Annotated in this window: 107 protein-coding genes and 1 pseudogene (2 of these 108 cut by a window edge); 51 read left to right on the top strand and 57 right to left on the bottom strand. The window is 63.0% G+C overall.

All coding sequences use genetic code 11. The annotated features are described in order from the left end of the window. The 8 genes from NKH70_RS07385 to NKH70_RS07350 all read left to right on the top strand — a co-directional run. Positions 1 to 218, top strand: partial view of a metallophosphoesterase family protein gene (locus NKH70_RS07385; protein ID WP_353025026.1) — the final stretch only. It extends 928 nt beyond the left edge of the window; 218 of the gene's 1,146 nt are visible here — the last part of the coding sequence; the start codon falls outside the window, past its left edge; the stop codon is at positions 216 to 218. Between the two features lie 11 nt (positions 219 to 229). Further along, positions 230 to 691: a c-type cytochrome gene (locus NKH70_RS07380; RefSeq protein ID WP_352910958.1), complete on the top strand. Its 462-nt coding sequence runs from the start codon at positions 230 to 232 to the stop codon at positions 689 to 691. A gap of 147 nt (positions 692 to 838) precedes the next feature. Beyond that, entirely contained in the window at positions 839 to 2,281 is a 1,443-nt protein-coding gene (locus tag NKH70_RS07375) for a cbb3-type cytochrome c oxidase subunit I (protein ID WP_023718669.1), read from the top strand. Next, on the top strand, positions 2,278 to 3,942 hold the full coding sequence (locus NKH70_RS07370) for a cbb3-type cytochrome c oxidase subunit II (protein ID WP_352910963.1): 1,665 nt from the start codon (positions 2,278 to 2,280) through the stop codon (positions 3,940 to 3,942). The genes NKH70_RS07375 and NKH70_RS07370 overlap by 4 nt, the downstream gene beginning before the upstream one ends. Before the next feature lie 151 nt (positions 3,943 to 4,093). Next, positions 4,094 to 4,318 (top strand): hypothetical protein, encoded by a 225-nt coding sequence (locus NKH70_RS07365; RefSeq protein ID WP_023718671.1) that lies wholly within the window; start codon positions 4,094 to 4,096, stop codon positions 4,316 to 4,318. Positions 4,319 to 4,471: 153 nt separating this feature from the next. Then, positions 4,472 to 4,594: a hypothetical protein gene (locus NKH70_RS07360; RefSeq protein ID WP_352450399.1), complete on the top strand. Its 123-nt coding sequence runs from the start codon at positions 4,472 to 4,474 to the stop codon at positions 4,592 to 4,594. A 30-nt stretch (positions 4,595 to 4,624) separates the two neighbouring features. Next, positions 4,625 to 5,353: a sulfite exporter TauE/SafE family protein gene (locus NKH70_RS07355; RefSeq protein WP_352910967.1), complete on the top strand. Its 729-nt coding sequence runs from the start codon at positions 4,625 to 4,627 to the stop codon at positions 5,351 to 5,353. Positions 5,354 to 5,409: 56 nt separating this feature from the next. Beyond that, positions 5,410 to 7,536: a heavy metal translocating P-type ATPase gene (locus tag NKH70_RS07350; protein ID WP_352910970.1), complete on the top strand. Its 2,127-nt coding sequence runs from the start codon at positions 5,410 to 5,412 to the stop codon at positions 7,534 to 7,536. 8 nt (positions 7,537 to 7,544) lie between these two features. Here NKH70_RS07350 and NKH70_RS07345 read toward each other — a convergent pair whose 3' ends face one another. The 4 genes from NKH70_RS07345 to NKH70_RS07330 are packed head-to-tail and all read right to left on the bottom strand — an operon-like array spanning position 7,545 to position 10,012. Continuing rightward, on the bottom strand, positions 7,545 to 8,813 hold the full coding sequence (locus NKH70_RS07345; protein WP_352910972.1) for an NAD(P)/FAD-dependent oxidoreductase: 1,269 nt from the start codon (positions 8,811 to 8,813) through the stop codon (positions 7,545 to 7,547). 6 nt (positions 8,814 to 8,819) lie between these two features. Further along, positions 8,820 to 9,161: a c-type cytochrome gene (locus tag NKH70_RS07340; protein WP_352910974.1), complete on the bottom strand. Its 342-nt coding sequence runs from the start codon at positions 9,159 to 9,161 to the stop codon at positions 8,820 to 8,822. 53 nt (positions 9,162 to 9,214) lie between these two features. After that, the gene (gene soxZ, locus NKH70_RS07335; RefSeq protein ID WP_352903451.1) at positions 9,215 to 9,541 is read right to left on the bottom strand and encodes a thiosulfate oxidation carrier complex protein SoxZ; all 327 of its coding nucleotides are present in this window, start codon (positions 9,539 to 9,541) and stop codon (positions 9,215 to 9,217) included. Between the two features lie 21 nt (positions 9,542 to 9,562). After that, positions 9,563 to 10,012: a thiosulfate oxidation carrier protein SoxY gene (locus NKH70_RS07330; RefSeq protein ID WP_352910976.1), complete on the bottom strand. Its 450-nt coding sequence runs from the start codon at positions 10,010 to 10,012 to the stop codon at positions 9,563 to 9,565. An 815-nt stretch (positions 10,013 to 10,827) separates the two neighbouring features. Here NKH70_RS07330 and NKH70_RS07325 point away from each other — a divergent pair. Next, positions 10,828 to 11,394 carry an NnrU family protein gene (locus NKH70_RS07325; protein WP_352910979.1) on the top strand — a complete coding sequence of 189 codons (567 nt, stop codon included), beginning with the start codon at positions 10,828 to 10,830 and terminating at the stop codon, positions 11,392 to 11,394. A 266-nt stretch (positions 11,395 to 11,660) separates the two neighbouring features. Beyond that, positions 11,661 to 11,930 (top strand): hypothetical protein, encoded by a 270-nt coding sequence (locus NKH70_RS07320; RefSeq protein ID WP_352910982.1) that lies wholly within the window; start codon positions 11,661 to 11,663, stop codon positions 11,928 to 11,930. Between the two features lie 493 nt (positions 11,931 to 12,423). Here the strand turns inward: NKH70_RS07320 and NKH70_RS07315 are convergent, their stop codons facing one another. The 5 genes from NKH70_RS07315 to NKH70_RS07295 all read right to left on the bottom strand — a co-directional run bounded on the left by NKH70_RS07315 (position 12,424) and on the right by NKH70_RS07295 (position 14,203). Continuing rightward, positions 12,424 to 12,642 (bottom strand): hypothetical protein, encoded by a 219-nt coding sequence (locus tag NKH70_RS07315; protein WP_353025023.1) that lies wholly within the window; start codon positions 12,640 to 12,642, stop codon positions 12,424 to 12,426. Beyond that, positions 12,639 to 12,947 carry a hypothetical protein gene (locus NKH70_RS07310; RefSeq protein WP_353025022.1) on the bottom strand — a complete coding sequence of 103 codons (309 nt, stop codon included), beginning with the start codon at positions 12,945 to 12,947 and terminating at the stop codon, positions 12,639 to 12,641. Before NKH70_RS07310 ends, NKH70_RS07315 begins: the two co-directional genes overlap by 4 nt. 110 nt (positions 12,948 to 13,057) lie before the next feature. Then, entirely contained in the window at positions 13,058 to 13,345 is a 288-nt protein-coding gene (locus tag NKH70_RS07305) for a DUF6074 family protein (protein WP_352910988.1), read from the bottom strand. 85 nt (positions 13,346 to 13,430) lie between these two features. Next, positions 13,431 to 14,000 carry a hypothetical protein gene (locus NKH70_RS07300; RefSeq protein ID WP_236391415.1) on the bottom strand — a complete coding sequence of 190 codons (570 nt, stop codon included), beginning with the start codon at positions 13,998 to 14,000 and terminating at the stop codon, positions 13,431 to 13,433. Next, a complete protein-coding gene (locus NKH70_RS07295; protein ID WP_287322029.1) occupies positions 13,997 to 14,203 on the bottom strand; it encodes a helix-turn-helix domain-containing protein in 207 nt (68 codons plus the stop codon). The genes NKH70_RS07300 and NKH70_RS07295 overlap by 4 nt, the downstream gene beginning before the upstream one ends. A gap of 104 nt (positions 14,204 to 14,307) precedes the next feature. On the opposite strand from NKH70_RS07295, the gene NKH70_RS07290 reads away from it, so the two are divergent. The 3 genes from NKH70_RS07290 (at position 14,308) to NKH70_RS07280 (ending at position 17,927) form a co-directional block, all read left to right on the top strand. After that, positions 14,308 to 15,096, top strand: a complete 789-nt coding sequence (locus NKH70_RS07290; RefSeq protein ID WP_352910991.1) for a hypothetical protein — start codon at positions 14,308 to 14,310, stop codon at positions 15,094 to 15,096. Positions 15,097 to 15,098: 2 nt separating this feature from the next. Continuing rightward, on the top strand, positions 15,099 to 16,244 hold the full coding sequence (locus NKH70_RS07285; RefSeq protein WP_353025021.1) for a tyrosine-type recombinase/integrase: 1,146 nt from the start codon (positions 15,099 to 15,101) through the stop codon (positions 16,242 to 16,244). A 636-nt stretch (positions 16,245 to 16,880) separates the two neighbouring features. Further along, the gene (locus NKH70_RS07280; protein ID WP_352977380.1) at positions 16,881 to 17,927 is read left to right on the top strand and encodes a hypothetical protein; all 1,047 of its coding nucleotides are present in this window, start codon (positions 16,881 to 16,883) and stop codon (positions 17,925 to 17,927) included. A gap of 295 nt (positions 17,928 to 18,222) precedes the next feature. Here the strand turns inward: NKH70_RS07280 and NKH70_RS07275 are convergent, their stop codons facing one another. Together NKH70_RS07275 and NKH70_RS07270 are read right to left on the bottom strand one after the other, a co-directional pair. Continuing rightward, complete coding sequence (locus NKH70_RS07275) at positions 18,223 to 18,882, bottom strand: acyl-homoserine-lactone synthase (protein ID WP_352910998.1); 660 nt, start codon at positions 18,880 to 18,882, stop codon at positions 18,223 to 18,225. Between the two features lie 84 nt (positions 18,883 to 18,966). Continuing rightward, positions 18,967 to 19,689: a LuxR family transcriptional regulator gene (locus NKH70_RS07270; RefSeq protein WP_352789657.1), complete on the bottom strand. Its 723-nt coding sequence runs from the start codon at positions 19,687 to 19,689 to the stop codon at positions 18,967 to 18,969. A 152-nt stretch (positions 19,690 to 19,841) separates the two neighbouring features. On the opposite strand from NKH70_RS07270, the gene NKH70_RS07265 reads away from it, so the two are divergent. The 3 genes from NKH70_RS07265 to NKH70_RS07255 are packed head-to-tail and all read left to right on the top strand — an operon-like array spanning position 19,842 to position 22,578. Then, a complete protein-coding gene (locus NKH70_RS07265; RefSeq protein ID WP_352911001.1) occupies positions 19,842 to 20,489 on the top strand; it encodes a cysteine hydrolase family protein in 648 nt (215 codons plus the stop codon). Continuing rightward, a complete protein-coding gene (locus tag NKH70_RS07260; protein WP_353025018.1) occupies positions 20,486 to 21,799 on the top strand; it encodes a type I glutamate--ammonia ligase in 1,314 nt (437 codons plus the stop codon). The genes NKH70_RS07265 and NKH70_RS07260 overlap by 4 nt, the downstream gene beginning before the upstream one ends. Next, positions 21,799 to 22,578, top strand: coding sequence for an N-formylglutamate amidohydrolase (locus NKH70_RS07255; RefSeq protein ID WP_352911006.1), 780 nt, complete (start codon positions 21,799 to 21,801; stop codon positions 22,576 to 22,578). Before NKH70_RS07260 ends, NKH70_RS07255 begins: the two co-directional genes overlap by 1 nt. Positions 22,579 to 22,624: 46 nt before the next feature. Here NKH70_RS07255 and NKH70_RS07250 read toward each other — a convergent pair whose 3' ends face one another. Beyond that, a complete protein-coding gene (locus tag NKH70_RS07250; RefSeq protein ID WP_352911009.1) occupies positions 22,625 to 23,404 on the bottom strand; it encodes a hypothetical protein in 780 nt (259 codons plus the stop codon). Positions 23,405 to 23,549: 145 nt separating this feature from the next. Here NKH70_RS07250 and NKH70_RS07245 point away from each other — a divergent pair, with 145 nt between their 5' ends. From NKH70_RS07245 to NKH70_RS07220, 6 genes are read left to right on the top strand one after another with little or no spacing between them, the layout of a single operon-like run. Then, positions 23,550 to 24,182: a DUF4129 domain-containing protein gene (locus tag NKH70_RS07245; RefSeq protein ID WP_352911012.1), complete on the top strand. Its 633-nt coding sequence runs from the start codon at positions 23,550 to 23,552 to the stop codon at positions 24,180 to 24,182. Then, positions 24,179 to 25,378, top strand: a complete 1,200-nt coding sequence (locus tag NKH70_RS07240; protein WP_352911014.1) for a DUF4350 domain-containing protein — start codon at positions 24,179 to 24,181, stop codon at positions 25,376 to 25,378. Before NKH70_RS07245 ends, NKH70_RS07240 begins: the two co-directional genes overlap by 4 nt. Then, the gene (locus NKH70_RS07235; RefSeq protein ID WP_352911017.1) at positions 25,365 to 26,321 is read left to right on the top strand and encodes an AAA family ATPase; all 957 of its coding nucleotides are present in this window, start codon (positions 25,365 to 25,367) and stop codon (positions 26,319 to 26,321) included. Before NKH70_RS07240 ends, NKH70_RS07235 begins: the two co-directional genes overlap by 14 nt. After that, a complete protein-coding gene (locus NKH70_RS07230; RefSeq protein ID WP_352911019.1) occupies positions 26,318 to 27,625 on the top strand; it encodes a DUF58 domain-containing protein in 1,308 nt (435 codons plus the stop codon). Before NKH70_RS07235 ends, NKH70_RS07230 begins: the two co-directional genes overlap by 4 nt. Further along, positions 27,622 to 28,653, top strand: a complete 1,032-nt coding sequence (locus NKH70_RS07225) for a stage II sporulation protein M (RefSeq protein WP_352911021.1) — start codon at positions 27,622 to 27,624, stop codon at positions 28,651 to 28,653. The genes NKH70_RS07230 and NKH70_RS07225 overlap by 4 nt, the downstream gene beginning before the upstream one ends. Then, complete coding sequence (locus tag NKH70_RS07220) at positions 28,640 to 29,506, top strand: RDD family protein (RefSeq protein ID WP_353025016.1); 867 nt, start codon at positions 28,640 to 28,642, stop codon at positions 29,504 to 29,506. The genes NKH70_RS07225 and NKH70_RS07220 overlap by 14 nt, the downstream gene beginning before the upstream one ends. A gap of 750 nt (positions 29,507 to 30,256) precedes the next feature. Here the strand turns inward: NKH70_RS07220 and NKH70_RS07215 are convergent. Next, positions 30,257 to 30,943 carry a D-lyxose/D-mannose family sugar isomerase gene (locus tag NKH70_RS07215; RefSeq protein WP_352714925.1) on the bottom strand — a complete coding sequence of 229 codons (687 nt, stop codon included), beginning with the start codon at positions 30,941 to 30,943 and terminating at the stop codon, positions 30,257 to 30,259. Between the two features lie 141 nt (positions 30,944 to 31,084). On the opposite strand from NKH70_RS07215, the gene NKH70_RS07210 reads away from it, so the two are divergent. Continuing rightward, a complete protein-coding gene (locus NKH70_RS07210) occupies positions 31,085 to 32,143 on the top strand; it encodes a D-TA family PLP-dependent enzyme (protein WP_353025014.1) in 1,059 nt (352 codons plus the stop codon). Positions 32,144 to 32,156: 13 nt separating this feature from the next. Here the strand turns inward: NKH70_RS07210 and NKH70_RS07205 are convergent, their stop codons facing one another. From NKH70_RS07205 to hutI, 8 genes are all read right to left on the bottom strand, one after another. Next, the gene (locus NKH70_RS07205) at positions 32,157 to 32,912 is read right to left on the bottom strand and encodes a heme ABC transporter permease (protein WP_352911025.1); all 756 of its coding nucleotides are present in this window, start codon (positions 32,910 to 32,912) and stop codon (positions 32,157 to 32,159) included. Between the two features lie 344 nt (positions 32,913 to 33,256). Next, complete coding sequence (locus NKH70_RS07200) at positions 33,257 to 35,026, bottom strand: glucan ABC transporter ATP-binding protein/ permease (RefSeq protein ID WP_352911028.1); 1,770 nt, start codon at positions 35,024 to 35,026, stop codon at positions 33,257 to 33,259. A 364-nt stretch (positions 35,027 to 35,390) separates the two neighbouring features. Then, positions 35,391 to 43,961 carry a glycoside hydrolase family 94 protein gene (locus NKH70_RS07195; RefSeq protein ID WP_352911030.1) on the bottom strand — a complete coding sequence of 2,857 codons (8,571 nt, stop codon included), beginning with the start codon at positions 43,959 to 43,961 and terminating at the stop codon, positions 35,391 to 35,393. A 267-nt stretch (positions 43,962 to 44,228) separates the two neighbouring features. After that, positions 44,229 to 44,816: a HutD/Ves family protein gene (locus NKH70_RS07190; protein ID WP_352911032.1), complete on the bottom strand. Its 588-nt coding sequence runs from the start codon at positions 44,814 to 44,816 to the stop codon at positions 44,229 to 44,231. An 8-nt stretch (positions 44,817 to 44,824) separates the two neighbouring features. Next, positions 44,825 to 46,495 (bottom strand): urocanate hydratase, encoded by a 1,671-nt coding sequence (gene hutU / locus NKH70_RS07185; protein WP_352911035.1) that lies wholly within the window; start codon positions 46,493 to 46,495, stop codon positions 44,825 to 44,827. A gap of 32 nt (positions 46,496 to 46,527) precedes the next feature. Further along, positions 46,528 to 47,346 carry an N-formylglutamate deformylase gene (gene hutG, locus NKH70_RS07180; protein WP_352977379.1) on the bottom strand — a complete coding sequence of 273 codons (819 nt, stop codon included), beginning with the start codon at positions 47,344 to 47,346 and terminating at the stop codon, positions 46,528 to 46,530. A gap of 421 nt (positions 47,347 to 47,767) precedes the next feature. Further along, positions 47,768 to 49,303, bottom strand: a complete 1,536-nt coding sequence (hutH, locus tag NKH70_RS07175; protein ID WP_352911039.1) for a histidine ammonia-lyase — start codon at positions 49,301 to 49,303, stop codon at positions 47,768 to 47,770. Beyond that, positions 49,300 to 50,535, bottom strand: a complete 1,236-nt coding sequence (hutI, locus tag NKH70_RS07170; RefSeq protein WP_352911041.1) for an imidazolonepropionase — start codon at positions 50,533 to 50,535, stop codon at positions 49,300 to 49,302. The genes hutH and hutI overlap by 4 nt, the downstream gene beginning before the upstream one ends. A 98-nt stretch (positions 50,536 to 50,633) precedes the next feature. On the opposite strand from hutI, the gene NKH70_RS07165 reads away from it, so the two are divergent. Together NKH70_RS07165 and hutC are read left to right on the top strand one after the other, a co-directional pair. Next, positions 50,634 to 51,986 (top strand): formimidoylglutamate deiminase, encoded by a 1,353-nt coding sequence (locus NKH70_RS07165; RefSeq protein ID WP_352911043.1) that lies wholly within the window; start codon positions 50,634 to 50,636, stop codon positions 51,984 to 51,986. Continuing rightward, on the top strand, positions 51,983 to 52,744 hold the full coding sequence (gene hutC / locus NKH70_RS07160) for a histidine utilization transcriptional repressor HutC (RefSeq protein ID WP_352911045.1): 762 nt from the start codon (positions 51,983 to 51,985) through the stop codon (positions 52,742 to 52,744). Before NKH70_RS07165 ends, hutC begins: the two co-directional genes overlap by 4 nt. Positions 52,745 to 52,868: 124 nt before the next feature. On the opposite strand, the gene NKH70_RS07155 is transcribed toward hutC, so the two are convergent. Then, on the bottom strand, positions 52,869 to 53,213 hold the full coding sequence (locus NKH70_RS07155) for a RidA family protein (protein ID WP_352714942.1): 345 nt from the start codon (positions 53,211 to 53,213) through the stop codon (positions 52,869 to 52,871). Between the two features lie 212 nt (positions 53,214 to 53,425). On the opposite strand from NKH70_RS07155, the gene aztA reads away from it, so the two are divergent. The 4 genes from aztA (at position 53,426) to NKH70_RS07135 (ending at position 56,595) form a co-directional block, all read left to right on the top strand. Further along, positions 53,426 to 54,232, top strand: coding sequence for a zinc ABC transporter ATP-binding protein AztA (gene aztA / locus NKH70_RS07150; protein WP_352911047.1), 807 nt, complete (start codon positions 53,426 to 53,428; stop codon positions 54,230 to 54,232). Further along, positions 54,232 to 55,107, top strand: a complete 876-nt coding sequence (aztB, locus tag NKH70_RS07145; protein ID WP_254817491.1) for a zinc ABC transporter permease AztB — start codon at positions 54,232 to 54,234, stop codon at positions 55,105 to 55,107. Before aztA ends, aztB begins: the two co-directional genes overlap by 1 nt. Positions 55,108 to 55,129: 22 nt before the next feature. After that, the gene (gene aztC / locus NKH70_RS07140) at positions 55,130 to 56,071 is read left to right on the top strand and encodes a zinc ABC transporter substrate-binding protein AztC (protein ID WP_352911050.1); all 942 of its coding nucleotides are present in this window, start codon (positions 55,130 to 55,132) and stop codon (positions 56,069 to 56,071) included. A 185-nt stretch (positions 56,072 to 56,256) separates the two neighbouring features. Further along, complete coding sequence (locus tag NKH70_RS07135; RefSeq protein WP_023674411.1) at positions 56,257 to 56,595, top strand: protein tyrosine phosphatase family protein; 339 nt, start codon at positions 56,257 to 56,259, stop codon at positions 56,593 to 56,595. A gap of 13 nt (positions 56,596 to 56,608) precedes the next feature. On the opposite strand, the gene NKH70_RS07130 is transcribed toward NKH70_RS07135, so the two are convergent. Further along, positions 56,609 to 57,076, bottom strand: coding sequence for an Lrp/AsnC family transcriptional regulator (locus tag NKH70_RS07130; protein WP_023674409.1), 468 nt, complete (start codon positions 57,074 to 57,076; stop codon positions 56,609 to 56,611). 141 nt (positions 57,077 to 57,217) lie between these two features. On the opposite strand from NKH70_RS07130, the gene hppD reads away from it, so the two are divergent. The 3 genes from hppD (at position 57,218) to NKH70_RS07115 (ending at position 59,001) form a co-directional block, all read left to right on the top strand. Further along, a complete protein-coding gene (gene hppD, locus NKH70_RS07125; protein WP_352911054.1) occupies positions 57,218 to 58,333 on the top strand; it encodes a 4-hydroxyphenylpyruvate dioxygenase in 1,116 nt (371 codons plus the stop codon). 69 nt (positions 58,334 to 58,402) lie between these two features. Beyond that, the gene (locus tag NKH70_RS07120; protein ID WP_352662998.1) at positions 58,403 to 58,630 is read left to right on the top strand and encodes a type II toxin-antitoxin system Phd/YefM family antitoxin; all 228 of its coding nucleotides are present in this window, start codon (positions 58,403 to 58,405) and stop codon (positions 58,628 to 58,630) included. Further along, complete coding sequence (locus NKH70_RS07115; protein WP_352911057.1) at positions 58,627 to 59,001, top strand: type II toxin-antitoxin system VapC family toxin; 375 nt, start codon at positions 58,627 to 58,629, stop codon at positions 58,999 to 59,001. The genes NKH70_RS07120 and NKH70_RS07115 overlap by 4 nt, the downstream gene beginning before the upstream one ends. Here the strand turns inward: NKH70_RS07115 and NKH70_RS07110 are convergent. From NKH70_RS07110 to hmgA, 6 genes are read right to left on the bottom strand one after another with little or no spacing between them, the layout of a single operon-like run. Beyond that, positions 58,980 to 59,540 carry a DinB family protein gene (locus NKH70_RS07110; protein ID WP_352911059.1) on the bottom strand — a complete coding sequence of 187 codons (561 nt, stop codon included), beginning with the start codon at positions 59,538 to 59,540 and terminating at the stop codon, positions 58,980 to 58,982. The two genes, NKH70_RS07115 and NKH70_RS07110, sit on opposite strands and share 22 nt — an antisense overlap. Position 59,541: 1 nt before the next feature. Beyond that, positions 59,542 to 59,829, bottom strand: a complete 288-nt coding sequence (locus NKH70_RS07105; RefSeq protein ID WP_352911062.1) for a hypothetical protein — start codon at positions 59,827 to 59,829, stop codon at positions 59,542 to 59,544. A 30-nt stretch (positions 59,830 to 59,859) separates the two neighbouring features. Further along, complete coding sequence (locus NKH70_RS07100; protein WP_352911065.1) at positions 59,860 to 60,105, bottom strand: hypothetical protein; 246 nt, start codon at positions 60,103 to 60,105, stop codon at positions 59,860 to 59,862. A gap of 44 nt (positions 60,106 to 60,149) precedes the next feature. Further along, positions 60,150 to 61,172, bottom strand: coding sequence for a fumarylacetoacetate hydrolase family protein (locus tag NKH70_RS07095; RefSeq protein ID WP_352911068.1), 1,023 nt, complete (start codon positions 61,170 to 61,172; stop codon positions 60,150 to 60,152). Beyond that, complete coding sequence (locus NKH70_RS07090) at positions 61,169 to 62,056, bottom strand: MBL fold metallo-hydrolase (RefSeq protein WP_352911070.1); 888 nt, start codon at positions 62,054 to 62,056, stop codon at positions 61,169 to 61,171. The genes NKH70_RS07095 and NKH70_RS07090 overlap by 4 nt, the downstream gene beginning before the upstream one ends. Positions 62,057 to 62,066: 10 nt before the next feature. Next, positions 62,067 to 63,380 carry a homogentisate 1,2-dioxygenase gene (gene hmgA, locus NKH70_RS07085; RefSeq protein ID WP_352911072.1) on the bottom strand — a complete coding sequence of 438 codons (1,314 nt, stop codon included), beginning with the start codon at positions 63,378 to 63,380 and terminating at the stop codon, positions 62,067 to 62,069. 153 nt (positions 63,381 to 63,533) lie between these two features. Here hmgA and NKH70_RS07080 point away from each other — a divergent pair, with 153 nt between their 5' ends. Then, complete coding sequence (locus tag NKH70_RS07080) at positions 63,534 to 63,977, top strand: MarR family winged helix-turn-helix transcriptional regulator (protein WP_353025010.1); 444 nt, start codon at positions 63,534 to 63,536, stop codon at positions 63,975 to 63,977. A 206-nt stretch (positions 63,978 to 64,183) separates the two neighbouring features. On the opposite strand, the gene tdh is transcribed toward NKH70_RS07080, so the two are convergent. Then, the gene (gene tdh, locus NKH70_RS07075) at positions 64,184 to 65,218 is read right to left on the bottom strand and encodes an L-threonine 3-dehydrogenase (RefSeq protein ID WP_352911078.1); all 1,035 of its coding nucleotides are present in this window, start codon (positions 65,216 to 65,218) and stop codon (positions 64,184 to 64,186) included. A gap of 67 nt (positions 65,219 to 65,285) precedes the next feature. Continuing rightward, positions 65,286 to 66,473: a glycine C-acetyltransferase gene (locus NKH70_RS07070; protein ID WP_352911079.1), complete on the bottom strand. Its 1,188-nt coding sequence runs from the start codon at positions 66,471 to 66,473 to the stop codon at positions 65,286 to 65,288. Positions 66,474 to 66,737: 264 nt separating this feature from the next. Here NKH70_RS07070 and NKH70_RS07065 point away from each other — a divergent pair, with 264 nt between their 5' ends. Continuing rightward, positions 66,738 to 68,810: a putative bifunctional diguanylate cyclase/phosphodiesterase gene (locus tag NKH70_RS07065; RefSeq protein ID WP_352911081.1), complete on the top strand. Its 2,073-nt coding sequence runs from the start codon at positions 66,738 to 66,740 to the stop codon at positions 68,808 to 68,810. Between the two features lie 5 nt (positions 68,811 to 68,815). Here NKH70_RS07065 and NKH70_RS07060 read toward each other — a convergent pair. Further along, a pseudogene (locus NKH70_RS07060) lies at positions 68,816 to 69,048 on the bottom strand (type II toxin-antitoxin system Phd/YefM family antitoxin). A 28-nt stretch (positions 69,049 to 69,076) separates the two neighbouring features. Further along, positions 69,077 to 69,505 (bottom strand): MarR family winged helix-turn-helix transcriptional regulator, encoded by a 429-nt coding sequence (locus tag NKH70_RS07055; RefSeq protein WP_352714969.1) that lies wholly within the window; start codon positions 69,503 to 69,505, stop codon positions 69,077 to 69,079. Between the two features lie 117 nt (positions 69,506 to 69,622). Between NKH70_RS07055 and NKH70_RS07050 the strand changes: the two genes are divergently transcribed. Then, positions 69,623 to 70,030: a hypothetical protein gene (locus NKH70_RS07050; RefSeq protein ID WP_352650330.1), complete on the top strand. Its 408-nt coding sequence runs from the start codon at positions 69,623 to 69,625 to the stop codon at positions 70,028 to 70,030. Positions 70,031 to 70,170: 140 nt separating this feature from the next. On the opposite strand, the gene NKH70_RS07045 is transcribed toward NKH70_RS07050, so the two are convergent. Further along, positions 70,171 to 72,216, bottom strand: coding sequence for an oxidoreductase (locus NKH70_RS07045; RefSeq protein WP_352911083.1), 2,046 nt, complete (start codon positions 72,214 to 72,216; stop codon positions 70,171 to 70,173). Positions 72,217 to 72,330: 114 nt separating this feature from the next. Here NKH70_RS07045 and queF point away from each other — a divergent pair, with 114 nt between their 5' ends. Next, positions 72,331 to 72,792, top strand: coding sequence for a preQ(1) synthase (queF, locus tag NKH70_RS07040; protein WP_023674394.1), 462 nt, complete (start codon positions 72,331 to 72,333; stop codon positions 72,790 to 72,792). A gap of 29 nt (positions 72,793 to 72,821) precedes the next feature. On the opposite strand, the gene NKH70_RS07035 is transcribed toward queF, so the two are convergent. The 5 genes from NKH70_RS07035 to NKH70_RS07015 all read right to left on the bottom strand — a co-directional run bounded on the left by NKH70_RS07035 (position 72,822) and on the right by NKH70_RS07015 (position 78,391). Next, a complete protein-coding gene (locus NKH70_RS07035) occupies positions 72,822 to 74,006 on the bottom strand; it encodes a mandelate racemase/muconate lactonizing enzyme family protein (protein WP_352977378.1) in 1,185 nt (394 codons plus the stop codon). An 11-nt stretch (positions 74,007 to 74,017) separates the two neighbouring features. Then, complete coding sequence (locus NKH70_RS07030; RefSeq protein WP_352911086.1) at positions 74,018 to 74,560, bottom strand: hypothetical protein; 543 nt, start codon at positions 74,558 to 74,560, stop codon at positions 74,018 to 74,020. A gap of 4 nt (positions 74,561 to 74,564) precedes the next feature. Next, entirely contained in the window at positions 74,565 to 75,044 is a 480-nt protein-coding gene (locus NKH70_RS07025; RefSeq protein WP_352977377.1) for a DUF3828 domain-containing protein, read from the bottom strand. Between the two features lie 105 nt (positions 75,045 to 75,149). Then, a complete protein-coding gene (locus NKH70_RS07020) occupies positions 75,150 to 76,799 on the bottom strand; it encodes an ABC transporter substrate-binding protein (protein ID WP_352911089.1) in 1,650 nt (549 codons plus the stop codon). A gap of 41 nt (positions 76,800 to 76,840) precedes the next feature. Next, complete coding sequence (locus NKH70_RS07015) at positions 76,841 to 78,391, bottom strand: trimethylamine methyltransferase family protein (RefSeq protein ID WP_352911092.1); 1,551 nt, start codon at positions 78,389 to 78,391, stop codon at positions 76,841 to 76,843. A 92-nt stretch (positions 78,392 to 78,483) separates the two neighbouring features. Here NKH70_RS07015 and NKH70_RS07010 point away from each other — a divergent pair, with 92 nt between their 5' ends. Beyond that, positions 78,484 to 79,386, top strand: coding sequence for a LysR substrate-binding domain-containing protein (locus NKH70_RS07010; RefSeq protein WP_352911095.1), 903 nt, complete (start codon positions 78,484 to 78,486; stop codon positions 79,384 to 79,386). 17 nt (positions 79,387 to 79,403) lie between these two features. Here the strand turns inward: NKH70_RS07010 and NKH70_RS07005 are convergent, their stop codons facing one another. Continuing rightward, positions 79,404 to 80,393, bottom strand: a complete 990-nt coding sequence (locus NKH70_RS07005) for a zinc-dependent alcohol dehydrogenase family protein (protein ID WP_352911097.1) — start codon at positions 80,391 to 80,393, stop codon at positions 79,404 to 79,406. Positions 80,394 to 80,496: 103 nt separating this feature from the next. Between NKH70_RS07005 and NKH70_RS07000 the strand changes: the two genes are divergently transcribed. Continuing rightward, a complete protein-coding gene (locus NKH70_RS07000; RefSeq protein ID WP_352911100.1) occupies positions 80,497 to 81,399 on the top strand; it encodes a LysR family transcriptional regulator in 903 nt (300 codons plus the stop codon). 80 nt (positions 81,400 to 81,479) lie between these two features. Next, positions 81,480 to 83,339, top strand: a complete 1,860-nt coding sequence (gene mutL / locus NKH70_RS06995) for a DNA mismatch repair endonuclease MutL (RefSeq protein ID WP_352911102.1) — start codon at positions 81,480 to 81,482, stop codon at positions 83,337 to 83,339. Positions 83,340 to 83,580: 241 nt separating this feature from the next. On the opposite strand, the gene NKH70_RS06990 is transcribed toward mutL, so the two are convergent. Next, positions 83,581 to 84,474 carry a DMT family transporter gene (locus NKH70_RS06990; RefSeq protein ID WP_352911105.1) on the bottom strand — a complete coding sequence of 298 codons (894 nt, stop codon included), beginning with the start codon at positions 84,472 to 84,474 and terminating at the stop codon, positions 83,581 to 83,583. Between the two features lie 90 nt (positions 84,475 to 84,564). On the opposite strand from NKH70_RS06990, the gene NKH70_RS06985 reads away from it, so the two are divergent. Beyond that, entirely contained in the window at positions 84,565 to 85,491 is a 927-nt protein-coding gene (locus tag NKH70_RS06985) for a LysR family transcriptional regulator (RefSeq protein ID WP_352911107.1), read from the top strand. 235 nt (positions 85,492 to 85,726) lie between these two features. Then, positions 85,727 to 85,960, top strand: coding sequence for a DUF2093 domain-containing protein (locus NKH70_RS06980; protein ID WP_031211156.1), 234 nt, complete (start codon positions 85,727 to 85,729; stop codon positions 85,958 to 85,960). A 251-nt stretch (positions 85,961 to 86,211) separates the two neighbouring features. Here NKH70_RS06980 and lpxK read toward each other — a convergent pair whose 3' ends face one another. The 8 genes from lpxK to NKH70_RS06940 all read right to left on the bottom strand — a co-directional run bounded on the left by lpxK (position 86,212) and on the right by NKH70_RS06940 (position 94,697). Continuing rightward, complete coding sequence (gene lpxK / locus NKH70_RS06975; RefSeq protein WP_352911110.1) at positions 86,212 to 87,240, bottom strand: tetraacyldisaccharide 4'-kinase; 1,029 nt, start codon at positions 87,238 to 87,240, stop codon at positions 86,212 to 86,214. Between the two features lies 1 nt (position 87,241). Then, positions 87,242 to 88,558: a lipid IV(A) 3-deoxy-D-manno-octulosonic acid transferase gene (gene waaA / locus NKH70_RS06970; protein WP_352714994.1), complete on the bottom strand. Its 1,317-nt coding sequence runs from the start codon at positions 88,556 to 88,558 to the stop codon at positions 87,242 to 87,244. Next, on the bottom strand, positions 88,555 to 89,334 hold the full coding sequence (locus NKH70_RS06965; RefSeq protein ID WP_352911113.1) for a lysophospholipid acyltransferase family protein: 780 nt from the start codon (positions 89,332 to 89,334) through the stop codon (positions 88,555 to 88,557). Before NKH70_RS06965 ends, waaA begins: the two co-directional genes overlap by 4 nt. Positions 89,335 to 89,339: 5 nt before the next feature. Then, on the bottom strand, positions 89,340 to 89,585 hold the full coding sequence (locus tag NKH70_RS06960) for a DUF4170 domain-containing protein (protein ID WP_352911116.1): 246 nt from the start codon (positions 89,583 to 89,585) through the stop codon (positions 89,340 to 89,342). A 74-nt stretch (positions 89,586 to 89,659) separates the two neighbouring features. Then, complete coding sequence (locus NKH70_RS06955; protein WP_352911118.1) at positions 89,660 to 90,466, bottom strand: 3'(2'),5'-bisphosphate nucleotidase CysQ; 807 nt, start codon at positions 90,464 to 90,466, stop codon at positions 89,660 to 89,662. After that, complete coding sequence (locus NKH70_RS06950; RefSeq protein WP_352911121.1) at positions 90,453 to 91,796, bottom strand: TldD/PmbA family protein; 1,344 nt, start codon at positions 91,794 to 91,796, stop codon at positions 90,453 to 90,455. The genes NKH70_RS06955 and NKH70_RS06950 overlap by 14 nt, the downstream gene beginning before the upstream one ends. A 252-nt stretch (positions 91,797 to 92,048) precedes the next feature. Continuing rightward, complete coding sequence (locus NKH70_RS06945; protein WP_352911124.1) at positions 92,049 to 93,299, bottom strand: NAD(P)/FAD-dependent oxidoreductase; 1,251 nt, start codon at positions 93,297 to 93,299, stop codon at positions 92,049 to 92,051. Positions 93,300 to 93,308: 9 nt separating this feature from the next. Further along, complete coding sequence (locus NKH70_RS06940) at positions 93,309 to 94,697, bottom strand: aminotransferase-like domain-containing protein (RefSeq protein WP_352911126.1); 1,389 nt, start codon at positions 94,695 to 94,697, stop codon at positions 93,309 to 93,311. 310 nt (positions 94,698 to 95,007) lie between these two features. On the opposite strand from NKH70_RS06940, the gene NKH70_RS06935 reads away from it, so the two are divergent. The 4 genes from NKH70_RS06935 to NKH70_RS06920 are packed head-to-tail and all read left to right on the top strand — an operon-like array spanning position 95,008 to position 99,345. Beyond that, positions 95,008 to 96,177 carry an ABC transporter ATP-binding protein gene (locus NKH70_RS06935; RefSeq protein WP_352911128.1) on the top strand — a complete coding sequence of 390 codons (1,170 nt, stop codon included), beginning with the start codon at positions 95,008 to 95,010 and terminating at the stop codon, positions 96,175 to 96,177. Between the two features lie 5 nt (positions 96,178 to 96,182). Further along, positions 96,183 to 97,232: an ABC transporter substrate-binding protein gene (locus tag NKH70_RS06930; protein ID WP_352911130.1), complete on the top strand. Its 1,050-nt coding sequence runs from the start codon at positions 96,183 to 96,185 to the stop codon at positions 97,230 to 97,232. Positions 97,233 to 97,237: 5 nt separating this feature from the next. Continuing rightward, positions 97,238 to 98,518 (top strand): ABC transporter permease, encoded by a 1,281-nt coding sequence (locus NKH70_RS06925; protein ID WP_352911132.1) that lies wholly within the window; start codon positions 97,238 to 97,240, stop codon positions 98,516 to 98,518. A gap of 2 nt (positions 98,519 to 98,520) precedes the next feature. Beyond that, entirely contained in the window at positions 98,521 to 99,345 is an 825-nt protein-coding gene (locus tag NKH70_RS06920) for an ABC transporter permease (RefSeq protein ID WP_352911135.1), read from the top strand. A gap of 82 nt (positions 99,346 to 99,427) precedes the next feature. On the opposite strand, the gene NKH70_RS06915 is transcribed toward NKH70_RS06920, so the two are convergent. Beyond that, positions 99,428 to 100,102 carry a DUF8692 domain-containing protein gene (locus NKH70_RS06915; RefSeq protein WP_352977375.1) on the bottom strand — a complete coding sequence of 225 codons (675 nt, stop codon included), beginning with the start codon at positions 100,100 to 100,102 and terminating at the stop codon, positions 99,428 to 99,430. 314 nt (positions 100,103 to 100,416) lie between these two features. Further along, complete coding sequence (gene epmA, locus NKH70_RS06910) at positions 100,417 to 101,478, bottom strand: EF-P lysine aminoacylase EpmA (RefSeq protein ID WP_352911141.1); 1,062 nt, start codon at positions 101,476 to 101,478, stop codon at positions 100,417 to 100,419. 114 nt (positions 101,479 to 101,592) lie between these two features. Here epmA and efp point away from each other — a divergent pair, with 114 nt between their 5' ends. Beyond that, complete coding sequence (gene efp, locus NKH70_RS06905) at positions 101,593 to 102,159, top strand: elongation factor P (protein ID WP_292661679.1); 567 nt, start codon at positions 101,593 to 101,595, stop codon at positions 102,157 to 102,159. Positions 102,160 to 102,302: 143 nt separating this feature from the next. Here efp and NKH70_RS06900 read toward each other — a convergent pair whose 3' ends face one another. Then, positions 102,303 to 103,310, bottom strand: a complete 1,008-nt coding sequence (locus tag NKH70_RS06900) for an AraC family transcriptional regulator (protein ID WP_352911144.1) — start codon at positions 103,308 to 103,310, stop codon at positions 102,303 to 102,305. Between the two features lie 226 nt (positions 103,311 to 103,536). Between NKH70_RS06900 and NKH70_RS06895 the strand changes: the two genes are divergently transcribed. From NKH70_RS06895 to NKH70_RS06880, 4 genes are all read left to right on the top strand, one after another. Then, on the top strand, positions 103,537 to 104,919 hold the full coding sequence (locus NKH70_RS06895) for an FAD-binding oxidoreductase (RefSeq protein WP_352911146.1): 1,383 nt from the start codon (positions 103,537 to 103,539) through the stop codon (positions 104,917 to 104,919). A 477-nt stretch (positions 104,920 to 105,396) separates the two neighbouring features. Then, complete coding sequence (locus tag NKH70_RS06890; protein ID WP_352911149.1) at positions 105,397 to 106,437, top strand: glycosyltransferase family 2 protein; 1,041 nt, start codon at positions 105,397 to 105,399, stop codon at positions 106,435 to 106,437. Then, a complete protein-coding gene (locus NKH70_RS06885) occupies positions 106,412 to 107,104 on the top strand; it encodes a class I SAM-dependent methyltransferase (RefSeq protein ID WP_353025006.1) in 693 nt (230 codons plus the stop codon). The genes NKH70_RS06890 and NKH70_RS06885 overlap by 26 nt, the downstream gene beginning before the upstream one ends. After that, the gene (locus NKH70_RS06880; RefSeq protein ID WP_353025004.1) at positions 107,082 to 107,537 is read left to right on the top strand and encodes a GtrA family protein; all 456 of its coding nucleotides are present in this window, start codon (positions 107,082 to 107,084) and stop codon (positions 107,535 to 107,537) included. Before NKH70_RS06885 ends, NKH70_RS06880 begins: the two co-directional genes overlap by 23 nt. Here the strand turns inward: NKH70_RS06880 and NKH70_RS06875 are convergent. Genes NKH70_RS06875 through NKH70_RS06865 form a run of 3 tightly spaced genes read right to left on the bottom strand, consistent with a single transcriptional unit; the run spans position 107,534 to position 109,684 of the window. Next, complete coding sequence (locus NKH70_RS06875) at positions 107,534 to 108,166, bottom strand: hypothetical protein (RefSeq protein ID WP_352911155.1); 633 nt, start codon at positions 108,164 to 108,166, stop codon at positions 107,534 to 107,536. The genes NKH70_RS06880 and NKH70_RS06875 overlap by 4 nt on opposite strands. Then, the gene (locus tag NKH70_RS06870; protein WP_352911158.1) at positions 108,153 to 109,316 is read right to left on the bottom strand and encodes a putative hexosyltransferase; all 1,164 of its coding nucleotides are present in this window, start codon (positions 109,314 to 109,316) and stop codon (positions 108,153 to 108,155) included. The genes NKH70_RS06875 and NKH70_RS06870 overlap by 14 nt, the downstream gene beginning before the upstream one ends. Positions 109,317 to 109,333: 17 nt before the next feature. Continuing rightward, positions 109,334 to 109,684 (bottom strand): hypothetical protein, encoded by a 351-nt coding sequence (locus tag NKH70_RS06865; protein ID WP_353025002.1) that lies wholly within the window; start codon positions 109,682 to 109,684, stop codon positions 109,334 to 109,336. Positions 109,685 to 109,776: 92 nt separating this feature from the next. Here NKH70_RS06865 and NKH70_RS06860 point away from each other — a divergent pair, with 92 nt between their 5' ends. Beyond that, positions 109,777 to 110,523 (top strand): gamma-glutamylcyclotransferase, encoded by a 747-nt coding sequence (locus tag NKH70_RS06860; protein WP_352911162.1) that lies wholly within the window; start codon positions 109,777 to 109,779, stop codon positions 110,521 to 110,523. On the opposite strand, the gene NKH70_RS06855 is transcribed toward NKH70_RS06860, so the two are convergent. Then, positions 110,510 to 112,492, bottom strand: a complete 1,983-nt coding sequence (locus NKH70_RS06855) for a glycoside hydrolase family 127 protein (protein WP_352911164.1) — start codon at positions 112,490 to 112,492, stop codon at positions 110,510 to 110,512. The two genes, NKH70_RS06860 and NKH70_RS06855, sit on opposite strands and share 14 nt — an antisense overlap. A gap of 28 nt (positions 112,493 to 112,520) precedes the next feature. Further along, positions 112,521 to 112,760, bottom strand: the 3' portion of a protein-coding gene (locus tag NKH70_RS06850; RefSeq protein WP_352911166.1) for a carbohydrate ABC transporter permease. The gene runs 618 nt beyond the window's last position; the window shows 240 of its 858 coding nt (coding positions 619–858); the start codon falls outside the window, past its right edge; the stop codon is at positions 112,521 to 112,523.

Here is a 112,760-nt window from a genome sequence, read left to right as displayed (position 1 = left end):
TTACCAAGCCGATGATCCGTGTCGATCCGGGCGATCCCTTCGACGGGGTCGGTTGGGAAACCGTGAACGTCAACGCCGCCGATAAGGTCGATGTCGAGTACATCATGTGGGGCCGCAAGGAGGTGTTCGTCCAGTCGCCGGAGGACCACGACAAGAGCATTGCGGAAGTCATACGGTCACGCATCGCCGACAAACAGTACCCATGGGCAAATCCGTAAGGGTGGTGGCTATGATAAACACATCGACATTCCTCTGCATTCTGAGGCGTTCCACCGTCGCCGGAGCAGTCGTCGCAGCTGCTGTCGTCGGGCCGGCCAGTGGCAACAAGGATCCGGTGACGCCAAAGCAGCTGAAACTCTATCAAGAAGCGTTCATGGAGGAGGTCAGGAAAGGAGACCTCCTGTTCCATGGTGATGCGGCGATGAAGGAGCAGTTGGGCGTCAAGCTGTCGAACACCGGCTGGGCCTGCGCCATGTGCCATCCGATGGCATCCGATACCCATCCGCAGGCGTTCCCGAAGTTCCAGGCGTCGATGGCCAAGTTCGCGACACTGCGCGACATGATCAACTGGTGCATCGAGAAACCAAGCCAGGGCGAGAAGATCGATCCCGAATCGGAGGCGATGAAGGCGCTCGAGGCGTACATCACTTGGTCGAACAGCGGCTCGGTGTTGGTGCCAGGCAAATACTAGTCTCGACGATAGCCGGGGGCACCGGCTTCAGGGAGCGCGAAGCGAGTCCGCCATCGGAGTGACACCTCGATGGGGAACGGTAGGCTTAAAGCAGTCGTGCGGCCCGGGAACCGCGCGGGGAAGGGCCATGCGTTGGCAGAGACTGGGATGGAGCTGCGCGGCAAGTTCGCGAATGTGGACCTGGATGCGCTGGTCGACAAACGGGTCGTGCGGACCTGGCTTTATTTCGGCATGTTCTGGCTGATGGTTACGCCATCCGTCGGCGTCATGATCTCGGGCACCTTCAACTACCCCGACTATCTCGGATCGGGGAACCTCGAGCTCACCTTCGGCCGGCTGCGCCCGGTCCACGTCAATGGTGTCATCTTCGGCGCCTTCTCGACGCTTTTCATCGGCCTTTGCTACTATCTCGTGCCGCGTCTGTCGGGGGTGCGGGTGATATGGTCGGAGTGGTCGGTTCTTCTCGCATGGGTCTGGAACGTCGCAACGCTTGCCGGTTTGGTCGGCTTGCTGCTCGGCGACAGTGACGGTTTGGAAGCCGGAGAGCTTCCGCTCTACGCGAAGGTCGCATTCTTCATCGTGGTGGCTGTTGCTACCGCGCAGTTCCTGATCACGATCAGTCGAAGGCTCGAGCCGGCGATCTATGTCGCGCTATGGTACCTGATCGCCACTTTCGTGTGGACGACGATGAACTTCGTGCTTGGAAGCTTCATCCTGCCATACACGATCTCGGGCATCAACAGCGCCGCCTTCCATGGCCTCTATCTCCACTACATCGTTGGGCTGTGGATAACGCCCGCGGGCTACGTGATCATCTACTATTTCCTGCCGGTCAGCGCGCGAAATCCGCTCTATGCCCATAAGCTCTCGCTGGTAGGCTTCTGGTCCCTGGCACTGTTCTACCCGTTCGTCGGCATTCACCATTACCTCTACAGCCCGATCGCGGACTGGGCCGAGACCTTGGCCGTCGTCACGTCGATGCTGCTGATCATTCCGGTGTGGACGGTGCTGGTGAACTTCTTCGGCACTATGATGGGCAGGTGGCATGAGTTCGGCAGGAACTTGCCGGCGAAGTTCCTGATCATGGGCTCGCTCATGTATCTCGTCGGCTGCTTCCAGGGCTCGACCGAGGCGCTGCGGCAGCTGCAGCAGCCGACCCATTTCACCGATTTCGTCATCTCGCATTCGCATCTCACCGTGTTCGGCACCTTCGTCGTCTGGGCGATGGGGGGCCTCCTCTATACTTGGCCGCGGCTGTTCGGGCGCGAACTCTGGTCCTTCAAGCTCGGCAACTGGTCGTTCTGGCTGATCACCGTCGGCATCACGACCATGGGCCTGGTCCTCACAGCGGGCGGGCTGCAGCAGGGTTATCAATGGATGAATGGGGTCGAATGGCTCGACTCGCTCGTCTGGGTGAAGCCCTACTGGCTGGCGCGGACCCTGGCAGGCATCAGCATGGATATCGGTATGTCGCTGCTGGTGGTGAATCTGATGCTGACCGCACTGACCAGCCCGGCGGCTGAGGCGCGACGCGCCCGCGGGCCGGTGGAGGCGCCTATCCCGGCGCCGGCGGGAGGGCCCGCGCAGTGAACGTTCGCTTCTTCGCGCTGTTCGCCGGCGTCTTCTGCATCACCCTTGCGGTGATCACGCAGGGCGTGCTGCCCTTCGTGGAGCCGTCCTCGCGAACTACGCGCGTGACCTCGGTGGTGCGCACGGATTTCGGCCAGCTGAAATGGACGGTTTCAGAGGCGACGGACTACACCGAGCAGCAGCGTCGCGGCCGCAACATTTACCTGCGCGAAGGCTGCTGGTACTGCCATTCGCAATTCGTGCGGCCGGTGACCGGCGAGATCCGCCGCTGGGGACCGGTCAGCGAGGCGGGCGAATACGCCTATGACGTGCCGCACCTGTTAGGCACACGCCGGATCGGACCGGACCTGACGCGCGTGGGCCTGAAATACAGCGACGAATGGCACCTGGCGCACTTCTACAATCCGCGGATGCTGGTGCCGGACTCGATAATGGCGCCGTATCGCGGCCTCTTCCACGAGCCCGATGCAGCCGTCCGTATCGTTGACGACGGCGCTGGCAATCGGACCCTGGAAAGGACAGAGGTCACCAAAGGCCTGTTCGACTTCGACAGCAAGCAAGCGATCCAGCTGACGCCCAATGCATACGGGTTGCTGTTCGTGCCGCTGAAGGCGCGCGAAAGAAGGCCGATCATCCTGACGCCGAACGACGAATACACAGGCGAAACCGTCAGCATCGCGGCGGAGACGGAATCGCTGGCAGCGCTTGTTTCCTACGTCCAGAAGCTCGGCACGAACCGGGGTAAATGGCGCGATCTGTTCGAGCCGCAAAGCCTGGAGGTCATGGATGCGACGATGCCGCGCTCCGAGGAATGGATTGCTTATGGCAAGGAAGTCTATGAGCGCCGCTGCATCGGTTGCCACGGTGCCAGAGGCGACGGCAACGGGCCGGCCGCCACCTTTATGTTTAACCAGCGGCCCAGGAACTTCACGTCTGCAGTCTTCAAGTTCAGATTGACAAAGGAGCCCCTGCCCACGGACGGCGACATGCTGCGCACCATTACTCGCGGCATCCGCGGCACGGCAATGCCCCCTTGGTACGAACTGCCGCTCAACGATCGGCTGGCGGTGATTCAGTACATCAAGTATGAGCTAGCGGTTGACCGTTCCGATCCCGCCAGCCCTTACGCTTTCTTCGTCGAGGAACCGCCTGGCCCACCGTTGTATATCGGGCGCCCGCCGACCCCGTCCCAGACGATGCTGGACCGTGGTAAGGAGGTTTGGCAGGTGGCGAAGTGCTGGGAGTGCCATGGCCAAGGTGGCAAGGGCGACGGCGAGAAGGCGGCCGGCCTCAAGGATGATATCGGGTTCGCCATCGTGCCGGCCGACCTCACCAGCGGCCAGTTCAAGTCTGGCCCGGCCGTCGAAGACATCTTCCGGACGATAACTACGGGCCTCAGCGGCACGCCGATGCCGTCCTATCGGGATGCCTTTCCGGACGAGGACCGGTGGGCGCTTTCCTATTTCGTGGTGGCGCTTTCCGCCTATAAAGACCCGCTCTCGCTGCAGCCGCTCTCGATCAAGAAGGAGGCCCGCGCGGCGCTGAACGATCTGGAACTGGTCGCTGACAAGCCGGAGCGAGCCTATGTGCCCGATCCGTCGGTGCCGGCGTCCGGCCCGCCAGCTCCGCCTGGCGAGGAACAGGCACCCGCCGGAGGTTAGCGCATGCTCGGTTTTGAAGTCACCGGACCCTATGCGGGCGCCATGCTGATGAGCCTGGCGGCCCTGTTCTTGTTCATCTGGGGCGTCCTGTCCGGCGCGTTGAGCGGCACCGACAAAGCCGCCAATGGGTTTTTTGAAAGGGAAATGGAGAATGAGCGATCTGCAGAGCAGCGATCCGGAGAGCCCGACGCATCCGGAACTGGATGTGCGTCAAAGCTCGCACCCTGAACTGGAGGACTATGCCGGCGGCCTGATACAGGCGCGTGTGGGATTCATTCCGCTATGGCTTCTCGTCGTCTACGTGCTGCTGTTCGCCTGGGGGCTGTACTACATGTATGTTTATTGGGGCGGGCTCGGGCCCGGCCGTCTGTTCTAAGTAGACGGTCGCAAGGGCTGGTAAGACAGGAGTGATGGAGACGATGATAGCCAAAATTCTCCTTGGGGTCGCCGCATTGAACCTCCTTTTCCTGTGCTTCGAGCTGGCGATAAACGTGCTTCGTCTTTATTTCGGCTGAGATAGGAGCAGCGGATGCTACAGGACACCGTCTTCAAGCTTGCTGACGCCGGCTTGCCGCAGATGCTTGGCTTCCTCATCTATGGCGGCTGCACCGTCGGCTTTATCCTCTTTCTTTTGTATCTTGTGCGGCAATAGCGCCGCGTCCGCGCCACTGCGCAAACGCCAATGATCTACTACCTCGTGATCTTCGCCGCTGGATTTGCAGGCAGCTTTCATTGCATCGGCATGTGCGGCGGCTTTGCCTGCGCGCTGGGCCGCGATCAGCGAGGGGGAGGCGCAACCGTCCTTCGCCACCTGCTCTATAATACCGGACGATTGACAACCTATTGCTTTTTGGGCGGGCTCGCGGGCGCGATCGGTCAGGTCATCTGCACCACGCAAGGGCTAACGGCGGCGCCGCTCTTGAACGGCTCCCTCGACATCGCCCAACGAATTCTCGCGATCGTCGCTGGCCTGCTCATGATTGCCATGGCGTTGCAGTTCTTCGGCTTGCTGCAGGTCTTTCATCGCCTTGCGATCGGATTTGGCGGCAGCACATTTGCATTGTCCCTGCGCGGTCTGTTGACGGCCCGGAGCAGCGCCGCACCGCTCGCCTTTGGCGTTTTCAACGGCTTCCTGCCGTGTCCCCTGGTCTATGCCTTCGCCGCCCAGGCGGCGAGCACCGCCGGAGCGCTTCCCGGGTTTCTCGTCATGGCATCGTTCGGACTGGGAACCTTCCCCGCGATGTTGATGATGGGCGGCGTTGGCCGGATACTCGGGCCAGCCTGGCGGCGGCGCGGCGTGCGGCTGGCTGGTGGTTTTATTCTTTTGCTCGGTCTCATCACGCTCGGCCGTGGTCTCCTGCCTTCCGACACGCATATCGGCCTTGCCTGGCCAGGTGGGCATCCCGCATGACTGCGCATGGCGATATCCTCTGTAGCCATTGTTCGCTGCCCGTCGGTCTGCGCCCGATGGAGCGCAGGCTCAACGGTGAGGCTTGCGCGTTCTGCTGCTACGGCTGTTGTATCGCCTTTCAGGTGAAGAGCGGCAGACACGAAGAGTGGGAAGCCGCCTGGCTTCTGATCCAGCTCGGCGTGGGAGGCTTTCTCTCCATGAATATCATGATGTTCAGCCTCCTCCTCTATTCGGACGCGTTCACGGGCGTCGATGCGGGCGTGCTGCCGTGGATTCACTTTTTGCTCTGGATCTTCGCCACGCCGGCGGTGGTGATTCTCGGCGGACCCTATCTGCGCGACATGTGGCTCAATGGCATTCAGGGACGAGTGACGTCGTCGGCACTCATCGTGCTTGGCGTCGCTGCCGCTTACCTCTATTCGGCATTTGCCGTGTTCGAGGGCAGCACGCATGTCTATTTCGACACCGCCGTGATGGTGCTGATGCTATTCACAGTTGGCCGCTATCTCGAGGCTGTTGGCCGCGCCAGGGCGGCGCGCGACCTCGAACCTCTTCTGGCCGCAGAAAGCGAGAGCGCGACCGCGGTCGATGGCGCGGCAGAGATCCGCCGTCCGGTGCGGGAGGTGACGGCCGGCATGCTGGTGCGGGTCCGGCCAGGCGAGCGCATTCCGGTCGACGGCGTGGTTGTCGAGGGGGAATCGAACACCGATGAAGCCGTAATTACCGGAGAAAGCCGGCAAGTGACAAAGCGCGCCGGCTCCAAGGTGATTGCCGGCAGTATCAATATCGACGGCCCGCTCCTGATCCAAAGCAGCGGTGACGGAACCGCAACCCGCTGGGCACGGATTTGCCGGTCGGTGCGCGAAGCGCTGGGTCGTCGCAGTCCAACCCAGCGCCTTGCCGATCGCGTCGTTGGCGTGTCCGTGCCGCTCGTCCTCGCCCTCGGCGGGCTGACGACCGTTTACTGGGCCCAGTCATTGCCGTTCGATCGGGCGTTGCTGATTGGCCTCTCGGTGCTGGTGGTTGCCTGTCCTTGTGCCGTCGGCCTCGCTGCTCCGATGGCGACATCGCTCGGCATCGGCCGGCTGGCGCGGCACGGCTGCCTCGTCCGCGACCCCGGCGTGCTCGAGACACTCGCGCGTGTACGGTTGCTCGCCTTTGACAAGACCGGCACTCTGACGGCGGGCAAAGCGCGTCTCGTCGGCGTCGAACGCGAGGAGGTCGGCATCGACGAAGTACTGGCGCGCGCCGCCGGTCTGGAGCGCCATTCCGAGCATGGTCTGGCGCGGGCCATCGCGGCAGCCGCCGCTCAGCGGGGCATCACGCCGCTCGTCACCCGCGAGGTCCGGATGGTTCCCGGCCGTGGCATCCGCGGCAACGCCGAAGGCCGGCCCGTGGCGGCAGGGAACGGCAGATTGATGAATGATCTGGGCTGGCCGCTTCCCCCGTCGCTAGCCGAGCGTGCACGGTCGCTGGAGGCGAGCGGTCATTCGGTGGTCTATGTCGGTTGGGGCGAGCGGGTTCACGCTGTGCTGTCGCTCGATGATTCGCCGCTTCCCGAGGCGCAGGCCGCGATCGCGGCCCTGCGTGAGCGCGGGCTCGACGCCACGCTGTTGACCGGCGACTTGGCGCAAGCGGCGGAGCGGATCGCGGCCCTGGTCGGGATCAAGGAGGTCCAAGCGGGCCTTTCGCCGGAGGCCAAACGGCTGGCCTTGGATCGGCTCCGCCATGACCACGATTCGGTGGCGATGGTCGGCGATGGACTGAATGACGGGCCGGTTCTGGCCGCCGCAGATGTCGGTATTGCCGTCGGCTCCGCCACCGATCTCGCCCGCGAGACTGCGGCGCTCGTGCTGCCTGCGGAGGGATTGTGGATGCTGCCCTGGATCGTCGACGTGGCCCGCGCGGTCCGCAGGACCATCTTGACCAACCTTATGTGGGCGTTCGGCTACAACCTCGTCGCCCTGACGTTCGCAGCATTCGGACTTCTGCAGCCAATCCTTGCGGCGGCGGTCATGGCCGGCTCGAGCATCCTCGTGGTGGTGAATTCGCTGCGGCTGGAGCGGCTGCCCGATCCTGTTCCAACGCTGATCCCGGAGCAACGATCCGGCGCCGAGGCGGAGCGCGCCCAGAATGGTGACGGCATTTCCGCAATGGCCGGCCCGGCCGTCGAGCGGAGTTGAGTTTCGTTTCAGCCAAACACGTCGTGCGTGAAGGCGTCGTACCAGCCTTCCGCGGCGCGCGCAGCCTGCCGGCGGACCTCGGTGCTTTCCTCGACCTTGCTGACGAAGCTGATGACGCTCTTGAGCTTTCCGTCGACGGGCTTGAAGCTGATGGCGTTGCTGAACGCATCGTCGGGGGCGAGATAGGTGTAGCAGGTGTTGAACAAATGCGCCGGGAAACGCGCTGATCCGGTGAGATCGGCCGCGATGGCAAAGGCGCAGGCTTTGGCCTGGCTGTTGGCGCAGAAGGCGGATTTCGGCATATCCCCGCCGATGATCGCGTCGCCGACCAGATGGACGCCGGGCTGCAGCGCCGATTCGAAGGTGACCGGATCGACGGGACACCAGCCCGACTGATTGGCGAGCCCTGCCTGCTGCGCCAAGCGCCCGGCCATTTGCGCCGGGATGACATTGGCCACCGCGGCCTTGAATGTTGCTCCCTCGGTGATCACCGACCGGGTCTTCGCGTCGATCGCCGTGACCCCGCCAGTGAACTGGGCCGGTAGCCATTCGATCATTCCCGGATAGTGGCGGTTCCAAGCGTCCTGGAACAGGTCCTGCGCGTTGAAGCTGTCTTTCGAATCGAGGATCAGAATTTTGGCCCTGGGTTTGCTGCGCTGGAAATAGGAGGCGATGAGCGAAGCGCGCTCATAGGGGGCGGGCGGACAGCGAAACGGATTCGGCGGGACGACGATGACGAACAGGCCGCCGTCCTCCATGCTTTCCAGTTGCTGGCGCAACAGCCTGGTTTGCGGCCCTGCATTCCAGCCGTGCGGCATGATCTCCATCGCAGCTTCGTCATAGCCCTTAAGCGCCCGATCCCTGAATGCGATGCCTGGCGCAACAACGAGACGGTCGTAGCTGAGCTTCGAACCGTTGTTCAGCGCAACGGTTTTCGCCGCCGGGTCAATCGCTTCAGCGGATTTATGAATGACGGTGATGCCGTATTGCCTTGCCAGCGCTTCATAACCATGGCTGAGCGATTTGAACGGGCGGAGCCCGGCGAGATAGAGATTGCTGAAGAAGCAGGTCGTGTAGCTCTGCCGCGGTTCGACCAGGGTCACCTCGATAGCCGTGGCGCTGACGGCGAGATATCTGGCGACCGTTGCGCCGCCGATGCCGCCGCCGATCACGACGACACGCGCCTTGGCCTGGCCCCGCGCCTTCGGCTGGTTGAGCGCCGTTAGCAATGCTGCTCCAGTCAGGCGGCCGAACTCGCGACGCGTCAAGAATTTCATGGCGCGCTACTTTCCCTGCGCTGCGACGTAGCGCGCGACGCTCGCGATCTCCTCGTCGCTGAGCGACAGCGCGATAGCGTGCATGATGTGATTTGGACTCTCGCTCGCCCGGTAGGCAAGCAGGGCGTTGGTGAGCCTCTCCTCACCAAGCCGGATGATGCTGGGAATGCCTGTGCCGCCGCCATCGAGACGATGGCAGGACGCACAGGTCGCGGCGAGTTGAGCGCCTTGATCCGCCCCCGCCGCCGCGCCGGATTGACTGACGAGAAGCACGAGGCTCGCTGCAATCGCAGATCTCGCGACGGGGCGCATGCTGAATACCCGTCTGTTTTGGAGTTTTCCGGTCACGCTCCCACTCAACTTGTCACGCCATAATTCGCGCAGTCGATTGCGTCGCCACCTCAACCGACCGTGAGCTGGTGCGACAACGTATAGACGGCACCGCCGTCTTCCTCCCAGACGAAATCGAGCCGGCCGCTCTCTGTCGCGCGCAGGGAAAATTCGAAGAACGGGTTAGCCGAAATCGCCTCGTGTAGATCGACGCTGAACACCACGGCGTCGTTACAGCGGCAGACAAACTGGTTAATGATCTTGCGCGGGATCACATTGCCTTGATCATCGTGGCGCAGCCCTGTTTCCATCTCATGGCTGATGATGGTCTTGACCTGGAAGACGTCGCCCTTCGCCGCAGCGCTTGGTACGATCACGCGTGGTGTGGGGGTGATCACTGTCCGGCTCCCTCTCAGATGTCAGGCGCAGCCATTTGTGGCGACGTCAACCCAAGCCGTGGTCATCAGCAGATTGCCGTCATTCATTTCGGCGACTGCGATGACATGCTGCGGTTTGGCAAGGCGGATGCGGGTCGACACGCGGGGCAGGCTGCGTTGCGGGACGAAATGGAAACTGGCCACTTCGATGATCGGGTTCTGCGGCGCGAACACGCGGATTTGCCTCACGTGGTCGGCCTCCGTCATGGGGCTGTCGATGTCGAGGCTCATAGGCACGGTGTAACCGGTCGGGAAGACCGCCGGCATTATCAGGTGAAGGCGGTCCGACTCCGTGGCCGTCCGCCCGATGAGCTGTTTGACGAGTTCCAGCGCTTCATCGTTCGCACGCGCGCTCAGCGGCGAGGAGAGCGCGACTCCGGCAAACCCTGCACTCCCGGCGATCAACACATCGCGGCGCGTCAAGCTCATCATCCCGGTCTCCGCCTTTTTTGCGTCACTCCGAAGACACACATCAACAGCGGCAGGAGGCGGCGCAATCGGACACATCAGTGCGGCAGCTTTGAAGTTTAGCACCGCCAACCGCTGCGAGCAAATCTCTTAGAAGTGTCCAAGGTCTCTTAGCCGCCCTCAAAACGGTCAAGGCATTGCAGGAAAGGACGCTCCTGCGTTTGTCGGATTTCTAATCACGCTCTTGGCCGGCTATCGGACGCTCGAACTAACTGGAGCGCTCTGAACAGCGCCAGCGCAATGTCGGATTTACAAGCATGTGCGACATTCATGATAGGCTGAAGAAGGACCGGTTAGGGTCAGGTTTTACCGTTCGAGCTGGCCACCGGAATGGGCAACTAGCGCCAGAAACGGATCTATAGGCTGGTCAAACTCAAGGTCGTGTTCGACCATTTCCGGACCTTCGTGTACCATGTGCGGAGGGCCGGCAATTAGGTCGAAGCAGCATACCGCTCAGCCTTGGATGCCGTGACGACGAGAACGGGCATATCGAACGCTACTGCGCCGCCCGCCCGTTGCCCTCATGCAATTTATGTGAACGGAACGTCGCCACAGGCATTCACCGGGGCGGTTCCGTGCTGAACGCGAAGAACCTGCGCGCAGGCGATGCCGCTGTGCCGTGCCAATCGGCAGCTTTGCCCATTCCAAGATTGCGGGTCCCTGATATATTACTCTGACCATCTCGTTCGCAGGATCCGTTTTGCGCATGCAGCCGGCAACTCGAGCGAGGGCGTAAGCAAGCCTTCCTTCCCGCCGACGCGCCGAACCTCGGAGGTGTTATGCTAGTACTGGTTTTCGGCCTCGTGATCTTCTTCGGAATCCATTCTGTTCGGATCGCCGCCGGCAGCTTTCGTGATGAGCAAATCGCCACAAACGAGCGGCGCTGGAAGGGACTTTATTCGCTCCTATCGATCATCGGCTTCGTGCTGATCGTCTGGGGCTGGAGTCTTTATCGGCCCAATGCGCCTGAGATCTACGAGCCGCCCTCTTGGGGCCGCCATGTCGCGTCGGTGTTGGTGCTCGCCGCATTCGTCTTTCTGGCAGCCGCTTACTTGCCCACGGGTTCAATCAAGCATCGGCTGAAGCACCCGATGCTGGTGGGCATCATCCTTTGGGCCATCGGCCACCTCCTGGCCAATGGCGACCTTGCCTCGCTCCTAGTCTTCGGAGCGTTTCTGGTTTACGCGATTGTCGATCTCATTGCCGTCATTCCACGCGGCGATCCGGCACCCGCGGTCGTGCGACCGCGTAGCGACCTGATTGCTGTGGGCATCGGCTTGGTGGCTTTCGCATTGTTCGGGCTCTGGCTGCACGGCTGGCTGTTCGGAGTCTCGCCCTTCGCTTGAACGTCGGCAGCGACGGCGCGCCTTCGAGGATGTCCTGGCGAATCCCACCAGTTGCCGCGGATCGAGCGCCTCGCAGACGCCACAGGGAACCAATGCTTGGCATAAGGTCGGCACATCAGAATTTTGATCCATAGACGGCTCCAGCCGGCAACGTTGCAGTAATTCGGCTCGGATCGCGCCTTGCTTTGCCAACCGCGCGCGACGCTGTAAACACGAGCGGTACGGGATACAATTATCGGAGCGAATGCGTCCCCGGGATGGCTCAGATGTCCTCCGTCGATTCTCGGGAGTTCCCGCTAACTGGCCCTGCCTCGTCTGGCCGCCTTGGCCCGCCGGATGGTTTCGAGGATCCTATCTGGATCGCGGAAAGCTATCTTAGTGGCTCGGGCGGCATGATGGAGCACGAGGCCGAACTGTTTGTGGAGGGAGCGCGAAAGGCCGGACTCAGAGCCTGGGCTGCCGGACTCAAGGACAATCCCAATCTGATCCGTGCGAAATCATGCGACGAGGAACGCGCCAAATCCTCGGAGGGCTGACCAAAGGGTCCGCGTTCACTCATGCTTCGCCGTGGAGGTACAGCATAACCTTGCGGCGCGACAAGGCTGCATCAACGTCGCGCCTGCGCTCGCTGGGCGTCGCGCCCCAACAGCACAAGGCAGTCGTTTCGGCGAAGGTCCGAGAAGTGTCGATATTTTCACCTTCCTAGGGACGCAGGCACAACGCCAGAATGAAGGCCGCGACAAGCAGCATGGCGACTAGTTCCCAGTTAATCCGGTAGATCATCGATCGACTGCCGACATATTCGCGCCATTGCCTGGACAACCGCCAAGGCTGCCATTGTGCGTTTGGTCCTGCCTCCGTTGCGATAGTTGCCGTTCCGCTTGCCTTCAGGTGCGCCACCGCCCGCACCGTGCATGCGACAGACTGCGCTGCCCCTCACCGCTGGCGATCGACACTGGCAACCCGTCCGCTTCGACCGAGCATGACACCGAGGCGCTAGGTTCATGAGGTTGACGTTATTTTTTTCCGTCACCCTGCCCCCCCATGCGAGACGTTGCCGACAATAGCTTGGCCGCCTTCGTTCACCGTGACGTGCTTCACCGTGACGTGCTGCTGGCCGCCCGTGCGGTATTTCTTTAGGGCTTCGACCTGGGCCACGAATGTCCTGGTGAGCTTGTTGAAAGCACGTTCGGCGCTGTCTTGCTGCGGGATAGTTTCGCAGTGAGCAAGGCGGCGGGCGAACGTCATTGTCGCCATGTGCACCGCAGCCATCTGGGATGCCAGCATAGCTTCGATTTGATCCTGCGGTTCAATGCCTTCACGATCGAGGCGACAAAGGCCGTTCCCTTATCGTCTGGCGTTTTGCCGTGGCTGCCGACATTCACCAGCTGGCGCAGGAGGCCATTGATGAAATCTTCGTCCGATGATCCGAACGCTTTCTGGGCTGCCGTATGGTCGATAGTGACGGTGCTTCCGTCGATCTTTAAGAGGCGCGACGGGTTCGATTGGTGCGCGTGATCGGGCGCGGGGAGGACTTTTGTTTTTGCCGTCATGGATTAGGCCGCCAATATTTCATGAATGCAATTCGCGGCATCTCGCCCTTGCAGGACAGGAACTCTTGCCACCGCCCGATCATGCAGCGTTACCGGAAGGCCAATCGATTTCATGCTGCACCATTGGTTTCGGGTTGACGGTAATTCCGGATTCTGCCGAAAACCTCGTCGGCAAACGCCCGAAGTTCCTGGTCAATGACCTCGTCGGCCAGGCCAGCGGACACCATTTGCGTCCGCATGCCCGCGATGACTTGTTTCCAATAATGGTTTCCGCCCTTTGCGGTCCGATCAGACAGCACTTCGACGGTCCTACGGATCTTCCCGACGCGTCGAACGGTCGGAAACGGCAGTACGGTGCACACCGCATCGTCGATAGCATGAGGGCCCAGCCCGCGCATCGGTATCCCCTCCAAAATATGTATAGGACTTCGGACTTCCGAAATGTGCCTGATATTGAAATCTTTGACCTTTTCGGTACGAAAATCATCGCGACACCTTGCGCATTTCGGAACTCCGAAGCGGGGACATTTCGGAAGTCCGAAGCGGCGTTTTTTTCTTGCGCCCGAGCTTGCCGCGCTGTTCGGCCTGTTGTTTCCTGACGGTCGTTGACCACGCCTTTGCCATCGCCATTGTGCAGCGCCGCCATTCGTTGGTCGCTGGCGCGCCCTCATAATCACCGGTGAAGGTCAGGCGGTATGTGTTCGGATGCGATGTCCCGTCGCCAGCTTTGCCGCGCTGGACCCGGATGATGCCCTTGAACTCTAACTCGCCGGTCGCGTCGGCGACGTATTCGCCGGTTACGCCGTATTCGATGAACTGCGTGTGGGTCACGATCAGCCGCCCATTGCAAAGCGCCGCATGGGAGACATGTTCTATAAGGATCCGAAAGAGCGCTCTGTGGGCGTTGCCGCTGAGCGTCCGAAACGCATCGGATTCCATGAAGTCGCGCGTCAACCACTGCCAACCGTTCTCTTCGGCCGACGGCTTGGTGTGCTTTCTCACAAGGTTGTAGGTCTTACCCTTGCACGTCCGGTCTTTCTGGACAGCGCTCAAGCCGCCCTCCCCAGGTTCGCCCGGATGCCGAGCTTCTCGGCAAGAGGTGCTACAGGCACCATGATTTTCCGGCCGATTTTGATTGTGGGGATATCGCCGCGCTTTGCAGCCTCATACGAGCCATTTCGGCTCAGTCCATAAAACACGGCGCCGGCGTCCGGGACCGATAGTGTTGGGCGGTTCAAGGCATCTTCGAGGGTCATGTGTGCTCCTTTCGATGCCTCAATTTACTTATTCGTCCTTGCTAGTGCCAGCACAATGCCATACGTTGCGTTACAAATGTTAAGACAAATAAGGTGATTGAGCGATGGCAGGAAAGCGGGCCGCCGGCGGCGGACGGAAACCCAAGGGAGAGTTTGCCGGGAAGTCCTCGGCATTTTCCACGCGGATAACACCAGAGTTGCGCGCTGCTCTGGACAGCGAAAGTGAGAAAACCGGAAAGTCTGTTTCGCAGATTGTCGAGCGGCGCCTGCGCGAGAGCTTCGAGGAGCAGAAGCGGATGCAGCGCAACCTTGGAAAGGATCACGTTAAGGCGCTGGCCTATCTCGTGGCCCACATGACAACTAGGATTGAAAGTTACACGAAGGCGCGCTGGCACCAAGACATGTTTACCAATCGCGCAGTCGCCTCGGCGATTGCTACTACCGTGGGCCGGTGCCGTCCGGAAGGAGACACAGACGATATAAGCGCTGCTCTCCCGGCGGTGGACGAGCACATCGCGCAAGCGGCGGAAATGTTCAAGCAAACCACTCCGGACATGGCAGAGCGGATGTCATATTTGCGCAATCCGGAAGCGTTGGGCATGTCCGTGGCAGTGCCCTTCCTCGACTACCCTGATGAACCGCCGCCGCTGGGTGACAAGCGCGATTGGCACGATGAGATGTATCTGATGCCTTTCGTGTGGAAGGCGCTCCGAGAAGAGGACGCTCCCAAAATTGGAGAATGGCTAGGGGAAGATAAGGATGGACGTCTCGTATTCGGGAATTTTCCTCCAGAAGATCTATCAGACGAAGAAAAGCGGAAGTGGCTGGCAATGCAGCGACGAGGCTTGAAGCGTGCTGTACACAAAAGCACCTCGAAAACAGGGGAGTCCTGATAATGGCTAAGGTCCGCAAACGCACCCTCCCCTCCGGCGAAGTCCGCTGGCTCGCCGACTATTTCGACGCTGGCGGCAACCGCCGCTCAAAGCAGTTCGACAAGCGCAAGGATGCCGACGCCTATTTGGTCAAGGTGCGGCGCGACCTACAGCTCGGCGTCCATGTAGCAGACAGCGCCTCGATCACGATCAAAGAGGCAGCTAAGCTGTGGCTGGAAAGGTGTGATGCCAAAGGACTGGAGCGCTCCACGCGCACAGCCTACGCCGAGCACGTGAACATCCACATCGTGCCGCTGATCGGCGCCAGGAAGCTTTCGCAGTTCAATACGCCGCACGTCCATGCCTTCGCCGATGAACTGGCAAAGGATCGATCGCCGGCCATGGTCAAGCGCATCGTGCGTTCGCTCGGCGCGGTCTTCGTTGAAGCAAGGCGGCGTGGCTTGGCGGCGACGAATCCGGTGTCAGATGCCAAGGTGAAGACGAACGACCGCCGCAAGTCGAAGCGGCCAGAGATCCCCACCAAGGCGGAATTGCGCACGATCCTCGACGCCACCCCCACCCAAGGCAAGCACCGCGCACTGATCGTCACTGCCCTGTTCAGCGGCTTGCGTGCCTCCGAGTTGCGCGGCCTAAGATGGAACGCTTTCGACCTCAAGCGCGGCGTTCTGACTGTGAAAGGCCGGGTCGATGCATGGGGCGATTTCGGGCTGCCGAAGACATCGGCCGGCGAGCGCGACGTGCCGTTGGCGCCGATGGCAATCAACGCGCTGAAGCAGCAGCGCCTCTCCGTCGCGAACGGTCCCGATGGCTTGGTGTTTCCTTCCGACGAAGGAACGCCGCTTGACCACCACAACATTCTTTCCCGCGTCTGGACGCCCCTGCTCGTCGGTGCCGGGCTATTCCGCCTTCACCCGACCAGGCTCGACGCCGACGGCGCCCCGCTCAAAATCGCCAAGTACAACTTTCATGCCCTGCGTCATGCGGCGGCGAGCCTGTTCATCGAACAAAAGCTTTCACCGAAGCGCGTCCAGACGATCATGGGGCATAGCTCGATCACGGTGACGTTCGACACATACGGCCATCTTTTCGAAGACGACGCCGCCGATCAGACGGCAGTTGCCGAGATCGAGGCCCGGCTACTTTCGTAGCGAAGACTGCAACACGGCTGCAACACAAGGCGAAATTTCCTAGCGAAAACAACGGATCAATCTGTCTCTGATTCCGTTAGTCCTGGTTCGAATCCAGGTTCCCCAGCCAACGACTTCCCGGATGAAATCAAAGCGCAACTGCCCGAAAGCCTAAACCCCGCGTGCGAGCTGTCGTTCTTTGATACGGTGACCGTGCACTTTTTACCATGTCGCCCCCGCCGCATGGTGCACCTTGCCCGCGTTCCCGGTCTGCCGCATCCCCAAGCACCGTACGTAAGGGCGAACCGAAGTGTTTTCACGTCCGAAGACTATGTGTTCCACAAGAACTGCTCGTCGAGTATTGCCGCATCGCCGATGTCGCGGTTTTCGATGCACCCGTGGGCCGAGCATCGCCGGGCAAACCGGCAAAGCCGTGAAACCTGGAAAAACGAGGCAGGTGGCGAAAGGAAATGGTGCACTGTCACCGTAATCGCCAAATCACGATATGCGATCCCCTTGCCCTACTGAGGGGCGGAAATCCTGCTATGCAGGGAGAGTTGACGAGAGGGTTGTTTGCGGGCGTTATGGCCCGAGATTGCAGCGGGGTTTTCATGAGTCAAGCGGAACTGGGCAAACTTTGAAGATCGAGTGCGCGAAATGGCAAGCCTCATATGGTCTCGCCCCTGCACTCCTCAACGCGTCGGCGGAGTTAATATTGACGGCGTCACGATACTTGAGGCCGAATTGCAATGTTTCGTTGAAATAACAGAGGAGAAATCTCTGTCAAAAGTTCGCGAAGACGTCATAAAGCTCCATACCGCGAAGAACACCATGTTCTCAAAGGGGGTTATGGCAAGATGTTTCTGCATAGTAAATGGCAACATCACGCCCGCAATGCGAGATGCAGGGAGAGAGCAGCATATTCATGTTCTTTCATTTGACGAATTCAGTAAGCAATTTTTTGATTTCGACTCTTACTCGTCGATTAGGATGTCAGCACCTTTCGGTAGCTCCATCAATCCTTTAACTGGCGAGACTGATGATACAAAGTATGTTCCGGTACGATATTCTGTGGATGGCAAAAAGGGTGACATCTCGACAAAGGACGTAACTGAATACTTATTGGGCGGAAAGAACGTCGTTTTACTTGGCGAATACGGGAGTGGAAAGAGTCGGTGCATTCGAGAGGTGTTCACTTTGCTCAGCGAAACAGCAACGGTGAACTTCTGCCATCCTATTGCAATCGATCTGCGTAAATCATGGGGACTGCGTCAGAGCGGGGAACTGATTAGGCGTCACTTCAATGAGCTCGGGCTTGATTCTCTAGAAAGCAGCGCAATTAAAGCGTTTAACGCCAAGTCTATCATCTTTTTTCTTGATGGTTTTGATGAAATAGGCTCTCAGTCCTGGAGTAACGATAGCAATCGCCTAAAATTTATTAGAGCAAAGTCGCTAGAAGGCGTAAAGGACGTTGTTCAAAAGAATGCCGGAGGCAGCCTTGTGGCCGGGCGCGAGCATTATTTTCCGAGCACGGATGAGATGTTCGCGGCGTTGGGGATAAACCCACAAAACACAGTCGTAATCCGCTCTAAGAGCGAATTTAGCGAAAGCGAACTCCTCGAGTACTTTCAGAATAGAGATATTGATGTTGACGTGCCAAACTGGTTACCTCGCCGACCGCTTATCTGTCAGACTATAGGTTAGCTCGCTGCAGACGAATTTGAAAAAATGTTCGGAGAGGACGGGGACGAGATCTCCTTCTGGAACCATTTTATGGACGTTCTGTGCCAGCGCGACGCAAACATACATGTTTCCTTCGACGCACCTACAATATTGCGAATATTTGTACATCTTGCCCGTTTGACGCGCACCAAGGCATCAAACGTCGGACCTATATCGCTTGCGGAACTACAAAGCGCATTCGAGGCGGCCACTGGAACGGCTCCTGTTGAGGAGGCTTCTGTAATGCTGCAACGTCTGCCGAGTCTAGGTCTAACCATTACAATACAGCTGCATATCGCTTGTTATTGCTCTCCCAGAACGGCAGCTGCCTCCCCCGCCGAACCAACAGCGAATGCCCAATCCCCAGGATCTTCCGCACACTCGCCAGCGCCGCCTCGTTCACCTCGATATATGCGACGATGTACCATTCGCCGTTTTCTTCCCTGGCCATGCCCATCGGCTCGGCCCGCCATTTGAGGGCGCCGTGGTGGGGCATGAAGTAGGTTTCCTGGACGCCGCCGACGGCGCTGAGGCCCTCGTCGAGAGCGTATTCCATCACCGCGCAGCACAGCTGTGTCAGCGTGCCCCTCAGCCCGGCAGTTCGCTTGTCGGGAACGACAAATGTGCGGGTCCATTCGGCCCAATCGGGACGTCTTGGGACGCCCGATTTTTCGCACATGTGAGAAAAAACCTCCGAGACCATGTGCGGCTCGCTCGTTGGGATCAATCGAGCCGAAGTCACTACGCGATCGTCTTCAATGCCCAGCAGGTATGTCGCCGCGTCTGTATCGAATTGATCCAGTTCGCGACCATCCGGGCTCGGAGGGCGCCAGCGCTTTTGATGCACGAAGAAATCGTGCCGCCGGCGCAGAAATTCGTCGAATTCGTTTTCGTAGAGATGCTTGTTATGCGCGTTGACTACGTGGGCCGTTATCATGGTGCGATCCCCCGATCGTTGTCGCGGGGGATATTTGCAGCCTCGCTAATGTACGTCACCTGTCCGATAGGACAATTGACGCGTTTAGGGGTGGATCAGGCGCCGGCGCACTGCCTCGACGACCGCCTGCGTGGTCGTTGCGACGCCAAAAGCCTCGCGGGCCCGCGTTGAGTGCCATTTGACCGTGCGTTCGGTCAGGCCGAGGATCTGGGATGTTTCCGACGAGGTCTTGCCGGCCGCGGCCCACAACAGCACCTCTTTTTCGCGGTCGGTCAGCACGCCTTCATCGTCATCATTGTCGTCCGCCAACGCCTGGATCGACATGCCGGCATAGACCGCCATGGTCACCAGTTGCACTTGATGGCGTGGCGAGAGATTGCAGGACTTCGCGGAAGAGGCGAACGACAGCACGGATTGCCAATGGTGAATGCTGAGCATCGGCACAGCGAAGCCGCTACAGATGCCGAACTCCGTCGCCTCGCCGGCGACGCGTCGTGAACCTTCCGTATCCGACCACTTTGCCGGAACTTCGGACCAAAGGAACGGCTTCAGGGTTTTTGCCGAGTAGATGCAAACACCATCGACGGCGGCGTGCTCGGCCTCGACATAGCGTTCGAACCAGCCGGCCGGCCAGCCATTCAGTTCAACCATCGGCGCAAGTTTCTGGCCACTGAGCGGAACCCCGCTCAGGATAAGGTGCTCGAAGCCGAGATTCCTCACGGTATCAAGAAGGTCGCTCAGCAGCGGCCCGGTGGCTGTATGTTTCCTGCAGCGTTCGACAAAGTCGAACACGTCTGAATCGATCATGACAGAGACCCCCGTCTCCACGCCCGAAAACAAAGTTTAACTCAAATTAGCGACTTCGAATACTCCCAATAAGTGTGTCCGCCACGCAGGACGCGTGGACCAAAATCAGCTAAATCAGCCGGATTATGATCAGCAACACAGGACCAGAAAGCATGACTCCAGCATTGCCGAAACGAAACGAGCCGTTCCGGGCCGGCGAAACCGCGCTGCTCTTGGTCGACATGCAACGGGTCTGGCTGGAGCCCGGCGCAGATCCGGCGCATCCGGAGCGTGGTCCCGATCACTATTTCTACCGGCAGACGGCGTCGCAAACGATCCCCAACCAGGAGCGCCTGCTGGCGGCGGCGCGGGCCAACGGCGTCGAGGTGATCCATACGATCATCCAGAGCTTGACCGAAGACGGCCGCGATCGCTCGCTCGACCATAAGCTGACGCCGATCCACATCGCGCCGAGCCGGCCGGAGGGCCTGCCGGTGCCGTCGCTGGCGCCGGTTGGCGACGAGATCATGCTGCCGAAGACATCGTCGGGCGTCTTCAACTCGACCAACATCGACTATGTCTTGAAAAACCTCGGCGTGCGTTACCTGATCGTCGCCGGCATCATGACCGACCAGTGCGTCGACATGGCGGTGCGCGATGCCGCCGATCGCGGCTACCTCGTCACCTGCGTATCCGATGCTTGCGCCGCCGCCTCGCAGGAGCGCCATGACGGCGCGCTCAAGGCGTTTGGCGGCTATTGCTGGGTCGCCGATACCGCCACCGTTACGGCCCGTTTCGAAGCCTTGGGAAAAGCCGCATGACCGTCGAACCGCTGGTTGCCGTCGTCACCACCGACCTTTCGGCGATCACGCGCGGCCGCTCCGTCGTCGAAAGCAGGCTGCAGAAGATCGCTGCGACCGGCGTCGGCTGGCTGCAGGCCAACCTGTCGCTGACACCGTTCAACTCAATCGTCGATCCCAATCCGTGGGGGTCGTCCGGCGACGTGCGGCTCATTCCCGATCTCAACGCGCGATTTCGCACCGCGCTGACCGGATCGGCGACGCCCTTCGATATGGTCGCCGGCAACATCGTCGAACTCGACGGCAGCCCGTGGGTCGGCTGTACACGGACCATGCTCAAGGATGCGCTGGCGGAATTGAGGGCGGCGACCGGGCTTTCCGTCATCGCCGCCTTCGAGCATGAATTCCATATCGAGGGCGACTTTGGGCCGGCTCATTCGATGTCGCTCGCCGCACTGCGCCGCACCGATCCGTTCGCCGCCAATCTGATGGCGGCGCTGGCGGAATCCGGCGTCGCGCCCGAAGTGGTGATCGCCGAATTCGGCACCGACCAATTCGAGGTGACATGCGAGCCAGCCGATGCGCTTGCCGCGGCCGATCGCGCCGTTGCCATCCGCGAGGTCACGCGCGAAGTGGCGCGATGTGCAGGCTGGCGTGCGAGCTTCGCGCCCAAAACTGCTCCCGATGCCGTCGGCAACGGCGTCCACATCCATTTCAGTTTCGTCGACGAGGCTGGCAAGCCGGCGACCTACGATCCGGCACAGCCGGGCAGTCTTTCCAGCCAGGCCGCTTCGTTCTGTGCCGGCGTGCTGCGCCACTTGCCCGCGATTACCGCCATGACGGCGTCGAGCGTATCGTCCTACTACCGGCTGAAGCCGCACAGCTGGAGCTCGTCCTACACCTGGCTTGCCGATCGCGACCGCGAGGCGAGCCTGCGCATCTGCCCGACGGTGACGCTCGGCGGGCGCGATCCGGCGCGGCAGTACAACGTCGAATACCGGGCGGCCGACGCCACCGGCAATCCCTATCTGTCGCTGGCGGCCATCGTGCGCGCCGGGCTGGAAGGGCTGAAGGCCAAGCTGCCGGCGCCGCCGCTGGTCACCGGCGACCCGACGCTGATGAGCGCCGCCGAGCGCAACAAGCTTGGCCTCGTAAGACTGCCGGAAACGCTGCCGGCGGCACTCGACGCGCTCGTCGCCGACAAGACCGTGACCGGATGGTTCGCGCCGGTGTTTGTCGAGACCTTTGTCGGCCTCAAGCGGCATGAGACCGAGCGCCTCGCCGGTCTCGACCAAGTGGCTGTCTGCGATCTCTGCCGGACGCTGTATTGATGGCTGAGCCGCTCGCTAACGCCATCCTACCTGAAGGTTGGCCTCCCGCGGTCGATGCAATCAACGAAACGGGGCGTTCCGATATCGTTTTGATATGCGAGCACGCTTCCAATCATATTCCGGCAGAGTATGCGCGGCTCGGTCTCGACAGCAGCCATTTGCAGCGCCATGTCGCCTGGGATATCGGCGCCGCCGCAGTGACCCGCACTCTGTCGAAGCTGCTCGATGCTCCGGCTTTCCTCAGCTCCTATTCGCGGCTTTTGATCGATCTCAACCGGCCGCTTGGTTCCAGCGGCAGCATTCCGGTGCTATCGGAGGACACTGACATCCCCGGCAATGTCGGCCTCGATCCGGAGGAACGAAGCCGGCGTGCCGGAATCATGTTCGCGCCGTTCCATGACCGCGTGGCCGCCCACCTCGACGAGCGGGCGAAGCAGGGCAGAGCGACGCGGATCGCGACGATCCACTCCTTTACGCCGGTCTTCCTCGGTGTTCGCAGGCCCTGGCACGCCGGCGTGCTTTACGATCGGGCAATCGATTTCGGCCAGGCAGTGCTTGCCGGCCTGAGCACCGACAGTGGGCTCAACGTCGCGGCAAACGAGCCTTATGTGATCAGCCGCGACGGTGACTACGCCATACCGGTCCATGGCGACGATCGCGGCATTCCCGCCGTCCTCATCGAGATCAGACAGGATTTGCTGGCGAGCCGCTCCGGCATCGAGGAATGGGCGAAGCGTCTGGCCGCAGCGTTGCCGGCGCAGCAGAAGGAGGCTTCCTGAACAAGTTCGGCTTCCCGATGCGATGAAGGCGGCAGATCCCTTGCCGCTACGAGAATATTTCCGACAGTTCTTCGACGCTGGTGCCTTCCTTGACCTGACGCAACTCGACATAGCTAACCGCAGTAGCAATCGACATCACCATCGACGTTACGCTCGTCACCAATGCGTCCACCACAGCACCCACCATCCCTCCTCCAAACAGGGCGGTTGCGGCGCCAAGCGCCAACTGAATGGTCACCACGGCGATGATCAGGATAAGGAACAGGCCGAACAGCGCCCAGCGGCTTCCCTTGGTCAGGTCGCGGCTGCGCGCCATGCTACCGAATACGCCGAGTCGCTCTTGCACCAGCGCTGGCACTGCGACCGACCAGCGGAGCGCCAAAATGATGCCAGGCACGATAAGCAGCATAAAACCGATGCCCGCGCCCAAACCGACCAGCAGAGCAATCGCGAGTGTCGGCAAGAGAAAGGAGACTGCTTTCGCGATGCAATCACCGAACGAAGGCTGCTTGCCATTCAAGTCCTCGATGGTTGCACGCACCAGCGATGCCTGGAGCAACAACGAAAGGATGTAGGAAACCAGCCCGAAGCCTATCGCGATGTTGGAATAGCTCCACACGAAAATTGGCTCAATCGAGGCAGGCACCGGGGTAACGGTTGCGAGCCGACTCAAAGCCCAAAGCTGAAAACCAAGTGTCGGCAAGCCCGAAAATACTGCGGCAAGCCCCAGGCAGAGCCCTGCATTACGGCCAATGACCGCAAAGCTATTGTTGAACACCCTGCCAATCTGGAATTTCTCAGGCCGTTCGAGTGTCATTGACGTCATGATGCTTCCCCCTGCCCCACCGCCGCATATCGCTGGCCGCGCCGGCAGCAAATCTGCCAAGATTGACGGTCGCCGTCCAGCCCACTTGCAATTGTTCCGCTGCATTGTCAGTGTCGGCCGGGAACCACAGGTTGCAGGGGAGCGGGTGGCGTTGGCACAGCCAGGCACAGCGGAAGCCGAACGGCTGACCAATCTGCACAAGCAGCTGATCGCCGATGAGTCGATCCAATTCGACCTGCCGGCCTATGTGCCGCCAAAGCCGCCCGAGTGGCTGAAGCCGCTGCAGGATTTTTTGTCGTGGCTCGGTCCATACATGATCTATCTGTTCTGGGGGGCGGTGATATCGGGCGTCGCAATCATCCTGCTTCTGGTCTTCCTCGAGGTGAAAGGCATCGCCTGGCGCCTGCCTTGGCAGCGCGCCCGGCCGGAGGCCGAAGCCGAAGAGACCTGGCGCCCAGACGCCGGCGCCGCGCAGGTCCTGCTGTCGGAAGCGGACGCGCTGGCTGCGCGCGGCGACTATGACGAGGCGGTTCACCTTTTGCTTCGGCGCAGCGTCGCCGATATTGCCGGACGGCTGCCGGATTTCCTGCGCCCGTCGCTGACCGCGCGCGACATCGCCGCCGCCCCTTCCCTGCCGGCAAGGGCACGCCATGCGTTTACCGAGATCGCCCGCATTGTCGAAGCGGCGCTGTTCGCGCGCCGGCCGGTCGGCGCGGAAGGCTGGCGGCAAGCACGCGGCGCCTATGAACGTTTCGCCTTCCGGGATGCCTGGACGTGAGCGCACCTGCGGTCGAGGCACAGGAGCCGTTCAATCGAAAGACACTGTTTTGGGGAATTTTCGCCAGCCTGCTTGCGGCAGCCGGTTTCTTCCTGCTGTCCACCTATGCCCCCGACTTCCGGCAGCCCGGCAATGGCGGCGCCACGCCGCTATCGAAAAGCGGCGTCGGCTACGCCGGTCTGGCGGAATGGCTGCGGCTTACCGGCGAGGCGCCCTTGATGGCACGGACCGAAGACGATCTTGCCAGAGATATACTGCTGATCGTCACCATCTCGCCCGACAGCGACCAAGAGGCGCTTGACCGCATTCTTGAGCTTCGCGATGACCGCGAGACTCTCTTCGTGCTGCCCAAATGGCAGACCTTGCCCCTCCAGCAGCACGAGGGATGGAAGATGAAAATCGAGCGTTTGCCCGACACCGTAGTCAACGGTTGGCTCGGCCGGATCGTCAAGGCCAAGCTCGGTGTCGGCAGGAGCACCGTCGAGCAACTCGAGATCCGGGGCCATCTCGTCGCCGCGCCGCAAGACATGCAATGGGTTGCCGACGATCACCCGATCATTGCGGCAGGCAGCGGCAAGGCCGTCCTCGTCGAATTCCAAGACAAACCCTTTTTCATCCTGACCGATCCCGACCTAATCAATAATTCCGCGCTTGGGGATGCCGAAAAGGCGGTCGCGGCGCGCGACCTGATCCAATGGCTGCGGCCTGGCAAGGGTCTGGTCATGTTCGATCTGACGCTGCACGGCGCGGGGCGAAAGTATGATCTGGCCAAGCTCCTGGTCGAGCCGCCGTTCCTGGCGTTGACACTGACGATCCTGGTCGCCGCGGCGCTGGCGTTCCTGCATGGCCTTGGCCGGTTCGGCCCGCCGCGCGCTGACCAGCGTGCGATTGCCTTCGGCAAGCGTGCGCTGGTCGATACGACGGCGATGCTCATGCGGCGTGCCGGCCGGCTGGACGAGTTGGGAGGCCGCTATGCGGCCTTGATGCGGGTGCGCGCCGGCGCGCTGCTCGGGGCACCGCAAGGGTTGCAAGGCAAAGCGCTCGACCGCTGGCTCGACTCTCGCGATAAGGAGGAAGTCGACGGATTCACGATGCGCTCGCAAGCCGCTGGCGAGGCAAAGAATTTGAACCAGATGCAACAGGCGGCAGAGCGGCTGCACGACTGGACGGCAAGGAGGCTCGGTGAACGTCGATGATGTGAAGGCCCTGGCGACACGGATCAGGGAAGAAGTGGCCAAGGCGATCACCGGGCAGCACGATACGGTCGACCTGATGCTGACCGCCTTGTTTGCTGGCGGGCATATCCTGCTCGAAGGTCCTCCCGGCACGGCCAAGACCATGACCGCACGCTGCTTCGCCCAGGCGCTTGGGATCGCCTACGGGCGCATCCAGTTCACGCCGGACCTGATGCCCGGCGATATCGTCGGGTCGAACATCTACAACTTCCAGACCGGGCAGTTCACGCTGACGCGCGGTCCGATCTTCTGCGATCTTCTGCTTGCCGACGAAATCAACCGCACGCCGCCCAAGACGCAAGCCGCATTGCTCGAGGCGATGCAGGAACATGCGGTCACCTTCGACGGCACCACGCATTCGCTCGGCCGCAATTTCATGGTCGTCGCGACCCAGAATCCGATCGAGCACCAAGGTGTCTATCCGCTGCCGGAGGCGCAGCTCGACCGCTTCCTGTTCAAGCACCGCGTCAGCTATCCCGGCCCCGAGGAAGAACGAGCCATTATCGTCCATCACGGCGGCGGCTCCGCCTCGCACGACATCGCGCAATATGGCATCAAGGCGCAGACGGACCGCGAGACGCTGCAGGAGGCACTCGCAACCGTCGGCTCCGTCACCCTCGTCGACGATGTCGTCGGCTATATAGCGGCGCTGGTTCGGGCTACGCGCGAAAATGCCGATCTGGAAGTCGGAGCCAGCCCGCGCGCGGGCGCCATGCTGGCGCGGGCGGCGCGTGCCCGGGCGGCGCTGGACGGACGCGCCTATGTGATCCCCGACGACGTCAAGGCGCTGGCAGTGCCGGCGCTGCGCCATCGCGTCATCCTTTCGCCTGCCGCCCAGATCGATGGCCGCCTGGTCGAGCAGATCGTCTCTGACCTGGTCGACCAGACGGAAGCACCACGTTGATCTATCCCAGCGGCCGAGCGGTATGGGCAGCAGCGGCCGGCGCGGTGCCGGCCTTCCTGGTCGCGCTGGCACTGCCGTCGTTCTGGTATCTGGGATTGCTGTGGAGTTGCCTGCTGCTTGCCTTCCTGGCGGTGGATGCCGCGGCCGGACACGGACGGGCATCGCTGAATGCCAGCATCGATGCGCCGCAGCAGGTCGGTGTCGGCGGGGAATTCGGCGTGCAAATCGCCGCCCGTCACTCGGGGTCGCGCGCCGCGGAGGCTCGCGTCGGACATGATGCGCGCCTGGCGCCGGTGAGCGGCAGCGGTGGGACTTTGCGGCCGACGGCCGGAGGCGGGTCGCTCGACCTTCGCTTCCAGGCGCTGCGGCGCGGCGTCGCCAGCTTCGACCGTCTATGGGTGCGCTGGCGCGGGCCGTTCGGGCTGGTCTGGAACCAGGTCGTGCTGCCAGTGGAAAGCAAGGTCGCGGTGCTGCCCGACGTCAGCAGCGCCCGCGGCGAGGCGATCACGCTGCTGCAACATGCGGCGCTTGCCGAAGGCCATGCGCAGCGCCGCGCCGGTCAAGGCCGCGAGTTCGACGCGCTCAAGGATTACCAGCCGGGCATGGGCCGGCGGATGATCGACTGGAAGCGCAGCGCCCGCCACGGCAAGCTCTTGGCGCGCGAGTTCCGCATCGAGGAGAACAACAACATCGTGCTGGCCATCGATAGCGGACGCCTGATGTGCGAGCCGGTCGACGGAGTGCCGAAGGTGGACCGGGCGGTGACGGCCGCCTTGCTGTCGGCATTCATCGCGCTGAAGGGCGGCGACATGGTCAGCCTGTTCGGCTTCGATGCAAGGCCGCGCGTTTCAAGCGGCGCGGTACGCGGCCCCGCCAGCTTTGCGATGATCCAGAAACGGGCCGCCGAGATCGACTATTCCAGCGAGGAGACCAATTTCACGCTGGCATTGACGACGCTGGCGGCGCGGCTCGACCGCCGCTCGCTGGTCATCATCTTCACCGATTTCGTCGATCCGATCAGTGCCGAATTGATGCTGCGCACCGTGGGCCGGCTCACCGAGCGGCATCTCGTGCTGTTCATGATGATGAAGGACACCGAACTGGAGGGCCTGGCCGACATGCCGCCACGCTCCGGCGAGGACGTTGCCCGCGCGGTCGTTGCCGGAGGGCTCTTGCGCGAAAGGCAGGTCGTCATCGGCCGGCTGCGGCTGCTCGGGGCGCATGTGATCGAAGCCGACCATACCCGGCTTGGTCCGGCGCTGGTCGAGCGTTATCTGCAGTTCAAGCAGGAGGATTTGCTGTGACGGCGCCAGTGCCCGGCAATGCTGTAGGCGGCGATGCGGTACGCCAGTCGCTGGCCAGCTTCCGCCGCGAGCGCGAGGCCGACTGGAAAGCATTCGAGGCGCTGCTCGCGCGTGTCGAGAAGCGTGCGCCGCGGACGCTTTCCGAAGAGGAGCTGCTGTCGCTGCCCCTGCTCTATCGATCGGCGCTGTCTTCTCTTTCGGTGGCGCGGGCGACATCGCTCGACAACGCGCTGGTCGCCTATCTCGAAGCGCTGTCGTTGCGCGGTTATTTCTATCTCTACGGCGCGCGGCGTGGGCTGCGGCAGCGCCTCGCCGATTTCTTCCTGCACGACTGGCCCGAAGCCATTCGCGACCTGTGGCGCGAGACATTGGTTTCGGTTGCGCTTATGGTGATCGGCATTGGTGCAGGCGCCTGGCTGGTGGCATCCGACAAGAGCTGGTTCGACGCGATCATCCCGCCCGGCCTGGCAGGAGGCCGCGGCCCCGACACCTCGGCCGAACTGCTGCGCAGCATGCTTTATGATGGCGACAATGGCTTTCTCTCAGGCTTTGCCGCCTATCTGTTCACGCACAACGTCCAGGTCGCAATCCTGGCCTTCGCCCTTGGCTTTGCCTTCGCCGTGCCGACGGTACTGCTGATGCTGTTCAACGGCTGCATGATCGGGGCGTTGTTCCAAGTCTATTGGTCCAAGGGGCTTGGCATGGAGCTTGGCGGCTGGCTGGCCATCCACGGCACCACCGAATTGCTCGCAATCTCTTTGGCCGGCGCGGCCGGTATGCGCATCGGCACCAGCATCGCCTTTCCCGGCGAATTGACGCGAATGGCGGCAGCGGCTCGCGCCGGACGCATCGCCGCGAACGCCATGGTCGGGGTCTCGGTCATGCTGCTGTTTGCCGGGCTGCTCGAGGGCATTGGCAGGCAGACCATCACCAGCGACGTCACGCGCTACGCCATTGGCGGTGGCATGCTGGTGCTGTGGATCGGTTATTTCTATATGTTCCGGGCGGTGCGGCATGGCGATCGTTAAACGCGCTGCCTTCGCGGCTATACGACCGCTGATCACGCCCGAAGGCGTCGATCTCCGGATAAAGTTGGCCGACGCCTGCACGCGGGCTGCCGCCTTCCTTCTCGACGTCGTGTTCATCGCCGTAGCTGCAATCGTGATCACGATCGTCGCGCTGTTCGGGGTGGGAGGCCTGGGCAGCGAGGGATTTCAGCCGCTCTTCGTCGTCTGGATCATCCTGATCTTCTTTCTTCGCAACGCCTACTTCACCGTCTTCGAAGCGGGCCGGCGTGCGTCTACGCCCGGCAAGCGGATCGTCGGCATCCGGGTCGCGTCGCGCAGCGGAGACGGCCTGTCGATCGACCAGGTGATAGCCCGCAACCTGATGCGCGAGATCGAGGTGTTCCTGCCGCTGTCGATCATCGCCGGACGCAGCGGGACCGACCTCGCCGACACGCTGACGACCCTGTTCGGACTGGTGTGGACGCTGCTGTTTGCCTTGTTCCCGCTGTTCAATCGAGACCGCATGCGGATCGGCGACCTGTTGGCGGGGACCTGGGTGGTCGAAGCGCCGAAGCGCGCCTTGCTTGAAGACCTGTCGGCACGGCAGGATCCGGCGGCCGGCGCGTTCCGGTTCAGCCACGCCCAGCTCGATGCCTACGGAATTGCCGAACTCCACAAGCTCGAGGAAGTGCTGCGCCGCGACGACTATTTCGCATTGCGGACGGTTGCCGAAACGATCGGACGCAAGATCGGCGCGGCACCACAAGCCCATGACGCACGCGCGTTCCTGACGGCGTATTATGGGGAGTTGCGGGCGCATCTCGAACGCAAGCTGCTGCTGGGCAACCGCAGGGCCGACAAACATGCGCGTTAGACCAGGAGTGGAAATGCACGAAAAGCGTGCGCAGCAGCCCATTGCCACCGAAGATTGACGCTTGACCGGTGCCATCTTCTCCCGCAAATTCAGTCTCGCGGGGTTGAAATGCCTTTCCCTCCGAGGGTGCTCGTGTTCCCTATCCTCTGGCAGTCGCAAGCGGATGTTGCGAGAAAACTCCTCGAGAGTTCCAGGTTCTACGGAAATCAAGCTGCAAGGAGACTTCCTTGGCCACTTTCGTCACTCAATCCACTTTCCAACGAGCTGGCAGCCAAATGGTGTGGTTTTGGAAGCTCGGAACAGGCGATGCCTACTGGGGGTACTCGGTACGTGCGGCAGTCGTCCTTCGCACGGCCACTTTGCGCTGGGAAAGCCTGTATACCTACATCGACGAGACAGGCCAGACCGAGGTAATACAGACGAACGTATCAGACGATATGCAAATAAGATTCGCGGCGATAAGTTCTCCCTGAGGAGCCAAGACATGCCAATAGCGCTTCACGCGGTATACGATTCCCGAGGCGTCATCATTGCTGCCTCACGAGTCGATTCCGACGATGACAAGTCGGCCCCGGCGCCAATCCCACAGCCCGGCGAGGGCAATTACTACGCGCTAATCCCGCTTGACGAAGCCCACGTCAAAATGCCGCTGGATCAGCTGTGCACAACGACTCGGGTCGACTTGCGACAGAAGCGGCTGATTGCCGAGGACCTTCACTCTCAAGCGTAAGTGTTCCTCGCCACCCTGCCCTACCCCACCCACTTCTCATAATCGGACACCAACAGGTGCAGCGGTGCTGTGTCCTCGTCGATGTCCGCGAAGCGGCCGATCGGCTCGCGGAAGACGTTGTCGGTGAGATCGTCGTTGACGGTCGAGACCTCGCCGATCAGCACGTCCTTGCCCTCGGCCCAGAAGGCGTGCCAGACACCCGGCAGCAAAGTGACGCTCTGGCCTGGGTCGAGCTTCAGGAGCCCACCCGCAGGTAGTCTGTGGATGGTTCCGTCGACAGGCACCGATACTTCGGCCTTCGGATCGATGCCGCCATCGCGATCATGCATGAACAGCTCCAGCACCAGTTTGCCGCCGCCACGGTTGATGATGTCCTCGGCCTTGATGTTGTGGCGGTGCATCGGCGAAAGCTGATCCTTGCGCGAGATCATGATCTTCTCGGCATAGAGCATGCCCATGCCCTTCTTCATGTCCTCGTAGCGGCCGTTGCGAACGGTGAACAGGAACAGGCCGAGGTCGTCGAACTTGCCCTGGCCGTAGTCGGTGATGTCCCAGCCAAGCCGAGAAGAGAAGATCGCCGCCGAATCCTGCCGGCGCGCCTTCATCTCTTCCGGGGTCCAGTAGGCGAAGGGCGGCATGATGTAGCCGAACGAGCGGATGAAAGCGTCGGCGTCGCGGATGATGTCGTTGATGGCGGAGCGTTTCATGATCGTGGTTCCTTCTTCAGGCGGCGCCTACAGCGCATAACCGAACACCGATCCGGTGTCGACGTAAACCGCATTCTGGCCTCATGACATCGGCGACGATCAGGGCCATAAGTCCCGACAAATTCCCAAAGGTGACATTCCATGCGCAGCATAGACGACCTCGATACGCCAGCGATCCTGATCGATGCCGACCGCGCCGAAGCCAATATCGCGCGGGCGCAGGCCCATGCCGACAGCCATGGGCTGAAGCTCCGGCCGCACATCAAGACCCACAAGCTGCCCTATTGGGCGAAGAAGCAGGTCGCGGCGGGCGCCATCGGCATCACCTGCCAGAAGATCGGCGAGGCCGAGGTCATGGCCGATGCCGGACTGACCGACATCTTTCTGCCCTACAATATCCTCGGGCGGGCCAAGCTGGGGCGCCTCAAGGCGCTGCACGGCCGCGTAACCCTGTCGGTGACGACCGACAGCATGGACACCCTGATGGGACTTGCCGCCACCTTTACCGATCCCGGCCACCGCCTGCCGGTGCTGGTCGAATGCGACACCGGCATGGGCCGCTGCGGTGTGCAGTCGGCCGGCGAAGCAGTCGCGCTGGCGAGCGAGATCGACAAGGTCCGGGGGCTCGTCTTCGGCGGCTTGATGACCTACCCGGGGGCGGGCCGCGCCGTTGAGACCGAGGCGTGGCTCGCCGATGCGCAGCAAGCGCTTGCCGCATCCGGCCTTGCCTGCGATCGTATCTCCAGCGGCGGCACGCCCGACATGTGGCGTTCCGGCGAGCATTCCGTCGTTACCGAATACCGCCCCGGCACCTACATCTATCTCGACCGCTACCAGGTCGCCAAAGGCGTCGGCAGCCTCGACGATTGCGCGCTGACGGTGCTGTCGACGGTGGTCAGCCGTCCAACGCCGACGCGCGCCATACTCGACGCCGGCAGCAAGGCCCTGTCTAGCGACACGATGGGGCTCGCCGATTTCGGCGAGCTGCTGGGCATTTCAGGCGCAAGAGTGACCAGCCTCAGCGAAGAGCACGGCAATGTCACGCTGTCAGGCGACGCCGAGCTTCGCATCGGCGAGCGCGTGCGGGTCGTGCCCGACCATTGCTGCGTCGTCACCAACCTGTTCGACGAGGTGCATCTGATCGAAGGCGAGACGGTGATCGAGACGCTGCCGCTCAAGGCGCGAGGACGTATGGCTTGATCCTGTCGGTTGGCTAACGCTCGGCTTGCCTCGCGGCAACCCGGCGCATCGAAATGACGCGGCGGCGCCGGATCTCGGTGCGCATTGCCGTCAGATGCAGCGCGAAGAACAGCACTGTGAAGCCGAGTGCCATCACCAGCAAGGGCCACAACAGGCTTGGATCGATGGTCGGCCCGCCGAGCCGGAACACCGACGCCGGCTGGTGCAGGGTGTTCCACCAGTCGACCGAAAATTTGATGATCGGGATGTTGATGAACCCGACCAGGGTGATGATGGCGGCGGCCCAGGCGGCGCGCCCGGCATCGTCGAGCGCGCGGGTCAGGGCGATGATGCCGAGATACATCAGGAACAGGATGAAGACCGAGGTCAGCCGAGCGTCCCACACCCACCAGGTGCCCCACATCGGCTTGCCCCAGATCGAACCGGTGATCAGCGCAAGGGCGGTGAAGACGGCACCGATGGGCGCCGCCGATTTCAGCGCCACGTCGGCCAGCGGATGGCGCCAGACCAGCGTGCCCAGCGCCGAGACCGCCATCAGCGTGTAGCACATCATGGCAAGCCAGGCGAAAGGCACGTGGATATACATGATGCGCACGGTGATGCCCTGCTGGAAGTCCTCAGGCGCCGTGAAGCTCATATAGAGACCCACAGCGAGGACGATGGCGGCGACGCTCGCCAGCCAAGGCACGACCTTGTCGGCCAGCCCGACGAACCGCGTCGGGTTGGCAAGGTCCATCCAGCCGGAGAGGCGTGAAGTCGTGTCGCTCATGCGGCTTTACATAGACCCCCGGCGGAGTTGCGGCAACCACAGGCGGCGTACGGGGTCTCCCGTTCTCCCCGTGAACGGCGGGGCAATCGCATTTGGATTCTTGCGAAGATGGACCCCCACCCTAACCCTCCCCACAAGGGGGAGGGAACGCTGCCGCCCGCCTTTACTTCCGCTTTGGCGCCGAAAGGCAGGCAATTTGCAAAGGTCAGCGCCAACGGAAGTCTCCCTCCCCCTTGTGGGGAGGGGTTAGGGGTGGGGGTCCATCGTAGAGCGAAAGCCGCGGCTTTCCACCTGCGATAGCCCGCCTTCCCACTGTGTTCCCACAAGGGGAGAAGGGAGAGCACTCAGGCGGCTTCGTTCACCGGACGGCTAAGGCGGCGGACCTCCTCGTCGTTGAGCAGGCCGCCGGCGCGCAGCAGGCTGGCGAAGCGGCCGTTGCGCAGCGACAGTTCGGTGAACCCACCCATCTCGACCACCCGGCCCTTGTCCATGAACACGACCAGATCGGCATCGCGAACGGTGGTCAGGCGGTGGGCGATGATGAAGGTGGTGCGGCCGCGCCGCAACTCGTCGATGGCGTCCTTGACGCGGTCTTCCGTCTCGACGTCGAGCGCGCTGGTCGCCTCGTCGAGAACCAGGATGGGCGCGTCCTTCAGCACGGCGCGGGCGATCGCGATGCGCTGGCGCTCGCCACCGGACAGCTGTCCGCCGCGTTCGCCGACGACCGTGTCGTAGCCCTCGCACTTCGACAGGATGAAATCCTGCGCGGCGGCGGCGTTGGCCGCCGCATGGACCTCGTCATAGGTCGCCTCCGCACGCCCGACGCGGATGTTGTCCTCGATCGAGCGGTTGAGCAGGCCGGCATCCTGGAACACGGTGGCGATCGAATGGCGCAGCGATTTGCGGGTCACCGTGCGGGTGTCGATGCCGTCGATCAGGATACGGCCGCTGGACGGGGTGAAGACGCGCTGCAAAAGGTTGATGAGCGTGGTCTTGCCGGCGCCCGTCGGGCCGACGATGGCGACGGTCTGGCCGGCCTGGACCTCGAACGACGCGTCGTCGACGCCCTGCCCGGAGTTGCCGAACTCGAAGCAGACATTCTCGAAACGCACGTGACCGGTGACGTTGACGAGCTCGCGCAGCCCGTCGGGCTCGGCGGCATCGGAAGCGGAGTCCTCGAGATAGTAGAATTCCTCGAGCTTGGCGCGTGCCTCGGAAATCTGGTTGGCGAAAGCCGACATCTGGTCGAGCCGGGCAATCAGCAGCGTGGCAAAGCCGGTAAAGGCGATGACGTCGCCGATGCGCAACTGGCCGTGTGTCACCAGATAGGCGCCAATCAAGAGCACCACCATCATCGAAATCGTCGACGACAGGCGATGCAGCGCGTTGGCCATCGCCCACCAGTCGAGCACCGGATTCTGTGCGTCGAGCAGGTTCTTGACGTAGCGCTTCAGCGCCTCGGTCTCATGGCCGATGCGGTTGTAGCTCTGCAGGACGGCGACGTTGCTGACCGAGTCGGTCACATGCGCAAACACCTTGTGGTAGTGCCGCTCCACGGCCGCCTGGCCTTCCTTGGTGCGCCGCATCACCAGCCGTCCGATGCCGACATAGAGCGCGCCAAGCGCCAGCAGCACCATCGACATGCGGATATCCATGCTGAGCGCTGTGGGCACCAGCAGAACCAGCGCAACCGCGGTCGACAGATGCTGCCGCATGAATTCCAGCCAGAGGCTGAACAAGGTCTCGACGGCACGCAGGAGCGTGTGCAGGGAATTGGAGGTGCCGCGCTGATGATGCCAGGCAAGCGGCATGGTGATCACGCGCTCGAACGATTGGCAAAGAACCTCGCTGCGCCGCTGGTGGGCAAAGCGATCGGCGCCGCGCGCTACCAGAACGAAGGCGATGATGTTGAAGGCGCCGAGGCCGGCCCACATTGCGAGCGTCGAGAATACCGAGCCGCGGTCCGAAATGGCATCGATCACCCGGCCGAACATGATCGGCTCGAGGATGGCGATAATGGCAAGCGCGACATTCGCCCCGCAGATAAACGCAACGCGTTTCCTGTCGGCAGCTAGATAACCGAGCGCTCGCCAGTAGATTTGCAGAAGTGACACTTCAGCTACTCCGCCAATTATTTATGGTGCAGTGCGTCATTTTTTGACTCGTATCGGTTGACGCGTCGCAAAACAATGCTCGTCTACCTCTTCCGTTCCCATTCCGCGAACAAAAGATGACGACGCTTCGAAATTTGCCGTGATCGTCTAACAGTTTGAGATAAAAGGTGAAATGTCAGCGTTGCGGCAAAATCATGGCAGCTGGAAAGCACTGCCACAATTTTAATCAGCAAGACCCCGGGCACGACGTCTAAAGTCGTGTGCAGGCATTCAGCAAGGTCAAACGCAAATATAACCGGTAGAGGCACTTGGAGCGCCCGCGCGTGCCCTGGGGAACCCTGAGCGACGCTCCAAGTCTTTGAATCTAGGTCGGTATTCTAACGACCACCTCGGCATTGTTTCCGGCTTTTGGCTCGAAGGACGAAGATTTGGTCTTCGTGCCATTCACTTCAAGTGAGATGGCCCGGGCCTTTTTGTCGCGGACGACGCGTACCTTGATCTCGGCGCCCAGCATCTTCAGGGTTGCCGAATAGCCGTCCCAATGGCTGGGAAGTCGCGGCGTGAATTGGATGCGCTGTCCGCGGCGCTCTATGCCGAGAATGCTCTCGACCGCAGCGCGATAAAGCCAGCCCGCCGACCCGGTATACCAGGTCCAGCCGCCTCGGCCGCCCTTGTCTTGCCCGGAATAAACATCGGCCGCGACGACGTAAGGTTCCACCCGGTAGCGCTCTGCCGCGGCTTCATCGAGAGCATGGTTGACCGGATTTAGCATCGAAAGGCAACGGTAGGCATCGTCGGTGCGACCCATCTCGGCGAGCGCAATAACGAACCATGTCGCGGCGTGCGTGTATTGGCCGCCGTTTTCACGGACCCCCGGCGGATAGCTCTTGATGTAGCCCGGGTCCCTTTCCGTCTTCGAGAAGGGCGGGGTGAACAGTTTGACGATGTTGAGCTCGTCGTCGACGAGCGCTTTCATCGCCTGCCCCATTGCCGTGGTCGACCGCGCCGGGTCGCCCTCGCCCGAAAGCACGCTCCAGGACTGGGCGATCGAGTCGATCTTGCACTCGTCCGATTTGCGCGAGCCGAGCGGCGTGCCGTCGTCGAAGCTGCCGCGCCGATACCACTCGCCATCCCAGGCAGTGCTTTCCAGCGCCCGCTTCAGCACCTCGGCGTGCTTCGTCCAGGCTTGCACGCGCTTGGCATCGCGCTCCGCCTTGGCGACAGCGGCAAAGTCGCCCAGCGTCTTCAGCAGGAACCAGCCCAGCCATACGCTCTCGCCCTTGCCGTGCTCGCCTACGCGGTTCATTCCGTCGTTCCAGTCGCCGCCGAGGATCAGCGGCAGCCCGGCCGGGCTGCTGCGCTTGACGGCAAGATCGAGCGCCCGCGCGCAATGGTCATAGAGCGAGGCTGTCTTCTTCGAGATTTCCGGGATGAAGAAAGCATCGTGCTCGCCTTCGCCCAGCGGCTGCCCTTCGATGAAGGGCAGTTGCTCCTTCAGGATCGCGGTGTCGCCGGTCACCAGCAGGTAGCGGGCCGTGGCGTGGGCCAGCCAGACCACGTCGTCCGAGATCATGGTGCGGACGCCGGCCTCGGTGCGCGGCAGCCACCAATGCTGCACGTCGCCTTCGGGGAATTGCCGCCGCGCCGCGTTGAGGATCTGATCACGCGCCAGCCTGGGGTCATGCGCCAGCAAGGCCAAGGTGTCCTGCAACTGATCGCGGAAGCCGAAGGCACCGCTCGCCTGATAGAACGCAGAGCGGGCACGGATGCGGCAGGCCAGGCTCTGGTAGGGCAGCCAGTGATTGACCATGGCGTCGAGTGCCTTGTCCGGCGTCTCGACCTGGATGGTGTCGAGAAAGCCGCGCCATGTGCGCTGGTTGTCGGCCAGCCGCTGATCGAAATCCCTGGAGCGATGGGTCTGCACCAGCGCGCTGGCCTCCTCGGGCGAGGCCGCGTCGCCGAGCAGCCAGAGCAGCGTGACGTCGCCACCGGCAGCGATGTCGATGTCGCGTGCGATGGCGGCGCAGGGATCGTCGCCGGCCTCGACACGGCCCGACAGGCCGGCGCCGCTCAGCACGGCATGCGGAAACTCGCTCGTGCCTTGCCTGCCGATGAACTCGCCGCGGTCGGCGGTGACCGAATGCACCGGACCGTCGGCGGCCAGAAAGGCGATCCGCTCGCCGAAATCGAGCCCATAGGGATTTTGCGCCAGCAAAGCGCCGGTCGCGGCATCCCTCGACGGAACGATGCTTGCAGCGGTGCGCGAGCGATGGCCGCCAAGAACCCATTCCGCATAGGCGTAGACGCGCAGCCGCATCGGCACCGAACCCGAATTCTGGATGCGCAGCCGCGATATCTTCACCGGATCGACGGGATCGACGACATGGGTCAGGTCCATCGACAGCGGCCCGCGCTTTGAGCGGAATGTCGAAAAACCCTGCCCGTGCCAGGTTTCGTAGGTCATTGTCGGATCACGCACCACGGCAGCCATTGGCGAGAACGCCCTGCCACTGGCCTGATCGTAGATATAGATGCCCTCGCCCGGGCGGTTGGTGACCGGATCGTTCGACCATGGCGTCAGTTGATAGTCGCGGCTGTTGCGGCTCCAGGTGAAGGCAGCGCCTTCAGCCGATATGTGGAAACCGAACGATGGGTTGGAGATGACATTGATCCACGGCTGCGGCGTCGTGCGCCGGCCGGCAAGACGCACGACGTAGTGGCGTCCGTCGCTGTCGAAGCCGCCGAAACCGTTCCATTGGTCGAGCCCGCTGCCGTCGACGCGGCCCTCGATCAGTGCCTGGGCGGCAGATGCGTGCGACGTCGGCACCGGCAAGGACGGCTCGCGAAGGGCTGCAAGGTCTGCCGGCTGGAGGGCGGCGTCTCGCGCCTGCAGTGCCGCGGTCTCGGCACGCTCGATCTGGTCGAAGATGGTGCCGTTGCGCGTATGCAGCACCACCCGAGCGACGGCGAGCAAGGTCCTGTAGGTCGTTTCCTCCATCAGGTCACGGCGCACCGCGAAGATGTGCTGGCGGGGTCCGAGCTCCTTGCCGCGCAACCGGCTGTTTTCGCACAGCGTCTCCACCGCGCGCTGCAGGTCCTGCACGTAGGATGACGCCTGCTCGTTGACGACGACAAAATCGATCATCATGCCGCGGGCACGCATGTATTCCTGGAAGCGAAGCGCCTGGGCGACGATCTCCAGATCGGCGACATCGGCGATCCTGACCAGGAAAATCGGAAAATCGCCGGATATGCTGGTCGGCCACAGGCTGGACTGCCTGCCGAGCCCGGAGACGATGGATTCGCCCGGAAGGCGCAGGAACGGATCGGGATAGATCAGATAGCGCGCCAGCTTCTGCACATTGGCGGCGTCGGACAGGCTGAGGCCAAGGTGTCGGGTCTGCACCTGCGAGCGCGTCCAGGCGAGCATCGCCTGGCGGGCGAAGCTTTCGGGATGGTCGAGCCGTGCGATGGCGGCATCCAATTCGGCGCGATGGGTACCGACGACGGTCCAGAAGGTCAACGAAATCTTCTTGTTGGCCGGCACACGCACCTGCCGGCGAAGCGATGCGATCGGATCCAGGGTGAAGCCGGAATGGCCGCCAAGCTTGGCGCCGGGATCAAAGGCAGCCGCCTCGGTGATGGTGCGGCCGCGGCCGATGAAGGCGCGCCTGTCGGTTTCCGCCTCGGCGTCTCGCGCCGATCCAGACGGGTCGGTGACGAAATGCACCATGGTGACGTCGGGTTCGTCCTTTTCGCGCTTGCGCCTGGTGGCGAAGATCGCGCCGTTGTTCGGCGCGATCTCGGTTTCCACGAACATCTTCGAAAAAGCCGGATGGGCATTATCCGAGGGCTCGGAGCCCAGCACCAGTTCGGCAAACGAGGTTACTTCGATATGCCGGTCGGCGGGGCCATCATTGTGGAGCGTCACCCGTCGGCCCTCACCATTGCCTTCCGAGATGACGATACACTCGACTTCCGAACGCAGCGATCCGATCGATTTGACGAAGCTCGCCTTGTCGTCGGAAAACAGCGTCTGCGCACGCTCGCCAGCGGCGCGCTTCGGCTCGGCGGTGGCCGACCACCAATCGCCGTTGCTGGCGTCGCGCAGGAAAATATAGGAACCAAGGCGGTCCTCGGTCGGATCCGGCTGCCAGCGCGTGACGGCAAGTTCGCCCAAGCGGCTGTAGCCGGACCCGGTGGCGGTGACCATGACCGAGTAGCGGCCATTGGACATGACACTGGTCGAGCGCAGCGCCCTGAGCGGATCGAGCACGATGCGCGTATCCGGGCTTTCCAGCTCGGTCTCGTCCTTCGAGCGCTCGTCGGCCTCGGTCCTGACGGTCGCGGTCGGGATGTCGCGCGGCGCCCTTTCCTGCAGCAGCAATTCGGCCGACTCGATCACCGGATCGCTGTGGAAGCGGTCGCGCAGGCGCCCTTCGAAGATCGCATCGGCAACTGCGGCAATCGACATGCCGGAGTGGTGGGCCATGTAATTGAGCACGACGGCGTGGTCGGTGCCCTCGGGGACGCGTTGCGGCGTGAAATCCACCGCGTCGTAAAAACCGTGCCGGCCCAGTGCGCCCAGCCGCCTCAGCCTGGCCAGGTTCTGGACGGATTCATGCGGCGTGAACTGCGCTGCCAGGACGGTCGCGTAAGGCGCGATCACCGTGTTTTGGCCAAGGCCGCGCTTCAGGCCGAGCCCGGGCACGCCGAAATTGGTGTACTGATAGGTCAGCTCGCGGTCGCGGGCGTTGTAGGCCGCTTCCGAAATCCCCCAGGGAACGTTCTTCGAACGGCCATACTGGATCTGGCGCTTGATGATGAGCTTGCTGGTCTGGTTGAGAATGCTGCCTTGCGGCTCCTTCATCACCAGTGGCGGCATCAGATATTCGAACATCGAGCCGGACCAGGACATCAGTGCGCCCTGGAAGCCGATCTCGACGATCGGCCGGCCGAGCCGGAACCAGTGCTCGGTCGGCAAATCGCCCTTGGCGATGGCGAACAGGCTGGTCAGCCGCGCCTCGGAGGCCAAAAGGTCGTAGCAGCTTTCGTCGAGCTGATGCTCCTCGACCCGGTAACCGATCGACAGGAGCTTGCGTTCGGGCCGCATCAGGAACGAGAAATCCATCTCGAAGGCGAAACGGCGCGTGCGCTCGCGCAAGGTCAGAAGCTTGGCCCGCAATGCCGCGACGGCGTTTTCGTCGCTGTGCGCGTCGTGCACATGCGCCTCGCAGGTGGCTTCGAGCCTGGCCGCCCAATCGGCGATGGTGTCGCTCTGGGTCGATGCGGCTTCGGTGTGGATGGCTGTCGCGAGCTTGCGTATCTCGCCGGCCAGGACGGCCAGGTTGATGGTGCGGATCGACGCCATCTCCGGCTGCGCCTTGATCAATTCGACCGCCCTACGCATGCCGTCGAGACGGTCGGCGAGCCGCTGGCGCAAGGGCCGCAATTGACGCCGGTCGTCGGGCAGTTCCTCAAGGCTCTCGTCGAGGATGGTGACGGTGTCGAGGATGCCTTCGAAGTCGCCCTGCACATGCACCGACGGCGCTTCGGCCCATTCGGCGCAGGCAGCGGCCACGGCCACCAGATGGCCGGCGAGATTGCCGCTGTCGACGGCCGAAATGTAAAGCGGGTAGAGCGGCTTCAGGGTCGTCGTGTCATACCAGTTGAAGAGATGGCCGCGGTCGCGCGGCATGCTCTCGATGGTCGACATGGTCGCGTCGATGCGGTTGACGGCGTCGGAGAGGCTGATCCAGCCGAAATCGCGCGCCGAAATCACCGACAGCAGGTAGACGCCGATATTGGTCGGCGAGGTGCGGGGCGCCACAACGGGGGCCGGGCTTTCCTGGAAATTATCCGGCGGCAGATGGTGATGCTCGGCCGTCACGAAGGTCTCGAAATAGTGCCATGTACGCCGCGCCACGGTGCGCAGCGCGTGGATGTCGGCGGCCGATATGCGCAGGCGGTCCTCGGTTTCGGCCGAACGGCTGATCCAGCAGGCGATCGCGGGCGAGCCGATCCAGAACAAGGCAAAGAAGAAGGCGACAAAGGCGCCGGTGGAATCGGCCAGCACCGGGACGGCGAGGCCGACGACGCCGATGATCACCGCGCCGTACATGATGCTGTAATAGGAGCCGAGATCGTTGTCGCCGCCCTTGTGTGCCTGCGAGGCGGTGCGCCATTCGAGCAGGTTCTGGCGGCTGACGAACAGGCGGTAGAGCGTTCGGATGATTGCGTCGCCCATCATCCAGGCTAGGTGCGCCATCAGCACGATCTTCAGCGCTACCAGGGCGGTACCGAATGCAACGTCGCGTGCCAGCGCCGAGAAATGGCCGCGCGGCGTCTGATCGCCGCTCTTCGGCAGGATGGCGTTGACGATGTCGAAAGTGGGCGCCATGAACAGCGTAAGGATCAGCAGCGCCTGCCATTGCGCGGCCTGCGTGAAGGGCAGCAGCGTCCAGCCGGCGATCGCGGCCATCACCCAGAAGATCGGCGTCACCGAGCGGCGCAGATTGTCCACCATCTTCCAGCGCGACAGCGCCGGCACGTTTGAGCGCGGGCCGAGGATGAAGCCCAGAAGCTGCCAGTCGCCGCGTGCCCAGCGATGGTGGCGCGACGCATCGACCGAATAGCGGGTCGGATAGTCCTCGACCAGTTCGACGTCGGTGACCAAGGCCGATCGCGCCAGCGCGCCTTCAAGCAGATCATGGCTGAGGATGGTGTTTTCCTCGATGCGGCCCTTCAGCGCCGCCTCGAAGGCGTCGACATGGTAGAGACCCTTGCCGGTGAAGGAACCGTCGCCGAAGATGTCCTGGTAGAGGTCCGACACGGCAAAGACATACGGGTCGAGCCCGCGATTGGCGGAAAAGACACGCTGAAAGAACGACGCCTCGTCGCCGCTGGTCAGCGACGCAGTGATGCGCGGCTGCAGGATGGAATTGCCTGCGATGACCTCGCGCCGGGCCACGTCGAAATGCGGACGGTTGAGCGGGTGGCAAAGCTTGCCGGCCAGCGCGGCGACGGCGTCGCGGGTGGTGCGGGTGTCGGCGTCCAGCGTCATCACGTGGACGACGCTCTCCGGCAATGGCACTTCCAACGGCAGGAAGGTGGTGTCGCTGTCGCCGCGCAGCAGGAGGTTCAATTCGTGCAGCTTGCCGCGCTTGCGCTCCCAGCCCATCCAGACGCCTTGCGACGCGTTGTAGAGCCGGCGCCGATGCAGCAGATAAAAGCGCGGCGCGCCTTCCGAGGGATAGCGGGCATTCAGCCTGGCGATTTCGGCACGTGCGAATTCGAGGATTTCGACATCCGCCGTATCGATCTCGGTCTTCGAGTCAGGCCAGTCGGAAAGCAGCGCGAAATAGACCTCACCCGCCGTGTTGGCGAGGTGATGCACCTCGATGTTGCGGATGTTCTCCTCGACATCGTCGCGCGAGCCGATCAGCGACGGCACCACGACCAGTGTGCGTGCCTCGGCCGGCACACCGTGCCTGAAATCATAGCCGATGAGACGTGTCGGCTTCAAAAACAGCGAGACGACGGTGTTGAAGAATGCGAGCGCGCCTTCGCTGGCCGGCACTGCGAACAGGGCCAGCATCAGGACGATCGACGGCACCGACAGGCCGAGATTGACAAGCGCATTGCCGGAAACGACCAGAAGCAGGACCGTCAGCGCAAAGACCGGCACGACGATGCCCAGCCATCCGGTCTTGCGGAATGTCCGGCTGATCGTCTTGCCGATGGTCGGCCGATAGCCGATCGACCGCTCGAGCTCCATCCGGCGCGGGCCGACGAGAAAGAAGCCGACGTCGGTGTGAGCGATCGGGCCGGTTTCGGAGCCCGGTGCATCGGCAGCATGGCCGGCGAGTTCGATCGCCCTTTCGGCAACGCGAAATTCGGAGAGATCGGAACGGCGTGCCAGCTCCTCGATCGCAGTCCGGTATTGGTCGCGCGAAAAGAAATCGAGCGCGGCGAAATCGGTGCGTTCGCGCAGCAAGGTGTCGATGCGGCTGACGCCCTCGAACCACACCGTCCAGTCGATGTCGTTGATGAGGCGCAGGCCGCGGATGATGTTGCCGGTGGTCACGTTGCCGCTGGACAGCGTGTGGTGCTCGCTGAGGATGATTTCCTCGGCGTCGGAGCCGGTCCTTTCCAGCTCGCCCTCCAGCCATTCCAGCGCCCTGCCGGCATTTTGCGAGCCGTCACGCAGCCGGTAGAGCAACTGGGTGGCGAAGGTGGTGTCCTGCGCATGGGCGCTGTAATGGGAAAGTATCGCCTGCCGGTCGGCGCTGTCGTCCGTCGCCAGCACACGGTCGGCGACCTCGTTGGCGATCTGGCGCAGTTCCCGCGTGCGATTGACGCGGACCGCGATGCGGCGAAGGTTCTCGATCAGGACGAAGCGCAGCAGCGACGGCAGCGCCCACAATTCGCCGATCTTCAGCGGCTCGACGGACTGGAAGCCTTCGACGATCGCCTTGAACATGGCCGACGAGACGGAACTGTCGGAATGCGCGACATAGGTCCATGCGACCGCCAGCGCGCGCGGCACGCTGGATCCGTCGGACAGTTTCAGCGTCGGCAACTGGCGATAGAAGCGGCGCGGCAGGTCGCGCTTGACCTGAAAAATGGTCTCCTCGACCAGGTAGTTGTTGTCGAGCAGCCACTGCGCCGCGGGCGTGATCGTTTCGCCCCTCGCCTGGGCAGCGTTGGTGGAACGGTAGACATCGAGAATCTTCCTGGCGCTGTCGCGGATGCGCGCCTGAAAATCGAAAGGCGTCAGACCGAACAAATCCTTGGCATCGCCATTGGCAAGGGCTGCGCCCAACGCTCGCAGCCGATCTTCCGGCAGGAAATGGGAGCGTATCGGCTCGTCGGTGACAGCCGGGAAGCTGGCGCTCGTCTTTTCGATCTGTGCGAGATTGGTCTGGATATTCATCTAAGGTTCCGTGTTGGGGACGCAGTGCGGCGTCACCGCCACGGCAATGTCCCTAAAACCGGTCCAAATGCAATTGGTTGCATCGCAACACTTGGCCGAATGTTTGTTTCCGCACCACGACAAGGTGTCGTCTTTCGACAACGTCCAGGCGAGCGCTCCGAGCATCGTTTCGGCCTCTGATCGGCGGAAGATTCAGGCTTTTTCGTGATGCAGCGACCAGCTTACGCGATATTTGGCCGGCATCGCGATCATGTTTGGAAACAGGCGTTAATCGTTGCCGGCAATGAGGTCGATGCGGATCACGAACAGCATCGCCGGCCGGACGGGATGCAGGCGCAGTTCCGGCGCTTGCGGCCCGAGCAACAGCGCATCGAGCGGCCTAAGTTGCATGGGCGCCGCGCCGGCCACCCTGAGCTCGCCGTCGAGGGACAGGATGAGTGTTTCATCGGCTCCAGCCCGGATTTTCGTCGGAGCCGAAATCAGCAGGCGCTCGACCGTGTGGGCCGCCCGGGCGCGGCGGGTCATGACGTTGAGGTCGGTGATGGGACCGGCGATCAGCGTGGCTTGCGTCGGCACGTCGGCTGGAAAGGCAAGTGGGGCGGAAGCCTTGGTGATTTCGACCGGCGGCCGGCCGGCGATATCGAGGACCATGCCCTCGCCTACCAGCAACGCCAAGGTCCGGTCGACGCCGGGAAATCCGGAAAACGGGCCGCCGCCCTCGACCAGCGCCATCGAGACGCGCCAGTCGAAATCGTCGAGCCCAGCACCTGGCGGCGAGACGGCAATCTCCGTCGTCACCCCGCCGCCGTTCTTCCACGGCATCGACCGGTATTCGGCTGCCCGAAGGATGCGCAAGGCGCGGCTCAGCCCAATATGCCGGGCAGGTTGAGCTGGTTCTCCCTGGCGCATTCGATCGCAATGTCATAGCCGGCATCGGCGTGGCGCATGACGCCGGTCGCCGGGTCGTTCCACAAAACCCGCTCCAGGCGCTTCGCCGCCTCTCGCGTGCCGTCGGCGACGATGACCATGCCGGCATGCTGGGAAAAGCCCATGCCGACGCCGCCGCCATGGTGCAGCGACACCCAGGTGGCGCCGGAGGCGGTGTTGAGCAGGGCGTTGAGCAGCGGCCAGTCGGAGACGGCATCGGAGCCGTCCTTCATCGCCTCCGTCTCACGGTTCGGCGAAGCGACCGAGCCGGAGTCGAGATGGTCGCGGCCGATGACGACCGGTGCCTTCAGTTCGCCCCTGGCGACCATCTCGTTGAAGGCGAGGCCGAGCCGATGGCGGTCGCCAAGGCCGACCCAACAGATGCGTGCCGGCAGGCCTTGGAAGGCGATGCGCTCGCGCGCCATGTCGAGCCAATTGTGCAGATGGGTGTTACCGGGCGTGAGTTCGCGCACCTTGGCGTCGGTCCTGTAGATGTCCTCGGGATCGCCGGAAAGTGCTGCCCAGCGGAACGGGCCGATACCGCGGCAAAACAGCGGACGGATATAGGCCGGCACGAAGCCAGGGAAGGCAAAGGCATTCTCGAACCCCTCCTCCTTTGCCACCTGGCGGATGTTGTTGCCGTAATCGAGCGTCGGCACGCCGGCGTTCCAGAACGCCACCATCGCCTCGACATGCTCGCGCATTGACGCGCGGGCAGCCTTTTCCACCGCCTTCGGGTCGCTGGTGCGCTTCTCGCGCCACTCGGCCAGCGACCAGCCCTTGGGCAGATAGCCGTTGAGCGGGTCATGCGCCGAGGTCTGGTCGGTGACGATGTCGGGGCGCACGCCTCGCCGAACCAGTTCCGGCACGATGTCGGCGGTGTTGCCGACCAGGCCGACCGATTTCGCCTCACCGGCTTTGGTCCAGCGCTCGATCTTCTCGAGAGCCTCGTCGAGCGTGTCGGCGCGCTCGTCGACATAGCGGGTGCGCAGCCGGAAATCGATGCGGTCGGGATCGCATTCGACGGCCAGGCAGCAGGCGCCGGCCATGACCGCGGCGAGCGGCTGGGCACCGCCCATGCCGCCGAGGCCGCCGGTCAGGATCCATTTGCCCCTGAGATTGCCGCCATAGTGCTGGCGGCCGGCCTCGACGAAGGTCTCGTAGGTGCCCTGCACGATGCCTTGCGTGCCGATGTAGATCCATGAGCCGGCCGTCATCTGGCCGTACATCATCAGGCCTTTCCTATCGAGCTCGTTGAATTTCTCCCATGTCGCCCAGTGCGGCACGAGGTTCGAATTGGCGATCAGCACGCGCGGGGCGTCCGGATGGGTGCGGAACACGCCGACCGGCTTGCCGGATTGCACCAGCAGCGTCTCGTCGTCTGCAAGCGTCTTCAGCGAGGCAACGATGCGGTCGAAATCGTTCCAGGTGCGCGCCGCCCGGCCGATGCCGCCATAGACGACCAGCTCGTTGGGATTTTCGGCGACGTCCGGGTCGAGATTGTTCATCAGCATGCGCAGCGGCGCTTCCGTCAGCCAGGTGCGGGCGTTGAGTTCGTTGCCGCGCGGGCTGCGCACTTCACGGATGTTGTGGCGAGGATCGGTCATGATTGTCCCTTTCGAGTGAGGCGCGCTGCGCATCAGCGCTCCGCCCAGGCGATCGCGGTTTCCAGGATCTTCTTCAGCGTGACGCGGATCGGCGCCGCGAATTCGGCATCGTAAGGCACCGGCCAATTGCCGGGCATACCCTTGCCTTCGGGCTCGCGCAGATAGCCGCGGTTGGAGAGCTCCATCTGCAACGCGTGGACGCCGGCTTGCGGCTGGCCGAAATGGCGCGTGATCCAGCCGCCCTTGAAGCGGCCGTTGACGACGTAGCTCTCGCCGGTTTCGGCGAGACTCTGCGTGACTTTCTCCTGCAGCGTGGGATCGGCGCTCTTGCCGTCATTGGTGCCGAGATTGAAGACCGGCAATTTGCCTTCGAACAGGCGCGGCAGCACCGAGCGGATCGAATGGCAGTCATAGACGACGATCTTCGCATGCAAAGCGCGCAGCCTGTCGATCTCGGCCTGCAGAGCGGCATGATAGGGTACGAAGAATTTTTCGCGGCGTTCGTCGATCTCCGACGGTCCCGGCTCTTCGCCCTCACGGTAGAGCGGATCGCCGTCAAAGGTCTCGGTCGGGCAGAGACCGGTCGTCGTCTGGCCGGGATAGAGCGAAGCGCCCGACGGATCGCGGTTGACGTCGATGACGGTGCGCGAAATCGCCGTATGCACGACCGTCGCGCCAAGGCTCTCGGCAAAGTCATAAAGCTTGTCGATCCACCAGTCACAGTCGCGGCGGCCGAGCCAGGTCGAGATTAGCCGGCTGTCGAGGCCGGCGAGGTCGATGCCGGTGTGCGGGATCGAGACCAGCAGGGGTGCTGTGCCTCGGGTGACGGTGAGCCAGGAGGGTGAGGTCATCGGAAGTCTCCGCGCGACAGAACGCGACCTTGCAATCGTCCGTGAACACCGACCTCGCTTTTTGCCGGCCGTGTCGTATTTTGTTCTTGCTTTGTGCCGGCAGCTATGCTAATAATTTCAGTATGGTGCTGATTCGGCGCGACAACCCGCCCTCGAGGCGGGCTTTTTGTTTCTGACTTTGAAAGTTTCGGTGTTGCCGGGCTGAGGTTGGCGGGACAGCGCCCCCCTCTGTCCTGCCGGACATCTCCCCCTCTAGTGGGGAGATTGGCGGTCACGACTGCTTTCGCCAATCTCCAACGTTGCAGAAATGAACGCAGGGCCGAAGCTGCCAATCTCCCCCCTGGAGGGGGAGATGTCCGGCAGGACAGAGGGGGGCGCGACGGAACACGACCCATGCCGGCGTAACGCAGCGACGACGGCCTCACGACGTCACCCCCGGCAGCTTTACCGCGCTTGCCGCTTCCACCGCCGCACCGCTGCGTACCATGGCGATGGCCTTCTCCATGTCGGGGTGGAAGTGCCGGTCGTTGTCGAGATGCGGCACCTCTGCCCTGACCAGCCGGCGCACCGCCTGGAGTGCCGCGCTCGAGACCAGCGGTGTATGGAAATCGCAACCTTGTGTGGCAGCCAGCAATTCGATGCCGATGACGGCCGTCGCATTCTCGACCATGCCGATGAGGCGGCGCGCTCCATGCGCCGCCATCGAGACATGGTCTTCCTGGTTGGCCGAGGTTGGGATCGAATCGACGCTGGCCGGATAGGCTTTTTGCTTGTTTTCAGAAACCAGCGCTGCCGCCGTCACTTGCGGGATCATGAAACCGGAATTCAGCCCCGGCTTGGGCGTCAGAAAGGCCGGCATGCCCGACAGTGCCGGATCGACCAGCATCGCGATGCGCCGCTCCGATAGCGAGCCGATCTCGCAGACGGCGAGTGCGATCATGTCGGCGGCGAACGCCACCGGCTCGGCGTGGAAATTGCCGCCCGAAAGTGCGGAGTCATCCTCGGCAAAGATCAGCGGATTGTCGGTGACGCCGTTGGCCTCGGTGCCGAGCGTGTCGGCGGCCTTGCGAAGCACGTCGAGCGCTGCGCCCATCACCTGCGGCTGGCAGCGCAGGCAGTATGGATCCTGCACGCGCTCATCGCCGACGCGGTGCGATTCACGGATGGCGCTGCCGGCCATCAAATTGCGCAACGCCTCGGCCGTCTCGATCTGGCCGCGATGCTTCCGGAGCAGATGGATGCGTGGATCGAACGGAGCGTCGGAGCCCTTGGCGGCATCGGTCGACAGCGCGCCGGCGACCAGCGCCGACTGGTAGAGCACTTCCGCTTCGAACAAAGCGGCCAGCGCATAGGCGGTCGAAAACTGGGTGCCGTTGAGCAGCGCCAGGCCTTCCTTGGCGCCCAATGTCACCGGCTCCAGGCCGTGCGAAACGAAGGCGACCTTGGCGGGAAAGCGGCCATGCGGGGTAAAACATTCGCCGACGCCGATCATCACCGCGGTCATGTGCGACAGCGGCGCAAGGTCGCCAGAAGCGCCGACCGAGCCTTGCGCCGGCACCACGGGGATAACGTCGTTGGCCAGCATCGCCTCGAGCAGTTCGATCGTCCGCGGCCGCACGCCGGAGGCGCCCTGTGCCAGGCTGGCCAGCTTCAGCGCCATCATCAGCCGGCAAATTGCGACGGGCATCGGCTCGCCGACGCCGGCGGCATGAGACAGCACGATGTTTCGCTGCAGCGTCTCCAGGTCGGCGGCGGGGATGCGGACGCTGGCCAGCTTGCCGAAGCCGGTATTGATGCCATAGACCGGCTCGCCTTTGGCAACGATCCTGGCGACGGCCTCGGCGCTGGCCTTGATCTTCGGCCGGCAGGCATCGTCGAGCCGCAGTGCGGCGCCGCGATAGATGGCGCGCCAATCGGCCAGCGTCGCATTGCCTGGCCTTAGCGTGAGTTCAGTCATTGTCCCCTCCAGATGCGGGCATGCAGCGGGTTGAAGCCCATGCGGTAGACGAGCTCGGCCGGGCGCTCGACGTTCCAGATCGCCAGATCGGCGGATTTTCCGACCTCCAGCGTGCCGGTCTGCCCAAGCAGCCCGAGCGCCCGGGCAGCCTCGCGCGTAACGCCGGCAAGGCATTCATCGACGGTCAGGCCGAACAACGTGGCCGCCATGTTCATGGTCAGAAGCAGCGAGGTCAGCGGCGACGTGCCGGGATTGTTATCGGTGGCAACGGCCATCCTGACGCCATGCTGGCGAAACAGGGTGATCGGCGGCTTCTTGGTCTCGCGTATGAAGTAGTAGGCGCCGGGCAGGATGGTCGCCACGGTTCCTGCCTTCGCCATCGCCGCCGCACCGGCCTCGTCGGTATATTCGAGGTGGTCGGCCGATAGCGCACCATAGCGCGCCGCAAGTTCCGCGCCGTGAAGATTGGACAGCTGGTCTGCATGGAGCTTGACCGGCAGGCCCGCCGCCTTCGCGGCATCGAACACGCGGGCAATCTGCTCGGGCCAAAAGGCAATGCCTTCGCAAAAACCGTCGACGGCATCGGCCAAGCCCTCGGCCGCGACGGCCGGCAAAATCTGGTTGGCGACAAGATCGATAAAGGCGTCCTTGTCACCTTTTGCTTCTTGAGGCAGCGCATGAGCGCCGAGGAAAGTGGTTCTGACCGTCACCGGCCGCTCACCGCCCAGCCGTCGCGAGGCGCGCAGCGACTTCTTCTCGTTTTCGAGGTCGAGGCCGTAGCCGGATTTGATCTCGACGGTGGTGACGCCTTCGGCGATCAGCGCATCGAGGCGCGGCAGCGACTGGGCGACCAGCTCGTCCTCGCTGGCGGCGCGCAGTGCCTTGACCGAGGAAACGATGCCGCCGCCGGCCCTGGCGACCTCCTCATAGGTGGCGCCGGCCAGCCGCATCTCGAATTCATTGGCACGGTTGCCGGCATGGACCAGATGGGTGTGGCAGTCGATAAGGCCAGGCGTGATCCAGCGGCCTTCGCAGTCGGTCGCCTCGGCGCCCTCGCGGAGTGCTGCCGGCATGTCGGCTTCCGGCCCGGCATAGACGATCCGGCCATTGCGCACGGCGATTGCACCGTGCTCGACGACGCCTAACCCGGCGCTGCTTTCGGCCATGGTCGCGAGCCGCGCATTGCGCCAGAGGCGAAGCTCCCCTGCCCGGCTTTTGCTCTGTGCAGTCATCATCTTTTCCGTTTCAATCGGTGGCGATTATGTATATACATATCAAAAGGCACTGCAAGCGCTATCATCGCATGGCAGGCCGGGATTTGGAGAAAAACGTGACGGCAATCTTTGCGGAACAGGCGCTTCTGCCCGACGGCTGGCACAGCAATGTGCGGATCGTCATCTCCGACGGCAGGATCGCCACGGTCGAGGCGAATACCTCGCCTCTGCCTGGCGACGAGCGCCACGCCATCCTCTTGCCCGCCATGCCGAACCTGCACAGCCACGCCTTCCAGCGCGGCATGGCCGGCCTTGCCGAATTGCGCGGGCCTTCCGCCGACAGTTTCTGGAGCTGGCGCGAGGTGATGTACCGCTTCGCGCTGGCGATGACGCCGGACCAGGTCGAAGTGGTCGCGGCCCAGCTCTATGTCGAGATGCTGGAGGCCGGGTTCTCGCGCGTCGGCGAGTTTCACTATCTCCACCACGACCGTGACGGCCGGCCCTATGCCAACATCGCCGAGATGGCGGAGCGTATCATTGCTGCAGCGTCCGAGACAGGCATCGGGCTGACTTTGCTGCCGGTGCTCTACGCGCATTCCTCTTTCGGCGGCGCTGCGCCAAATGAAGGCCAGCGGCGATTCATCAACGATGTGAACCAGTTCTCGCGGCTTGTTGAGAAAAGCCGCGAATCCATTCGCGCGCTGAATCAAGGCGTCGTGGGCGTCGCCCCGCACAGCATGCGCGCTGTGATACCGGAGGAACTCGCCGCGCTCACAATGTTTGCACCGGACGGGCCGATCCACATCCACATCGCCGAGCAGATGAAGGAGGTCGAGGATTGTCTTGCCTGGTCCGGCGCGCGGCCGGTCGAATGGCTGCTTGCCAACGCCAACGTCGACCAGCGCTGGTGTCTGATCCACGCTACCCACATGACCGAAGCCGAGACGATCCAGATGGCGAAAAGCGGCGCCGTTGCCGGCCTCTGCCCGATCACCGAGGCCAATCTCGGCGACGGCACCTTTGCCGCGCCCCTGTTCATGCAGCATGGCGGCCGCTTCGGCATCGGCTCGGATTCCAACGTGCTGATCGGCCTGCCCGATGAGTTGCGCCAGCTCGAATATTCGCAGCGCCTCGCTCACCGCGCCCGCAACGTGTTGGCGGTGGCCCGTGGCTCGACCGGCCGTGCTTTGTTCGATGCGGCGCTCGAGGGTGGCAGTGCCGCGCTTGGCGCCGGCCCCTCGCAGATCGCAGCAGGTGCCTCGGCCGATTTCGTCTCGCTCGACGGCAATCATCCATCGCTGGCCGGCAAGACGGGCGATGCAATCCTTGACGCCTGGATTTTTGCCAACGGCACCAAGGTCGATTGCGTCTGGGTGCATGGCAAGAAACTGGTCAGCGACGGCAGGCATGCCAGGCGTGAAGCCATCGCCGAGCGGTTCCGCAAGGTGATGACGGTGCTTTCGGCATGAGCATGATCGAGACAATAAGCGCGGATTCTGGAAGCGCGGACGGCGGCGAGGCGCTTTCGCTGCACCAGCGCATCCTGTCGGACATCAGCGAACGGATCCTGTCTGGGGCCTGGGCGCCCGGCCACCGCATTCCGTTCGAGCATGAACTGACGGCTGAGTACAATTGCTCGCGCATGACGGTGAACAAGGCGCTGTCGCAGCTAGCCAAGGCCGGGCTGATCGAGCGCCGGCGTCGTTCGGGCAGTTTTGTCCGCCGGCCGCAATCGCAGGCGGCCGTTCTCGAAATCCACGACATCCGGATCGAGGTCGAGGCACTTGGCCTGCCCTACCGCTACGAGCGCGTGGCGCGAAACAGAAGACGCAGCAGCGCCGACGACCGCGCCCTGCTGGAACTCGACGTCGCTGGGCCGGTGCTGGTGCTGGAATGCCGGCATTTCGCCGGCAAGCGGCCATTCGCCCACGAGCAGCGGCTGATCAACCTGGCTGCCGTGCCGGAGGCCGCCGAAGAGGCGTTTTTCGACACCGCGCCCGGTCCGTGGCTGATCGGGCGCGTGCCGTGGAGTGCCGCCGAGCATCGCATCCGCGCGGTTGCCGCCGAAAGGCATATCGCGGCGGCGCTCGACATCGAGACGGGCGCGCCGTGCCTGGTGATCGAGCGGCGGACATGGAGCGCGGAGCACCCCGTCACCCATGTCCGGTTCACCTATGCGGCGGAGAACCACACGCTGGTCGCGCGGTTCACGCCGTCGCAGGGGTAAACCCTCCCCCTTGAGGGGAGGGTCGCGGAGCAAATTGCCGCATGGCGGCATTTTGTGACGCGGGGTGGGGTCGGTGCAACCTCGCCGACCCCACCCCTCGAGGGGGAGGGTTAGAGCTGCATTCTCAAATCGCCGCGGTAACAATAATCTCGACCAGATATTCCGGTCCGGCAAGCTTGGCTTCGCCCGTGGCGCGGGCCGGCGTGTTGCCCTGCGGTATCCACTTGTCCCACTCCGCGTTCATCTCGGCAAAGGTGCTCATGTCGGCCAGCCAGATGATCGCCTGCAGGATCTTGGTCTTGTCGGTGCCGGCCTTGGCCAGCAATTCGTCGATCGCCGCCAGAATGTCCCTTGTCTGGGCGCCGACGTTTCCGCCCGGCTTGCCGACCTGACCGGCCAGATAGACGGTGTTGCCGTGGATGACGATCTGGCTCATGCGCGGGCCCACATCGATGCGACGAATGCTCATTGGATATTCCTTCTCCTCTTGTCAGCTGCGCCTGTTTAGGGGCCGGGTTCGCCGGGGGCAAGGTCGCTCGAGCGGAACTTCTTGAGCCAAGCCAAAGCACACAATATGACGGCCCGGCCGCAATTCCGCCCGATTGGCTTGTTGACTAATGTAATAACATCACATATCGAATCCGCCCCTGCAGCACCGATCGTCGCCCCATGGATCGTCACATGAGCCAAACCTGCCTGACCTTCCGCGACCTGACGCTGGGCTACAACAGCCATCCGGCGATCCACCACCTCGATGGTACGATCCGCAAGGGATCGTTGACGGCGGTCGTCGGCGCCAACGGCTCCGGCAAGTCGACGCTGATGAAGGGCATCGTTGGCGTCCTGAAGCCGATGGCCGGCGCGGTGATCCGGGCGCCGGGCGTGCGTGCCGCCTATCTGCCGCAGCAATCGGAACTGGACCGCTCCTTTCCGGCCCGGGTCGTCGACCTGGTTTCGCTGGGCCTGTGGCCGCGGCGCGGTATGCTCGGCCGCTATACAAGGGAAGATCGCGACTCGGTCAGCAAGGCGCTGATGGCCGTCGGCCTCGGCGGCTTCGAGAAGCGCCCGATCGACACACTGTCGGGCGGCCAGCTGCAGCGCACGCTGTTTGCCCGCGTGCTGTTGCAGGATGCCGAGCTCATCCTGCTCGACGAGCCGTTCAACGCGGTCGACACGAAGACGGTCGGCGACCTGATCGCGCTGATCAAGCGCTGGCATGGCGAGGAGCGCACCATCATGGTGGTCGTCCACGATCTCGACCTGGTGCGGCAGAATTTCCCCGAAACACTGCTGCTGGCGCGCCAGCCGGTCGCCTGGGGCGAGACCAGGGAGACGCTGCGGCCGGAGAATCTGTTGCGTGCGCGCCGCTTCCACGAAGCCTGGGAGGACAACGCGCCATGGTGTGAGCCCGGCGAGCATGATCACGAGCACAGTGGCCACGAGCACTTGCACGACCATCATCACGGCTCCGGGCCGAGGGCGGCATGATGGACGTGCTTTACGGTCTTTTCGTCGCTCCTTTCGCCGACTACGCCTTCATGCAGCGGGCGCTCGCCGGTTCGATGATGCTGTCGCTCGGCGCCTGCCCGGTCGGCGTGTTCCTGATGCTGCGGCGCATGAGCCTGTCCGGCGACGCCATGGCGCATGCCATCCTGCCCGGTGCTGCCGCCGGCTTCCTGTTTTATGGCCTGGAAATCCTGCCGATGACCATCGGCGGACTGATCGCCGGCATCATCGTGGCGCTCGGCGCCGGTGCCGTCTCGCGCTTCACCATCCAGCGCGAGGACGCCTCGATGGCGGCCTTCTATCTGATTTCGCTGGCCATCGGCGTGCTTATGGTGTCGATCCGCGGCTCCAGCGTCGATCTCATGCATGTGCTGTTCGGTACGGTGCTGGCGCTCAACAACGAGGCGCTGACGCTGATCGGCGGCATCGTCGTGGTGACGCTGGCAAGCCTCGCCATCTTCTGGCGGGCGCTGGTCGCCGAATGCCTCGACCCCTTGTTCCTGCGCTCGGTCAGCCGGATGGGCAGCCCGGTGCATTTCATCTTTCTCGGCCTTGTCGTGCTCAACCTCGTCGGCGGCTTCCAGGCGCTCGGCACCTTGCTGTCGGTCGGGCTGATGATGCTGCCGGCGGCCGCCGCCCGTTTCTGGACCTCCCGCGTCGAGCCTATGTGCGTGCTGGCCACAGTGATCGGCTTTGCCTCCTGCATTGCCGGGCTGCTGTTGTCCTACCATGCGTCGCTGCCCTCCGGCCCGGCCATCATCCTGTCCGCCGGCGTCGTCTATTTCGCCTCGATCCTGTTCGGCACGCGCGGCATCCTGCGCGCCCGTATCGTCCACCACCGCCACAGAACCGCCTGATCCCAACAAAGGAGACCCGTCAATGCTGAAATCGATCCGCGCCGCCTTGGCCGTGAGCGTTATAACATTAACCGCCCTTGGCGCGTCGTCGGCCTTCGCTCAGCCGTTGAAAGTCGTCGCCAGCTTCACCATCATCGGAGACTTCGCCAAGAATGTCGGCGGCGATCGGATCGATCTGACCACCATCGTCGGGCCGGACGGCGACGCCCACGTCTACGAGCCGAGCCCCGCCGACGCGGTGGCGATGGCCAAGGCCGACATCGTGCTGGTCAACGGCCTGCATTTCGAAGGTTTCCTGCAGCGCCTGGTCGACGCCAGCGCCACCAAGGCCTCGATTGCCGTGCTGACCAAGGGCGTCACGCCGATCAATTTCAAACCCGAATTCGCCGAAGCCGACGCCGCCGAAGGCGCGGAAACCGATGGCGGCAAGACGGTCACCGATCCGCACGCCTTCCAGTCGATCGCCAATGCCAAGATCTATGTGAAGAACATCGCCGACGCCTTCTGCACGGCCGACGCTGCGGGTTGCGACAGCTACAAGGCCAATGCAGCCGCCTATACGCAAAAGCTCGATGCGCTTGAGGGCGAAGTGCAGGCGGCGATCCAGTCGATCCCGCAAGAGAAGCGCGTCGTCATCACCTCGCACGACGCCTTTGGCTATTTCGAAAAGGCCTACGGCTTGACCTTCCTGGCCCCGGAAGGCGTGTCGACCGAGTCGGAACCTTCCGCCGCCGACGTCGCCAAGCTGGTCAGCCAGATAAAGCAGGACAAGGCGGCGGCGATCTTTGTCGAGAACATCACCAACCCGCGGCTGATCGAGCAGATCGCCAGCGAGACCGGCATCAAGGTGGGCGGCACGCTCTATTCCGATGCGCTGTCGCAGCCCGACGGCCCGGCCTCGACCTATATCGACCTGATGCACAACAACATCGCCCAGATCAAAGGCGCGATCCTCGGCAGCTGAGCCGACCGATCCGGTTCATCCAGCCGGGCTGGCGCATGATGCGTCCTGGCGACATGCGGCGTTAGCCCGGCTGGATTTCCGGCATCGAAATCTCTATCTGCGCGGATGGATTTCTTTTCGCGCGGATTGCCGACCGGGTCAGGGAGTGGCAAGACTGCCGCTAACCAGATTGCGAGGACACCGCCATGGAATACCGTCAGATCAGCGAGGACTATTCGGTCTCGGGCCAGATCCAGCCAGAGGATGTCGCGACCATCAAGGCGGCCGGCTTCAAGAGCGTGATCTGCAACCGGCCGGACGACGAGCAGCCTGGACAGCCATCGGCCGACACCGTCAAGGCGGCGGTCGAGGGCGCCGGGCTCGCCTTCCGCTACATCCCCGTCATCAGCGGCCAGATCACGGCCGAGAATGTCGAGGACCAGGCCGAGGCGCTTGACGAACTCGAAGGCCCGGTCTTCGCCTATTGCCGTTCCGGCGCCCGCTGCACCAATCTCTATGGGCTGATCCAGCAGTCGAAGGGGTGAACGTTCGCGCCCCTCAGATCGGCAGCGCGCCGGTTTCCTTCAGCGTCTCCAGCACGATCGCCGTCTTCACGTGCTGCACCGATTCGTGCGGGAGAAGCACGCCGTTGACGAATTCCGACAGCGACTTGAGGTCGGGCGTCACGACTTTCAATATATAATCCATCTCGCCGGTCAGCGCGTGCGCTTCCTGCACTTGCGGCAGCCGCGCCACCAATTCGCCGAAACGCCGCGCATTGTCGCGGTTGTGGGTGGCGAGCGTCACCGAGATGACGTTGACCAGGGAAAAGCCGAGCTTGTCGCGGTCGAGCACCGCCCGGTAGCCCTTGATATAGCCGTCCTCCTCCAGCCGCTGGCGACGACGCGAGCATTGCGAAGCGGATAGGTTCACCCGTTCCGACAGATCGTTGTTGGTCAGCCGTGCATCGCCCTGCAGCAGAGCCATTATCTTGCGGTCAAACTGGTCGATGCGCGCCTCATCCATGAATTTCAGCTCCGCAGTGCACAACTCGCGCATGATCAGACCATTTCAAGCGTTTGAATGCAAGCAATTTGCATCCGCTCCGCGCTATGATTGCGCCCAGATACGGCCGACGCGGCCGATGCCAGATTTCGGAGCAATGCCATGGGTCCCTTCCCGCACGACGCACCGCCCGCCAAGATCAGCAAAGCCAATCCCGCCGGCACCGACGGCTTCGAATTCGTCGAATTCGCGCATGCCGAGCCGGAAAAACTCGCCGAGCTGTTCACCCGCATGGGTTATGTGCCGGTCGCCAAGCACCGCAGCAAGAACATCACCGTCTGGCGGCAGGGCGACATCAATTATGTCGTGAATGCCGAACCCGGCTCGCATGCCATGAAATTCGTCGACAAGCACGGGCCTTGCGCCGCCTCGATGGCATGGCGGGTGGTCGATGCCAGGCACGCCTTCGATCACGCTGTGGCCAAGGGCGCGACGCCCTATGAAGGTAACGACAAGACGCTCGACGTGCCGGCGATCGTCGGCATCGGTGGCTCGCTGCTCTATTTCATCGAAACGTACGGCGAGAAGGGCTCGGCCTATGACGCCGAGTTCGACTGGCTCAGCGAGCGCGATCCCAGGCCGGAAGGCGTCGGCTTCTATTATCTCGACCACCTGACCCACAATGTCTATCGCGGCCAGATGGACAAATGGTGGGATTTCTACCGCGACCTGTTCGGCTTCAAGCAGATCCATTTCTTCGACATCGACGGCAAGATCACCGGCCTGGTCAGCCGCGCCATCACCTCGCCCTGCGGCAAGATCCGCATCCCGCTGAACGAGTCCAAGGACGAGACCAGCCAGATCGCCGAATATCTGAAGAAGTATAATGGCGAGGGTATCCAGCACATCGCGGTCGGCACCGACGACATTTACGGCGCCACCGACAGGCTGGCCGCCAACGGCCTGAAGTTCATGCCGGGACCGCCCGAGACCTATTACGACATGTCCTTTGCCCGCGTGAACGGCCATGAAGAGCCGATCGATCGCATGAAGAAGCACGGTATCCTGATCGACGGCGAAGGCGTCGTCGACGGCGGCACGACCAAGATCCTGCTGCAGATCTTTTCGAAAACCGTGATCGGCCCGATCTTCTTCGAGTTCATCCAGAGAAAGGGCGACGAAGGCTTTGGCGAGGGCAATTTCCGCGCCTTGTTCGAGTCGATCGAGCAGGACCAGATCAAGCGCGGCGTGCTGAAGGTGGACGGCAAGGCAGCGTAGCCAGCTCGGCCGAGATGCCTTGTGGTTTGATCAGTTATGACCTAAATTCTGGTCATAAGAGGTCTGACCATGAATGTTCCGATGGCAAAAGCGAAGGCCCAACTCTCCGAGTTGGTGAAACGTGCCCAGGCCGGCGAAGAGATCCATCTGACGCGGCATGGAGAGGTGGTGGCGACCTTGAGCGCGCCCACCCGGGCTGGCGGGAGCAAAGGCCTTTTTGGGGCCCTGAAAGGCCAAATTCGGATATCGGATGATTTTGATGAACTCGGTCCCGAATGGGACGAGTACATTAAATGAGCCGCCAATATCTGGTGGATACTCATATTCTGCTTTGGGTACTCAACGCGGATTCACGCCTTTCGGATCACCATCGCGACATCTTTCTTGCGGGCGAGGATGTGGTCGTCAGCGCCGTCTCGGTAGCAGAGATCGCCATTAAGAAATCGCTCGGCAAAGTCACGCTCACAGGCAACATCGTGGAAATCCTGCGATCGAACGGCATTCCGATCCTCAGTGTGAATGAACTACACGCAGCCAGGCTTGAGCATCTGCCGTTCCATCATCGCGATCCCTTCGACCGTCTGCTCATCGCACAGGCTCAAATTGAAGGTCTGACGGTGGTCACTGCGGATCGACATTTCTCAGCCTACGACGTCGCGTTGGTCTGATCATCCAGCTCCAGCCGCTCGACTTCGGCTTTCCTCAACTTCACATCGTAATCGAGGAAGAACTCGTCGAGTTGCGGCGGTTTCACCGAGGTGCCGGACAGCATCGCGTGCACCTGGCCGCGATGATGGATGTCGTGGATGAAGAGATGGGCGAGCAGGTCGCCGATCCGTTCCGGTATCATGCCGTCCTCGCGCCGGTCGGTGACGACGCGGCGATCGAGGTCGTCCGTCGACAGGCGGTCGCAAAAAGCGATCAGCCGCCGGTCGGCCTCCGTCCGCTTGCCAAAGAGCGCGTCCGCTTCGTCGAAGAGCAAGAACTCATCGTAGGCCGCGGCGCCGACGCCGCCCTCTTCGAGAAAATCGAGATAGAGATAATCGACGGCCAGGATGTGATTGAGCGTTGCCTTGATCGATGGGAAGAAGCTTATCCTTTCAGCCTCGAATTCGCCGGGCTCAAGCTGCAGCACGGCACGATAGAGCCGGTCGTTGGACCACAGATTGTTGCGCGCCATGCGGCGGAAATGGTTCAGCAGGTCCATGTTACACACCAGCCCAGGCAATCAAATTCACAGCGATACCGATAGCACCTATGGCTAGCAGACGAGCGATCATACCGCGGCGCAGCGCTTGCGTTTCAACATCGCTCGCAACATCCCGATTCATAGCGACGTCAGCAAGCTTCGGCCGATGCGCCACGCTACTGAAGTTACGCAGTCCTTCAGATCGATCCTCGACCTGACGGCAGAGCCGGATGGCCGAAATCAAAAGCCAGGCAGCAGCGATGCCAGAAATTCCCACAAACCAAAGGTAAGTAGCGGTGTAAGGCATCTTGGGTCCACCAGCGCTAGGAACGATTGATCACGCCGGTGACCGGACCAAAGACAAGCCTGCCCACATTAGCAGGAATCCAGCCAAAACAATCAGCAGCAGCCCGATCATGCGCCGCCGCATGGCCTGCGTTTCCTGGTCCAGCGCGACATTCGTGTTGGTGACGGTGTGAAACATCATCGCCTTGCGCGGAAAGCCGCTGCGGTTGGTCAGGTCGGGCGAGCGCGCCTCGATGCGATAGCTCAGGCGGATCGCCAGGATGAAGATCGCCAGCATGACAAGGGCCCAGACACCGCACAGCAGATAGAATGTCTCGCCCGTCATTCTCTTGCCCCCTCGTATTTCTCGACCTTCTGCTCGATGGCGCCGAAGATCGAATGCCCGCCCCTGTCCTTCATCTCGATGCGCACGGTATCACCAAAGCGCAGGAACGGCGTTTTCGGTTCGCCGGCTTCGATGGTCTCGATCATACGCAACTCGGCGATGCAGGAATAGCCGGCGCCGCCTGCCGAGACAGGCTTGCCCGGCCCGCCGTCGAGCTTGTTGGAGACGGTGCCCGAACCGACGATGGTGCCGGCAGCCAGTGGCCGCGTCCTGGCGGCATGAACAATCAACACCGGAAAGTCGAAGGTCATGTCGATGCCGGCGTTCGCCCGGCCGAACGGTTTGCCGTTGAGATCGACCAGCAGCGGCAGGCTGACCTTGCCGCCATCCCAGGCGTCGCCCAATTCGTCCGGCGTCACCGCTACCGGCGAAAAGGCCGATGACGGTTTCGACTGGAAGAAGCCGAACCCCTTGGCGAGCTCGGGTCCGGTCAGGCCGCGCAGCGTCACGTCGTTGACCAGCATGACCAGCCGGATCGCTGCCCGCGCCTCATCGAGGCCAGCACCCATTGGCACGTCGTCGACGATGACGGCGACCTCGCCTTCCATATCGATGCCAAGTGTCTCGTCGGTCATGCGGATTGGGTCGCGCGGTGCGAGGAAAGCGTCCGAGCCGCCCTGGTAGATCAGCGGATCGGTCCAGAAGCTTGCCGGCATCTCGGCGCCGCGCGCCTTCCGCACCAGCTCGACATGGTTCACATAGGCCGAGCCGTCGGCCCATTGGTAGGCACGCGGCAGCGGCGAATGAGCGTCATGCTCGTGAAAGCGGGCAGACGGCACCGCATTGTTCTCCAGCGATTCGGCCATGGCAGCGAGATGCGGCGCGATGCGACGCCAGTCGTCGAGCGCCGCCTGCAGCGTCCGCACAAGGAACGACGCATCGGTAAACCGCGTCAGGTCACGCGAGACGACGACGAGCTTTCCATCGCGCGTCCCGTCCTTCAAGGTGGCAAGCTTCATGCGGTTTCCTCTCCTGGCGCAGCTTTGGTGCTGCTTAATTCCACAACAAGGCCGTCGCGGCCGATCGTCAAGTCGCCGGCCCATGTTTTCCTGACGGCGGCAATCCAGTCGGCTTCGCCGATCTCCGGATCGTCGGCGGGAATGAGGTGGTTGAGGACCAGTCTTTTGACGCCTGCATCACTGGCGATGCGGCCCGCTTCCTCGGCAAAGCTGTGGCTGGCAAGCAGGTGTTCCCTCAGCCTTGCGCCGTTGCCGGTCTTGGCGACCAACCGCTCGATGCCCTCTGCCAACATGGCCTCGTGGACCAGGACGTCGGCGCGTTGGGCGAAATCCGACAATGGCGGAAAGAATGCGGTGTCGGACGAGAAGACGATGCTTTGCACGGCTTGCTCGAAGCGCAGCGCAAAGCAGTCCGTCACCGGCGGATGATCGACGCGCAAGGCCGATATTTTGAGACCGCGCTCTTCGACTACTTTGCCTTCGCCAAACTCGACAATCGAGACCAGGTCGTGGAGATCCGGCCTGCCTTCGTCGGCGATGCGGATCTCGATGTCGAATTCCATTGCCTGGCAAAAGCGCTGCCAATAATGGCCGATGCCGGGCGGGCCGAAGACGCTGACCGCTGTCGCCAGGCCGGCCGTCCATGCAGTGTGGATCAATGGTCCGAGTTCCAGCACATGGTCTGAATGCAAATGCGTGATGAAGATCAGGTCGAGCGCCTTCAGGCTGACACCGGCATCGGTCAGCCCGCGCGTTATGCCCAGCCCGCAATCGACGACGAGGGTGCGGCCGCCAATCTCCAGCAGCGACGAACTCGGCCACGGTCCGCCCGGCCGGAGCGCCGGACCACCCTTCGAGCCAAGAAGCACCAGACGATCTGTCATGCGACGGCGCTCAAGACCAGTCGCCCTCGGGCGTGCCGTTGAAGCGTTTCTTCAGATCGGCCCAGCAGTCGATATAATTGTCCTGCCGGGTTTCGAGCTCGGCGCCATAGCGGGTCACCATCTGCGGAAAGCGTGTCTCGAACATGAAGGCCATGGTGTTGTCGAGCTTGACCGGTTTCAGCTCCGCGCGCGAGGCTTTTTCGAAGCCAGACGCATCGGGTCCGTGAGCCAGCATCATGTTGTGCAGACTGATGCCGCCGGGCACGAAGCCCTCTTCCTTGGCATCGTACTGACCATGAATCAGGCCCATGAACTCGCTCATGATGTTGCGGTGATACCAGGGCGGGCGGAACGTATCTTCGGCGACCAGCCAGCGCGGCGGGAAGAGGACGAAATCGATATTGGCGGTGCCTTTCTCGCCGCTCGGCGCGGTCAGCACGGTGAAGATCGACGGGTCGGGGTGGTCGAACAGAATCGCACCGACCGGCGAAAAGGTCGCAAGATCATATTTGTAGGGCGAATAATTGCCGTGCCACGCCACCACATCCAGCGGCGAATGGTCGATCTCGGTGACATGGAACTGGCCACACCATTTCGCGATCAGCCGGCACGGCGTCTCCTTGTCCTCGAACCAGGCACAGGGCGTCTTGAAATCGCGCGGATTGGCCAGGCAGTTGGCGCCGATCGGGCCGCGATCCGGCAGCGTCAGCTTGGCGCCGTAATTCTCGCAGACATAGCCGCGCACTTGCGGATCGACCAGTTCGACCTTGAAAACCAGGCCGCGCGGCAGCACGGCGATCTCGCCCGGCCTGAGGTCGATGACGCCCATCTCGGTGACGAAGCGCAAGGCTCCAACCTGTGGCACGACCAGCAACTCGCCGTCGGCATTGAAGAAATGGTCGTCGACCATCGAACGGTTGGCGACATAGATATGTGCCGCCATGCCGGTCTGGCCGAGCACGTCGCCGGCGGTGGTGATCGAGCGCATGCCGGCAATAAAATCGGTCGGCTCCTTCGGCATCGGCACTGGGCTCCAGCGGTACTGGCCGAGAGCGAGCTGGTGGTCGCCGACATTCGGCGCGCTCTTCCACAGCGGATAATTCGCCGGTTTGAAGCGGCCGGTGTGCCTGACGCTCGGCCTTATCCGATAAAGCCAGGAGCGCTCATTGGTGCCGCGCGGCGCGGTGAAAGGGGAGCCCGAAAGCTGCTCGGCATAAAGGCCGTAGGCCGGCCGCTGCGGCGAGTTTCGCCCTTGCGGCAGCGAGCCCGGCAATGTCTCTGTCTCGAAGTCGTTGCCGAAACCCGGCATGTAGGAATAGGCCATGGAATCCTCCCGAATTCATAGTCCCGGAGCATCGTCTACGCATTCCGAAAGATGCTCCGAGTTGACCAGAGTGGTTTCATTTGTAACCATCGAAAATGTAACCATCAATGGTGATTTCGGCGCGGGCCGCGAGCCTGCCCAGTGAAGGCCAAAATGGAACCCGAAATCCTCGAGCTGGAATCCTTCCTGCCTTATCGGCTCTACCGTCTTGCCGATGCCGTCAGCCGCGAATTCTCAAGAATATACAAGGACCGTCACGGCCTGACCCGGCCCGAATGGCGCACGTTTGCGGGACTTGGACAGCACGGCACGATGACGGCGACGGCACTCGGCGAGCAATCGGCCATGCACAAGACCAAGGTTTCGCGCGCGGTCGCCGAACTCGAGCGCCGCCGCTGGCTCATCCGGACGCCAGACGAAAAGGACCGCCGTGTCGAGCATCTGACGCTGACCAAGGCTGGCGTTGCCGCCTATCGCGAGATGGTGCCGCTGGCGAAAGCCTTCGAGCGGGAGTTGCTGGCAAGGCTGAGCGCAGATGAACGTATAGCAGTCGCGGAAGGGGTGGCCGCGCTTGAGACGGCTTTGTATGGGGATTAGGTCCTCAGCAACTTTTGATGCAGGCGGGACAGCACCCCCCTCTGGCCTGCCGGCCATCTCCCCCTCAAGGGGTGAGATTGGACGTCGCTTCGGCTTTCGCCAATCTCCAAAGAAGAGCGATGTCAGCGAAGCTGCTAATCTCCCCCCTTGAGGGGAGATGGCCGGCAGGCCAGAGGGGGGTGCTGTCCCGCCAACATTTCTGATCGTTACCAGTCCATCACCACCTTGCCGGAGTTACCGCTCTTCATTGCCTCGAAGCCGGAGATGTAGTCGTCGATGCCGATGCGGTGGGTGATCAGGCCACTGACATCGAGAGGACCTTGCACCAGCGCGATCATCTTGTACCAGGTCTCGAACATCTCGCGGCCGTAGATGCCCTTCAGATGCAGCATCTTGAAGATGACCTTGTTCCAGTCGATCTCGAAGCCGGTCGGCGCGATGCCGAGAATGGCGATCTTGCCGCCATTGTTCATGGTATCAATCATGTCGCGGAACGCAGGTGCGGCGCCAGACATTTCGAGGCCGACGTCGAAACCCTCGGTCATGCCGAGCGCCGGCATCACGTCGCGCAGCTTCTCCTTCGATGCATCGACGACATGCTGGACGCCGAGCTTTTTCGCCAGCGCCAGGCGCACCGGATTGATGTCGGTGATGACGACTTTTCGCGCCCCGACGCATTGGGCGACGAGCGCACCCATGATGCCGATCGGCCCGGCGCCGGTGACCAGCACGTCCTCGCCAACGAGATCAAAGGACAATGCGGTGTGAACCGCATTGCCGAGGGGATCGAAGATCGCGGCGATCTCGTCGGGCACGTCGTCGGGGATCGGCACCACATTGTGCTGCGGAATCGCAAGGTATTCGCCAAAGGCGCCAGGCCGGTTGACGCCGACGCCTAGCGTGTTGCGGCACAGATGCCCCCTGCCCGCCCGGCAGTTGCGGCAATGGCCGCAGACGATATGGCCTTCGCCGGAAACGCGCTGGCCGAGTTTGTACTCGGTCACCGCCGTGCCGAAATCGGCGACGGTTCCGACAAATTCGTGGCCGGTCACCATCGGAACCGGCACGGTCTTTTGTGCCCACTGGTCCCAATTGTAGATGTGGACGTCGGTGCCGCAGATCGCAGTCTTCCTGATCTTGATCAGCACGTCGTTCGGACCGATTTCCGGCACCGGCACTTGTTCCATCCAGATGCCCGGCTCGGCCTTGGCCTTGACCAGCGCCTTCATCATATTCGACATTCTTTTGTCCCCAGAACCTTAGTCGCTTGAATCTCTTGATCCGGAATCGCTTTTCGGTCCCGGCCGTTCAGGAAATCACGCCGAGTTCGCGACCGACTGCGGCGAACGCCTCAACCGCACGATCGATATCTGCGCTGGAATGGGCGGCCGACATCTGCGTGCGGATGCGCGCCTGGCCCTTCGGCACCACCGGGAAGGAAAAGCCGATGACATAGATGCCGCGCTTCAGCATGCGGGCCGCCATCTCCTGCGCCAGCGTCGCGTCGCCCAGCATCACCGGGATGATCGGATGGTCGGCGCCGGCCAGTGTAAAGCCGAGCCTGCCCATCTCGGAGCGAAACCGCGCTGCGTTGGCATATAGGCGCTGACGCAACGCGTCGCCATTGCGGATCAGTTCGAACACCCGGATCGAGGCGCCGGCGATCGCCGGCATCAGCGTGTTGGAAAAAAGATAGGGCCGCGAGCGCTGGCGCAGCCAGTCGACCACCTGCTTCCTGCCCGAAGTGTAGCCGCCGGACGCGCCACCCAATGCCTTGCCGAGCGTGCCGGTGATGATGTCCACTCTGCCCTCGACGCCACAATGTTCGGCCGAGCCACGGCCATTCCTGCCGACGAAACCAACTGCATGGCTGTCGTCGACCATGACCATCGCATCGTATTTGTCGGCGAGGTCGCAGACGCCTTTCAGATTGGCGACGATGCCATCCATCGAGAACACGCCGTCGGTGGCGATCAGCCGGAACCGGCAGTCGCGCGCCTCTTTCAACCGCGCTTCGAGATCGGCCATGTCGTTGTTGGCGTAGCGGAAGCGCTTTGCCTTCGACAGCCGTACCCCGTCGATGATCGAGGCGTGGTTCAGCGCATCGGAGATGACCGCATCCTCTTCGCCGAGCAGCGTCTCGAACAGGCCGCCATTGGCGTCGAAGCAGGAGCCGTAGAGGATGGTGTCCTCCATGCCGAGGAAATCAGAAATGGTCGCCTCGAGCTGCTTGTGTTCTTCCTGCGTGCCGCAGATGAAGCGCACCGACGCCATGCCGTAGCCGTAGCGGTCGAGTGCCTGCTTGGCCGCACCGCGCAGTTCGGCGCTGTCGGCGAGGCCGAGATAATTATTGGCGCAGAAATTCAGCACCTTCTCGCCACCGACCTCGATCTCGGCCGATTGGGTCGAGGTTATCACCCGCTCGGATTTGTAAAGGCCTGCCGTTTTCAGTCCTTCGAGCTCGCTGTCGATGTGGGAAAGGAATGCTTCGGTCATGATCGGGCCCTGTTGAGATCGACGAGGACTGTCGCGCCGCGCGGACGAAAAATCCATCGCAAAAGCGACCGCTTCGGTGGCGGCAATGGCACGTCAGAGGCAACGATGTTCGAATGCGGAGGTGCCGCGAAAGATTGCAATAACCACTTTGCGGATTTCCCGCCACGGTCGCCACCGCCGGCCTGCTGCCGTCCCAAACCTGTTAACACTTTGAAGCCAAAGGTTATCGCACAAGAATTCGTTGGCGAGAGGCCGCGTCAGAAAATGTCGCAGCAGCCGGTGCACGCCGTTTCGGGCAGGCTCATACTCCTCATCAAATCCGGATACTGGCTGGCTCTGCTGATCATAGCCGCCATGGTCATGGCCTCCTTCATCCTGCTGCAACAGGTGATGGCGACCCAACGGCACAATCAGGCGCTGCTCGATATCGTCAGCACACAAAAAGCCCTGTCGCAGCGCATCGTCTTTCTTGCCGGCGCGACAGGCAGCGCTCAGCGCGATAAACAGCGCGCTCTGGTTATCGCGCTCAAGCAAGCGACGGTGGAGTTCGAGAAGAATTACGATCTGCTGCTCGAGCGGACCGCCGCCGATCCGGTGTCGCCGGCAAGGTTCGATCCGAAATCGATCGAGAGCGTGCTTTTCGCCAAGCCGTACCATCTCGACTATTTCTCGGTTGGGCTTATCGCCAACGGCGAGCGCCTGATCTCTTCATTCGAATCGCGGCTCAACACGACCGGCAGCGGCGGCTACAAGGGCGGCGAGGAGCGCGTCAACCTGGACGCTTCCGTTGCCAATGCAACATTGTCGGGCTACGCAGCACTCGGCCAGCGCATCAGCGCCTACGCGGACCAGCGCTCCGAAAGGCTCCTCGATCTTCATCGCACATTGTTCTACTCGACCATCGGCGTCATCCTGCTGGTGGCACTTTTCATTTTCCGGCCGATGTCGAATGCCATCCTGCGCCGGACGCGCGAGCTGGTCGATGCGCGCAATTCCATGGCCTTTATTGCCGTACATGACGGGCTGACCGGCCTGCACGACCGCACTTTCCTGACCGATCATTTCGATACGTTCATCAGTTGTGCGCGGCGAAGGCGTGAACGGGTTGCCGTAGTGCAGTTCGACCTCGACCGGTTCAAGCAGATCAACGACGCGCTCGGCCACGCCGCCGGCGATTATGTGCTGGTGGTGGCCGCGCAGCGTATGCGCGATTCCTGCCGGACGTCGGATCTCAACGTGCGTCTCGGAGGCGACGAATTCGTCGTCGTCCTCAACGATGCCGGCAGCACCGAGGACATCGATATCGTCGCCAGGCGCATGCTGGCCAAACTCAATGAGCCGGTCATATTCCGAGGTACGACGATCCATCCGGGCGTAAGTGCCGGGATTGCGGTCTACCCGATCGATGCCGACAATGCGGAGGACCTGCTCGTCCATGCCGACCTGGCGCTGTATTCAGCCAAGAAGCAGGGCGGCGGCAGTTTGTCGTTCTTCTCCGATGAGCTGAGGCGCGAACTCGACAGTCGAAAGCAGCTCGAGCTCGACATCAGGGTCGCCATCTCTGAGAAGGCGTTCGAAGTCTATTTCCAGCCGCAGGTGTCGCTGTCGGACGGCGCCATCAGTGGTATCGAGGCTTTGGTTCGCTGGAGGCATGCCGAACGCGGCATGATCGCGCCGGGCGAGTTCATTCCAATCGCAGAAAAATGCGGCTTGATGTCCGAGATTGGCCGCATCGTCATTGCCAAAGCGATCGACGAAGCAGCCGAATGGAACCGCGCAGGCATCACCTTCGGACGGATCGCCGTCAACGTGTCCGGTTCGGAGCTGCGCGAGACAGATTTCGAAGTCTTCCTGTTCGATACGCTCGAGAGGGCCGGCCTGCCAGCGCACAAACTATCGCTGGAGATCGTCGAATCCGTCATTCTCGACGACGAGAAGACCGGTATCGCGGCAAAGCTGCGGCACATCCGCGCCGCCGGCATCCATCTTGAGCTTGATGATTTCGGCACCGGCTACGCATCGCTCAGCCATGTCAATCCAAACGAGATCGACCGGCTGAAGATCGACCGCCGTTTCGTCCAGAACATCAACGAGAACGGCGGCAACACCAAGATCGTGCGTGCCCTCACAGAACTCGCTCGTGGTCTCGGCATCTCGATCGTTGCCGAGGGCGCTGAAACCGAAGCCGAGCTCGACTCGCTGATGGCGATCGGCTGCGACCAGGTGCAAGGCTATTCCATCGCTTTCCCGATGCCCCCCGACAGGGTGCGCGAATGGTTGGTGGCACGGGCGCCCAAGAAGGCCAGGCTGACGGTGCTGCAGGGCAGCCGGGCGTAGATCCGTCATGGTCCGGCCTTGCGAACCGACCTGATAAGCCGAGGCGGAAGGTCATCCTCATCACCGGGAAATGCTGCCAGCAATTGTCCAAAGCTGGGCACACGCGGAGTCTTTCGTAGTCCTGAAACGACGAAATGACCGCCTGCTTGCGCCCAGGCCGGGTGATGACGGCCGGTTCTCCCGCGACGACCTCATCAAGCACCGCCGAGAGTGTAGCCCGGGCATCCTTCAGCGAAATTCGCGCAGGCCTTTGCTAGCCTTAATTTCTAACCCTCGACATTGGCCCGCAACGCGGCCAGCACCTCTGCAAACTCCGCCAGCCTGTCGTCGGACAGTCCTTTCCGCAGCCGCTTGTCGAAGGCTAACGCGGCGGTGCGCAATTTCAGGAACAATGCCTCTCCGGCTTGGGTCAGCTCCACCTGGTGAACCCGGCGGTTCTCGGGATCGCGGCGCCGCATCAGCAGGCCTTGCGTCTCCATGGCGTTGAGATGGTGGGTCAGCGTTGCGCCCCGAATGCCGATCATGCCGGCTAGCTCGCGTTGGTTGGCCAGCTCCCGCGACTTGACCGACAGCAAAGTGACCCAGACCGGCAGCGTGCCGCCGGCTTCGACCAAGGCAGCGTCGAACGCCTGCGCAACCAGCTTGGCGGTGCGGGCGAGATTCATCCCGATCGGCGGGCGGTCAAAGGGCGTCATGGTCCAACACTAGAACAAGGGCAAAGCCTATGGAACCGGCTCGAGCTTATGCGTTGACATCTAATCATTTGATATCTATCCATATGGTTAGCGGTGGGCAAGAGAGGAAATGCGGTCATGCAATATGTCTACATCATCGTCCTCGGCCTTCACGTCATGGCGGGCGTGTTCTGGGCCGGCACCACCATCGCGGTCGCCCGCGAACCGGAGATCAGGGCGGAACGTTTCTTCCGGCCGCAAATGGGCGCGGCCGGCGTGGTTTTCCTCACGGGTTTGCTGCTTTGGTATTTCTTCCACAACGGCTCTTTCGGCTCCATGGAGAAAGTCCTGGCGCTGGGCATTTTGACTGCGTTGATCGCCGCCGCGGTTCAGGGCGCACTGGTGGGTTCCGCCAGCAGGCAGCTGGCCGGCGCTGATGCGGCGAAGCAAACCCAGTTGCGCGCGAAGATGACAAAAGGCGAACGCATCGCCGGCGGGCTGCTGGTCATCACCGTGTTCTGCATGGCCACCGCCAGGATGTTTTGAGCGTCCTGCCGCAATCGCAAGATCGTACGGTGCCCGGCGATGGCCGGCGGCGTGCGCGGCGCGCAGACCGGACCGAAGTACCGTGGTGGCTCTCCGTACGGAGGTTCGGCTGCGCGCCACCAATCAATCCAAATTATTCCTCAGATTCGCAAGCCGAACCTGATGCCGTCATAGATGGCGGCGTGGATGTTGCGCGAGGCGACTGCATCGCCGATGCGGAAGAGCACGAAGCCACTCTGCGGATTGCGCAGCGGAAAGATGTCGCCGCCATTGATCAGTTTTTCGTAATCGATCGCGCCGGCGTTCTTCGACAGCGGCTTCAGCGCCAGATAGAGATCGTCGAGCGGCAGCGTGCCGTGCTCAACCACCACCTGGTTGACCCGCCGCTCTCCGCGCCAGCCATCGGCGAAGTCGGAGGCGAGCTCGGCGATCAGCTGGTTGCCCTCGCGTCGCACCGAACGCAGCCGTGTGTTGATGGTCACCGTGACACCCTTTTCCTGGAAGGCGCGCATGTAGGGCACATGGTTCATGCCGCCCATTTCCGGGGCGAAGAAGCGCTCTGGTGAAACCAGCTCCAGCTTGGCGCCACTATTGGCGATCAGTTCGGCAGCACCCATGCCCTGATGGCCGCCATTGTCGTCATAGAGCAGTACATTCTCGGCCGGCTTGACGCTGCCGGCCATGATGTCCCAGCTCGAGGTGACGAGATTGTCGCCCGCCGTCAGAGGCGGGTTCTGCGGCAGGCCGCCGGTGGCGATCACCACGACGTCGGGCGACAGCGCCAGCACGTCGTCCTTCTCCGCCCAGGTATCGTAGCGGATCTCGACACCGAGCCGGTCGAGTTCGGCTAGACGCCAGTCGATGATGCCGATCAATTCCTTGCGGCGCGGGTTCTGCGTTGCCAGCCGCACCTGGCCGCCGGCCTGGCTCGATGCTTCCAGCACCGTCACCTGGTGCCCGCGTTCGGCGGCGACGCGCGCTGCCTCCAGCCCGCCGGCGCCGGCGCCGACGACGACCACCTTCCGCTTCGGTCCCTCGGTTTTCGGAATAATATGCGGGATATCAGCCTCGCGGCCCGTCGCCGCATTGTGGATGCACAGCGCCTCGCCGCCCTCATAGATGCGGTCGAGGCAATAGGTGGCGCCGACGCAAGGGCGGATCTCGTGCTCGCGGCCCTCCATCACCTTTCTGACGATATGCGGGTCGGCGATATGGGCACGCGTCATGCCGACCATGTCGAGCTTGCCGGCGGCGATGGCGTGGCGCGCGGTGGCGACGTCGGAAATCCGCGCCGCATGGAAGGTCGGGAATTTGGTCGCCGCCCTGATCTCGCCGGCGAAGTCGAGATGCGGCGACGACCGCATGCCGGTCACCGGAATGACTTTTGTCAGCGCGGCATCGGTCTCGATCGAGCCACGGATGATGTTGAGGAAATCGACCTTGCCGCAGTCGGCCAGCCGCCTGGCGATTTCGACGCCCTCCTGTTTCGACAGGCCTTTTTCGAAATCCTCGTCGGCGACCATGCGGATGCCGACGACGAACTTTTGGCCGACCGCGGCACGCACCGCATCGAGCACCATGCCGGTGAAGCGCAGCCGGTTGTCGAGCGAGCCGCCGAAATCGTCGTCGCGCTGGTTGGTGGCCGGCGACCAGAAGCCGTCCATCAGGTGGCCGTAGGCCTCGAATTCGATGCCGTCGAGACCGGCTGCCTGGCAGCGCTGGGCGGCCGCCGCATAGTCGGCGACGATGCGCTCGATATCCCAGTCCTCGATAATCTTGGGAAAGGCGCGATGCGCCGGTTCGCGCACCGGCGAAGCCGACAGGACCGGCAGCCAGTCGGCCTTGTTCCAACCGGTGCGGCGGCCGAGATGGGTGATCTGTATCATCACCTTGCAATCGTGCTCGTGGCAGGCATCGGTAAGCTCGGCGAGCCATGGCACGATGCGGTCGTCGTAGACATGCAGATTGCCAAAAGCGGCCGGGCTGTCGCGCGAGACGATCGCCGAACCGGCGGTCATGGTCAGCGCCATGCCGCCCTTGGCCTTTTCGGCATGGTAGAGCCGGTACCGCTCCTTTGGCATGCCGTCCTCGGAATAGGCCGGCTCATGGCTGGTCGACATCACCCGGTTCTTCAGCGTCAGATGCTTGAGCTGATAGGGCTGGAGGAGCGGGTCGTTGCTAGTCATCGTCTTCCTGCTGTTTCAAATTGTGCTAATGAGCGGCAAATTTTTGTTTTTACGCATGTCGCGCTCCCAAAATCGCTGCGCAGTTTTGGGCGACATGCAGCAAGGAACCTGCTCATGACCGATACGAAAAACCTCACCCAGCTCGGCACCAACGTCGAGGCGCCACAGAGCCCTGAAGCGGCAGTCCTGGAAACCGTGCCGTTTTCGCGCGGCGACGGCCCGCCGGCCATCGTTCGCTTCACCTGCCCGGAATTCACTTCGCTCTGCCCGGTCACCGGCCAGCCGGACTTCGCCCATATCGTCATCGACTACGCACCCGATGCGCTGCTGGTGGAATCGAAGTCGCTCAAGCTGTTCATGACCTCGTTTCGCAACCATGGCGCCTTCCACGAAGAATGCACCGTCATGATCGGCCGCCGCATCATCGCCGCGACCAAGCCATTGTGGTTGCGCATCGGCGGCTACTGGTATCCGCGCGGCGGCATTCCGATCGACGTGTTCTGGCAAACCGGCGCGCCGCCGGAAGGTGTGTGGCTGCCCGACACCGGCGTCGCCCCCTATCGCGGGCGCGGGTGAGCCTGAGCTTCTGAGGAAAACACGTTGCATCAGTTGAGCGGGAGCCGCCGGTAGCGGTCGGGATTGTTCGGGTCGCTGAAATGGCCCATCGGCCCGTGTTCGGCGAAGTGGCCCGCCCAGCGCTTTATCGCAGCCGGATCGAGTTCGACGCCCAGCCCGTCACCCTCCGGCACGCGCACCGTATTGCCCGTCTGGCGGAAAGGACCGTCCTTGATGATATCGCCGATCTGCCAGCGAAACAGCGACTGCGATGCTTCGGTGATCCACGGTGTCGCCGCCACGACGTGCAGATAAGCCGATGTCATGATGCCGAGATCGTTCGAATAGCACCAGAACCCCTTGCCCATCGCCTCACAGGCGGCGATGAATTTCAGAGTTTTCGACAATCCGCCGAGTGCTGCGAAATTGCAGACGAAGTAATCCGGCGCACCGAGCGCGACTGCCCGTCTGAGATCCGGGATGTGCGTGGAGAACGGAATGCGCGAATGCTGGCGCAGCGCTGCCATCTCCTCGAAGGTCGCGACCGGATCCTCGTAATTGCGGATGTTGAACGGCTCGATCTCGCGCAGTACCCAGCGCGCTGTGGTCAGCGACCACTGCATGTTGGAATCGAGTTTGATCTGCGCCTTATCGCCAAGCGCCTCGCGCAGCATGCGCACTGTCCTGATCTCGAGCTCGGGATCGCCCATGATCAGCTTGCCCTCGAAGATCGTCGAGCCGTGCTGATCTCGCATGCCGAGACAGTAGTCGACGATCGCTTCGGCGGTCATCTCGCCGCCGGCTCCGCCTTGAGCGGGGCGAAAGGCGAAATATTCCGAAAACGGAATGTCCTTGCGCACCGCGCCGCCGAGCAGCTTATAGAGCGGCATACCGAAGACCTTGCCTCTTATATCCCACAGCGCCAGTTCGACGGCGCCGAACGCCACCGTGGCTGCGTTCTCGCCGGTGTTGGCGGTGATCTGCCAGGGCGGCACACAGCGCGCCTCGCAGTCGGCGATGTCGAGCGGATCGGCGCCAATCAGCGCCGGCGCGATCTCGGCCTTGATCACCTCGCCGAAATGCCACCATGGCGCCTCACCCAGTCCGACCACGCCTTCGTCCGTCTCGACCTCGATGATCGATTTCGAGGCGCCGCCGTAGAGACCAGCCGTCCACCAGAACGGAGCATCGAGCGGGACGTTGACGTGGGTGACGCGGATGTTGCTGATCTTCATCGGTTCCGTTCTCACTCACACTGGTATTGGCTTAGCGCCCATTCGCCGGTCACCGAGAGCAGGTCCGATATCTTCCAGTCGCCGTCGACCTTTTTGAACTTCCATTCCAGCCGGTGCGGATTGCCGGAGACGACGAAAGCGACGACGACCTTGGCCTCGTCGCCCCTGACCGCTTCGATGGTCTTCAGGCTCTTGTCGATCTCCGCCTTGTCGTATTCGGCATTGTCGAGCGCCATGTTGGGATCGAGGCACTCGCCCTGCCCCGACTTCCGCAGCGCGTCGCTCTTGTCGAGCACGGACTTTGCCGGATCGGTGAAATGGCCCCGCTGAGCCGGATCGACCTCGAGCCCGGCGTGCTCGTAGAACGGCTTCACCACCGCCGTCGGCGAGCCAGGCTGCTCGGGTGCGGCCGGCGCGTTTTCTGCCGGCGGCAAAATTGCCGGCGGAGGTGCCGCACTGTCGGCCGGCGCGCCCAACAAGCCCTGAGCGGCGGCGCTGCTCAATCCGGCCAGCAGCCACGCAGTCGCCAGAACCCAGGGACGGCGGCGGAGCACGGCATCACTCCGGCGGCTGCCCGGCCAGGCATTCGAGCGCACTCAGCGTCCAGCCGCTGGTCTTCGAGGTAATGTCGGCGATCTTCCACTGGCCGTCGACCTTTTTCAACGACCAGACCATTTCGCGTTTGGAATCATCGCCTTCCGGGAAAAGGTTGAACGTCGCCGTCACCTCGGCGCTGTCGCCATTGAGCGTTTCAGCCAGGGTCAGCGTCCTGGCCACGGTCTTCTCGTCATAGTCCTGCGCATCGAGACCAGGGGCGAAGTCGATGCAGGGAACTTCATCCGGATGGTTCTTTGCCGCGTTGTCGTTCAGTTCGAACAGTTTCGTCACCGGCGCGGTGAAGCGGTCGCGATATTGCACATCGGCCTCGAATTTGACCGACGGGACATAGAAGAACTTCACGGCGTTGGCAGCAGGGCCGGCAAACGCGGCCGCCGGCAAGGCCATCGAAAGCGCGGCAACAAAAAGTGCCAGTTTCATGCGTGTCCCCGATTGTTCACTGACGGAAGCTATCAGTACCACGCATCTTGCCTGTCGGCTTTCTTGCGGTCCATGAAATCCTGCAACGCGTCCTCTGCTGGCAACTCAGGCGTTCAGCCAGACGTTCTGGAGATCCATCTCGAAGGTTTGGTGGACACCGTAGTTCTTCACCTTCTCGTTCATGTGGCTGAACAGCTTCTGCCAAAACGGCTGAATGATGACGCCCGAATCCTGGAGGATCTGCTCGATTTCCTTCATGACCTCGCGGCGCTTCTCGACGTCGATGAGCGAGAGAGCCTGCTTGAGCTTGGCATCGAAATCAGGGTTCGAGTAGCCGGTTTCGTTCCAGGCCTCGCCGGTGCGATAGCCCAGCGCCAATACCTGAACGCCAAGCGGGCGCATGTACCAGATGGTCATCGAATAAGGATATTTCGTCCAGTCGTTCCAGAAGGTCGAACCCGGCAGCACGGTGCGCTTCACCTTGATCCCGGCATCGCGCAACTGGCCGGCAATAGCGTCGCCGGTGTTCTTTTGCCAATCGTCCTCGACGGTGATCAGTTCATGCTCGAAGTCGGCCTGCCCGGCCTCCGCCATCAGCTTCCTGGCCCCCGCGGCGTCGCGTGTCTTCTTGGGCAGCGCGTAGTATTCCGGATGAATCGGGCTGACGTGGTGGTTTTCACCAACAGTGCCTCGCCCGGCGTAGCCAAGTTCGAGCACCGCTTTGTTGTCGACGGCCATCTGGAGGGCGTTGCGAACCCGCTTGTCGTCATAGGGCTTGTTCGTGATGTTGGTCCGGGCGACAAGCGTGGTCGCTGTCGCGACCTCCGATTTTACCAGCCCCATCTTGTCGAGAATGTCTATGAAGTCGGCCGGCGTCTCGAAGTTGAGATCGATTTCGCCGGAGTCGAATGCATTTATCGAGGCGTTGAAATCGGTTCCGTAGTCGATGAATTCGACGCCGTCGAGAAGCGCTTCACCGCCCCACCACTTGCCAGTCTCACGACGCTTGACGATCGCTTTCTGGCCGACCGAATAGGACACCAGTTCGAACGGCCCGGTGCCAATCGGCTTCTCGATCGGATTGGCGCCATCGGCGTCGAAGTTGCGATGGACCACGAGCGCCGGATAGTCGGTGAAGTTCGGGATCAGCGAGATGTCCGGTTCGTTCAGCTTCAGCTTCACCGTGTTGTCGTCGACCTTGGTGATCGCCCCTTCCCTGGCCTTGCCGGTCTTTGCATCGATCAGCGCACCAACGCGCGCGGCCATGGAATTGCCGGCGGTAGCCTTCTCGCACCAGCGCGTCAGATTGTAGACCACGTCATCGGCGCCGAAAGCATCGCCGTTGTTCCAGGTTATGCCCTTGCGCACATGCAGCACGTATTCGGTGGCGTCGTCGTTGACCTCCCAGCTTTCAAGCAGAACCGGCTCGAATGTGAACTGGCGGGTGTAGCGGACAAGCGGCTCGAGCCAGCAGCGTGAAATGTTCGCAAGTTCCACCCAGTCGTAAGTGCGCGGATCCTTTTGTGCCTTCACCGACATCGAAACGTGGAGCGTGCCGCCTTTCTTCGGCTCTTCAGCCAAAGCCCGCTGCGGCACGGCAAGGCCGATCATGCCGTAGGCAAAGGCCGTCGATGCGCCGAAGGCGCTTGCCAGAGCCAGAAACTCGCGCCGATCCACACGACCTGCACGAGCCTCGCTGGCCATCGCTTCGATGGCGCTCGGTACGCGATCACCGTTGCTTCTGAAGAGTGTCATTTTTTCCTCCGTTATGGTTCCCATCGGGTCTTCGCCCGTTATCAACTAACGCTGTCCGGCAGTTTCTCCTCGCGCCGCGCAATCAAATCTTTGAGACCATCGGCGATGCCCTCATCGAGCTTCGGCTCCTCGTAATCGGCGAGCATGTTGCGTGCTTTCTCGCGGCCGCGGGTGTCGTGGTCCTTTGCGCCTTCCGCCTTCCACTGTTCGTACGAATTGAAGTCCATGATGCTGGGGATGAAGAAGGCGGACTCGAAATGTTCGAGCGTGTGCTGGGTGCCAAGGAAATGGCCCTGCGGTCCGACCTCGCGGATCGCCGCCATAGCCTCCTTGAAATCGTCGAATGGCAGCCCGCCAGCATATTTGTACCAGCCGACAAGCTGCTCGCAGTCGGTCGCAAATTTCGAATAGCCGCAGGTCAGGCCGGCCTCGAGCCAACCGGCGGAGTGCCAGATGTAGTTGGCGCCGGCAAGGATGGCCGCATGCATCAGCATGTTCGCCTCGTAGCCCGCCTGGGCGTCATTCAGCTTCGAGCCGACATGGAAACCGGACGTGCGCCACGGCAGCCGATACTTCCGCGCCAGTGCGCCCATGAGATACATCATCTGGGCAGCCTCCGGCGTGCCGCCCATGGGAGCGCCGGTCTTCATGTCGACCGTCACCATGAACTGTCCGTAGATCTGCGGCGAACCCGGACGCAAGAGCTGTGTGAACGCGACGCCCGCCAGCGCTTCGGCATTGACCTGCGCGACCGCACCGACGGCAGAGGCCGAAGTCGAGGCGCCGCAAAGGGCGAACGGCGCGAGGATCAGCGGCTGGTTGTGGCGCGCATAGACTTTCATCGCGTCCAGCATGGTGGCGTCCCAGACCAGCGGCGAATTGCAGTTGGTGATGGCCACCAGGACTGGGTTGTCGCGGACATAGTCCTCGCCGAACACGATGCCTGCCATCGCCATCGTGTCTTCGGCTCGATCCTTGGAGGTCACGATGCCCATGAACGGCTTGTCGGAGTGCTTCAGCGCCGAATGGATGATGTGGAGGTGACGCTTCGGCACCGCGATTTCCATCGGCTCGCAAATGATCGAGCTCGACGAATGCAGTGCCGGCGCCATGTAGGCGAGCTTGTGGAAATTGTTGAGGTCGGCGAGTGTGCCGTAGCGCCTGTTGTTGTCGAGGTCGCGCACGTAAGGCGCCCCGTACATCGGCACGAAGATGGAGTTGTTTCCACCCACACGTACGGAACGCTGGGGATTCCTCGCATTGAGCGTGAACTCCGACGGGACCTTCGATACGAGGTCCATCAGCAGGGCGCGGTCTATGCGGACCCTTGTCTCCGAGACATCGGCGCCCGCCGCCTTCCACATTGCGATAGCCTCGTCGTCGCGGAACTCGCATCCCACCTCTTCGAGGATGCTGAGCGATTCCTGGTGGATGAGCTCCACCGCCTCGTCCGGGACCATCTGATACACCGGAATCTTGCGAACCAGGGTCGGAAATGACGCTACGGGAGCTCCCCGCAGCGCCTTGCGTCCCAGGCGGCCACCCGCGCGACGATTGGTGTGTTCGCTCACTTCAACGGCCGGTGCGTTCATGGAGGCTCCATATTCCTGTTGGCAACCAATCTAGTCAGACAAAATGCAGCTGTGACGCTGGAAAATCCTGATCTCTTGTATAAGCTCAGCTTATGCGAAACTTACGCCACCTGCTGCCGTCGGCCGGCAGCCTGATCGTCTTCGAGGCCGCCGGGCGGCTGTCGAGCTTTACCGCCGCCGGGCGCGAGCTCGGCATGACGCAGGCTGCCGTCTCCTATGCGATCCGTGGGCTCGAACAGCAGCTCGGCGCGAAACTCTTCCAGCGCCGCCATCGGCAAGTCAGCCTTACCGAAGCCGGCGACCGCTTTCATGCTGACGTCTCGCTCGGCCTGTCGCACATCCGCAAGTCGGCGGAGGATCTGCGCCAGATCGCCGTCGGCGCTCATGTGACGCTCGCCGCCTCGACGGCCTTCGCCTCGTTCTGGATGATGCCGCGCCTGCAGCAGTTTCGCGACGAATTGCCGGGCATCGACCTGCGCATCCAGACCGCCGACCGCGATCTCGACATCATCGCCGAGGATATCCCGCTCGGTGTCCGCGGCGGCGAGCCCAGGGAATGGCCGGATTATCATTCGCTGCCGCTGGCCGATGAAGTGATATTCCCCGTCGCCGGCGTTAGTTATGTGGCCCGGTTCGGGCTGCCGGAGAGCGTCGCGGACCTTCCATCGCACCGCCTCATTCATCTCGAAGAGCCGTTTCGCGAGGCCGCCAGCTGGGACGAGTGGTTCGCCTCGGCCGGTGTCGACATCGCCGATGCCGGGCGTGGCTTGCGTATCAACGACTATGCGCTGGTGATCCAGGCAGTGATGGAAGGGCAAGGCATCGCGCTCGGCTGGGGTCACCTCGCCGAGCGGCTGCTGGCATCAGGGCTGCTGGTGCGCGTCACCGGCCACACGATGACGACCGGCAAGGGCTTTCATGTCATCTGGTCGAGGAACCGCGAGCTCAGCGACAACGCCCGCAAGGTACGGGACTGGCTGGCGGCGCAGGCGTGAGGCCGATAAATGCCCAGTCACACCGTCACGACGATCTTGCCGAATTGTTCGTTGGACTCGAGATAACGGTGCGCCTCGACGATCTGGTCGAACGGAAAGGTTCTGGCGATTGCCGGCTTCAGCGAGCCGGTGATCAGCCCGTCAAGGATGAATGTCTTGGCGGCCTGCAGCCGGGCCGGATCGCGCACGATCTCGTGGACGAGATAGCCGCGCAGCGTCAGTGTCTTGGCCAGCACTGCAGGTAGCGGAAAAGGTGTCGGGTCGAGGCTCAAGCCGCCATATTCGATGAGAATGCCACCCGGCGACGTCGCTGCCGTCAGAGGCTCGAAGATCGGCCCGCCGACGGCGTCGAACACCACGCGCACGCCGTCCGGGCCGGCGATTTCCTTCAGCCTGGCTGCCAGATCCTCCTCTGCCGAGGCGATGACATGGGCCGCGCCGAACTCAAGCAAAGCCCGCTTCTTGGCAAATGTCCGTGTGACCGCGATTGGGGTCGCGCCAACCAGGTTGACGATCTGGATCGCCGCAAGTCCGACGCTGCTCGAGGCCGCGGTGATGACGACAAAGTCCTGCCTGCCAAGTTTGGCAATGTCGATCAGCGCGCCGTAGGCCGTGAGATATTGCATCCACGCGGCGGCGGCTTCTTCCCAACTCAGCGATGCTGGGTGCTTGACGACGAGCTCGGCGGGATACGTGGCAATCTCACCATAGGCAGGCCAGCGGGCCATCGACAATGGCGGAACGATGCTGACGGCATCGCCCCGCGCAAACCCATCCACGCCTTCACCGACCATCTCGACGATACCTGCCGCCTCGAGCCCAAGACCGGAAGGCAACGGCGCGGTCTGGATGTAGGTCCCCGAACGCAGCAGCGCCTCGGCCCGGTTTATACCCAACGCCTTAACACGGATCTGGACCTCGCCCCGCCCAGGCGCAGGCATTTCAACATTCTCGATGCGCAGAACCTCGGGACCACCAAGCTCATAAAAACGAACGACACGCGCCATCGGTCATAACTCCAAAAGATTTGAACTGAATGTGCTATGCCAGCGGCGATCAGGCAGATAAATAGCTGCTTGAGTAGAGCAATAGAAACTGACAGTTTTGAATATGGATCGCCTTACCAGCATGGCCGTGTTCGTCAAAGCCGTCGACCTTGGCTCGTTCGCGGCCGCGGCGGCGGCTCTTGATCTGTCCGGGCCGATGATCGGCAAGCATGTCCGGTTTCTCGAGGAGCGCCTGGGCGTGCGCCTCATCAACCGGACCACGCGCCGCCAAAGCCTGACCGATTTCGGGCGGGCCTATTATGAGCGCTGCCGGCTGGTGCTTGCCGAAGCGGAGGCTGCGGATGCGCTTGCCGCCGACCAGCTTGCCGAACCGCGCGGAAAGCTGCGCGTGCTCATGCCGGTGCATTTCGGCCGGCGCTGCGTTGCCCCGATCCTGTTCGGGCTTGCACAGCAATATCCGGCGCTGGAACTTGACCTGTCGTTCAGCGACGCCATCGCCGACCTCGCAGAGGACGGCTGCGACCTTGCCATCCGAACGGGCGACCTGGAGGACCAGGCCGGGGTGATAGCGCGTCGTATCGCGCGCCAGCACATGGTCGTCTGCGCGTCGCCGTCCTATCTCGACAGGCACGGCGAGCCACAGGAAATAGATGACCTCGGCAGCCATCATGCGATCATCTACCGCCGGTCCGGGCGTGCCGTTCAGCCGTGGCTATTTCCGCGCAACGGCGACCCCGCGATTGAGGTCAGGCCAGTCAGCAGATTGCGGCTCGACGACCTCGATGCCATCGCCGATGCCGCGGCCGCCGGCATGGGGCTCGCCTGGCTGCCCTACTGGCTGGTTCGCCAGCGCATCCAGGCGGGCATGCTTGTCCCGCTATTGCCGGAACAATCCCGGTTTCTCTACGACGTTCATGCCCTGTGGTTGCAGACGCCTCATCTGCCGATGAAAGTCCGCCTTGCCGTCGATGCTTTGGCGGCAGCGCTGCCCAAGCTCATGAGTTGAAGTGCACGGCCGCGGTCAGCTGCGTGGATTTCCTCAATTCCGCCCTCCCGCATCGACCACGAATCCGCCTATAGTGCCCCATGCCCATCCGCCAGCTTTCCGAAACGATGATCAACCAGATCGCCGCCGGCGAAGTCATCGAGCGTCCGGCAAGCGTGGTCAAGGAACTGGTCGAGAATGCACTCGACGCCGGCGCGACGCGCGTAGAGATCGTCACCGCCGGCGGCGGGCTGAACCTGATCCGCGTCAGCGACGACGGCTCGGGCATTCCGGAAAAGGAACTGGCGCTGGCGATCGCGCGCCATTGCACCTCCAAGCTCGCCGACAACATTCACGACATTCGCTCGCTTGGCTTCCGCGGCGAGGCTTTGCCGTCGATCGGCTCGGTGGCGCGGCTGTCGATCCGCTCGCGCACCGCGTCCAGTGAAAACGCCGCCGAGATCGGCATCGACGGCGGCCGCGTCTCCGCCGTCAGGCCGGCGGCGGCCAATCGCGGCACCACGGTCGAGGTGCGCGACCTGTTCTTCGCCACGCCGGCGCGGCTCAAATTCATGAAGGGCGAGCGCGCCGAAAGCTCGGCCATAGGCGACGTGGTCAAGCGCATCGCCATTGCCTTCCCCGCCGTGCGCTTCACCCTTGCCGGCCCGGACCGCTCGACGCTGGAATTGCCGGCGACCTACGACAGCCCGGAAGGCCGGCTGCGTCGGGTGGCACAGGTGATGGGCGCCGACTTTCCCGACAATGCGATTGCCATCGACGCGGTGCGGGACGGCGTGCGTCTCGCCGGCCATGTCTCGGTCCCCTCCTTCACCCGCGCCAACGCGCTGCAGCAATACGCTTATGTCAACGGCCGCCCGGTGCGTGACAAACTGATCGCCGGCGCCATTCGCGGCGCCTTCGCCGACGTGCTGCCGCGCGACCGCCATGCCGTCACCGTGCTGTTCCTGACGCTCGATTCGGCGATCGTCGACGTCAACGTCCACCCGGCCAAGGCAGACGTGCGCTTCCGAGACCCGGGGCTGGTGCGCGGGCTGATCGTCGGCGCCATCCGCGAAGCGCTGGCCAATGCCGGCATCCGCGCCGCCACCACAGGGGCCGCCGGCATGATGGCAGCGTTCCGGCCAGGCGCCGCATCCTATGCGCATGGCGGCCCGGCCAACGGCCATCGTAGCTACGAGGCCACCTATCGGGCCTCCGGCTTTGCGGGTTTCGATCCGGCCCGTTCGCCGCAGCGGCCGCTCGATATGGGCTCTGCAAATGGCGGGCTCGGCGAGGACGAGCAGACGGCCTTCGACGCCGGACCGCTGCACAGTGCCGACGCGCGCGCCGGGCAAAACGAAGCGGCGGAGACGCTGCTCGGTACGGCGCTGGGCGCCGCGCGCGCGCAAGTGCACGAGAACTATATCGTTGCCCAGACCAGGGATTCGCTTGTCATCGTCGACCAGCACGCGGCGCATGAGCGGCTGGTCTACGAGGCCTTGAAGAACGCCCTCCACTCACGCGCGGTGCCGTCGCAGATGCTGCTGCTGCCCGAGATCGTCGATCTGCCGGAGGAAGACGCCGAACGGCTCGCCATGCACTCCGAGACGCTGGCCCGCTTCGGCCTCGGTATCGAGCGCTTCGGCCCCGGTGCCGTCGCGGTGCGCGAGACGCCGTCGATGCTCGGCGAGACCAACGTCCAGCAGCTGGTGCGGGACCTCGCCGACGAGATCGCCGACAACGACACGGTCGACACGCTGAAGGAGCGGCTGGACAAAATAGCCGCGACCATGGCCTGCCACGGCTCGGTGCGTTCCGGCCGCCTGCTCAAGGCCGAAGAGATGAACGCGCTGCTGCGCCAGATGGAGGCGACGCCCGGCTCCGGCACCTGCAACCATGGCCGCCCGACCTACATCGAGCTCAAGCTGGCGGATATTGAGAGATTGTTCCGGCGGCGGTAGGGCCTGCGGCTTACGACGTCCGCTGGCGCAGCCCCTCTCCGGCCGCTCCGCGGCCACCTCTCCCCCACTTTAGTGGGGGCGAGGAAACGCCAATCGCCAAAGGCCGCAACCTCGGAAACCTTGGGTTCCTCGCCCCACAAGGTGGGGAGAGGTGGTTTGCGAAGCAAACCGGAGAGGGGAAATCAAAAAGAGCCGTTCGATACGGCTTTTTTGATTCACGCAAGCCTTCGTACCCGCTGATTCACCTCTTCAAATTCACCACGATGACACCGCCGAGCGCCAGTGCGCCGCCGATGATGCCGAGCAGCGTCGGCACCTCGCCCAGCCAGAAGAAGCCGATCAGCGTCGCCACCGGCGACACCAGATAGAGGAAGTTCGAGGCGCGTGCGGCGGGCAGCCGGGAAAGCGCTGTTGCCCACGCGGCATAGGCGATCAGGCTGGGCACGATGCCGAGAAAGATGACCGCGCCGAGCCCGGCGGTATCGGCGACCGCCGCCTGCGCCAGACCGTTCGGCAGGAACGGCGACAGGCAGAGCGCGCCAAGCACCATGTTCGAGGCCGAGATGGTCAGCGGGTGGTGGCGACCAAACAGCGGCTTCTGGACGATGGTGTTGACGGCCGAGCACAGCGCCGAGCCGAGGACAAGCAGCGCACCATTGTTGAAATGCAGCCCTTGCCCCTCGCCCATGGCGATGATCCCGATGCCGGCGAAGGACAGGAATGTGCCGGCCCAGGCCAGGCCTGAGAAGCGTTCGCCAAGCAGCGCCATGGCCATGATGGCGGTGAAGATCGGGCTGACATTGATGATGAAGCCCGCCGCGCCGGCCGAAACGGTCAGTTCGCCGAAATTGAGCATCACCGTGTAGAGCGCGACGAACACGGCACCACCGAAGACAAAGCGCCAGAGTTCGTCGAGCCTGGGCAGCGCCGGCCACTTGACCGCGAGGAAGATCGCCGCCGGAACCGCGGCGATGGCAAAGCGCAGCGCGCCGAGTTCCAGCGGCCCGAAGGCGGCAAGGCCGGCGCGGATCGCCGGAAAGGCGGAGGCCCAGCCGATCACCGTCAGCGCCACCGCGATGGCCGCCGTGGCATCCATGCGCTGTGTCGTATTCAACGTGCCGGTGTAAGCGCTCATCTCGGTGTCCTCGCGATCCAATGCCACGAAGTAGAGAAACGCTATTGTGGGCCGGTTGACAAACGAACAAATCGAGGATCACCTGTGACTATGGATCACAGCTCAGACTCGATGCTGCCGCTTGAAACGCTGCGCGCCTTCGACGCCGCGGCACGCACCGGCAGCTTTTCGGCGGCGGCCGAGAAGCTCAACATCACCCATGGCGCCGTCAGCCGGCAGATCGCCAAGCTCGAGGGCTGGCTCGGGCTAAAAGTCTTCGATCGCGGCGCGCGCGGCGTCTCGCTGACCCTCGAGGGCAACCGCCTGCATCTGCGCACCACGGAAGCCTTCGCCCTGATCGCCAGCAATTCGGATCGCTGGGTCGAGCCGCGCGGCACGGCGGTGGTGCGGCTGACCTCGATCCCTTCGGTCAGCGGGCTGTGGTTGATGCCGCGCATGGCGGCGCTGGAGAACCACCCGTCCAAGCTGCGTATCGTGCTCGATGTCGACATCCGCCAGGGCGATCTTGCCGACGAGGGCATCGACCTGTCGATCCGCTGCGGGCGCGGTCGCATTCCGGGCCGGATCTCGGTGCAGCTTTTCGAAGAATATGTGTTCCCGGTCGCCTCACCGGAATTGGCCAGGGAAATCGGCCGCGGCGATCCGGCCCGGCTGCTCGAATTTCCGGTGATCAACGATTCCGACGCTTCGGCGTGGCGCGCCTGGTTTGCGGCGCAGGAGATGGACTATCGGCCGCGGCCGCACGACCGCCGTTTCGAGGATTACAACCTTGTGCTCGACGCCGCCGCGCACGGGCTCGGCATTGCGCTGGCACGTCCGCCGTTGACGGTGGACCAATTGAAGTCGGGCCGCATCGTCGCCGTAGACGAACGCAGCGCGCTCAGCCCGATATCCTACTGGCTCGACCGGCCGCTGGGGCGCCCGCGCGCCGCCGCCGCCGAACTCGCCCGGCGCATCGCAGTCCAGGCCGGGCTGGCAGCGGAGAAGATCGAAGAGTTTATCATCGCCGAAGAATGAGATGCCTGAAGCGCGTCGCGTTCGACCGGCCTCATGCGACGCGCTTCAGGTTCTTGTGTTTATGCATGTCGTTATCGCAAAAACCGCTGCACACTTTTGCGCGACATGCATTGGCATCCGCTTTGCCGGCTTGTTCGAGCAAGTGTCACCAGAAACAGAACCAGGCAAGGCCAACCAAGCTTGACCTCGCCGCAATTTGTGGCGATGACATCGTCATGAATTTCGGCACCACCCCATGATGAACCGTTTCGAAGGCCCCGGCGGCAAGGAAGCCCGCATCCGCTATCTCGATGGCGACTTCCAGGTGACCAGCCCCGGCGCCTTCGTGCGCTGTGCGGTGACCGGCGAGAGCATCCCGCTCGACGAGCTTAAATACTGGAGTGTCGCCAGGCAGGAACCCTATGTGAATGCCGCCGCCTCGCTGCGTCGCGAGATCGAAGCGCATCCGGAACTGCGCCGCCGACGCTAGTCCGACGCAAATGGAAGCCGCCCCGTTGCGACGCTTCGCGCCTGCCTCTGCCGCGGCGTCAGGCCGGCAACACCGAAACCTTAGAGATTATCCTGAAATAAAAAACCCGCCTCGAGGGCGGGTCGTCGGCGAATGATCACCATATTTAAATTAATAGCATAGCTGCCGGCACAAAGCAAGAACAAAATACGCTCGACCGGCGGAAAGCTGCAAATTCCGGTCCCGCATCGCCTCGGTGCTCGAGCTGCCGGTCAGCCTTTGAGCCGGCGCTGCCGCCAGGCATCCAGCGTCTCGTCGATGATGCGTTGCGGCACATGGTCGAGCTCGAAGACGGTGTCGATCTCCAGCACGTCGAGCCGGTCGAGGAATTCCGGCGGTGCTGCGCCGTGACGCAGGCGGGCAGCGTCCTTGGCGGTGGTAATGAGGCCAAGCCCGGCTTTACGTGCGGTCGCCGCCAATTCGGCAAGCTCGTCCGCACTGTAGAAATGATGGTCAGGAAATGGTCGGGTCAGCGCAAGCTCGCCGCCGGCCTCGGTTACCGTGTCGAAAAACTTGTCGGGATGGCCGATGCCGGCGAATGCCAGGAACCGCCTGCCGGCCAGCGTCACGTTGCTGCTCGGGGCAGTGTGCGCCTCGAAGATCGGCCTGCCGGCGCGCGCTGCCTGGCGCACGACCGTATCGGCCGCGGTGCCCTCGCCCATCTTCAGCAAGGCGCTGGTGAAGACCAATTGGTCGACGATGTTTGCCCGCAGCGGCCCGCCGGGGATGACGCGGCCATTGCCGATGCCATGGCGCGCGTCGACGACGACCAGCGCATAGTCGATGTGGATGCGCGCGCTCTGAAAACCATCATCCATGATCAGGAAATCGCAGCCGAGCTTCTCCAGCAGAAGCCTGGCGCCGGCGGCCCGGTTCGGCGTCACCGCGACCGGCGCGTGTTCGGCCAGAAGCAGCGGCTCGTCGCCGACATGCTTGGCGGCGTCGTGGTGCGGATCGACGATATGTGGCTGCGCGAAGGAGCCGCCATGGCCGCGCGACAGGAAACCGGGATTGAGCTGCATGCGCCTGGCCTGCTCGGCCAATGCGATCGCCACCGGCGTCTTGCCGGTGCCGCCGACGGTGAAGTTACCGACGCAGAGCACCGGCGCCTCGACTTTTTCGCGCGGCGCGTGCCGCAAGCGGCGACCGGCGACAAGCGCATAGACGGCGGAGAGCGGCGACAGCGCCGCGACCCGCCAGTCCGGCTCTTCCCACCAGAAGGGCGGCGCTTCCGAGGTCACGTCAGCGCCCGTTCGCGCCCTTCAGGCGCGACTTGACGACCAGCGGCTGGATATAGGGCTCGAGCGACCTGAGCGTATGTGCCAGCGCACCGCGCATCTCGTCGACGGTCGCCGCACCCGCCGCCATCATTTCGTGACGAGCCGCCTCGTTGGTCAAAAGGAAATTGACGGCGCCGGCCAGCATATCGCGGTCGCGCACCAGCTTGGCGCCGCCACTGTCGAGCAGACGCTGATAGGCCTCGCGAAAATTCTGGACGTTGCGGCCGGCAAGCACCGCTGTCTCCAGCATGGCCGGTTCCAGCGGGTTCTGGCCGCCCTCGGAAGTCAGCGAACGGCCGACAAAGGCGATTTCCGTCAGCCTCAGATAAAGCCCCATCTCGCCGATCGTGTCGCCGAGCAGAATATCGGTATCGGCGGTGATCCTGTCGCCCTTGCTGCGCTGCGCCAGCTTCAGGCCCATTCCGGAAATCTGGGCGGCCAGCTGCCCGGCGCGATCGGGATGGCGCGGCACGATGATGGTCAAAAGCCCGTGGTGGCGCTTGTGCAGCATGGCGTGAACTTCGGCGGCAACCGCCTCTTCGCCGTCATGGGTCGAGATCGCCGCCCAGGTCGGGCGGCCGCCGATCTGGCGTTTCAGCGCCGCCAGTGCCCGTTCGTCGACCGGCGGCGGCGCGGTGTCGACCTTGAGATTGCCGGACACGGTGACCGGCCGGGCGCCGAGCGAAAGGAAGCGCTCGCCATCGAGGTCCGACTGGGCGACGACATGGGCAAGATTTTCGAACAATGCTTCGGCAATGTTGGCGCGCTTCTTCCAGGATTTGAAGGAGCGGTCGGACAGCCTGCCGTTGACCAGAACCTGCGGCACGCGGCGGGCGCCGAGTTCCAGGATGGTCATCGGCCAGATCTCCGATTCGGCGATGATCGCCAGGTCCGGCTGCCAATGGTCGAGGAAGCGGCTGACCGCCGGCTTGAGGTCGAGCGGCACATATTGGTGGATGATGCGGTCGCCCAGCCGTTCTTCGGCGACCTGCGCCGAGGTGACGGTGCCCGTCGTCAGCACGACGTTGACGCCGTAATCGAGAATGCTCTCGACCAGCGGCACGACGGCGATGGTCTCGCCGACGCTGGCTGCATGGATCCAGATCACCGGGCCTTCGGGGCGCTCGCGTCCGGCGACGCCGTAGCGTTCACGCCGGCGAATGCGATCCTCCTTGCCTCTGGATGTGCGCCAGGCGACATAAGGTCCGACCAGCGGGTAAGCGGCGGCCCCGGCGAAGCGGTATGCCGTCAGGAAGGCGCGCGCCCAGCGCATACTCATTTCGAACCGTCCACAAGGCGATAGGCCTCGGCGGTCGCGGCATTGAGCGAGGCCGTGACCTCCTGGCGCTTGCGTTCCATTTCCGCGGCGTCTGCGTTGGCCGGCACGAAGACAGGCGTGCCGACGACAATCGAGGAGCGGCCGAAAGGCAAGTTGATCGTCGTCTTGTCCCAGCTGCCCTCGATCACCTTGCGGCGGCTGGTGGCTATTGCGGCAGGCAGGATCGGCCGGCCGGACAGCCGCGCCAGGAGGACGACGCCGAGCCCCGCATCGCGCGGCGTGCCGTGGGGAATATCAGCTATCATGGCGACATTCTTGCCGGTGGCGAGCGACTTTTTGAGGGCGATGAGCGCCTTGGCGCCGCCCTTGTCGAGATGCCTTGCGCTTTCGCGCCCACCAGAGCCGCGCACCGCCTCGATGCCGAATTTCTCGACCATCAGCGCGTTGAGCTCGGCATCGGCGCTGCGCGACACCATGGCAACCAGCGGCCGTCCCTTGGGATAATAGGCCGGGGTCAGCAGGTGCTGGCCGTGCCAGAGCGCGATGATGCCAGGCTCGAACTGCGCATAGGCGCCGCCGGAAAACTTGGCCGATCCGTCGACCATGCGGTTGGTCAAGCGGACAAGGCGGACGAAATACGCAAACAGGGCGGCAAGCGCATTCTTGACGAATCGCGACTGCGCCAGCGGTTCGCGGATCTTGCGCCAGAACGTCTTCGGCTTGCGACGTCTGACCGCCGACCGCGGGGCTGATCGCTTGACCGCTTCATGGTTCATCGATGTCAACCGGCAGCCTTGTTTTCGGGATCGAGCAGGCGGTGCAGGTGAACGACGAAGTAACGCATATGGGCATTGTCGACGCTGGCTTGCGCCTTGGCCTTCCAGACAGCGTGCGCCGATTGATAGTCCGGATAGACGCCGACAATATCGAGCGCGTCGAGATCGCGGAATTCGGTGCCGCCCAGCTTCTTGAGTTCGCCGCCGAACACCAGGTGCAAAAGCTGTTTCTTTCCGTCTTCAGCGGCCATGTCGATCCTTCACATATCGTGAGTTTGGGACAGGTCTAGACCAAAGCCGCCGACTTTGGAACTATTGATAGTCGTCAATTGTCCAGCCCGGCGATGACGCCGGCGAGCACGGCGAGAAGTTCGCCGCTGCCGGCGGCGAGCGGTCCGTGACGGATCACTTCGCCGGCATAGAGCGGCGCGCGGCCGTGCCGATCGAGCAAGGCGCCGCCTGCCTCGCGCAGGATGAGATCGGCCGCGGCGATGTCCCAGTCATGCGCGTTGGCCTTGACGAAGGTGGCATCGAGCTGGCCCCCGGCGATCATCGCCAGCCGGTAGGCGAGCGAAGGAATATAAGGCACTCGCTTCAGCCGCTTGTGCCATTTCGCCGGCAGCAGGTCGATCATCGGCTTCGGTCCGGCGATTTCGGCCGTTTCCGACGGCGGACGCACGCTGATGCGCTTGCCATTCAGGAATGCGCCCTCGCCCGGCAGCGCCCAATAGATTTCGCCCTTCGCCGGGCAGTCGAGCACGCCGGCGAGCGTGCGGCCGTTCTCGACCACAGCGACGCTGACGCACCATGTCGGCAGACCTTCGAGGAAGCCGCGCGTGCCGTCGATCGGATCGACGACGAAGGTGCGGCGCGCGACGAGCCTTACCGGGTCGTCGACGGTTTCCTCCGACAGCCAGCCATAGTCCGGCCGGGCCGCCAGCAAGGTCTCGCGCAGATATTTGTCGGCGGCGTGATCGGCTTCGCTGACCGGCGAGGTGCCGCCCTTCATCCACACTTGCGGATTGTTGTTGAAGTACTGCATGGCAATGAGCCCCGCCTCGCGGGCGGCGTCGCGCAGCAGCTGCAGGTCTTCAGTAGCGCCGGCCGAGACGGCCGGCTCAAGCTCCGGCAAGGGTCATTCCTTCGATCAAAAGCGTGGGCGCGGCAGTGCCGAAATTGCGGTCGAGATCACTCGCCGGAACCATGTTGAGGAACATGGTCTTCAAATTGGAGGCGATGGTCACCTCGGCGACGGGATAGGCCAGCTCGCCGTTTTCGATCCAGAAGCCGGACGCGCCGCGGCTATACTCGCCCGTCACCATGTCGACGCCCTGGCCGAACACTTCGGTGACGTAGAAGCCGGTCTTGAGCGACTTGATCAGTTCTTCCGGCGTATTTTCCCCGGGCTCGATGGCGAGATTGGTCGACGATGGCGAGACCGACGAGCCGCTGCGCGAGCCGCGCCCATTGGTGACGAGACCGAGTTCCCGTGCCGCCGAGGTCGACAAGAACCAGTGGTTGAGCACGCCCTTGTCGACCATGAACAGTTTTTCGCCCTCGACGCCTTCGCCGTCGAACGGGCGCGAGGCCTGTCCACGGCGCCGGAGCGGCTCGTCGGTGACGGTGATTGCGGCCGAGGCCACCTTCTTGCCCATCATGTCGCGCAGAAAGCTGGTCTTGCGCGCCACCGCGGCGCCATTGATGGCACCGGCGAGATGGCCGGCAATGCCGCGCGCGACGCGCGGATCGAACACCACGTCGACCGGCCCGGTCGCAGCCTTGCGCGCGCCAATGCGGCGTACGGCGCGCTCACCGGCCTTGCGGCCGATGTCTTCCGGCGCGTCGAGATCGGAAAAATGCTGGCGCGAGGAGAATTCGTAGTCGCGTTCCATGCCGGTGCCCTCGCCGGCGATCACGCTGGTCGAGCGCGAAAAACGCGAGGCGACGTAATGGCCGACAAAGCCGTGCGAGGTGGCGAGCACCAGGCCGCCCAGCCCGGCACTGGCGCCGCTGCCGGCCGAATTGGTGACTCCTTTGACGGCAAGCGCCGCCGCCTCGGCGGCAAGCGCTGCTTCCTTCAACTGGTCCGCCGATACCTTTGTGGCATCGAACAGATCAAGGTCGCGCGGCTTCTTGACCAGCAGGACCGGATCGGCGAGCCCCTGATAGGGATCCTCGGGCGACACCTTGGCCATGGCGACGGCGCGCTCGGCCAGCATATTGGGGTCGGATGCCGCCGTTGCCGAAACGCTCGCTACCCGCTTGCCGACGAAGACGCGCAGCGAGACGTCCTCGCTCTCGGACGCCTCTGTGCCTTCGACCTTGCCGAGCCGCACCGACACGCCGGTCGAACGGCCGCGCACCGCAACCGCATCGGCGGCATCGGCGCCGGCCCGTTTGGCGGCCTCGACCAGGGCCGCGACGCGGTCGGTCAGTTTCGCTGCGTCAAGCGTATCGGTCATGCGCATAATCCCGTTGCTTGCGGCCGGCTATAGGGCAGCCGCTGCTGCACCATCTATTGTCCCGGTGCGGCTTCTGCAATGGGAGAAGCGGGCAATCAGGAGGCATCTAGCCCCAGGTCGGCGCGACCGATCTAGAGCTGGTGCGTCCTTCTAGACGCACAAAGGACGGCTTAGATCTTTGATTTTGCACCTACGCTGGCCTGATCGGAAACAGACTCCTGATCTCAACCCGAAGGCGAAATGTTCGATTGATCAGGCGCGGAAGCGATCAGCCGAAAACGCCGCGACACGCGCTGGATCGCCGCGACCAATGATCAGCTCTGCAACCAGGCGTGCAGTGATCGGAGCGAGCGTCAGGCCAAGGTGGCCGTGACCGAAGGCATGGATCACCCTGGAGCTGCCGCGCGACCGACCGATGACCGGCCGGGAATCGGGCAGCGACGGCCGGAACCCGAGCCACTCGGATGACGGCCGGCCGAGTTGTGGAAAGAACTGCCTGACACCGCGGTCGAGCAGCGCCAGCCGGCGTGGATTTGCCGGCGCTGCAAGCCCGCCGAGCTCGACGGTTCCGGCAACGCGCAGCCGGTCGGCCATCGGCGTCATGTAGAAGCCGAGATCGACCGGACAGACCGGACGATTGAGCAGAGGCGGTTCGGTCGGGAATTCGAGATGATAACCGCGCTCAGTTTCGAGCGGGATCCTGTCGCCGGCCTGCATGGCCAATGCCCGCGATTGCGCGCCCGCGGCGATCACAACCGTGTTCGCCTTGATGCGAAAGCCGGAACCGCTGAGCCTGACACCGTCCGCCTCGACCCGCAGTCCGGTTATCTCAGCCTGCGCCACCGACACGCCGCGGACGGTCGCGGCATTGAGCAGCCGCCGCATCACTGTCTTGGGATCGGTGACATTCATCGAGTCCGGGAAGTATAGACCGCTGGCCCCCGTCGCGGGCAGGCCAGGCTCCAGCGCGGCGACCTCTTCCGGTGTCAGAACCTCTTGATGGACGCCAAACCCGGCGCGCAGCGCCCTGCCCCCGGCGGCCTTGGCGAAATCGCTCTCGCGACGATACAGGTAGAGACAGCCGTTGCGGCGCAGCAGGTCTGCCATGTCAGCCTCCTTCGCCATCTCCACCCAAGCCGGCAGGGCCTCAGCCAGAAGCCTGGCGAGCGCCAGCGCATTGGCTCGGGTGGCCGCCGGAAGCGACTGCCGCACGAATTGAACCAGCCATGGCGCAAGCTGCAACAGCGCCGGCCAGCGCAAGGAAAAAGGGCTTTCGGGATCGAGAAGCAGCTTTGGCAGCGCGCGCAGCACAGCCGGATTGCCCACCGGCATGCAGGCATATTCGGCAATCGTTCCGGCATTGCCGAACGAGGCCCCGGAGCCCGGCTCATTGGGGTCGATGAGCAGGACTTCGCGACCCTCAACTGCGACCCGGAGTGCCGTCGCAAGTCCGACAACGCCGGCACCGACAATGGCGATTTCGACCGTTTCCGACGTTGCCATCATTAGATCCTAGACGAAGCCAGGCAATTGCAGATGGCCGGCCGATAGCAATTCGGCCATGGTGTTCAGGGCCGTGCGCAGATCGTCGAGCGAGCGCGCGGCGCCGACATTGATGCGCACGCCGTGCTGTACCGGCTCGCGCCCAACCGCGAAGGCATCACCCGGGAGCACGGCAACGCCACGTTCCAGGCAGGTGCGAGCGAAACCCGCGCCCCGCCACGGCTCCGGAAGGCGCAGCCAGGCATGCGTCGAAGTGGGGTGGTTCTGGACATCGTAGCGGCCGAGGATTTCGGTGAGGATGGCCTGGCGCTGGCGAAGCTCCTGCTTCTGCGTTTCTATGATGCGCGCCGCCAAGCCCTCTTCTATCAGCCGCGCGCCGATCAGTGCAGTCAAAGGACTGATGCTCCAGCAGTTGATGCGCAAAGCCGCTGCGACCTGGCCGGCTATGGCGCGTGGCGCGATCACAAAACCGAGGCGCAGTCCTGGGGCAAGGCATTTCGACATGGCGCCGATATGGATCGTCAGTTCGGGCTCGAGGCTGGCAAGCGATGGCGGCGGATTGTCTGCCAGGGGGCGGTAGACGTCATCTTCGATGATGAGGACGTTGTGGCGGCGGGCGACAGCTATCAGCTCGTGCCGGCGCTCTTCGGATAGCGTGATGGTCGTCGGGTTGTGCAGGGTCGGGACCAGGAAGACCGCGCGTGGGCGGAGCTGCGCGCAGGCCGCGTCGAACGCGTCGGCCCGCATGCCGCCACGGTCCATCGCGACGCCTCTGAGGTCGAGCCCATGCACCCGGCACAGCGCGTTGATGCCCTGATAGGTCACTTCGTCGGCGAGCACGACCTCGCCCTGCCTGGTCACCGCGCCAAGCACGCAATCCAGCCCATGCTGGGCGCCCGCCGCCAGCACCACACGGCCGGGATCGCCTTCCCCCGCCACCGGGCGCATCCACTCGGCGATTGCCGTCCTCGCCCAAAGCGGCCCCTCCGGCGGATGATAGTCCTGAAGCGTGGCATAGTGCCGGTCCTTGGACAGGCGCGGCAGCAGCAGCCCGAGCGCATCGAGATAGGCCGAGGTCGCAGGTCTGTTGACGGAGAGGTCGATAACGCCGGTGTCGTCGCTCGGCGCCGACACGAAACCTGGCCTTTCGCCGCCATTGCGGGCCGCGACCGTTGTGCCGCGTCCGGGCCGCGCTTCGAGCAGGCCGCGCTGCTGCAGCGTCGACAGTGCGCGCGTCACCGTGGTGACATTGATGCCCAGTGCGCGGGCGATCTCGCGCTGCGGCGGCAGCCGGTCTCCAACAGCAAGTGTGCCAGCCGTGATCCGTTCGGCAATAGCGTCGGCAAGGCGCCGGTAGACCGGGCCTTCATCCGAGGCGAGTTGCAGGTCCTGAAGCATGCGGATTGGCGGATTCGGTGTGTTGACGCTCTGGCTACCGGCGCATCTAGCATAAGACAATGCTCCGGACAATAGTACTTGTCCGGTACATATTTCCAAAATCCGGCTGAAAAATCTCACACAATCCCGACGAAAGCCGCTTGACGGCCAAACTTGTCTGCATCTATGGTCCTTTAGAGATCGATTGTGTGAGCATACAAGTTTGGTTTGCCGCCTTGTGCGGCAGCGTCACGCGAGACCGACACATGCACGGCAAGCATCACCTCGTTTCAACAAGCAGCCTCTGCCGCAGCTCGACGGATTTCCGTCCGTGACCGCCGAAGCGACAGCCTTGTCACGCGACAGTGCCGAGCCTGCACGGGCAGCCGATGCCGGCAGCCATGGATTTGTCGAATTCATCGATGTCGAGAAATCCTATGACGGCCGCACCTTCGCGGTAACGCGGCTGAACCTCGGCGTTGCGCGCGGCGAGTTCCTTACCCTTCTCGGACCCTCCGGTTCGGGCAAGACGACGACGCTCAACATGCTTGCAGGGTTCGAACGGCCGACCAGCGGCGTCATCACGCTTGAGGGCCGGTCGGTCGACAGGCTGCCGCCCTACGAACGCAACATCGGCATGGTGTTCCAGAACTACGCGCTGTTTCCGCACATGAGCGTTGAGGAGAACGTCGCCTTCCCGCTCTCCGTCCGCAAGATCACCAAGACGGACGTTGCATCCCGCGTCGGCCGCGCGCTCGACATGGTGCGTCTGCGGCAGTTCGGCGACCGGCGGCCGGCACAACTCTCGGGCGGCCAGCAGCAGCGTGTCGCGCTTGCCCGCGCGCTGGTGTTCGAGCCGAGCCTGGTGCTGATGGACGAGCCACTCGGTGCGCTCGACAAGAAGCTGCGCGAGCATATGCAGCTCGAGATCAAGCAACTGCACACGATGCTCGGTGTCACCATCGTCTATGTGACACACGACCAGAGCGAGGCGCTGACCATGTCGGACCGCGTCGCCGTTTTCAACAATGGCGGGATTGCCCAGCTCGGTTCGCCGGATGATCTCTACAACGCGCCGCAAACTTCGTTTGTCGCAAGCTTCATCGGCGAGAACAATACGCTGCTCGGCAAGGTCGACCGCGTCTCTGGCAAGGAGTGCCGCGTTGCGCTGGACGGCGGCGGTTCGGTAACCGCGCTGGCCATCGGTGTTGCGGAGGGCGCGGCCTGCCATGTCGCTATCCGCCCGGAGCGGCTGAAGCTTGCGCCCGCTTCGAACGGAGCAAATGCGTTGGCCGGCACGGTCGATGGCCGCATCTATCTCGGCGACCACCAGCGTCTTCTGGCCAAGCTGGAAAACGGACAGGTGCTGACCGTCAAGGTCGGCCCCGAAGCGACCATGGGCAACGGGGAACCGGTCACGGTTTCCTGCACGCCCAACGACTGCCGCGCCTTTCCGGCAGATGCCGGAACGGGCGGTTCCATCTCGAAAACAGGGGAATAACAACAATGAAAATCACCAAAGCACGGCTGTTCGCCTTTGCGGCAGCCACAGCATTCATCACCTCAGGACATGTCGCCTTCGCCGACGAGCTTTCGATCATGGCCAGCGGCGGCGCCTGGCAGGATGCCCAGCGCAAGGCATGGTTCGAGCCGTTCAGCAAGGAGACCGGTGCCAAGATCGTCGAGCAGGAATATCTTGGCGATCTCGGCAAGGTCAAAGCCATGGTCGACACCGGCAACGTGCCGATCGACCTGGTGACGGTCGAGACCGCGACCGTGCTGCAGGGTTGCGACGCCGGCATTCTCGAGCGCCTCGACTATTCCAAGATCGCGCCGCGCGAAAAATTCCTTGAAGGCTCCGCGCTCGACTGCGGCGTCGGCCTCGACGCCTATGGCGACGTGCTCGCCTATGACCCCAACGTGCTGAAAGAGGCGCCGACCTCGGTGCTCGATATCTTCGACACGACCAAGTTTCCGGGCAAGCGCGCGATGCGCAAGTTCCCGGCGCAGAATCTGGAATGGGCGCTGATGGCCGATGGCGTCGCGCCGGCCGATGTCTACAAGGTGCTGGCAACGCCGGAAGGCGTCGACCGCGCCTTCAAGAAGCTCGACACCATCAAGAAAGACATCGTGTGGTGGGATGCCGGCGCACAGCCGCCGCAGCTCCTGGCATCCAAGGAAGTGGTGATGACCACCGCCTGGAACGGCCGTATCCAGAATGCGATCGACAAGGACGGGGCGCCATTCAAGATCGTCTGGAACAACCAGATCCTCGAATACGACATGATCGCCATTCCGAAGGGCGCCAAGAACCCAGAGCTGGCCTACAAATATCTTGCCTATATCAGCCAGCCGGAAAACAACGCCAAGCTCGCCAGCTACATCACCTACGGGCCGGTGCGCACCGATGCAGCTGCCTTTGTCGCGCCGGACGCGCTGCCCAAATTGCCGAACGCGCCCGACCATATGAGCGCTTATCTGGTCGCCGACACCGAATTCTGGGGCGACTATGGCGAGGATCTGGTCAAGCGCTTCAACGCCTGGCTCGCGCAGTAGGAAAAATGACGGCGCTTGAGCCCACGGAACTGGATCGGCCGCGCATCGAGCGCGACCGGTCGGCCGCCGATGCCAAGGCGGCGAAATCCGTCACGGCAAAACTTCGGCGCGCCGAGTTTGGCGACCGGCTGCGGTCGCTGGCGCTGGCGGCACCTTTGCTTGTGCTGCTGGCGCTGAGCTTCGGCATCCCGATCGTCCTGCTGCTGTCGCGCGCCGTCTATGATCCGACGATTGCCGACGCCCTGCCGCAGACCAGCCAGGCGCTGCGCGGCTGGAACGGCGCGGGACTGCCAGGCGATGCCGCCTTCCTGGCCCTTGCCGCCGACCTCAGGGACAATCAGGCCAGGGGCACGGCATATGAACTCGCCAAAAGCCTGAACGCCCGCCTGCCCGGTGCGCGCAGCCAGGTGCTCAAGACGGTACGCCAACTGGAGGCTGCCGACAGGCCGCCGCTGGAGGTGATGAAAGCCGTGCCGTTCTGGTCGGCGCCCGGCACGTGGCCGGTCATCGAGAGCGGCACCCACAGCGTGACGTCGTTCTACCTGCTGAGCGCGCTTGATCTGCGCTGGAATGCCGACGGCGGCATTGAAAAGGTGCCGCCGGAACAGGCGATCTTCCTGCAGGTGTTCATGCGCACATTCTTCGTCGCCGCGGCGGTGACGCTGGCCACGCTGATACTGGGCTTCCCCCTCGCCTACCTCATCGCCTCCGTGCCCAAGGGCCTCGCCGCCATCCTCATCGTCGCGGTGCTACTGCCATTCTGGACGTCAATCCTGGTGCGAACAGCGGCGTGGACAGTGCTCCTGCAGAAATTCGGCCTGGTCAATGATTTGCTGTTGTGGCTCGGGATTGCCGACGACCGGCTCGACCTGATGTACAGCCGCATAGGCCTGATCATCGCCATGACCCACATCCAGCTGCCGTTCACGTTGCTGCCGATCTATAGCGTCATGCGCACGATCCCGGCCTCGCAGATGAAGGCCGCCTATTCGCTCGGCGCAAAACCCTTCACCGCGTTCCGCCGCGTCTATCTTCCACAGGTTTTTCCGGGCGTCATGGCCGGTTGCCTGCTCACCTTCATTCTCTGCCTGGGCTACTACATCACGCCGGCGCTTATCGGCGGGGCAAGCGACCAGCTGATCAGCAATTTCATCGCCAACTACGTCAATGTCGAGCTGAACTGGGAGATGGCGGCAGCACTGAGCTTCATCCTGCTCGTCTTCACCCTGGCGCTGTTCGGTATCTTCGCCCGCATCCTCGGCCTCGACCGTCTCAAGCTGGTGTAGCCATGCTGCTGTCTCCCTATCCGACGACAGGCGAAAGAATCCGCATCACCCTGCTCTGGCTGTGGTGCGGCATGGTGATCCTGTTCCTCCTCGTGCCGATCCTCGTTCCGGTTCCCTTGTCGTTCAACAGCGGCGCCTTCTTCATCTTTCCGCTGGAGGGATTTTCGACGCGCTGGTACGCGGTCGTGCTCGGCACCCAACGCTGGCAATCCGCGATCGGCAACAGCCTGATCGTTGCGTTCGGGACGACGCTGATCGCGACGATACTCGGCACGTTGACAGCGATTGCGCTTTCCGACGAAAAGTTTCCCGGCCGCCGCATCGTCATGCCGCTGCTGCTGTCGCCCCTGATCGTGCCGGTGGTGATCACCGCCGTCGGCTCTTATCTGTTCTATGCCCGCGTCGGCCTAGCCAGCACCTATGCCGGCATCATCCTGGCGCACACGGCGCTCGCCAGCCCGTTCGTCGTTGTCACGGTGGGAGCGAGCCTCACCGGCTTCGACCGCAATCTGATGCGCGCTGCCGCCATCTCCGGAGCAAAGCCCATCACATCATTCTTCAGGGTGATGCTGCCGCTGATCCTGCCCGGCGTGCTGTCAGGGGCCGCCTTCGCCTTTGTCACCTCGTTCGACGAGGTCGTCGTGGTGCAGTTCCTGGCCAGTGCCAATCAACGCACCATGCCGCTCGAAATGTTCATCGGCCTGCGCGAAAAGCTCTCCCCGGCAATCACCGCCGCCGCCACGCTGATGATGGGGCTGTCGATCATCCTGCTCGTCGTCGCTAATCTTCTGGCTCGCCGTGGCAAGCAGCGACCGCGCATTGAGTAGGAATGTCCTTGCGGCGGTCGGGTGAAGGCATACGAGCCCTGTCAGGCGTCGGCGCTAGTCGAAGATGCGGCGTGTGCGACAGTCAGCCTGTAGAGTTGGGATCGGCTGGGTCCACCCACGGGTGACCCAATCGTGTCACCATCGCCGCGTACCCAACGGCACCTGCCGCCCAAAGGAAAATGCCAAGCTCTTTGACGGCGTCTTCGGCGATGTCGACCGCCGAACCCGGGGTAGGAAACAGCTCTCCCAGCTGGTCGATCGCTGCTGACATCGCGAGTAGGGAGCCCGCGGCCACAAACACGATCGTGCCGTCGAATGTCTTCCGTCGCAGCCGAAAGAACCAGAACAACCCTGCGACGGCGTAGGCAATCATCGTAACAATCTCTGGTATCGCAAAAACGGGCAGCACGTCCTCATGGATCAACAACAGGTCATCGAGGCCCATGACCAGGGTAAGGCCGCCGAGAAACGTGCAATCCCATCGGCGCGTGAGCAGACCAGCAAACAGGGTCGCCGCACCGGTGCCGATCCATAGCGAAGCACCTAGGGACGAAATCCACCCCGTATAGAAGCCGACATCGGCGGCTGCAGATGGATCTCGATAGAAGATCGTAGCGTCCAGACTAAGACTTTGCGCGGCGAACAGCGCGGCCAAGAGCATCACAACGTTAATCGCTGCGGCCGCAAGCATGACCAAGCGCCAGGACATCCTCCATTCGCCGCCATGCTTTGTGTCCAGCGCATTCTTGTCTGGCATTGTGCCGAAGCCCATTCTGAGTACGACGGCCGGTAGCTCCGCTGCGCCGAGCACTCCGCCAGCACTATGCCGGCCCGCCATGATGGCGGCAACACACGGAACGGTTGCAGCGCTTCGCCCACGATGAGGTCGTCGTGGTGGAGTTCCTGGCAATGCCAACGGCCTGCGCGAAAAGCTCTCCTGGCAATCACCGCCGCCGGCACGCTGATGATGGATCTCTCGATCATCCTGCTCGTCCTCGCTAATCTTCTGGCCGACGCCGCCAGCGGAGGCTTGGCCTGACCATGTAATTGGTTCCAGATCTGACGCGCCGGTCAGCAAAACCTATCGTCAGAACCGACCACCGGCGTCCAGATCACGTCGTCGATCCGGAGCGCGCCGGTGGCGAGCATCACCAGCCGGTCGAAGCCGAGCGCCGCGCCGCTCGCCTGCGGCATGATGGCAAGCGCGGCGAGGAAATCCTCGTCGATCGGGTAGCGTTCGCCATAGACACGCTGCTTTTCGTCCATTTCGGCGGCAAAGCGTCGGTGCTGCTCGGCCGGGTCCGTCAACTCGCCAAAGGCGTTGGCCAGCTCGACGCCGCAGCAATAAAGCTCGAAGCGCTCGGCGGTGCGCGGATCGTCGGCGCTCGGCCGGGCCAATGCCGCCTCCGAGATCGGATATCCGAAAAGAATGGTGGCGCGCCTCTGCCCCAGCGCCGGTTCGATTTTTTCGACCATCACCCGGCTGAACAGGTCGGCCCAATTGTCGTCGGGCGCGGTCCGCAATCCGGCCTGGACCAGGGCGGCATGCAAGCCCGCGCGGTCGGTGCTGCCGTCGGCTGCAACCGTCGCCAGCAGATCGATGCCGGCATGGCGCATGAAGGCTTCGGCGACGCTCAACCGTTCCGGCTCGGCAAACGGGTCGGCCTCGCGGCCGCGGAAGCTAAAACGTTTCGCTCCGGCCCGTTCGGCCGCCAGCGCGACGAGCTCGGCGCAATCGCGCATCAGGCTCTCATAGGTCTCGCCGACGCGGTACCATTCGAGCATGGTGAACTCCGGATGGTGCAAGGGGCCGCGCTCGCGGTTGCGCCAGACAGCCCCGAGGCTGAAGATGCGCTCCTCGCCGGCGGCAAGCAGCTTCTTGCAGGCGAATTCCGGTGACGTGTGGAGGTAGAGCGGCTGGCGGGCGCCGTCGGGCCCGATCGCCAAGGTGGCAAAGGCCGACAGGTGCGCTTCATTGCCGGGCGAGACCTGCAGGGCCGATGTCTCCACCTCGACGAAGTCGCCGCGGGCGAACCAATCGCGCATGCCGGCGGCAATGGCATTGCGCAGGATCAGCCGCGGCCGGCGGTCGGCATGGACATGCGGCGTCCACCACGGCGAGGCGGCGGTCATCGGCTTCAGGGGAATTGCACAGAGGGCTGGCGATTGCGGCCAAGATGCGCTAGGCCGCACGCAACGGCCTCTCCAGCCGATTTGCGCCAACAAATTTTATCAGGATGGAAACCCGTGAAGGTCATCGCCAGCTCCTTACGCAAAGGCAACGTCGTCGAAAAGGACGGCAAGCTCTATGTGATCCTCTTTGCCGAAAACATTCATCCTGGCAAGGGTACGCCGGTCACCCAGCTCGACATGCGGCGTATCTCCGACGGGGTAAAGGTTTCCGAGCGTTACCGCACCACCGAGCAGGTCGAGCGCGCCTATGTCGAAGAACGCGAGCACACGTTCCTTTACCGCGACGGCGAAGGCTTTCACTTCATGAACCCGGAGACCTACGATCAGGTCGCGGTGCCGGAAAGTGTGGTCGGCGACATGGCGCCTTATCTGGTGGAAGGCATGCCGGTACAGATCTCGCAATACAACAACATCGCCATCTCGCTGGTGCTGCCGCAGCGCGCCACGTTCGAGGTGGTCGAGACCGAGCCGGTGACCAAGGGCCAGACGGCGTCGTCATCCTACAAGCCGGCAACGCTGTCCAACGGCGTGCGCACCCTGGTGCCGCCACACATCAGCGCCGGCACCCGCGTGGTGGTGATGACGGCCGATGCCGCCTATGTCGAGCGCGCGAAGGATTGAGGCGCGAAGCCTGAAACGCCTCGCCGAAAGCGTCGAGGCGGCCGGTCATCGTCTACCGCTTTGTGCCAGCAGCGGGTTTCGAATTCTGGGACGATATCGACGCGGCACGCAAACTGAAGCGTCAACGCCCTGCCAATTCTTTCCTATTGGACGGTGCCAGCGGGCAATCTCTGAGCCTCGAGCAACGCCGACCGTCCCTTTCGCCAGGTGCCAGGTGGAATGCCGACGAACTTTTTGAAGGCGCGATTGAAGGCGGCTTCCGACTCGTAGCCGACCTCGGCACCCGCTTGCGCGATGCTCATTTCGGGCCGTTCGAGCAAACGTCCTGCCAGTTGCAGACGCCAGCGAGCAAGATAGTGCATGGGCGAGACCTCGACATAGTGGGTAAAGCGGCTCGCAAATGCTGTGCGCGAGAGCCCTACTTCGCGGGCGAGCCGGTCCAATGTCCATTCCTCTCTGGGGCGAGCGTGGATGAGCCGGAGCGCCTCGCCGACATGTGGATCCCGTAGGCCTGACAGCCAGCCGCGCGAATCGTTGGGGAGGGTCTCGAGATGGCGGCGGATGATCTCGACAAACATCAGCTCGCTCAGCTTGGCGAGGATCGTTTCACAGCCCGCCCGCCCACTGCCACCTTCGGCCAGCGCCAGCCGAAAAAGGTCGATAACCCAGCTGCTTCCATCGGCGGGCTTGCGGGCACACAGGATGGCCGGCAATGCGGCGAGGAGAGGATTAAAGGGACGTGCATCGCAGCCAAGATACCCGCAAATGAACCGGGTCCGCTCGTCTCCGCCGCCACCATGGATCACCGCGAACGGCAGGCTCTCGTCTATCGGTCGATAATACATCGCCATATTGGGTTCGCCCCGTGCCCCGGGCGAGGAGCTCAACACATTCGGAACACCACCGGGGAAGACAACGACATCACCGGCGTTCACGAGCACCGGGGGCACCGAATCGTCTCCCAGCGCGGCCCAGCACGAGCCCGACATCACGGCATGAAAAGAAATGATGTGCTCTGCCTCCGGCATGATGGCGGCGGCAATGTCGGCCGTGCCCGGCGACTCGCCGACCCAGGGAGAGCTAGCGTCGACGTCGAAATAGATCGCACCGGTGAGGCGAACGGCTCGGAGCACATCGGAAAGGACATCCATGCACTACACCTCCGGAAACGATCGGCTACTCCCTTTGACAACGAGGTTTTCGGCCAGGCATCTCGAACTATCCGGCAATACAGCCGCCCGAGCAACTACCCATCCGGTCTAATCCTAGTCTGAACGATCGGGCAACAGAAATGGACGATGTGACATTTGCGGGAGCAGCGGACGGGACTAGCGTTTCGTCGGCCGGCCGACAGGTCCAATAACAGGGAGGAATGTCATGAACGATGAAGACATCACCAAATTCGCAGCAAGCCTGCGGGGCGAAGTCATCCGCGCCGGCGACGCCAGCTATGACGAGGCCCGCAAGCTCTACAACGGCATGATCGACAAGCGGCCGCTGATCATCGCCCGCTGTGTCGACGTCGCCGACGTGATCACAGCGGTGAATTTCGGCCGCGACAACAATTTGCTGGTTGCGGTACGTGGCGGCGGCCATAACGGACCAGGATTGGGGAGCTGCGACGACGGTCTGGTGATCGACCTGTCGGCGATGAACGGCGTGCGCGTCGATCCGGATTCCCGTACGGCGCGGGTAGGCCCGGGTTGCACTCAGGGCGACCTCGACCATGCCACCCATGCCTTTGGCCTGGCCGTACCGGCGGGCATCATCTCGACCACCGGGGTCGCCGGACTGACCCTGAGCGGCGGCCATGGCTATCTGACGCGCAAATATGGCCTGACCATCGACAATCTGGTCGAGGCCGATGTCGTGCTTGCCGACGGAAGCTTCGTCACAGCCAGCAAGGAGCGAAACCCCAACCTGTTCTGGGCGCTTCGCGGCGGCGGCGGCAATTTCGGCATCGTCACCAGCTTCGTGTTCAAGCTCCACCAGGTCAGCATGGTCTTTGCGGGGCCGATCGCATGGGATCAGCGCCACGCCCGTACCATCATGCATCATTATCGCGAGTTCCTGCCGAACGCGCCCGAAGAACTCGGGATCTTTCTCGGGCTCAAGACCATCCTGTCGAGCGCACCGTTCCCGGAAGAGTTTTGGGGAAAGCGGATGTGTCTGCTGATGTGCTGCTACAACGGCCCTGAGGAAAAGGGCAGAGAGGCGCTGGCTCCGCTGCTCGATGCGCTGCCCGCGCCCTGGTTCAATTGGATGGGAACGATGCCCTATCCCGCGGTGCAGAGCATGTTCGATGGGCTCTACCCGAAGGGGATGCAGTGGTATTGGCGGGGCGATTTCGTCAAGACGTTGTCCGACGAGGCGATCGACGCTCATCTCAAGCAGGCGGCGAAAACACCGAGCGAGCTATCGCTCATGCATCTCTATCCGATCGACGGCGCGGTCCATCGCGTCGGCAAGGACGAGACACCCTGGAATTACCGTGATGCGACCTGGTCGATGGTCATCGCCGGGATCGATCCGGACCCACAGAAAGCGGGGCCGGTGACGCGCTGGACCAAGGCCTACTGGGAAGCCGTGCATCCGTTCGATCTGGGTGGCGCCTACCTGAACTTCATGATGGATGACGAGGGTGAGGGACGGCTCAAGGCGGCTTATGGCGATAACTACGAGCGCCTGGCCTCGCTGAAGAAGACATACGACCCGAACAACCTCTTCCGGGTGAACCAAAACATCCGGCCTGCTGCTTGACGGCGGTCCTCGTCAGGCCGGCAAAGCGTTGTGTCGTACCGGCTGCGGCCAGCTTAGGCCCAGCCCGGTACGATAGGTTGCCGGTCAGGACGCTCGCCGGCCTTGCAAGCGCGATACTCGGCCGGGCTCGGCGACCATGTTCCATGAGCCACGTCTGACATGCAGCAAAAGCGGTCGGCCGCACGCTCAGGTCACCCGTAGCGCTGCTTCAACCGGCAAGTCCGGGAGAGGCAATGCGGTCAAAGGGTTATGCCTCAGCGGCTGCTTCCCTTCAGGCCGATCGCGCCGGCAGCCTACCGATAATTCCACGCTTCGATGCGGACGTCCGACGTCAGCACGACACCCTTCAGTCCTCCTCGAGGACCGGTATCCCCTTCAGAATTAGCTAAATTAGCAGTTTCTTAAGTGACCTTGGAACTTTGTAGCTTGCGTTCCATTTTCAACCGCATGCGAGAGTCTGTGGTCCAAGGGGCTGGAATGACGGTGAACAGGTCACCGCCGCGCTATTCGCTGGTCTTGCCCATATACAATGAAGAACAGGTGCTGCCTCGGCTTATCGAGCGCATCAGTTCGCTTATCGGCAGGCTGGACGGCGAAACGGAGGCCATCTTCGTCGATGACGGAAGCGTCGATGGAAGCGTCGAATACCTTCAAAAAGTGGTCGCCGCCGAGCCGCGCTTTCGGCTGATCGAATTTTCCCGCAATTTCGGCCACCAGGTGGCGATTACCGCCGGTATGGACGCCGCTGCGGGCGATGCCGTCATCGTCATGGATGCCGACCTGCAAGACCCGCCGGAAGTCGTTCTCGATCTGGTGGCTAAGTGGAAGGAAGGCTTTGAGATCGTCTATGCTCGCCGAGTCAAGCGCGAGGGCGAATCCTGGTTCAAGGTCTTTACGGCAAGTCTATTCTATCGACTGCTGGAGCAAATGACCTCGGTCGATATTCCGCGCGACGTCGGTGACTTCCGCTTGGTCGGCCGCAAGGCGCTGGAAACCTTCAAGCGTATGCCTGAACATGACCGCTTCGTCAGGGGCATGTTCGGCTGGATGGGCTTCAAGCAGACGGCTGTGCCATTTGAGCGCCCCGCGCGAACCCTGGGCCAGACCAAATACCCATTCTGGAAAATGATGCACCTCGCAGTTCACGGCATCGTCAGCTTCTCCGAGAAGCCGTTGCGCCTGGCGCTCTGGGGCGGATTGGCCATTTCCGCGCTTGCGGGGGCCTTTGGCGCTTACGCCATCTTTGCCTGGTTTTTTGAAACCGGTATCATTGCCGGGTGGACATCCACGGTGGTGATCGTGTCGCTCCTGTGCGGGATCAATCTTTTCATGACCGGCGTGGTCGGACTCTACGTCGGCAGCATCCATGCCGAGGTGAAACGCCGCCCGCTTTATGTGATCGATCGGCTCACCGGCTTCGACGAGGCGATGCGTGCCGGCTCCGGTGAGCGCCGCCGGTCATTTCACAAGCCCAGGAGTGGAGTCCCCGCCAATGGCCGAACTCTTCGACAGCTATAAATCCCACTATGGCGAGGCGGTCGAAGGGTCCATCCGGTTTTCCGGACTCAGCCACGACTTCTTCCTTGTCGCCAAGGCGGATCTGCTGCGGCGTCTGGTCTTCGAGCGAAAGCTTCGGGAGGGTGGGTCGGCTGTAAGAGCGCTGGATGTTGGCTGCGGCGTCGGTTCGCTCCACCCCCACCTCGACGGCGCTTTCGACAGCCTCGATGGTTGCGACGTGTCGGAGCAATCAATTTTGCGCGCCGGCAAGGACAATCCAGGTGTGACCTACAGGGCCTGTATCACGCCGAGCCTGCCCTACGAGGATGGCGCGTTCGATCTGGCTTTCGCCAGTTGCGTCGTCCATCACGTTCCGTCCTCCTCCTGGCTCGATTTCTTCCTAGAAATGCGGCGCGTCGTGCGGCCGGGCGGCGTCGCCTGCATCATCGAGCACAATCCCTATAATCCACTGACGCGCCTTGCTGTGTTCCGGTGTCCGTTCGACCACGACGCGGTCCTGCTCAACTCCGCCAACGCAGCGTACCTGTTTCAGCAGGCCGGCTTCACAGACATCCGATCCGAGCATTTCCTGCTGCTGCCGTCGGCAAAGCCCTTGGCCAGAAGGGTCGAGCGGGTATTCGCGCCTTTGCCGCTTGGAGCGCAGTATGCGTGCAGTGCGCATGTCTGAGGGCCGTTCGACCAGCGACGCCGGGCTGAGGCTGCTGGCGCGCTTCGGGTCGGTCGGCATCGCCGCAACGATCCTTTATGCAGTGATGGCCACCGCTTTGGTAAAATGGCAACGGTTCGGCCTCTCGCCGGTCGGTGCCTCGCTCGCGGCTTACACCGCAGCCGCCCTGTTTTCTTATCTCGCGCATAAGTTCGTGACCTTCGCGTCGAGCGGATCGCATCGATCGGAAGCTCCGCGTTTTTTCTTGCTGACGGCGACAGGCTTCGCCGTCGCCTACGCGGCGCCGGCGCTTTTGACGGCCAAACTCGGCCTGCCGCCGATCATTGCCATTCTGGTTACATGCTTGCTTGTTCCGGCGGTCAATTTTCTCGTGCTCGATCGCTGGGTTTTTGCGCAGCGAAGACCCGGCAAGCAACGCGATCGCCTGCCCTAACCCGGCTCAATAGGATCGAGCCGGAACGACAACAATTTGATGGCGCGCTTGTAGATGTTGCTGGCGGCCGGACTTGGCGGAATGCCGTCGAGGTAGTTGAAGGCGACATCGAGTATCCTGGCCTCGGCGAGGGCCGCCGTTGGAACGACGAACGAGACCGTTCGCGGCTCTTTGCCGGACAGCGTCACCGCATGCACCCGAACGCCATTCACCGAAATCATAACCCGCTGCGTGACCTGCGGCGGGCGAATGACGGCGGCCATTTGCAGCGTGGCCGTCACGCTGTCGCGGAGCGGCGGTATCTTCAGGCGAAGCCGCGAGGTCTCGCCCAGGGAATGGGTGCCGTCGGCAACGGGCCCCGACCAGCCGCAGACCCTCATGCCGGCTGCCTTTTTGGCGCCGTCGGACCGGAACGACACCGTCTCGCCTAGGGTATAGCTGCCGACCGCATCGCGATTGAGGCAGGTCGTCGTCCGGTCAATGTAATAGGCGCGATAATCGGCGTTGACATTCGGATTAAGAGCAAGCGCAAGAATGACGGTTTCTGTTCCCGCCAGAACCGCCGCCAGCGCGTAGCCGCCGAACGAGGCGGAGCGCCGATATGGCTCCGGAAAGCTAGACCAGGGCAAGATAGCCTCCGATCCATGCCACGGTCATGAAATAACAGGCGCTTAGGAAGAGGCCCAGAGCCGCGAGATAAGTCAGCTTCGACACGGACAGCAGCATGGCTAGCAACATTGTCAGAGGCGCAAGCCCGACGACGTATCTGACCATCGACGCCAGGTTCGTGATCAGCGGCAGGATGATGCAGCAGGCGCAGAACAACGCGGCGCCATACTGCCTGCGAACCGCCAGAACCGCCGATAGCGCCAGTCCTATGAGTGCGGCGAGCGCGCTCCATTGCGGCGCCGTAGGCAGCCATCCAGTTGTCGGAAGGACCGAGAGCCCATCCCATACAAAAGCGAGCGGATTGCCCGCCACCCGTCCAAACGCGCGCTGGACATGCAGGAAGGCAAAGCCGTCGCCGAGGGTCAGATGGAGGAACAGGACGTAGGCGAATAGACCGGCAGGCGAGATGAAGATCGCGACGAGCAGATCCGGTCGGCCAAGCAGCCAACGCGGGAACGACAGCGTCGGCCCGCCCTTTGCGCGGTAATCCCTGAACATCTGAATGACGGTCGCGAATACAACAAGCACTCCGACGAGCCTGGTTGCCGACAGGAGAGCCGATGACAGTCCAGCAGCCAGATAGCTGGAGCGTTTGAGCGCCAGAAAAACGCACGAAGTCAGGAGCACGAAAAGAGGTTCGGTCAGGAAAGTCGTGAAGTGATAGGAGAACGGGCCGCTGAGCAGGAAGGCGCAATACAGCACATAAGCGCGCATGTTCTTCTCGAGCAGTGGCCACGCCACCAGGCAGGCGGCATAGCTGCACGCAATCGATGTGATCGATGCGACCAGGATGGTCGGGAAAGGGAAAACAGACCGGATGGCCGCCACCAGCATCGGATAGAGCGGGAAGAAGCCCCAGCGTCCGACATTGCTCTGGCCTGGAATGGGAAAGCGCTCATAGCCGTGTTCGGAAATGCCGACATACCACGCGCAATCCCAGCGGCAGAGCGCCTGGGCATAGGCCGCGAAGCCGGGTTCTGCCGAAACCGAAGCAAATGCGGCATAGCGAATGGCCAGCCCACTGACGACGAACGCCAACGGCACCGCGACGACGGCTACCGCAACAAAGCGGCGACCGGCGTTCGGACGCGCGACAGCTTCGAGCGCCAAAATCTGCCTCCACCCGTTCAAATGGCAGGCGCCACTATGACGCGCCCCCCGGCGAATTCAAGCCGTGCGCGCGGCTCAAATTGGCGATACCGCCTATCCGGCGTCACTGAGCCAGACCAGCTCTCGCCGGGGTCGCGGTTGTCCCAGGCGAAATACGACACGGCGGTGACTTTCGCTTCCTCCACAGCCCGCGGTTCAGTGCGGTAGAACCCCTCTTCCCAGTTTTCGAAAGCCTCCTCTTTGGCAATTGCCGAAAACGTGACGCCGCCGCCCAGATGGTTCGGCTGCTTGTGTGTCTCGATCTCAGCGGTTCGCGGCAGAGCGATGCGGTGCCGTGGCTGGAATTCGACGCGCAAGCTGTTGTACATGACGGTTCCAATCCCGATACCGCGCCGGTGTATTCGGCCCTTGAGAATCCTCCAGCCTTCGGCAACATGGCGGCAAAGCTGAGAGCATGAGGATGAGTAAGGTCATTTCCGCCGCATCGCGGCGTCGGTCGGCGCCGCGCAAGTCACCGATGGCGCTGACCGAGGCGCTGGTCGCCCGCACCTTGCGGGCGGTCGAGGACGCCGGGCCGACGCCGGGCATGGTCTACATGACCGATGCCGATTACGCGCGCATTCGCGACGAGGTGCTGGCCGGCGCGCCGGCCGGGCCGGTGAAGCTGTTCGCCTATGGTTCGCTGCTGTGGAAGCCGGCCGGCGAGGTCAGGGGTGGCGAACGGGCCGTGGCGACGGGCTGGCACCGTTCGTTTTGTTTTACGGTGCAACGCTTCAGGGGCACCGTCGAGCAGCCCGGCCTGATGATGGCGCTCGACCGCGGCGGCCAATGTCAGGGCATGGTGTTCGAGATCGCCGAGCCCGTGGCGGCCAATCTCGAAGCGCTGCTGCGCCGTGAGATGACCATCCTGCCGGCCGTCAACGTGCCGCGCTGGCTGCAGGTCAGGACGGGCGACGGCATGGGCCAAGCGCTTGGTTTCGTTGTCGATCCCGCCAATCCGCGCTATGCCGGCAAGCTCGAAAAGCGAGCGATAGCGGCGACCCTGGCCACGGCCGTCGGCCATTGGGGTTCAGGCGCCGAATATCTGTTCGAGACCATTCGCCATCTCGACGCGTGCGGCATCCGCGACCGCAATCTCTGGCAGCTGCAGGAGCTTGTGGCCGAGGAGATCGGTCGGGCGCCGCCGTCGGGCTTCATTCGTCCCTGAGCCAGACCAGCATCTCGCCGGGGTCGCGGTTGTCCCAGGCGAAATACGGCACGGCGGTGATTTTTGCTTCCTCGACCGCCGGCGGTTCGGTGCGGTAGAGCCCCTCTTCCCAGTTTTCCAAAGCCTCCTTTTTGGCAATCGCCGAAAGCGTGACGACACCGCCCAAAAGGTTCGGCTGCTGATGCGCCTCGATGTCGGCCGTTCGCGGCAGGGCGATGCGGTGCAGCTGGCTGGAATTGTCGGTCTCCTCGACGCAATAGATCAGCGGTCCGCGTGCCAGTGCGACACGGCCGATATCCTGCCGCACCTGCGGATTGGCGTAGAGGCGGTCGACGGCCATTTCGAGGTCGAGCTCGACGCGGTCGCCCTTGCGCCATTCGCGGCGGATCGCGGCATAGCCGTCGCTGGTGATAGCATCCAGATGGACATCGGCGCCATTGACCTTAAGCGCCGCCTTGCGGCACCAGGCCGGCAGCCGCAGATGCAAGGTGAACTCGGTCGGAGCTTCCGGTTCGACGGAGATCGAGACCGCGCCGTCCCAGGGATAGTTGCTGGTTTGGGTGAGCTCTATTTGCGTCCCGGCGATATCGAAACGAGCCGTGCCGTTTCCATAGAGATGGACGGCAAGTGCTGTGTCCGACAGGCCGTAGAAATAGCTGCCGATCGAGGCGACCATGCGGCCGACATTGGGCGGGCAGCACGGGCAGCGGTGCCATTTCCAGCGGTGGTGGGCGCCGCGGCTTTCGAGCGGATTTTCGTAGAAGAACAGCGAGCCGTCCAGCGACAGGCCGGAGATCGAGCCGTTGTAGAGGGCCCGCTCCATGATGTCGGCGTAGCGCGCATTGGGACCCATGCCGAGCATGCGGCTTGCCCAGAACACCAGGCCGACCGAAGCGCAGGTCTCGGCATAGGCGGTATCGTTGGGCAGGTCGTAATCGGCGGTGAAACCCTCATTGTGCGAGGACGGCCCGAGGCCGCCGGTGACGTAGAGGTTCTTGGTCATGAGATCGTCCCACAACCGGTCGAGCGCCACCCGCAGCGTGTCGTCGCCATATTCGGTGGCGATGTCGGCCATGCCCGAATAGAGGTACATCGCACGCACCGCGTGGCCGACGACCTTGTCCTGCTCGCGCACCGGCTTGTGCGACTGGTTGTATTCGTAGGTTTTGAAATGATAGGCCTTGGGGTCGGCGCCGCGGGCGCGCGCCTCCTCGTCGAAATAATGCGGCTGCTGGCCCCGCTGGTCGATGAGGTATCTGGCAAGCTCCATGTATTTGCGCTCGCCCGTCACCCGCGCCAGCTTGACCAGCGCCAGCTCGATCTCCTCATGGCCGCAATAGCCCTTCTTCTTGCCGGGCTCGGGACCGAACGTCTCGGCGATATGGTCGACATAGCGGCACATGATGTCGAGCAGCTTGCGCTTGCCCGTGGCCTGGTAATAGGCGACCGCGCCTTCGATCAGGTGGCCGGCGCAATAGAGCTCGTGGCAATCGCGCAGATTGGTCCAGCGCAGGCCGGGCTGGATGCGCTGGTACCAGCTCGACAGATAGCCGTCGGGCTGCTGCAGCTTGCCGTACATGTCGATGACGGCGTCGATCTTCTTCTCGAGCTCGTCGTTGCGGCGGCGGTAGAGCGAATAGGCGGCGGTCTCGATGGTCTTGCCCCAGTCCGAGTCCCAGAACATCTGCGTGGTCACCGTCGATCCGGTGAACTCGTTGCCGGCGGTTGCCGCCTCGTCCGGTGAGGGTGAGTGGAACGGAATGACGACGCCGGGCGATGGCCGGTCCGGGTCGATCTGCTCGAGCATGCGCGCCTCGACGCAGCGGTCGTAGAGGATGCCGGCGGTTTTGCTCGCGACTGCATCGACGCGGTCGCCCCAAAAGCCGCGCACATCGACCTGCGGCACCGGCAGCGGGCGGAAGGCGAGTTTCGGCTTGGCGCCCTGACTGGCGGATTGCGATGCGGTCATCAATTTACTCCGGTTCGATTTCTTGTGGTCACTTGACGGCCCCTGCCATCAGGCCGCGGATGTAGAAGCGCTGCAGCAGCAGGAAGAGCACCAGGCACGGTACCATCATGACGGTGACGCCGGCCTGCACGGCGCCCCAGTCGATGGCGCCGAAGCGGCCGGACTGCAGTGCGGTCATCATGATCGGCAGCGTGAATTTCGACTGGTCGGTCATCAGCACCAGGGCTGCCAAAAACTCGTTCCAGGCGCCGAGGAAGGCAAACAGCGC

This window comes from Mesorhizobium sp. M0991 (assembly GCF_040318915.1).
Classification (GTDB): domain Bacteria; phylum Pseudomonadota; class Alphaproteobacteria; order Rhizobiales; family Rhizobiaceae; genus Mesorhizobium.
Note: the sequence above shows the minus strand (reverse complement) of the source record. Positions and strands in the feature narration are given on the sequence as shown.

Excerpts from the sequence above, each read along its gene's own strand:
- NKH70_RS07155 (WP_352714942.1), bottom strand. The coding sequence starts at position 53,213 with ATGAGCATTCGTCGCATCGATGTGGGCCCGCGCATGAGCCAGATCGTC.
- NKH70_RS07210 (WP_353025014.1), top strand. The coding sequence starts at position 31,085 with ATGCGCAGCATAGACGACCTCGATACGCCAGCGATCCTGATCGATGCC.
- NKH70_RS07355 (WP_352910967.1), top strand. The coding sequence starts at position 4,625 with ATGATCTACTACCTCGTGATCTTCGCCGCTGGATTTGCAGGCAGCTTT.
- NKH70_RS07270 (WP_352789657.1), bottom strand. The coding sequence starts at position 19,689 with ATGATCGATTCAGACGTGTTCGACTTTGTCGAACGCTGCAGGAAACAT.
- NKH70_RS07110 (WP_352911059.1), bottom strand. The coding sequence starts at position 59,540 with ATGGACCTGCTGAACCATTTCCGCCGCATGGCGCGCAACAATCTGTGG.
- NKH70_RS07115 (WP_352911057.1), top strand. The coding sequence starts at position 58,627 with ATGAGCCGCCAATATCTGGTGGATACTCATATTCTGCTTTGGGTACTC.
- tdh (WP_352911078.1), bottom strand. The coding sequence starts at position 65,218 with ATGTCGAATATGATGAAGGCGCTGGTCAAGGCCAAGGCCGAGCCGGGC.
- NKH70_RS07205 (WP_352911025.1), bottom strand. The coding sequence starts at position 32,912 with ATGAGCGACACGACTTCACGCCTCTCCGGCTGGATGGACCTTGCCAAC.
- NKH70_RS07220 (WP_353025016.1), top strand. The coding sequence starts at position 28,640 with ATGGCGATCGTTAAACGCGCTGCCTTCGCGGCTATACGACCGCTGATC.
- NKH70_RS07365 (WP_023718671.1), top strand. The coding sequence starts at position 4,094 with ATGAGCGATCTGCAGAGCAGCGATCCGGAGAGCCCGACGCATCCGGAA.
- NKH70_RS07100 (WP_352911065.1), bottom strand. The coding sequence starts at position 60,105 with ATGCTGGCGATCTTCATCCTGGCGATCCGCCTGAGCTATCGCATCGAG.
- NKH70_RS07265 (WP_352911001.1), top strand. The coding sequence starts at position 19,842 with ATGACTCCAGCATTGCCGAAACGAAACGAGCCGTTCCGGGCCGGCGAA.
- NKH70_RS07135 (WP_023674411.1), top strand. The coding sequence starts at position 56,257 with ATGGAATACCGTCAGATCAGCGAGGACTATTCGGTCTCGGGCCAGATC.
- NKH70_RS07345 (WP_352910972.1), bottom strand. The coding sequence starts at position 8,813 with ATGAAATTCTTGACGCGTCGCGAGTTCGGCCGCCTGACTGGAGCAGCA.
- NKH70_RS07280 (WP_352977380.1), top strand. The coding sequence starts at position 16,881 with ATGGCAAGCCTCATATGGTCTCGCCCCTGCACTCCTCAACGCGTCGGC.
- aztA (WP_352911047.1), top strand. The coding sequence starts at position 53,426 with ATGAGCCAAACCTGCCTGACCTTCCGCGACCTGACGCTGGGCTACAAC.
- hutI (WP_352911041.1), bottom strand. The coding sequence starts at position 50,535 with ATGACTGCACAGAGCAAAAGCCGGGCAGGGGAGCTTCGCCTCTGGCGC.
- hutU (WP_352911035.1), bottom strand. The coding sequence starts at position 46,495 with ATGACCGATCCTCGCCACAACATCCGTGAAGTGCGCAGCCCGCGCGGC.
- hutG (WP_352977379.1), bottom strand. The coding sequence starts at position 47,346 with ATGACCTCACCCTCCTGGCTCACCGTCACCCGAGGCACAGCACCCCTG.
- NKH70_RS06965 (WP_352911113.1), bottom strand. The coding sequence starts at position 89,334 with ATGAACCATGAAGCGGTCAAGCGATCAGCCCCGCGGTCGGCGGTCAGA.
- NKH70_RS06890 (WP_352911149.1), top strand. The coding sequence starts at position 105,397 with ATGACGGTGAACAGGTCACCGCCGCGCTATTCGCTGGTCTTGCCCATA.
- NKH70_RS07020 (WP_352911089.1), bottom strand. The coding sequence starts at position 76,799 with ATGACACTCTTCAGAAGCAACGGTGATCGCGTACCGAGCGCCATCGAA.
- NKH70_RS07080 (WP_353025010.1), top strand. The coding sequence starts at position 63,534 with ATGGAACCCGAAATCCTCGAGCTGGAATCCTTCCTGCCTTATCGGCTC.
- NKH70_RS07130 (WP_023674409.1), bottom strand. The coding sequence starts at position 57,076 with ATGGATGAGGCGCGCATCGACCAGTTTGACCGCAAGATAATGGCTCTG.
- aztB (WP_254817491.1), top strand. The coding sequence starts at position 54,232 with ATGGACGTGCTTTACGGTCTTTTCGTCGCTCCTTTCGCCGACTACGCC.
- NKH70_RS07260 (WP_353025018.1), top strand. The coding sequence starts at position 20,486 with ATGACCGTCGAACCGCTGGTTGCCGTCGTCACCACCGACCTTTCGGCG.
- NKH70_RS06940 (WP_352911126.1), bottom strand. The coding sequence starts at position 94,697 with ATGCTTCAGGACCTGCAACTCGCCTCGGATGAAGGCCCGGTCTACCGG.
- NKH70_RS07315 (WP_353025023.1), bottom strand. The coding sequence starts at position 12,642 with ATGACGTTCGCCCGCCGCCTTGCTCACTGCGAAACTATCCCGCAGCAA.
- NKH70_RS06950 (WP_352911121.1), bottom strand. The coding sequence starts at position 91,796 with ATGACCGATACGCTTGACGCAGCGAAACTGACCGACCGCGTCGCGGCC.
- NKH70_RS06855 (WP_352911164.1), bottom strand. The coding sequence starts at position 112,492 with ATGACCGCATCGCAATCCGCCAGTCAGGGCGCCAAGCCGAAACTCGCC.
- NKH70_RS06860 (WP_352911162.1), top strand. The coding sequence starts at position 109,777 with ATGAGTAAGGTCATTTCCGCCGCATCGCGGCGTCGGTCGGCGCCGCGC.
- NKH70_RS07215 (WP_352714925.1), bottom strand. The coding sequence starts at position 30,943 with ATGAAACGCTCCGCCATCAACGACATCATCCGCGACGCCGACGCTTTC.
- NKH70_RS07050 (WP_352650330.1), top strand. The coding sequence starts at position 69,623 with ATGCAATATGTCTACATCATCGTCCTCGGCCTTCACGTCATGGCGGGC.
- NKH70_RS07120 (WP_352662998.1), top strand. The coding sequence starts at position 58,403 with ATGAATGTTCCGATGGCAAAAGCGAAGGCCCAACTCTCCGAGTTGGTG.
- NKH70_RS07065 (WP_352911081.1), top strand. The coding sequence starts at position 66,738 with ATGTCGCAGCAGCCGGTGCACGCCGTTTCGGGCAGGCTCATACTCCTC.
- NKH70_RS07015 (WP_352911092.1), bottom strand. The coding sequence starts at position 78,391 with ATGAACGCACCGGCCGTTGAAGTGAGCGAACACACCAATCGTCGCGCG.
- NKH70_RS06865 (WP_353025002.1), bottom strand. The coding sequence starts at position 109,684 with ATGTACAACAGCTTGCGCGTCGAATTCCAGCCACGGCACCGCATCGCT.
- NKH70_RS06920 (WP_352911135.1), top strand. The coding sequence starts at position 98,521 with ATGCTGCTGTCTCCCTATCCGACGACAGGCGAAAGAATCCGCATCACC.
- hppD (WP_352911054.1), top strand. The coding sequence starts at position 57,218 with ATGGGTCCCTTCCCGCACGACGCACCGCCCGCCAAGATCAGCAAAGCC.
- epmA (WP_352911141.1), bottom strand. The coding sequence starts at position 101,478 with ATGACCGCCGCCTCGCCGTGGTGGACGCCGCATGTCCATGCCGACCGC.
- NKH70_RS07375 (WP_023718669.1), top strand. The coding sequence starts at position 839 with ATGGAGCTGCGCGGCAAGTTCGCGAATGTGGACCTGGATGCGCTGGTC.
- NKH70_RS06915 (WP_352977375.1), bottom strand. The coding sequence starts at position 100,102 with ATGCCAGACAAGAATGCGCTGGACACAAAGCATGGCGGCGAATGGAGG.
- NKH70_RS07275 (WP_352910998.1), bottom strand. The coding sequence starts at position 18,882 with ATGATAACGGCCCACGTAGTCAACGCGCATAACAAGCATCTCTACGAA.
- NKH70_RS06960 (WP_352911116.1), bottom strand. The coding sequence starts at position 89,585 with ATGGCCGCTGAAGACGGAAAGAAACAGCTTTTGCACCTGGTGTTCGGC.
- NKH70_RS07105 (WP_352911062.1), bottom strand. The coding sequence starts at position 59,829 with ATGCCTTACACCGCTACTTACCTTTGGTTTGTGGGAATTTCTGGCATC.
- NKH70_RS07025 (WP_352977377.1), bottom strand. The coding sequence starts at position 75,044 with ATGAAACTGGCACTTTTTGTTGCCGCGCTTTCGATGGCCTTGCCGGCG.
- NKH70_RS07090 (WP_352911070.1), bottom strand. The coding sequence starts at position 62,056 with ATGACAGATCGTCTGGTGCTTCTTGGCTCGAAGGGTGGTCCGGCGCTC.
- NKH70_RS07350 (WP_352910970.1), top strand. The coding sequence starts at position 5,410 with ATGGAGCGCAGGCTCAACGGTGAGGCTTGCGCGTTCTGCTGCTACGGC.
- NKH70_RS07305 (WP_352910988.1), bottom strand. The coding sequence starts at position 13,345 with ATGCGCGGGCTGGGCCCTCATGCTATCGACGATGCGGTGTGCACCGTA.
- NKH70_RS07195 (WP_352911030.1), bottom strand. The coding sequence starts at position 43,961 with ATGAATATCCAGACCAATCTCGCACAGATCGAAAAGACGAGCGCCAGC.
- hutH (WP_352911039.1), bottom strand. The coding sequence starts at position 49,303 with ATGACTGAACTCACGCTAAGGCCAGGCAATGCGACGCTGGCCGATTGG.
- NKH70_RS06985 (WP_352911107.1), top strand. The coding sequence starts at position 84,565 with ATGGATCACAGCTCAGACTCGATGCTGCCGCTTGAAACGCTGCGCGCC.
- NKH70_RS07310 (WP_353025022.1), bottom strand. The coding sequence starts at position 12,947 with ATGACGGCAAAAACAAAAGTCCTCCCCGCGCCCGATCACGCGCACCAA.
- NKH70_RS06880 (WP_353025004.1), top strand. The coding sequence starts at position 107,082 with ATGCGTGCAGTGCGCATGTCTGAGGGCCGTTCGACCAGCGACGCCGGG.
- NKH70_RS06900 (WP_352911144.1), bottom strand. The coding sequence starts at position 103,310 with ATGGATGTCCTTTCCGATGTGCTCCGAGCCGTTCGCCTCACCGGTGCG.
- NKH70_RS07055 (WP_352714969.1), bottom strand. The coding sequence starts at position 69,505 with ATGACGCCCTTTGACCGCCCGCCGATCGGGATGAATCTCGCCCGCACC.
- NKH70_RS07285 (WP_353025021.1), top strand. The coding sequence starts at position 15,099 with ATGGCTAAGGTCCGCAAACGCACCCTCCCCTCCGGCGAAGTCCGCTGG.
- NKH70_RS06990 (WP_352911105.1), bottom strand. The coding sequence starts at position 84,474 with ATGAGCGCTTACACCGGCACGTTGAATACGACACAGCGCATGGATGCC.
- hmgA (WP_352911072.1), bottom strand. The coding sequence starts at position 63,380 with ATGGCCTATTCCTACATGCCGGGTTTCGGCAACGACTTCGAGACAGAG.
- NKH70_RS07360 (WP_352450399.1), top strand. The coding sequence starts at position 4,472 with ATGCTACAGGACACCGTCTTCAAGCTTGCTGACGCCGGCTTGCCGCAG.
- hutC (WP_352911045.1), top strand. The coding sequence starts at position 51,983 with ATGAGCATGATCGAGACAATAAGCGCGGATTCTGGAAGCGCGGACGGC.
- NKH70_RS07380 (WP_352910958.1), top strand. The coding sequence starts at position 230 with ATGATAAACACATCGACATTCCTCTGCATTCTGAGGCGTTCCACCGTC.
- NKH70_RS07325 (WP_352910979.1), top strand. The coding sequence starts at position 10,828 with ATGCTAGTACTGGTTTTCGGCCTCGTGATCTTCTTCGGAATCCATTCT.
- NKH70_RS06980 (WP_031211156.1), top strand. The coding sequence starts at position 85,727 with ATGATGAACCGTTTCGAAGGCCCCGGCGGCAAGGAAGCCCGCATCCGC.
- waaA (WP_352714994.1), bottom strand. The coding sequence starts at position 88,558 with ATGAGTATGCGCTGGGCGCGCGCCTTCCTGACGGCATACCGCTTCGCC.
- NKH70_RS07330 (WP_352910976.1), bottom strand. The coding sequence starts at position 10,012 with ATGATGAGCTTGACGCGCCGCGATGTGTTGATCGCCGGGAGTGCAGGG.
- aztC (WP_352911050.1), top strand. The coding sequence starts at position 55,130 with ATGCTGAAATCGATCCGCGCCGCCTTGGCCGTGAGCGTTATAACATTA.
- NKH70_RS07290 (WP_352910991.1), top strand. The coding sequence starts at position 14,308 with ATGGCAGGAAAGCGGGCCGCCGGCGGCGGACGGAAACCCAAGGGAGAG.
- NKH70_RS07005 (WP_352911097.1), bottom strand. The coding sequence starts at position 80,393 with ATGGCGCGTGTCGTTCGTTTTTATGAGCTTGGTGGTCCCGAGGTTCTG.
- NKH70_RS07045 (WP_352911083.1), bottom strand. The coding sequence starts at position 72,216 with ATGACTAGCAACGACCCGCTCCTCCAGCCCTATCAGCTCAAGCATCTG.
- NKH70_RS06925 (WP_352911132.1), top strand. The coding sequence starts at position 97,238 with ATGACGGCGCTTGAGCCCACGGAACTGGATCGGCCGCGCATCGAGCGC.
- queF (WP_023674394.1), top strand. The coding sequence starts at position 72,331 with ATGACCGATACGAAAAACCTCACCCAGCTCGGCACCAACGTCGAGGCG.
- NKH70_RS07000 (WP_352911100.1), top strand. The coding sequence starts at position 80,497 with ATGGATCGCCTTACCAGCATGGCCGTGTTCGTCAAAGCCGTCGACCTT.
- NKH70_RS06945 (WP_352911124.1), bottom strand. The coding sequence starts at position 93,299 with ATGGCAACGTCGGAAACGGTCGAAATCGCCATTGTCGGTGCCGGCGTT.
- NKH70_RS06895 (WP_352911146.1), top strand. The coding sequence starts at position 103,537 with ATGAACGATGAAGACATCACCAAATTCGCAGCAAGCCTGCGGGGCGAA.
- NKH70_RS07010 (WP_352911095.1), top strand. The coding sequence starts at position 78,484 with ATGCGAAACTTACGCCACCTGCTGCCGTCGGCCGGCAGCCTGATCGTC.
- NKH70_RS07095 (WP_352911068.1), bottom strand. The coding sequence starts at position 61,172 with ATGAAGCTTGCCACCTTGAAGGACGGGACGCGCGATGGAAAGCTCGTC.
- NKH70_RS07255 (WP_352911006.1), top strand. The coding sequence starts at position 21,799 with ATGGCTGAGCCGCTCGCTAACGCCATCCTACCTGAAGGTTGGCCTCCC.
- mutL (WP_352911102.1), top strand. The coding sequence starts at position 81,480 with ATGCCCATCCGCCAGCTTTCCGAAACGATGATCAACCAGATCGCCGCC.
- NKH70_RS07295 (WP_287322029.1), bottom strand. The coding sequence starts at position 14,203 with ATGACCCTCGAAGATGCCTTGAACCGCCCAACACTATCGGTCCCGGAC.
- NKH70_RS06930 (WP_352911130.1), top strand. The coding sequence starts at position 96,183 with ATGAAAATCACCAAAGCACGGCTGTTCGCCTTTGCGGCAGCCACAGCA.
- NKH70_RS07320 (WP_352910982.1), top strand. The coding sequence starts at position 11,661 with ATGTCCTCCGTCGATTCTCGGGAGTTCCCGCTAACTGGCCCTGCCTCG.
- NKH70_RS07035 (WP_352977378.1), bottom strand. The coding sequence starts at position 74,006 with ATGAAGATCAGCAACATCCGCGTCACCCACGTCAACGTCCCGCTCGAT.
- NKH70_RS07250 (WP_352911009.1), bottom strand. The coding sequence starts at position 23,404 with ATGACGTCAATGACACTCGAACGGCCTGAGAAATTCCAGATTGGCAGG.
- NKH70_RS07070 (WP_352911079.1), bottom strand. The coding sequence starts at position 66,473 with ATGACCGAAGCATTCCTTTCCCACATCGACAGCGAGCTCGAAGGACTG.
- NKH70_RS06885 (WP_353025006.1), top strand. The coding sequence starts at position 106,412 with ATGGCCGAACTCTTCGACAGCTATAAATCCCACTATGGCGAGGCGGTC.